The following is a 112472-nucleotide window of genomic DNA, read 5'->3' as shown; positions in this document are numbered from 1 at the left end:
TGTCGGCATGCTGTTTTTATGTCGGCACGTTGTTGACAAGTGGAATGCCGCAAAGACGACAGATTAGCCGTCCAACGATCAGGAGGAGACTGGACACGCTGATGAGGAAAATCTCGAAACCGGCGTCAATCATGGCCTTGGCCGTCGCGCTCTCGGCAGGCGTTGCCTCTGCCCAGGAAACCGGTGGCTACTGGCAGAAGGTTCAAAGTGCCGGCAAGCTGCGCTGCGGCGCCGCCGTCGCCCCGCCCTATGTGATGCGCGATCCGGCAACGGGCGAGTATTCCGGCTTCTACGCCGATCTCTGCCGCGAATTCGCCGCCGTGCTGGAGGTGCAGCCGGAATTCGTCGACACCACCTGGGACAATATCGTGGCCGGGCTTCAGGCCGGGAAGTGGGACATGTCGCTGGCGCTGAACCGCACCCCGGTGCGCGCCATGGCGGTGCAGTTCTCGATCCCGGCGATGGAATACCAGATCTCGCTCGTCTACAACAAGGACAACCCCAAGATCCCGGCGAACCCGGTTTCGGTCGCGGATGTCGACGTGGCCGGCGTCACCATGGCGGTCATGGCCGGGACCGCCCAGGACAAGGCGATCTCGGCCGCGGTCAAGAACGCGACCATCCTGCGCCTGCCCTCGGCCGACGAGACCCGCCTGGCCGTGCAGTCGCGCCGCGCCGATATCATCGTCGACGCCTCGGACACCAACCTGCTGTTCACGCAGGCGAACCCGGACTGGGCGGTCGCCCTGAACCCCGAACCGGCGCTGGCCAAGCAGGGCGTGTCCTTCGGCCTGCCGCTGAGCCTGCGCGCCTCGGACGTGGCCGTCGTGGACATCTTCCTTGAGGAAAAGGTCGCCACCGGCGCCGTCGATGCGCTGATCACCAAGGCGGCCGACGAGGTTCTGGCCGCAAGCGGGAACTGAGACCAACCCCACAAGACATGCAAACAACGAACCGCCGCGGGAGGCGGCGGTTCGCGGAACAGCCATATTCGGGAGAGAGGCTTATGGCGGATATGCAGGACGGGTCTGCGCTGGTCGAGATCCACGACCTTCACAAGAGCTATGGTCCGAACATCCAGGTTCTCAAGGGCCTCAACATCGAGATGATGCCGGGCGAGCGCGTCGTGGTCATCGGCCCCTCGGGCGGCGGCAAGTCGACGCTCTTGCGCGTGGTCATGGGGCTGGAACAGATCCAGGGCGGCGAGATCCGCTTCGGCGGCAAGCCCTATATCTCGACCAAGGGCGGCAAGACCGTCATCGACACCGAGGTGCGCAAGCAAATCGGCATGGTCTTCCAGCATTACACCCTGTTCCCGCATCTGAGCATCATGGAAAACCTGATCCTCGCCCCGCGCAAGGTGAACGGCGAAAGCCGCGCCTCGGCCCGCGAGCGCGGACAGAAGATCCTGGAGCGTTTCGGCCTGGGCGCCAAGGCCGACGCCTATCCCAGCCAGCTGTCGGGCGGCCAGAAGCAGCGCGTCGCCATCGCCCGCGCGCTGATGCTGGACCCGCGGCTGATGCTCTTCGACGAGGTGACCTCGGCGCTCGACCCGGAACTGGTGGCGGAAGTCGAGGCGGTGATCCTGCAGCTGGCCGAACAGGGCATGCCGATGATGATGGTGACCCATGACATGTGGTTTGCCCGCAACGTCGCCAGCCGGGTGATCTTCTGCGCCGGCGGCGTGGTGGTCGAGGACGGCCCGCCCGAGCAGGTGCTGGGCGATCCCAAGGAGGAACGCACCCGCGAATTCATCAACCGCGTCTTCCATATCAAGGCCTGAGGCGCGTCATGGATTACACACTCGACTTGGGAGCGGTCACCCGGAACATGGGCCCGCTCATGGACGGGCTTTGGGTGACGCTGCAGCTGACGCTGGCCGCCAATGTCATCGGCGTCATCGCCGGTTTCGCGCTGGCCCTGCTGACCACCAGCAAGCTTGCCCTCCTGCGCTGGCCGTCGATGCTGTTCGTGGAATTCTTCCGCTGCACCCCGGCCATCGTCCAGATCGTCTGGTTCTTCTATTGCGTGCCGATGATCTTCAACGTGTTCTGGGGCCCGGTCTTCATGGGCATCATCGCCCTGGGCCTGAACCTGACCGCCTTCAATGCCGAAGCCTATCGCGCCTCGATCCAGGCGGTGCCGCGCGAGCATCTGGATGCCGGCATCGCCCTGGGTCTGTCGCCGACGCAGCGGATCCTGAACATCGTGCTGCCGCAGGCCCTGCGCAATTCGGTGCCGGTGCTCTTGACCAACGGCATCGGCATCTTCCAGCAAAGCGCGCTGGTCGCCATCGTCGGCGTCGCCGACCTGATGTATCAGGGCAAGACGCTGGCCACGGCCACCTATCGCCCGATCGAGACCTTCACGGTCGTCGCCCTGATCTATCTCGCCATCTCCTACCCGGTCGGCCAGTTCGTGAACTGGCTGGAGCGCCGGCAGAGCCATTCGTAAGGGGGACCGATCATGGGTATGACACTGGATTTCTCGATCCTGCTGCGCTTTACCGATGCGCTGGCCATCGGGCTGTGGACCACGATCAAGCTGACCTTGCTGTGCATCGTCCTGGGCACCTCGCTGGGCTTCGTCATCGGCTTGCTGCGCAGCAGCGGCAATGCCTTCGTCCGCGGCCTGCTGGGCCTTTATGTCGAACTGTTCCGGGGCACGCCGGTGCTGATCCAGCTGTTCTGGATCTTCTTCTGCCTGCCGCTGATCCTGGGGGTCGAGTTCTCGAACTTCGTCTCGGCCACCATCGCATTGACGCTCTACATGGGTGCGATCACCTCCGAGACCTTCCGCGCCTCGCTGCGTTCGGTGGGCCGCGAGCAGATGGATGCCTGCGTGGCGCTTGGCCTGCCGCGTGCGGCGCAGATCGTGAACGTGATCCTGCCCCAGGCGGTGCTGCGCGCCGTGCCGACGCTGCTGTCCAACGCCGTGTCGCTGTTCAAGGAAAGCGCGCTGGTCTCGGCGGTGGGCATGGCCGACCTGATGTTCATCGGCCAGAACATCTCGAACAACACGGCCCGCCCGGTCGAGGTGCTGACCGTGGTTGCCGGCATCTACTTCGTCATCGCCTTCCCCCTGACGCGGGCCGTCACCGTCGTCGAGCAGAAGCTGCTGCGCAAATTCTCTGCATAATCATCTGAAAAGAAAGGAAACACCATGAAACTGCAAGGTGTCATGCCCGCCCTTGTCACGCCCTTCGACGCGGCCGGCAAGATCGACTTCGCCGCTTTCGAGAAGCTGCTGACCAACCTGCGCGAAGCCGGCGTCTCGGGCTGGGTGCCCTGCGGCTCCTCGGGCGAATACAACTTCATGTCCGACGAGGAACGCGACAGCGTGCTGAAATTCGTCAAGGACTTCGCCAAGCCGGGCGAGATCCTGATCGCCGGCACCAACGCGCCCTCGACCGCCGGCGTCATCGCCAACACGCTGCGCGCCAAGGAAATGGGCTATGATGCCGTGCTGCTGGCGACGCCCTTCTACACCAAGCCGACGCAGGCCGAGCTGATCAAGCATTTCCAGACGGTGCTGGAAGCCACCGACATGCCCATCGTGCTTTACAGCTACCCGGACAAGGACGGCATCGAGCTGGGCTGGGAGGTGCTGGACGCGCTGGCCGACGATCCGCGCATCATCGGCATCAAGGAAAGCTCGGGCTCGCTGCAGCGCGCCATCGGCATCGCCACCCGCTACAAGGACCGCATCCAGCTGGTCTCGGGCTCGGACGACATCGCGCTGGACTTCATGTTCTGGGGCGCCGACGCCTGGATCTGCGGGCCGGCGAACTGCATGGCCAAGGCGGTCTGCGACCTCGACCGCACCTATCGCTCTGGCGACCTCGACAAGGCGCGCGCGCAGATGGCGACGCTTTATACCGCGATGAACATTCTGGAATCGGGCAAGTTCGTGCAGAAGCTGAAATACGGCTGCGAGATCCAGGGCATGCCGGTCGGCGAATGCCGGGCGCCCCTTGGCCCGCTGACGGATGAGGAAAAGGCCGATTTCCGCGCCGCCATGGAGCCGATCCTGAACTGGTAAGCCAACCCGGCCGGGCGGCGGACCCCGCCCGGCCCACGATCAACGGGAGGAGGACAAGCATGGCCACGGTCATCGTCGGCGCGGGCATCATCGGGACAAGCCTTGCCTATGAGCTGCAAAAGCGCGGCCGGCAGGTCATCCTGCTGGACAAGGGCGAGGTCGGGCGCGGCGCCTCCTATGGCAACATGGCCTCGATCGCGGTGACGGAATTCATGCCCGCCTCGCGCCCCTCGGTCTGGAAACAGATCCCCGGCTGGATGCTGGACCCCGAAGGCCCGGTGCGCGTCAGCCCCGCTTACATGCCGAAACTGATCCCCTGGTTCATGCGGTTCATCGCCGCCTCGCGCCCCTCGAAGCTGCGCCAGCTGGAGGCGCAGGGCGCGGCGCTGTGCGCGCGCGTCTATGACGACCTGCTGCCGCTGCTGCGCGAAACGGGCCTTGAGGGCGAGCTGACCGAGGAAGGCTGCCTGTCGCTTTACAGCGACGAGGCCGAATTCCGCGCCGACCGCGAGCATATCGAGATCCTCGAACGCTTCGGCTTTCCGCACCGGCGGCTGACCGGCGCCGAGGCCCGCGAATTGGAGCCGGAACTGTCGGACAGCATCGGCATCGCCGTGCTGTTCCCGCAGAACCGCAGCCTGCGCGACCCGCATCGGCTGGTCGTCGCCCTTGCCGACCGCTTCGCCGCGCTTGGCGGCCGCATCGAGCGCGGCGAGGTCGCCGGCTTCGACCGCAGCGACCGCATCACCGCCGTGCGGCTGACGGACGGCCGCACCATCCCTGCCGACGAAGTGGTGATCTGCGCCGGCGCCCATAGCGCCCGGCTCTCGAAACTGCTGGGCGAGCCGATGCCGCTGGAGACCGAGCGCGGCTATCACACCCAGATCATGGCGCCCGGCATCTCGATGCGGCATTCGATCATCTGGCCCGCCCGCGCCTTCATGGTCACGCCCACCGCGGGCGGCATCCGCGTCGGCGGCACGGTCGAGATGGCGGGGCTGGACGCGCCGCCCGACTATCGGCGCAGCAAGATCACCGTGAAGCGCGCGCGCGAGGCGCTGCCGAACCTGCGTTGCGAGGATTTCACCGAATGGATGGGCCACCGGCCGGCCTTCCCCGATACCGTGCCGGTCATGTCGGCCTCGGGCAAGGTGCCGGGCGTGTTCTATGCCACCGGCCACGGCCATCTGGGCGTGACCTATGCCGCGACCAATGCCAGGCTGATGGGCGACCTGATCACCGGGGCGCCCCCGCCCATCGACATGCGCCCCTATCGCATCGACCGTTTCTGAAAGGGAGTCCCCATGACCCAGAAGGTTTGTCTGATCACCGGCGGCGGCCGCGGCATGGGTGCCGCCGTCGCGCGCGAGATGCAGACCCGCGGCTACCGCCTGGCGCTGATGTCGCCCTCGGAAAGCTGCGAGACGCTGGCGGCGGAGCTGGGCGGCGTGGCCCGGCGCGGGGTCGCGCAAAGCGCCGAGGACCTGAAGGGCATCGTCGATCTGGCGATGTCCAGCTATGGCCGCATCGACGCGGTGCTGAACCATACCGGCCACCCGCCGAAAGGCGATCTGCTTGAGATCACGGATGAAAACTGGGACCTTGCCAACGATATGATCGTGAAATCGGTCGTCCGCATGGCGCGGCTGGTGACGCCGATCATGCAGGCGCAGGGCGGCGGCTCGATCGTCAACATCACCACCTATGCGGCCTTCGAACCCTCGCTGTGGTTTCCGGCCTCCTGCGTCTATCGCGCCGGGGTGTCGTCCTTTACCAAGCTCTACGCCGACCGCTACGGGCCGGAAAACATCCGCATGAACTGCCTGCTTCCGGGCTTCACCGACAGCCTGGACGTTGAGAAATTCGGCGACCTGACGGCGCTGAAACGCATCGGCAAGGTCGAGGAACAGGCCAAGGCCGCCGCTTTCCTGCTGACCGACGATTCAAGCTACATCACCGGCCAGAGCCTTCGGGTCGATGGCGGTCTGACCCGGCATATGTGAGGAACAAGATGCAGACCAAACTCTATATCAATGGCGAATGGGTGGCCCCGGTCGAGGGCGGGACGCTGCCGGTCATCGACCCGGCGACCGAGGAAGTACTCCACCACATCCCCGCCGCCACCGCCCCCGATGCCGAAATCGCCGTCGCCGCCGCGCGCGAGGCTTTCGACAACGGTCCCTGGCCGCGCATGACCGGTGCCGAGCGCGCCAAATACCTGCGCGCCATCGCCCAGGGCATCCGCGACCGGCTGCCGGAACTGGCGCATATCGAGACCCGCGACAACGGCAAGCCGCTGCCCGAATCCGAATGGGATCTGAGCGACGCGGCCGGTTGTTTCGACTTCTACGCCGATCTGGCCGAGGAGCTGGACGGCGAGGTCGAGGAGGTGAAGCTGGCCGACGACCGCTTCGCTTCGAAGGCGGTGCGCGAGCCTCTGGGCGTCGCGGTCGCCATCGTGCCCTGGAACTATCCGCTGCTGATGGCCTCGTGGAAGGTCGCCCCGGCGCTGGCGGCAGGCTGCACCATGATCCTGAAGCCGGCCGAGACCACCTCATTGACCGCGCTGGAACTGGGCGCCATCGCCGAGGCCGCGGGCCTGCCCAAGGGGGTGCTGAACATCCTGTCCGGCAAGGGCTCGGTCGTCGGCCAGGCGCTGGTCGAGCATCCGCAGGTCGACAAGGTGGCCTTCACCGGCTCGGGTCCGGTCGGGTCGCGGATCATGGCCACGGGCGCCAAGGACGTGAAGCGCATCAGCCTGGAACTGGGCGGCAAGTCGCCCTTCGTGGTCTTCGCCGACAGCGATATCGAGAAGGCGGTCGAATGGATCATGTTCGGCATCTTCTGGAACCAGGGTCAGGTCTGCTCGGCCACCTCGCGCGTGCTGGTCGAGGCGCCGCTTTACCCGCGCCTGCTGGAGCGGCTGGTCGAGGAAGCCGGAAAGATCCGCATCGGCAACGGGCTGGACGAGGGCACCCTGCTTGGCCCGCTGGTCAACAAAAGCCAGTATGAAGACGTGCTGCGCCATATCGACCGCGCCGTCGAACAGGGCGCGACCGTCGCCTGCGGCGGCCGCTACGACGGCTTCGACAAGGGTTTCTGGGTGGCGCCGACCGTGCTGACCGACATGGCGCTGGACAGCGACGCCTGGGTCGAGGAGATCTTCGGCCCCGTGGTCTGCATCCGCCCCTTCGACACCGAGGACGAGGCGGTCCGGCTGGCCAACGATTCGCGCTTCGGCCTGGCCGCGGCGGTGATGTCCGCCGACGAGGCGCGCTGCGAGCGCGTCGCCCGCGCCTTCCGCGCCGGCATCGTCTGGATCAACTGCAGCCAGCCCACCTTCACCGAGGCGCCCTGGGGCGGCTACAAGCAATCCGGCATCGGCCGCGAACTGGGCCGCTGGGGTCTGGATAACTATCTGGAAACCAAGCAGATCACCAGCTTCGTCAGCGAAGAGCCCTGGGGATGGTATCTGAAATGACCTTCGAGAAATCCCTCGACATCCTGCTGGTGCATTGCCAGGGCGAAAGCGGCAACGTGCTGGTCGGCGGCGCGCCCGAGATTCCGGGCGCCACCATCCTCGACAAGATGAACCACCTCAACCAGGTCGACCCCTCGCTGCGGCTGTTCCTGACACGCGAGCCGCGGGCGCAGGTGGTTCATACCACCAACCTGCTGCTGGAACCGACCCGGCCCGATGCCGATGCGGGCTTCATCGTGCTGCAACCGGATCGCGCCCATCCCATGTCGGGCTCGAACTGCATCTGCGTGGTGACGGCGCTTCTGGAAACCGGGCGGGTCAAGATGGTCGAGCCGGAAACCGTGGTGCGGCTGGACACGGCCGCCGGGCTGATCGTGGCGCGCGCGCAATGCGAAAACGGCCGCTGCCTCTCGGTCAGCCTCGACAACGTGCCGGCCTTCGTCCAGCAGCTCGACGTTCCGGTCTCGACCCCGGAATGGGGCACGATCCAGGCCGACATCGCCTTTGGCGGCGTCTTCTACGCCCAGATCGACGTGGACCAGGTCGGCCTGCGCATCGTGCCCGAGGCGGCCCGCGCCCTGGCCGAGGCCGGGACCGAGATCAAGGCGCTGCTGGCCGAGCAGGTCGCGGTCCAGCACCCCGAGATCGCCAGCCTGAACGAGATCGCCTATGTGATGTTCCGCGACTACCAGCCGGACGGCTCGGTCGTGACCTGCACCACGCTGAAGCCGGGCCGGGTCGACCGCTCGCCCTGCGGCACCGGATCGTCGGCCAACCTGGCGGTGCTGCATGCGCGCGGGCTGGCGAAGACCGGCGACAAGCGGCTGTCGCACAGCATCATCGGCGGCACCTTCACCGCCGAGATCCTGGGCGAAACCACCGTCGGCAGCCGCCCCGCCGTCCTGCCGCGCATCACCGGACAGGGCTATATCTTCGGCCGCCAGCAATTGCGGCTGGATCCGCAGGATCCGTTTGCGCAGGGCTTTGCCATGTCGGACACCTGGGGTCCGCAGGTGGGCGAGCTGTGACGCTGTCCGGGCAATCCATCCTCGTCACCGGCGCGACCGGCGCCATCGGCCGGGCGATCTGCCATGCGCTGGTGGCCGAGGGCGCGCGGGTCGTCATCCATTACGGCCGCAACCGCGACGCGGCCGAGGCGCTGCTGGCCGCGCTGGACGGCCGGGGCTGGTGCCTTTCGGCCGACCTGTCCGACCCCGCGGCCCCGCAGGCGCTGTGGGATCGGGCCGTGGCGGCGGCGGGGCGGCTGACCGGGCTGGTCAACAATGCCGGCATCCGTTCCGAGGTCGCGGTGGACGCGCCGATGGACGAATGGCAGCGGGTCTGGGCGCAGGAGATGCGGGTGAATTTCCTGTCGGCCGTGGATCTGTCGAAGCTGGCGATCCTGCATTTCCGGCAAAATGGCGGCGGGCGCATCGTCAACATGGCCAGCCGCGCCGGCCAGCGCGGCTATGCCTCGAACGCCATGGCCTATGGCGCCTCCAAGGCCGCGCTGATCAACCTGACAAAATCCATCGCGCAAAGCCATGGCCATGAAGGCGTGACCTCGGTCGCCCTGGCGCCCGGCTGGGTGCGCACCGAGATGGCCGAGGCCTATATCGCCCAGCATGGCGAGGCGGCGGCGCTGGCCGGAATCCCCATTGCCCGCATGGCCGCGCCCGAGGAGATCGGCGAAATCGCCGCCTTCGCCTTCCGTCCTTCGCAAGCGTCGCTGAACGGTGCGGTGCTGGATGTGAACGGCGGCAGCTACCTGAGGTAACACCATGCGTTTCCAGAACAAGACCGTCATCGTCACCGGCGCCGCGGGCGGCATCGGCGCGGCGATCAGCGCCCGCTTCGCCGCCGAGGGCGCGCAGGTCGTCGTCACCGACGTGAACGCCGAAGGCGCCGAAGCGACTGTGGCCGAGATCGTGGCGCAGGGTGGCAAGGCTCGCGCGCTGGCCAGCGACATCGCGCAGCCCGAAGGCTGCCGGGCGATCGTCGAGAACGTCATCGCCACCGAAGGCGCCATCGACGTGCTGTGCAACAATGCCGGCATCAACCGGCGCGGCAACCTGCTGGCGCTGACGCCCGAGGACTGGCGGCTGTCCTTCGCCATCAATGTCGATGCGATGTTCCACCTGTGCCAGGCGGCGCTGCCCCACATGATCGCGGCGGGCGGCGGCGCCATCGTCAACACCGCCTCGCAATGGGGGCTTTATCCGGCGCCGAACCATATCGCCTATAACGTGACCAAGGCGGCAGTGGCGAGCTTTACCCAGAACCTCGCCCGCGACTATGCGCCCCAGAAGATCCGCGTGAATGCCGTCTGTCCGGGCGAGATCCACACGCCGATGCTGGAGGCGGGGGTCAGGCGCGCGGGCCGCACCATCGCCGACCTGGACAGGCTGGTGCCCTTCGGCCGCATCGGCAAGCCCGAGGAGGTGGCGGCGCTGGTCGCCTTCCTCGCCTCGGACGAGGCCGCCTTCATGTGCGGCTCTCTGGTCGAGATCACCGGCGCGCAGGCCGTCGCCTGAGGCAGGACACGAGCCCGGACCCGAGGTCGGCGTGCTTCCCTGCCTCGGTCAAGGAGACGTTGTTGAGGAAGCCGGGGCAAGGCGCGTCTTTGCCGCTGGCGGTGGGGGAAGGCCGATGCGCTCCTCCATGGTTCGGATCGGGGATCGCGATCCACCGGCGCGCAGTTCCAGCACCTGCTGCCGACAGCGGCATCACCCGCTCGGTGGGCGGGGCGGGCTATGTCCGCATGATGGAACGCATCAGGGACGAAGCCCGGTCCGACCTTCTCGGCGGCATTGCGTTCGCCACGCCGGCATGCGCAAGCGGGGAAGCTCGCCAATCCGGACAAAACGGCCCAACTTCTGCTTTCCGGCTATGCCGTATCGGAAGCTTCCTCTGGTGAACCGCCTCCGGTGGGCGTCCAACGCAGCGGAGATTTTCTTTCCAGCGCGCCGCTGAGATGCTTTCGCATCAGATAGGACGCCTCCAGCACCTCATGCTGGTCCAGCGCGTCGAGGATCTTCAGATGATCCGAGCACTGGATACGGAGCCTGTCGCGGTCCACATTGGCGCGATATTCCAGCAGGCGCCGCATCCGGTTGATGCGCACCAGCGACATGTGCAGGAAAGGATTTCCGGACATGCGCAGCAATTCCTCGTGGAATAGCGAGCCGTTCTCCAGCAGCCGCTCGGCGGGAAGATTGGCAATGTCGGTTTCCAGCATCCGCTCCTGGATGCGGCGCTGTTCGGACAGGATCTGGCGGTCGAGCCGGAAGCTGGGCTCCAGCATCCCCGCAGGCTCGATGATCATCCGGAAACGATAGATCTGCTCGAAGGACTCCGGGGTCTTGGCAACCGGCAGCAGGCGCCAACCATAGCCCTGCTTGCGCTCGGCCCAGCCCTCGCGCGAGGCGCGCATCAGGATATCGGTCACCTGCGTGCGGGTCAGGCCATAGCGGTCGCGCAGCATCTGCTCGGTGACATCGGCCTCGATCCGGTCGTCGATCCAGTCGTCGGCCAGCCTGTAATAGGCCCGGTTCGCCTCTCGGGGAAGCGGATCGCTGGATTTCAGCACCTCCTGCGGCGCTGCACAGGTGAAAAAGCCGCGATTGGGAATCTGCTCGATGATCTTCTGCTCGCAAAGCAGCGCCAGGGCTTCGCGCACCGGAGAGCGTGAGACCCCGAACTGATCGGCCAGCCCCTGGGTAACGAGCTTCGTCCCCACCGGCAGCTCCTTGCCCAGGATGTCGTCCCGGATGCGGCCGGCCAGGCTGATCACCAGCGGCGTCGGGGCTGGGGAACGGCTGCTTTCCGGTTCGTCTCGCATCGCTTTCCGCCTGCTGCTGTTCATGGCCCTATCCTACAGATGATTTTCTTGACGCACAAATCCAAAATTATGATTGCCTTTATTTCGCAACAAAGCCAATCTGACCGCAGGCCGCCTCGATTCGCAGCGCGGCAGAAGGGAGAAGATGAATGCGTTTCCTCGTCCTGCCGTGCGACGGCATCGGGCCCGAAATTACCAAGGCCACAATGGAAGTTCTCGAGGCGGCCAATGCGCGCTTCGGACTGGGTATCGCCAGCGACTACGAGGATGTTGGGTTCCCCAGCCTGGCGAAATACGGCACGACGCTGCGCGATGAAGTGATCGAAAAAGCCAAAACCTATGACGGGATCATCCTTGGCCCGCAATCGCATATGGACTATCCGCCGCGCGACCAGGGCGGGGTGAACGTCTCGGGCGGGTTCCGCGTCAGGCTGGACCTTTACGCCAATGTCCGCCCGGCGCGGACCCGGCCCTTCCTGCCGGGCAAGAAGATGGACCTGGTCATCATGCGCGAGGCGACCGAGGGCTTCTATCCCGACCGCAACATGTTCAAGGGCCTTGGTGAGTTCATGCCGACCGAGGACGTGGCGCTGTCGGTGCGCAAGCTGACCTCGAAGGCCTGCGAGCGGATCGCCCGCGAAGCGTTCAAGCTGGCCATGCGGCGGGGCAAGAAGGTGACGGCGGTCCACAAGGCCAACAACTTCATCATCACCGACGGCTTCTTCCTCGACTGGGTGCGCAAGGTCCACAAGGACTTCCCCGAAGTCGAGCTGAACGATGTCATCATCGACGCCATGGCCGCGCATCTGGTGCGCGACCCCTCGCGCTACGACGTCATCGTCTCGACCAATTTCTATTCTGACATCATCTCGGATCTGGCCTCGGAACTGTCGGGCAGCCTGGGGCTGGCCGGCTCGATCAACGCCAATGCGGAAACCGGGCTGGTCTGCGCGCAGGCGCAGCACGGATCGGCGCCCGATATCGAGAACCAGAACATCGCCAACCCCTGCTCGCTGATCCTGTCGGTGGCGATGATGCTGAGCTGGCTGGGCGAGCGCAACGGCAACGAGGCGCTGTGCGCCGCCGGGGCCGAGATCGACCGCGCGGTGGATGCCGTGCTGGAAAGGCCGGAAAACCGCACCCGCGATCTGGGCGGCTCGGTCAACACCGACGCCTTCGGCGCGCTGGTCGCGGCCGAGATCGCAAGGCCGGCGGCTTCGTCGGCGGCCTGAGGCAGCACCGGCTTCGCGGGGCCCGGAGGAGGGCTCCGCGAATGATATCGGGCCAGAAGGGGCCCGGAAAGATCGGCAGGCGAGCCGCGCATCGGCGGCAGCGGCATCACCATATCTCGTAATTCAGGGAGGAATGACGATGAAACTCACAAGACGCGCATTCGCGATAACCGGCTGCGCTCTGGCCCTGGCGGCCGGGGCGGGATGGGCCCAGGATGTTCCCGCAGGCTATCCCAACGACTATGCGCAACTTGTCGAGGCGGCCAAATCGCAGGGAAAGGTGGTGGTCTACACCTCTACCGACATTGCCCAGGCCCAGGCCATGCTGGACGCCTTCACGCAGAAATACGGCATCCAGGTCGAATATAACGACCTGGGCACCAATGGCGCCTATAACCGCGCGATTTCCGAGGCCGCCGCGAACCAGATGGGCGCGGATATCGTCTGGAGTTCCGCCATGGACCTGCAGATGGTGCTGGCCGCCGACGGCTATGCGGAAACCTACGCGTCCCCCGAAACCGGCAACCTGCCGGAATGGGCGGTCTATCAGGACCAGATCTATGCCACCACGGTCGAGCCGATCGGGATCATCTACAATACCGGCGCGATCTCCGAGGAGGAATTCCCCCGGACCCGGGCCGATCTGATCGCCTATCTGAACGAAAACCGGGACAAGCTGCGGGGCAAGGTCGCCACCTTCGACCCGGAAAAAAGCGGCACCGGCTTCCTGCATCACACCAACGACGTCGAGCAGACAGACAATTTCTGGGATCTGGCAAAGGCCTTGGGCGCCGTCGGCGTGCGCACCTATTCCAGCTCCGGTTCGATGCGCGAGACCGTGGTGTCGGGCGAGAATGTCATGTCGATCAACATCATCGGCTCCTACGCGCTGGAATGGGTCGAGGACAGCCCGAACCTGGGCGTCGCCTTCGGCGAGGATTACACCGCCGCCTTCTCGCGTCTTGCGCTGCTGACCAAGGGCGCCCCGCATCCCGACGCCGGCAAGCTGCTGATCGACTTCATGCTTTCGCATGAGGGGCAGTCGGCCCTGGCGGCGGGCGGGCTGCCCTCGGTGCGCAGCGACGTGACGACCGGATTGAACATCGATTCGCTCAACGAGCGCGTGGGCGGCAGCCTGAAGCCCATCGCGGTCAGCGAGGACCTGCTGACCTACATGGCGCCGCAAAAGCGCGTGGAGTTCTTCCGCGAGTGGAACGCCGCCATCGGCAAATGATCCTCCCGGGTGCCGTCGCCGTTTGCGCGGCACCCCCTTGCAGGACGAGTAACCAGACATGACCGCCAATTCCATCCTTGCCGCGCGGGCAAGTGCCGGGACCGGGATCCCCGCCCCGCCGCCGAAGATCCGCCATCGCAGCGATGCGGGCCTGTATCGCATCATCGTCATCGGCCTGCTCGCCATCGCCGTCATGGCGCCGGTCGGCCTCATCATCTATCAAAGCTTTCTCGACGGGCCCTTCTTCAGCCCCCGCGCCACGCTGAGCTTCAGCGCCTACAGCTATGTGCTGACCGACCCGATGTTCTGGAAGGCCCTGTGGACGACGACCGTCTTCGCAGTCGGCATGGTCGCGATCGCGGTCCCGCTTGGCGGGCTTTTGGCCTTCCTGCTGACCCGGACCGACATCCGCTTCAAGCGGACGCTGGAAATCCTGGTGCTGGTGCCGATGTTCATCTCGTCCATCGTGCTGGCTTTCGGCTATACCGTCTCGGTCGGGCCGTCGGGCTTCGTGTCGATGTGGATGCGCAGCGTCTTCGGCTTCGTGCCCTGGAACCTCTATTCGCTGCCGGGCATCATCCTGATCGCCGGTCTCAGCCATGTGCCGCATGTCTACCTGTATGTCTCGGCCGCGATGCGCAACCTGCCCTCGGACCTGGAAGAGGCGGCGCGCACCTCGGGCGCCAGCATCTGGCAGGTCTCGCGCGACGTGACCCTGCCGATGGTGCTGCCGGCGCTGATCTTCGCCGCCGCGCTGAACCTGCTCTTGGGTTTCGAAACCTTCGGCATCCCGCTGGTGCTGGGCGATCCGAACGGGATCCTGGTCCTGACCACCTATATCTACAAGCTGACGACGCTGTTCGGCGTGCCGACCTATCAGCTGATGGCGGTGGTCGCGGTGGTGCTGATCCTGATCACCCTGCCGCTGGTCTTCTTCCAGCGCCGCCTGCTGCGCAACAGCCGCCGCTATGCCGCGCTTGGCGGCAAGGGCGCCCGGACCACGCGGTTGAAGCTGGGAACGAAGGGTCAGACCATCGCGCTGTCCATCATCGGGCTGTGGCTGTTCGTGTCGGTGGTCCTGCCCATCGGCGGCATCACCGTGCGCGCCTTCGTCAGCGCCTGGGGACAGGGCATCAGCCTGTGGGATCACCTGACGCTGGCCAATTTCGACCGGATGCTCAGCGTGCCCAGCCTCAGCCGGGGGATCGTGAACACGCTGCTGCTCAGCGTGGTGGGCGGCGCGGCGGCGGTGTTCCTCTATCTGCTGATCGGCCTTGCCGGGCATCGCAACACCGGCCACAGCAACACGGTGCTGGACTATATCGTGCTGCTGCCGCGCGCGCTGCCGGGGCTGGTGGTCGGCCTGGCCTTCTTCTGGGTGTTCCTGTTCGTGCCCTTCCTGACGCCGCTGCGCCCGACGCTGATCGCGCTGTTCGTGGCCTATATGATCGTCGGGCTGTCCTATGGCCTGCGTCTGTTGCAGGGCACGCTGATCCAAGTCGCGCCCGAGCTTGAGGAATCCGCCCGCACCACCGGCGCCACCATCGGCCGCACCTGGCGCGACGTGGTGATCCCCATCGTGCGTCCCGGCCTGGCCGGCGCCTGGGCGCTGATCATGATCATCTTCCTGCGCGAATACGCCACCGGCGTCTATCTGATGGGCGCGGGAACCGAGGTGATCGGCTCGCTCATGGTCACGCTGCTGCAGACCGGGGCGATGGACACGATCGCCGCGCTGGCCTTCATCTCGATCATCATGACCGCCGCCGGTCTGACCCTTGCCCTTCGTCTGGGAGCGAAAATCCATGACTGAACTCATCGTTGAAAATGTCCAGAAATGGCTGGGCGGCCTGCAGATCCTGAAAGGCGCCTCGCTGAAAGGGGAACGCGGCTCGATCGTGGCGCTGCTGGGCGCCTCGGGCTCGGGCAAGACCACGCTCTTGCGCTGTATCGCGGGGCTCGAACAGCCCGAGATCGGCTATATCAAGATCGGCGACAAGATCGCGCTGAACAGCGAGAAAGCCATCCAGCTGCCGCCCGAACAGCGCAATATCGGGCTGGTGTTCCAGTCCTATGCGCTGTGGCCGCACCGCACGGTCAAGGAAAACGTGGGCTATGGGCTGAAGCTGCGCGGCGTGAACGCGGCCGAGATGGGCAGGCGCATCCAGCATATCCTGGACCGCCTTGGCCTCGGCCATCTGGCCGACCGCTATCCCAGCCAGTTGTCGGGCGGGCAGCAGCAGCGGGTGGCCATCTGCCGGGCGCTGGTCTACGAGCCGCGCGTGCTGCTGCTGGACGAGCCGCTGTCGAACCTCGACGCCAAGCTGCGCGAGGAAGCGCGCTACTGGATCCGCAAGCTGATCCTGGACCTGGAGATCTGCGCCATCCTGGTGACGCATGACCAGACCGAGGCGCTGGCCGCGGCCGACCATATCCTGCTGTTGGAAAACGGGCGGATCGTGCAGGACGGCTCTCCGCATGACATCTATACCAACCCGACCAGCTTCTACGCGGCGGATTTCCTTGGCGCGAACAATATCGCGCGCGGCAAGGTGCTGTCGGTGAACGGGCCCCAGGTCCTGCTGGGCGGCGACGGCTGGCAGCTGAACGGGGCGGTGCGCGATCCGGCCGGCCTTGCGCCCGGCGCGGATGCGCAGGCGGTGATCCGGGTCGAACAGATCCGCGTCGCGCAAGAGCCCGGCGCGGGCCGGATCGAGATGCAGCTGGACGACAGCCTCTATCTCGGCGACCGCTGGGAATACCGGCTGCGGCGCGGCGATTTCGCGCTGAAGGCCCACGGGGCGCACAGCCTGCCCGCCGGCCGGGTCTATGCCGACATCTCGCCCGAACATGTCTGGGTGTTCCCGGCACAGGCCGCATGACGTCGCAAGGGCGCGCCTGACCGCGCGTCCGCCATTTTCCCAAGGACCATCCGATGCCGCCCCGTATTGCCCTGATCCACGCCACCCCCATCGCGGTGGACCCGATCCATGCCGCCTTCGCACGCGACTGGCCCGAGGCCGAGCCCATCGACATCATGGATTACAGCCTCTCGGCCGACCGGGCGGCCGGCGGCGGGATCACCCCGCAACTGGCCGAGCGGATCGCGGCGCTGGCCCGCTACGGCGTCAGCACGGGCGCGCGGGCGGTGCTGTTCACCTGTTCCGCCTTCGGCAGCGCCATCGAGGCTGCGGCGGCGGAATGCCCGGTGCCGGTGCTGAAGCCCAACGAGGCGATGTTCCAGTCCGCGATCCGCGCCGGCGGCCGGGTGGCGATGATCTATACCTTCCCGCCCGCCGCCGCCTCGATGGAGGAGGAATTCCGCGACGAGGCCGCCCGGCTGAACCCGGATGCCCGCCTGACCTCGATCCTCGCGCCCGGCGCCATCGAGGCGGTCAGGGCCGGGGATATCGCAACGCATAACCGGCTGGTGGCCGAGGCCGCCAAGGGGCTGACCGGCTTCGACGCGATCACGCTGGCGCATTTTTCGACGACCCATGCGCTGGAGGCGGTGCGGGCGGTGACGGAGATTCCGGTCTTCGCCAGCCCGCCGGCGGCAATCGCAAGGCTGAGAAGCCTTCTGGGCTGAAGAAGTGATCGCGCCGGAGGAGCGCGGCAAAAGCTGTTCGTGGACAATGCGGCGGCGCTCTACGGCATTGGCGCCTGACCGAGCGCAGAGAGGAAAACCATGCTGATCGGGGTGATCGCGGACGATTTTACCGGGGCGAGCGATATCGCCAACACGCTGGCCAAGGGGCATGAGGACAGTCCCGGCCTGCGCGTCGTGCAATATCTGGGCGTTCCCGACCAGCCCGCCGATACCGGCGTCGAGGCCGGGGTGGTGTCGCTGAAAAGCCGCTCGACCCCGGTGGCCGAGGCGGTGCGGGAGTCGCTTGCCGCGTTGGACTGGCTGCTGGCGCAGGGCTGTCGGCAGATCGTGTTCAAATACTGCTCGACCTTCGATTCCACACCTGAGGGCAATATCGGCCCGGTGGCGCAGGCGCTGGCCGAGCGGCTGGGCGCAAGCGGCGTCGTGGTCTGCCCGGCCTTTCCGACGATGGGTCGCACGATCTATCAGGGGCACCTTTTCGTCAATGACCGCCTGCTGAGCGAAAGCGGGATGCAAGATCATCCCCTGACCCCGATGACCGACCCGGATATCCGCCGCTGGCTGTCCCATCAGGTGCCGGGGCCGGTCGGGCTGGTGCCCGCGCCGGTGGTGCGACAGGGCGCCGACGCCATCCGGCAGGCGCTGGCCGACAGCGATGCCACGCTGGTCGTGGTCGACGCCATCGACGACGCCGATCTGATGCAGATCGGCCGCGCCGTCGCCGGGGCGCGCCTGGTGACCGGCGGCTCCGGCATCGCGCTTGGCCTTGCGCGCAATTTCCCGGGCGCAGGCCGCCTCGGTGCAGCGGCGGCCCGGGCCAATGACGCGCCGGGCGCGATCCTTGCCGGAAGCTGCTCGGGCATGACGCGCCGCCAGATCGAGGCGCATGGGCGCGACCATCCGGTGCTGGAAATCGACGTCGAGGCAGTGATGCAGGACCGGCTGGGCGTGGATGACATCGCCGCTTTCCTGCTGCATCACCCGGACCGCGCCCCTCTGGCCTTTTCTTCGGGCCACCCCGGGCAGGTCGCCGCGATGCAGGCGCGATATGGCCGCGAAGCGGTCGCCGGACGGCTTGACGCCCTGTTCGGCGATGTCGCCCGCCGCCTGGTCGCCTCGGGCGTTGGCCGGCTGGTGGTTGCGGGGGGCGAGACCTCGGGCGCGGTGGTCTCGGCTTTGGACCTCGGCGCGCTGGAGATCGGAGCCGAGATCGCGCCCGGCGTGCCGGTCCTGACCTCGGCGGAGGGGCTGGCCCTCGCGCTGAAATCCGGCAATTTTGGGGATGAGGATTTCTTCATCCGCGCTCTGGACATGATGAGAGGCAAGGCATGACCGAACAGGAATTGCGCGAAGAACTGGTCCGCCTGGCGCGCTCGCTTTACGAGCGCGGCTTTTCGGTCGGCTCGGCCGGCAATATCAGCGTGGCGCTGCCGGATGGCTGGCTGATGACGCCGACCAATTCCTGCCTGGGTTTCCTTGAGGCCGACCGCATCTCGCGGCTGGACCGGGACTGGAATCATGTCGGCGGCGACAGGCCCTCGAAAGAGGTCTTCCTGCATCGTGCCTTCTACGAAACCCGCCCCGGCACCGGCGCGGTGGTGCATCTGCATTCGACCCATGCGACCGCGCTGTCCTGCCTTGAGGATCTGGACCCCGAAGATACGATCCCGCCGCTGACCCCCTATGTGGTGATGCGCGTCGGGCGGGTGCCGCTGATCCCCTATGTCATCCCCGGCGATCCGGCCTCGGGCGAGCTGATCCGGGGGCTGGAGGGCCGGCATCCGGCCGTGCTGCTGGCCAATCACGGCCCGGTCGTCTCGGGCCGGGATCTGCGCTCGGCGGTCTATGCCGCCGAGGAGCTGGAGGAAACCGCGAAACTGGCCGTCCTGCTGGCTGGCCGCAAGGTCCGCCTGCTGAAGGGCGCGGATATCGAGGCGCTGGAAGCGCGCTATGCCGCCGCCATGCGATAGGAGAAGCGAGATGTTCGAAATTCTGGCCCCGACCGGGGAAATCCGCATTGCGATCGCCGTGGGTCCGACGAAATCCGCGGTCTGGACCCGGATCCCCGAGGGCGGGACCGAACCCGAAGGCGTCACCGTCGATCTGGCCCGCCGCATCGGCGAGATCACCGGCCTGCCGGTGCGGCTGGTGCCTCTGTCCAGCTCGGGCGAGATCATCGCCACCGCCGACCAAGGCATCTGGGATCTGTCCTTCACCCCTGTCGACGCAGCCCGCCGCGAGATCGTGGATTTCGGCCCGGCCTATCATGTCGGGGAAAGCAGCTATCTGGTGCGAGAGACCAGCCCCTTCCTCCGGGCCGAGGATTTGCATCGCCCCGGCGTCAGGATCATGGGCGTGGCCGAAACCGCGACCATCCGCTCTGCGCAGAAGGCGGCAGCGGGCGCGCAGGTGACAGGCGCGGCCGCCCTGCCCCAGGCGGTTGCGGCGTTCGAGGCCGGGGAATGCGACGCTTTGGCGCTTGGCCGGCTTGCGCTCGACGATCTGGTGCGGCGTCTGCCGGGCACCCGTATCACCGAAGGCAATTTCCATGTCGCAGAAACCGCGATTGCCGTTCCCAAGGGGCGTTCCGAGGCTCTGGCCGCCGCCAGCGAATTGATCGCACGGATGAAGGCGGACGGCACGGTGGCCGACAGTTTCCGGCGGCATGGCATGGCGGATGCGGTCATCCCGGAATGAGCCGTCCGGGTCAACGCTGCAGAAAGGTCCGGAGACAATGAGCATGTCACACAGGGAAACACCGGGATCATGTCGTGTCGAAATCCGCAGGAAGATCACGTCCCCCGGCGGCCTGCCGCGCTTTGCGACATGAGCCGGCTGCCGGCTTATATTGCCCATCTGCATGGCGGCTTGCCGTTGGCCGGGCGGCCGGGTGCGGCAGGGCGCGTCGGCTTTGACGCCGTCGAACGTCCGGACCGCTGCGACATTCCGGCGCCCGAACCGCATGAGCAGTCCGACGTGTTGCGGCAGGACCAGAAAATCATCGACCTGCCCGCCGCCGCAGGAGCCGACCTGATCCGCCTGCCGCATATCCATCGCCTGCTGCTGGAAAACGTGCTCCGCAATGCGCCCGACCCGCAGGCCGCCCGTGCCGCGATCCTCGCCTGGCTGGAAAAGGGCCGCTCGGAAGCCGAGATCCCCTTCCTGCCGGGCCGCGTGCTGATGCACGACACCACCTGCGGCCCGGCGCTGGTCGATATCGCCGCCATGCGCTCGGCCCTGGCCGAGGCCGGGCACGACCCGCAGCTTCTGAACCCGGTGCTGCCGGTCGATGTCTCGACCGATCATTCGCTGGCGGTGGACGCCTATGCCGCCCCCGGCGCCATGGCCCGCAATATCCGGAACGAATACCGCCGCAATGCCGAGCGTTACCGCTTCATGAAATGGGCAACGAACAGCCTGGCGAATTTCCGCGCCCACCCGCCGGGGACCGGCATCATGCACACGCTGAACCTGGAACGGCTGGCGATGGTGGTGACGGAACGCGACGGCTGGATCATGCCCGACACGCTGATCGGCACCGACAGCCATACGCCGATGATCAACGGCATCGGCGTGCTGGCCTGGGGCGTCGGCGGGATCGAGGCGGAAAGCGTGATGTTCGGCATGCCGGTGATGCTGCGCGTGCCCGAGGTGGTGGGCGTGCGGCTGACCGGGCGGCTGCGCGAGGGCGTGACTGCCACCGATCTGGCGCTGACCGTCACGGAACGGCTGCGCCGCATCGATCTGGCCGACCGTTTCGTCGAGTTCTTCGGGCCCGGCGTCTCGGCGCTCTCGGCCGGGGATCGCGCGGTCGTCGCCAACATGACGCCGGAATTCGGCGGCAATTCCGGCTTCTTCCCGGTCGATCAGGCGACTATCACCTATCTGCGCCAGACCGGCCGCACGCCCGACCATTGCGCGCTGGTCGAGGAATATTGCCGCCGTCAGGGCCTGTGGTTCGATCCAAGCCAGAGCCCGGTCTTCACCGAGGTGATCGACCTGGACCTGGGCGCGGTCGAGGTCAGCGTCGCCGGCCCCCGCCGGCCGCAGGACCGCATCCCGGCCTCGGCCACCGCCCAGGCCACGGCGGCGATGCGCGGCCATGCGCCCCTTCCCGCCCCGCCGGGCCAGGCGCCGGACGGCGCCGTCGCCATCGCCGCCATCACCAGTTGCACCAATACCAGCGACCCGCGCCTGCTGGTCGCCGCGGGGCTGGTCGCGCGCAAGGCCCGGGCCCTGGGGCTGCGCCCGCCCGCCCATGTCAAGACCTCGCTGGCGCCGGGATCGCCCACCGCGCAACGCTATCTGCAGCGCGCCGGCCTGCTGGAGGATCTGGAGGCCGTCGGTTTCGGCATCGTCGGCTATGGCTGCACCACCTGCATCGGCAATTCCGGTCCGCTGCCGGACACGGCCGTCGAGGCACAGGCCGCGGGACGGCTGCAGGTCGCGGTCCTGTCGGGCAATCGCAACTTTCCCGGCCGGGTGCATCCGCAGCTGGAGGCAGGCTTCCTTGCCTCGCCGCCGCTGGTCGTGGCCTTCGCCCTGGCCGGAGACGTCGAACGCGACATCCTGCACGACGAGATCGCGCCGGGCGTGGGGCTGGCCGATCTCTGGCCCTCGGGGGCCGAGATCGACGCGGCGCTGGCCCGGGCGCAGGATGCCGACGACTATGCCACCGCCTATGACCAGGCCGAGGCGAGCGGGCTCTGGCGCGACCTCGACGCCCCGGACGCGCCGCTGTTTCCCTGGGATCCGGCCTCGACCTATATCCGCCGCCCGCCCTTCGCGGATTTCCCCGGCACGCGGCCGCGGCAGATCATTGCGGCGCCGATCCTGGTGCTGGGCGACGACATCACCACCGATCACATCTCGCCCGCCGGCGCCATCCCGGCCGACAGCGAGGCCGGCCGCTACCTGATCGAGCGCGGCGAGAGGCCCGACGACCTCAACGTCTTCTCCTCGCGGCGCGGCAATTGGCAGGCGATGCTGCGCGGGCTCTTCACCAACAAATCGGTGCGCAACCTGCTGGCCGAGGACATCCCGCCCGGCAGCACCATCCTGCCCGACGGGCGGATCCTGCCGCTCTGGCGCGCGGCCGAGCATTACCGCGAGAGCTCCACCCCGGTCGTCATCGTCGCGGGCGAGCGTTACGGCATGGGCTCGTCGCGCGACTGGGCGGCCAAGGGGGCGGCGCTTCTGGGCACGCGGGCGGTGCTGGCGACAAGCTTCGAGCGCATCCACCGCGCGAACCTGATCGGCATGGGCATCCTGCCGCTGCGCCTGCCCGCCGGAACATCGCCGCAATCGCTGGCGCTGACGGTCGCCGACCGGATCGAGATCGCGCTCGATCCGGCGCGGCTGCAACCGCGCGCGCCTGTCGCGGTGGCGATCCATCGCACCGCGGGCACGGTCGAGGAATTCGACGCCACCGCCGCCATCGAAACCAGCCTTGAGATCGAGACGCTGGCGCAAGGCGGCCTCCTGCCCCTGATCCTCGACCGCGCGGCTCGGGCCAAGGCGGCGAACTGACCCGACGAGGGGAACCGGCGGCGCGGAAAGCCACGCCGCCGGCGATGCGTCAAGCCAGTGCCGCCATCAGGATCAGCGCCAGCGCCACGGTAATGCCGCCGCCGATGCGGGTGGCGATCTGCGCGAAGGGCATCAGCATCATCCGGTTCGAAGCCGACAGGATGGCGATATCCCCTGCCCCGCCCATGCCGCTATGCGTGCTGGTCACGATGGCGGATTCGATCGGATAAAGATTGACCAGCCGCGCGGTCAGAAAGCCCGAGGCCGTCATCGTCAGCACGGTCGCGACGATGGTGATCAGATTGGCGGGCGCGAAGCCCTCGATCAGCTTTTCCCAGGGCGTCAGCACGATGCCGAAGGCGAAAAGCATGGGATAGGCGATTGCGGTCAGGCAGAATTTGTAGACCGTATAGGAGCCGGCCTGCAGGCGGGGCGTGATGCCGTGGAACAACTTCAGCGCCACCGCCAGCGCCAGCATCACCACCGGCGCCGGAAAGCCCCAAAGCTGCTGGGACAGGGCGCCCGCCAGATAAAGCGTGACCGCGATCATGCCGGCCGCAGCGATGTTCTGGACGTTTCCGTCGGGTTTCACCGGCTCGGCGCCGGCCAGAAGATCATCGTCGCCATGCGGTTGCAGCTGTCCATTGCCGGTAAGTGCCGGCTTGCGACGACCCAGCCAGCTGAGTGCGCCGGCGCAGATGATGGCGGTCAGGTTGCCGACCAGGATGGCCGGCATCACCCGGGCCAGCACCTCGCCTTGGTCCATGCCGGTGATGCCATGATAGCCGACCGAGAGCGGGATGGCCCCCTCGCCCACGCCGCCGGCCATGATCGGCGCGACGATGAAGAAGAACGTGTCCCAAGTGCCCAACCCCAGCAAGGTGCCGACCAGGGTGCCCACCGTCGCCGCGCAGATCGAGCCGACCGCCAGCGGCACGAAGATCTTCATGAAGCCCTTGATCAGCGTCGAGCGGTCCATGCTGAGGATCGAGCCGACGATCACCGCCGCGATGAACACGTAAAGCACGCCGGTGGACTTGAAGAAGGTCTCGACCACCGAGGTCATCTGCTCGGGAATCCAGCCCTTATAGGCCAGATAGGACGGCACGAATGTGACGACGACCGCCGCGCCGCCGATATTGCGCACGACGGGCAGGCGCTTGCCGATCTCGCCCAGGGTGAAGGCGAAGGCGGCCATGATGCCGATGACGGTGGCAATGTCGCCCTTGACCTTGCCCAGATGAACAAAGCTCGCCAGCACGACGACCAGCAGCACATAGGCGGGCAGCGGGATGATGCCGAGGTCGTGGTCCATCAGGCGGGCCCATGCGTTTCTGCGGCGTTCCGGCTCGGCGGATGGAATGGCGTGGGTTGGGGTAGAAGCGGTCATGACATCCTCCCGGAATGCGATCAGGCGAAAGACGGAAAATCGAAGAGCGTGGCCGGATTGGCGGTCAGGATCGCGGCCATCCGCGCATCGTCGGCCACCCATGCCCGCAACCGGCCAAGATCGGCGTTGCTGTCGATCTGGCGGAACGGCTCGATCTGGTCGGGGCTGCGGGCGGCCCGGTCGGCGCCGCCGCCGGTATGCGGCCAGTCCGACGCCCAGACCATGCGCTGCGGCGCCGCCTCGATCATCGCCTCGGCCGCCGGGCGCAGTTCCGAATGGTCGGGGCTGCGGCAACCGCAGCGATAGGGGGCCGACAGCTTGACCCAGACCCTCCCGCTTTCCAGCGCCCGCAGGATGGCGGTGAAATCGCGCCCGGATACCTCAGTTCCCGCCTTGAAGCCGGCATAATGGTCAAGGATCAGCGGCACCTCGCGGACCGCCTGCACCGCGGCGGCCGCAGTCGCGGTATCCACGTAAAGCTGCACGGCCATGCCGGTGCCGGCGAGTCGCCGCGCCGTGGCCTGAATCGTGGCCAGCTTGTCGACCGCCTTGCCGCCACCGGCCTCGAAATTCACCCGCACGGCCCGGATGCCGGCGGCGTGCAGGGCCTCAAGTTCGGCATCGCTGACGGTTTGCGGATCGATCACCGCCACCCCGCGCGAGACCTGCGGGCCAAGCGCCTGCAGGGCCGAAAGCAGGCAGCGGTTGTCGGTGCCGTAAACGCTGGGCTGCACTAGGACGCACCGACCCAGGCCAAGGCGCGCCATATGCTGTTGCAATGCCTCGCAACCGGCGGGACCGGGCGTATAGGCCCGGTCCGGGACATAGGGGAAATGGTCCGGGTCGAAGACGTGGACATGGCTGTCGCAGGCTCCGGCGGGAAGTGCGGTCATGAGGGTTTCCTTTCGTCCGGCACGCGGATCAGCCAGCGGGCGACCAGCGGCGCGCCCAGGATGACCAGCAGGATGCGGGTGAGGTGGTGGATGACGACAAAGCCCAGGTCGGCGCCGGCAATGATCGCCAGCATCGACATCTCGGCCTGGCCGCCGGGGGCAAAGGCCAGGAATCCCTCGACCGGCGGGGCGATGCCGGTCAGCGTCACGGTCTCGGTCACGATCGCGGCCAGGGCGGCGAGGATCAGCACGAAGGCCGCGCTGCCCATGACGGTGTCGCGAAACTCGCGCAGGGTGACGCCGGCATAGCCGATGCCGATGCCCAGCCCGATGAAGAATTGCGCGGCCCAAAGCGCCTCGCGCGGCGGGCGCATGTGCAGGAATCCGGCCAGCGACAGGATCGCGGCGACGATCAGCGGCCCGAGGATGGCCGCGCCGAAAAGCCCGGCGCGCTCGGCCGCCTTCCAGCCCAGGATGGCCGCGGCCAGCATCGTCGCCAGCTCGGAAAGAGGCAGGTCGGTCGCGGGCGGGCCGACCGGATTGCCCAGGCCGACACCGTAAAGATGGACCAGCAGGAACGGCACCAGCACCAGGATCACCATCAGCCGGGTGACATGGACCAGGGACAGCTGCCGGACATTGGCGCCGGCCTCCTGGCCGAAGATGGTCATGTCGGCCGCACCGCCCGGCATCGCCGCATAGAAGGCCGTTATCGGATCGAAACCGCAGATCCGGCGAAAGAAGGGCACCCCGACAAGGCCGATGGCGACGATATAGACCGGCACCAGCGCCACCGAGGCCAGCATCGAGGGCAATCGCTGGATGACCTCGGGCGTCACCGATGCGCCGATCGCGACCCCGAGCACCGTGCGGGCCGCGACCGAGATCCGTCCCGGCCCGGTCAGGGGCGCACGCAGCAGCGCGGCGACCAGGCAGGCCGTCATCGGTCCGAACAGGAAAGGCAGCGGCAGCCCCAGCAGCCAGAACGCCGCCACTCCGCCCAGACCCAGCAGAAGGGTCAGCACTTTCCGGCCAGCCAGGGGCAGCATGGCGGGCATCTCTCAGCCCAGTTCGACTTCTGTGGAATGGGTGACGACCGGCGGCTTCGCGAAGAAGGGCGAGGCCAGTTCGCGCCATTTCTGGAACCCTTCCGAGGCGCGGAAAGTGACCATGTGATCCTCGACGCTGCGCCATTTCACCAGCAGGCGATAGGTGTCGGGCGCCTCGACGACGCGGCGCAGTGCAAGACCCAGACAGCCCTCGGCGGCAAGGAAATGCGGGCGGGCGGCTGCAACGGCTTGCTCGAATGCGGCGGGCTCGGTCACGGAAATCTCCGCCACCTCAAGGACATGGGACATGGCCTGGACTCCTGTTTGCGGGATGAGGCCGGGCCATGCCGGCCCGGCAGGGACTCACGCCTTGGCGTGGCCGTGTTCGGCATCGATGCTGCGCGTCTCGCCGGTGGCGATCATGGTGCGGGTCGCGTCCACCGTGGCATAGGTCCAGAAGATCTTCATCGGCCGGTCGGTTTCGTTCAGGAAGCGATGCGGCACGTTCGCGGGCACCCAGGTGGTGTCGAAGGTGCCCAGGTGGTGGCGGGTGCCGTCGATCTCGACCACCGCCTCGCCCTCGATCACCATCACGCTTTCCTCGCAATTGTGCATGTGCAGCCCGATGGCGGCGCCGGGGTCGAAATGGGTGATGCCGTTGATCATGCTGGTCGAGCCGCAGCGGCGCGTGACCAGCGGCGTCGTCCGCGCGCCGCCGCCGCGGTCATTGGTCTTCAGTTCGGACGGACGAAGGATGGCGGGTTCAGCCATGGTTTCACCTCACTTTGCGGGACCGATCCAGACGGTCTTGATGTTGACGAATTCGCGGATGCCGTAGACGCCAAGCTCGCGGCCGTAGCCCGAACGCTTGATGCCGCCGAACGGATAGCGCGGGTCCGAGGCGGTCATGCCGTTGACGAAGACCGCCCCGGCGTCGATGCGCCGCGCCAGCTCGCGGGCGCGGGCGGCGTCGCCAGACCACAACGCACAGCCAAGGCCGTATTCGCTGTCATTGGCCATGGCGATGGCGTGGTCGGCATCCCTGGCGCGCACGATGGCGGCGACCGGGCCGAAGGTTTCCTCGACGAAGGCGACCATGCCGGGTTTCACATGATCCAGAACGGTCGGCGGATAATAGAAGCCGTCACCTTCGACCGGCGCACCGCCCAGCTTCAGCACAGCGCCTTCGGCGACCGAACGCTGCACCTGGTCGTGCAAGGTGGCCAGCAGGTTGCCGCGCGCCATGGGACCGATTTTCGTATCCCGCTCCATCGGATCGCCGATTTTCAGGTCAGCCGCCTTCTGCACGAACAGCTCGACGAAGCGGTCGGCGACGCTTTCCTCGACGATGAACCGCTTGGCGTTGACGCAGCTTTGCCCGACATTGATGTAGCGCGCCTTCACGGCCGTTTCGGCGGCGGCCTCCAGATCGGCATCGGCCAGCACGATGAACGGGTCCGAGCCGCCCAGTTCCAGCACCTGCTTCTTCAGCGCGCGGCCTGCCTGTGCGGCAACGATGGCCCCGACCTCGGTCGAGCCGGTCAGGGTCACGGCGGCGATGCGGTCGTCGGCGATGATGCCGGCGACCTGCGAATTGTCGATGAGCAGCGTCGCGGTCAGGCCCTTGGGCGCGCCGGCCTTCTCCATCACCTCCTGCACCGCCAGCGCGCATTCCGGCACGTTGTTGGCATGCTTCAGGATGGCGCCGTTGCCGGCGGCCAGCGCCGGGGCGGCAAAGCGGAAATACTGCCAGAACGGATAGTTCCAGGGCATGATCGCCAGCACCACGCCCAGCGGGTCGAATTCGACCACGCTTTCGGTGGCATTCGAGGGCACAGGCTCGTCCGCCAGGTATTGCGGCGCGTGCTCGGCGTAGAAATCGCAGTTATAGGCGCATTTCTCGATCTCGGCCTCGGATTCCGCGATGGGCTTGCCCATTTCGCGGGTGATCATCTCGGCATAGCGCGTCTTGTCTGCCCGCAGCACCTGCGCCATGCGGGTCAGCAGGGTGACGCGCTCGGCCACGGGGACAAGGCGCCATTCGCGTTGCGCCCGCGCGGCTGCGTCCAGCGCGGCCTCGACGGCGGCGGCGTCCTGCAAATCGTAGCTCTGGATCGGCTGGCCGGTCGTTGGGTTGACAGAGGTGATCGTGCTCATTGGGTGACTCCTGTTGAAAGGCTGGAAGCGCCGGGGAGGAGGCGCTTCCAGCGGGACAGAAAGCGCGCGCTTTCCGCCATGGGGATGCTGGGGATGTATTCAAAGCCGATGGCGCCGCCGTAGCCGGCGCCGGCCAGCGCCGAAAGCAGAGCCGAAAAGTCGATGCGCCCCGTGCCGGGCTCGTGCCGCCCGGGATGATCGGCGATATGGACATGGCCGATGCGGTCGACATTGGCCGCAACCCACGCCGCCGGATCCTCGCCCAGGACGGCGGCGTGATAGCTGTCGAAGAGCAGGTCGAAGCGGCGGGCAAAGGCATCCTGCAATTCCGCCGCCGCCCGCAGCGTGCCCATGTAATAGCCGGGGATGGTGATCGCCTCGACCAGCAGGCGCACGCCGGTGCCTTCGCAGTGCTCCAGCGCCCAGCCGAGATTGGTGCGATAGACCTCGCCCGCATCCAGCCAGCCCCCTGTGACAACGCCTGCCATCGGGTGGAGATAGGGGCAGCCGATGGCCTGCGCGTAATCCAGCGCCCGGTCGAAACCGGCACGGAACTCGGCCTCTCGCCCCTTCAGGCAGGCAAGACCCTTTTCGCCCTCGCGCCCCATCCCCGAGGTGATCTGCGAGAAGCCCAGGCCCAGATCGTCGAGCCGCCTGCGCATTTCGGCCGCCGGAATCTCGTAAGGCCCCGGATGCTCGACGGCGGTGAAGCCGTCGCGGGCGGCCGCCGCCAGCCGATCGGCCAGCGGCACATCGGCGTAGAGATAGCCGATATGGGCCGAAAGCCGGGTCATGCCGCCAGCGCCGAAGGGAAGACGACGCCCAGCCGCGCGCCTTCGGCGGTCAGATCGGCGATCACGTTGTCGGTGACGGGGATGCCGTCGCGGCGGCGCTGATCCTCGCGCCGCTGCTCGGGCTCGCCGGGCAGCATGATCTCATCGACGCCAGCGGCGCGGGGCAGCGCCTTGATGCGTTCATAGAACGTATCCATCCGCGCCTGGAAATCGGTCAGGGCCATGAACAGGTCGGGCCGGATGGCAAGGAACAGGTGGCCGACGTTCTGCGGTTCCGAGTGGTCGAAATAGAGCGACTTCACGTTACCCCCGAAATTGGCCCCCGTGAACACGCCCGACAAAAGGTCCATCAGCGTACCCAGGACCGAGCCCTTGACGCCGCCGAAGGGCAGGCAGACGCCCTCGAACGCCTTGGCCGCATCGGTGGTCGGGTTGCCGTCCACGTCCAGCGCCAGCCCGGGCGGGATCGGGTCGCCCTTCATCGCCGCCAGCCGGATCTTGCCGCGCGCGATGACGGTCATCGCCATGTCCATGACATAGGGCGGATGCTTGCCGCCCGGGATGCCCGCCGCGATGGGGCTAGCGCCCAGGAAGGTGGTCCGCCCGCCCCACATCGGGATCGCCGGCGAGGAATTGGTGAAGATCAGCGAGATATAGCCGCGTTCGATCGCCCGCAGCGCATAGCAGGCCCCCATGCCGAAATGGGTCGAGCGATGCACGCCGGCGAGGCCGATTCCCATCTCGCCCGCCAGATCGCAGGCCGTGTTCATCGCCACGTCCGAGGCGATGAAGCCCATGCCGTTGTCGCCATCGACATGGGCGACCGCCCCGGCGACCTTGCTGACGTGAATCGCGGGGCGCGGGTTGACGAGTCCGCGCCGCAGCCGCTCCAGATACATCGGGATGCGGCTGACGCCGTGGCTGTCCACCCCGCGCAGGTTGGCCTTGACCAGATCGCCCGCGACCAGGGCGGCATCGGCCTCGCGCAGCCCGGCGGCGAGGAACATGGCCCGGGCATAATCGGTCAGCGCCTCGGCGGTGAAAAGCTGCGTCATGGCTTGCTCCTTTGGCGCAGGATCATGGGAAGGACGACAAGAGCCGCAGCGATCATCAGCAGGGACAGCGACAGGGGCTGCGTGAAGAAGACCGTGGCGTCGCCCTGGCTGATGGTCAGCGCGCGGCGGAACTGCTGCTCGGCCAGCGGGCCAAGGATCAGGCCGACGATGCAGGGCGCGATGGGGATGTCATAGCAACGCATCCCGAAGCCGATGATGCCGATGATCCAGAGCAGCACCACATCGGTGATGTTGTTGTTCAGCGTATAGGCGCCCATGGTGGCAAACAGCAGGATGCCGGCATAGAGCCAGGGCCGCGGCACGGCCAGAACCTTCACCCAGACCCCGGCCAGCGGCAGGTTCAGCACCAGAAGCATCAGGTTGCCGATATAAAGGCTCGCGATCAGGCCCCAGACCAGTTCTGGCTGCTTGTCGAACAGCGTCGGGCCGGGCTGGATGCCGTATTGCTGGAAAGCCGCCAGCATGATCGCCGCCGTGGCCGAGGTCGGCAGGCCAAGCGCCAGTAGCGGCGCCAGGACACCTGCGGCCGAGGCGTTGTTGGCGGCCTCGGGACCGGCGACGGCCTCGATGGCGCCCTTGCCGAATTCCTCGGGTTTTTTCGACAGCCGCTTTTCGGTCAGGTAGGACAGGAAGGTCGGGATTTCCGAGCCGCCGGCCGGCAGCGCGCCGATGGGGAAGCCCAGCGCGGTGCCCCGCAGCCAGGGCTTCCAGGACCGCCGCCAGTCCTCGCGGTCCATCCATTTCGAGCCCTTGAGGGCGTAGATTTCCTCGTTCTCGTAGCGGTGGCGGGCCAGCGTGTAGAGCGTCTCGCCCACGGCGAACAGGCCCACCGCGACCACGACCACGTCGATGCCGTCCAGCAGCTCGGGGATGCCCAGCGTGAAGCGCGCCTGCCCGGTCTGCAGGTCGATGCCCACAAGGCCCAGCGCCAGGCCGAACAGCAGGCTGGCGAGCCCGCGCGAGAGCGAGTCGCCCAGCACCGCCGTCACCGTGGTCAGCGCCAGCACCATCAGCGCAAAATAGTCCGCCGGGCCGAACAGCAGCGCCAGCTTGACCATCAGCGGCGCGACGAAGGTCAGCGCGGCTGTGGCGATGGTGCCCGCGACGAAGGACCCGATGGCCGCCGTCGCCAGGGCCTGCGCGCCGCGTCCCTGCCGGGCCATGGCGTGCCCGTCCAGCGCGGTGACGATGGAGGCGCTTTCGCCCGGCGTGTTCAGCAGGATCGAGGTGGTCGATCCGCCATACATCGCCCCGTAATAGATGCCGGCGAACATGATGAAGGCCGAGGCGGGCTCCATCCCGTAGGTCACCGGCAGCAGCAGCGCCACGGTCAGCGCCGGGCCGATGCCGGGCAGCACGCCGATGGCGGTGCCCAGCACCACGCCCAGAAGGCACCAGCCCAGGTTGCCTATGGTGGTCGCAACCGAAAAGCCGTGCATCAATGCGGAAAACGTGTCCATCCCTGCCCCTCAGATCTCGTAGCCGAAATGGGTCAGCACCTGCTCGACCACGGTGCCGACCGGCAGCGCCAGATCCAGCACGCGGTCGAAGAGCCCCCAAGTCACGATGGTCAACGCCAGTCCCAGCGCCAGCGAGCGGCCGATGCGGCGCTCGCCGAAGGCATGGGCGACGGTCGCATACATCAGCGACCCGGCGATGACCCAGCCCAGCCATTCCAGCGTCAGGATCATCACCAGAAAGGCGATGGCGCCCTGGAAGGCCGCGCGCAGGTCCAGTTCGCGGAAAGGTTCGAGCTGGCCCCGGCGGCGCCATGCCTCGTGGCAAAGCTTGGCGCCGACCGCCGCCAGCCCGGCGCCGATGATGGCCGGAAACAGCCCCGGCCCGACGGCAGCCTTGGTGGCGATGCCGGGCTTCGACCAGACATCCAGCAGCATGTAGGCGCCCAGGCCAAGGCAGAAGACCCCCGGCACCAGCTCGGCATTGTGAGGACGCAGCAAGCGTTTCATGACGAAGCCCTCCGCGCCCCGATCACAGGACGCCCGCGTCCTTCAGGGCCTGGCCGATGCGGTCGGTCTCGGATTGCAGGAAGGCATCGAATTCCTCGGCCGGCTGATAGCTGTCGATCCAGCCGCGGGCTTTCAGCGCCTCGGCCCATTCCGGGGATTTCACCATGTCGTCGATGGCGGCTTTCAGCGCCTCGCGGTCGGCATCCTTCGCCTTGGGATTGGCGACGATCCCGCGCCAGTTCTGCACCGCCAGATCGACCCCGGCCTCCTTGAAGGTCGGCACGTCCACGCCGTCGATGCGTTCCTCGCCCGAGACCGCCAGAGCGCGCAGATCGCCATTCTCGACCTGGGCGCGGAACTCCTCATACCCCGAAATCCCGACCGTGGCATGGCCGCCGAGGACCGAGGCCAGAACCTCGCCGCCGCCGGCATGGACGACGTAATTGATCGCGGTCGGATCGACGCCCACGGTCTTGGCAAACAGCCCCGCCGTGATGTGATCGACCCCGCCGATGGACCCGCCCGCCCAGGACACCGCGCCCGGATCGGATTTCAGCTTCGCGATCAGGTCGTCCAGCGTCTTGATATCGGACTTGGCCGGCACGACGATGGCATCGACGTCGCCCATCAGCCGGGCGATGGGCGTCACGTCCTCCAGCGTCACCGCCGACTTGGTCGAAAGCACGCCGCCGACCAGCGCAAAGCCCACGATCAGGGCCGAGGGCTTCCTGGGCCGCGAGGTCACGAATTGCGCCAGCCCCACGGTGCCGCCGCCGCCGGCGACATTCGTCACCTCGACCGCCGGCACGGTGCCGCGGGCCTGCAAGACGCCCTGCACGGCGCGGGCCAGCTGGTCATAGCCCGAGCCGGGGCTGGACGGGGCCAGCAGCTCCAGCGAGGGCAGCAGTGCGTCGGCCTGCGCCGGGGCAAGGCTTGCGACGCTCAGCGCGCCGGCCATCAGCACGGCAAAGGCGCGACGGGTGATCCTGGTCATGGCTCTTCCTCCCTTTCGGTCCCTCCCGGACCGTTCGTTGAAAAATCAGGCCAGCGCGGCGACGACCGCGTCGGTGAAGGCCGCAGTGCCCAGCGGCCCGCCCAGATCGGCGGTGCGGCTCTCGGGCCGGTCCAGTGTGACTTCGACGGCGGCCTCGATGGCGCGGGCGGCCTGGTTCAGCACCGGCTTGCCGTGCTTGCTGCCCAGGTGATCCAGAAGCATCGCTGCCGACAGGATCAGCGAAGTCGGATTCGCCTTGCCCTGGCCCTGAATGTCGGGCGCCGAGCCGTGCTGCGCCTGCGCCACGCAGACATCGGCGCCCTGGTTGATCGAGCCGCCCAGGCCCAGGCTGCCGCACAGTTCGGACGCCTCGTCCGACAGGATGTCGCCGAACATGTTGGTGGTGACGATCACGTCGAAGGCATCGGGCTTGCGGATCAGCAGCGCGGCCGTCGCGTCGACGATCAGCTCCTCAAGTGCGACGTCCGGATAGTCCGCGGCGACCTTGCGCACCTCGCGCAGGAACAGGCCGTCCGACAGCTTCACCACATTGGCCTTGTGCACCGCCGTCACCTTCTTGCGGCGGCCGCGCGCCAGTTCGAAGGCGGCTTTCGCGACATTGCGCGAAGCACGCGCGGTGATCTTGCGGACCGACAGCGCCATGTCCGGGTCGGGCATGAACTCGCCGGTTCCGGCGAACATGTTGCGGTCGGAATAGAACCCCTCGGTGTTCTCGCGCACGATGATCAGGTCCATCGGCTTACGCAGCACCGTCAGGTCGGGCCGCGACTTGCAGGGCCGGACATTGGCGAAAAGCTCGAACTTGACCCGCAACTCGCCCGAGGGGTTGATGCCGCCCTTGTCGCGTGTCGGATAGTCGTAATGCGAAACCGGGCCCAGGATGACGCCGTCCATCTGCGGGATGCGCTCCATCACCGCATCGGACAGCGTGGTGCCCTGCTCGGCCAGCGATTTCAGGCCGATATCGGCCTGTTCGATCTGCAGCCCCAGGCCGAAACGGCGGTCGGCCGCATCCAGCACGCGCAGGGTGGCTTGAGTGATTTCAGGGCCGATCCCGTCTCCGGGCAGAACCAGAAGGCGCACGTCGTTCATCCTTGTTGTTTGCTGGAGAGTTGTCGGGACGCGAGCCGGTATCCCGTCCGCGTTTCCGGCGCGACCTCCTCCAGTGGTCTTTTGATGTATGTAAATGCCAGATACGTAATGATTCGGAATTTTGCAATACAAAAATACCAATTGTCTTGGCAGATGCCCTGCCGCATGCCATTTTCATGGAAACCCCCTCGGAAAGGCTCGCATGACCAACCTCGCCAACACCCTCGTCAGCCAGATCGCCGCGCATATCAGTGCGGACGGGTTGCAACCCGGCGACCGGCTGACCGAGCGCAAGCTGGCCGAGCAGTTCCGCGTCTCGCGCTCGCCGGTGCGGGCGGCGCTGAAGCAGCTGGAAGAGGCCGGGGTGCTGGTCTCAGGCGACCGCAGCGGCTATCGGCTGGTCGATGCCGCAGCCGCCGAGCAGTTCAACGCCCCTGTCGCGGAAGTCGATGAAGATGAAAGGATCTATCTGCAGATCGCCGACGACCGCGTCACCGGAAAACTGCCGGAGCGGATCACGGAAAGCGAGTTTCAGCGCCGATACGACCTGACCAAGGGCCGGCTGGCCAAGCTGTTGCGGCGCATGGCGCAGGAGGGGTGGATCGAGCGCCTTCCGGGTCATGGCTGGGAATTTCTGCCGGTGCTGACCTCGCTGGAATCCTATCGCGACAGCTATCGCTTCCGCCAGCTGATCGAGCCGGCGGCGCTGCTGGAACCGCGCTTCCAGCTGAACCGCCCGGTGCTGGAAAGCCGGCTGGCCGAACAACGCTGGCTGGTCGAGGGCGGGATCTGGACCGTGCCGGATGCGAAACTGTTCGAGCTGAACAGCGGCATGCACGAATCGGTCATCGAATGCAGCCAGAACATCTTCTTCATCGACGCGCTGAAGCGGGTGGACCGGCTGCGGCGCCTGATCGACTATCGCCAGATGCTGGATCGCGACGTGGCGCGCGAACGCTGCCTTGAGCATATCGAGCTGCTGCACCTGGTGTTGATGGGCCGCAACGAAGAAGCCTCGGAATTCATGCGCCAGCATCTGGCGGCGCTGGGGCCCCTGAAAAGCCGGGCAAGAGCGACTGGGTGAGGGCCATGGGAAAAAGGCCCCCTTGCGGATCCGAGGCAGGGCGCGGCGCACAGCGGACAGGAAAACATTGCTCGCAGTCCGGAGAAGGCGCCAGCGGTCCGCGACCTGCACACCGCACCCGGACGCGCCTGTGAAACGGCGCGCCCATGTTGCAGGCGCGCCGATATGGTGTGCGGTGCCGACCGGCATTCCTGTAACACCACCCTCTGCATCCACGCGCCTACAACTTTGTGGTGGAGGACATGGGGTAAAGCAGGATACGGGACGCTCACCAGATCAAGCGGAACTCGTGTTGTTCCGGTACCGATAGAGCCGCGCTACCTCGAACAGCACCGGCACCAGGATCGCGAGGAATGCGATCGCAAGGAGCGTTGCGGCAATGGGACGCGTGACGAACACGGTCATGTCGCCCTGGCTGATGGTCATCGCGCGGCGGAACTGCTGTTCGGCAAAGGGGCCGAGGATCATGCCGATGATCACCGGACTGGTGGGGAAATCATAGCGCCGCATGAAGAAGCCCATCACGCCGATGCCGTAAAGCAGAGCCAGGTCGAAGACCGAACGGCTGATCCCGTAGGTGCCGATGGTGGCGAAGACCAGGATGCCGGCATAAAGATAGGGCGCCGGGATCTTCAGGATCTGCACCCACAGCCCGACCAGCGGCAGGTTGAGGACCAGCAGCATGATGTTGCCGATATAGAGGCTGGCGATCAGGCCCCAGACAAGATCCGGCTGGGTCGAGAGAAGCTGCGGACCGGGATTGATGCCGTAGCTCTGGAACGCCGACAGCATGATCGCGGCGGTCGCCGAGGTCGGCAGCCCAAGCGTCAGCAGCGGCACGAACACGCCTGCGGCGGAGGCGTTGTTTGCCGCCTCGGGACCGGCCACGCCTTCGATGGCCCCCTTGCCGAACTCCTCAGGATGTTTCGAGAGCCGTTTTTCCATGAAGTAGGACAGGAAGGTCGGGATCTCGGCGCCGCCCGCGGGCATGGCGCCGATGGGAAAGCCGATCAGCGCGCCGCGGAGCCAGGCCTTCCAGGACCGGGCCCAGTCACGCGCATTCATCCACAGCGAGCCCTTGATCGGCACGATCTCGTCCTGGCCCCGACGATAGCGCGAGGCGAGATGCAGCGTCTCGCCCACGGCGAACAGGCCGACGCAGACGATCACCACGTCGATCCCGTCCAGCAGCGCCATCTGCCCGAAGGTGAACCGCGCCTGGCCGGTCTGCAGGTCCACGCCGATCAGCCCGATGAAGAGGCCGATCGCCAGCGCGGACAACCCCCGCAGGATCGATGTGCCCAGCACCGCCGAGACGGTGACGAAGGCCAGCACCATCAAGGCGAAGTAATCGGCGGGCGAGAAGAGCAGCGCCAGCTTGACGATGATCGGCGCCAGGACCGTGATGCCGACGACTCCGATGGTGCCTGCCACGAAGGAGCCGATGGCGGCGGTGGCCAGCGCGGGGCCGCCGCGGCCGGACCGGGCCATCTTGTGCCCCTCGAGGGCCGTGACGATGGTCGCGCTTTCGCCGGGCGTGTTGATGAGGATCGAGGTCGTCGAGCCGCCGAACATCGCGCCGAAATAGATGCCGGCGAACAGGATGAAGGCTGCGGCCGGTTCGACCTGGAAGGTGATCGGCAGCAGCAGGGCAATGGTCAGTGCGGGCCCAAGGCCGGGCAAGACGCCGATCGCGGTGCCCAGCGTGACACCGACGACCGACCAGAGCAGGTTCATCGGCGTCAACGCGACCGAGAAGCCGTGCAGGAGTGAGGTGAAGCCTTCCATCAGAGGAGATCCTCGATAAGTCCGCCGCCCATGCGAAGCCCGAGAAGCTGCGCGAAGCCGTAATAAGCGACGAGTGCCAGGACGAAGCCAATCAGCGCCGCCAGCCAGATGCGCCGGGCGCCGAACCCCTTGGCGACCATCAGATACATCAGGCTGGAGGACAGGATGAAGCCGAGGGGCGCGATCAGGAGCAGGTTCAGGACCAGGCCCCCGCCGACCCAGGCCATGGGGATCAGGTCGGGGCGCGGCTCGGCGCGTCGATGCCCTCGACCCGCTCGGGCGCCGAGATGCCGATGACGCGCAGGTTGCCCGCCCCCACCTGTTCCGAGAACTCGCCCCAGCCGGACACGCCGCAGGTGACCTGGTTGCCCAGAAGCGCCGCCATGGCCTCGCCGCCGCCGGCAAAGGCGACATAGCTCAGCGCCAGCGGATCGACGCCCGCGGCCTGGGCGACAAGTCCCGCCAGCATGTGGTCGCTGCCACCCGCGCTGCCGCCCGCCCAGGAGACCGAGCCGGGATCGGCCTTCAGCTTGGCCACCAGGTCCTCCATGGTCTGGATGTCGGACGCGGCGGGCACGACGATGGTCAGGTATTCGCCCGTCAGCCGCGCGATGGGCGTCACCATCGTCAGGTCCACCGGCGCGTTGTTGGTGATGATCGCGCCGATCATCACCATGCCGCCGGTCATCAGCGCATTGCCTTCGCCGGAATACTGGTTGATGAACTGCGGCAGGCCGATGGTGCCGCCGGCGCCGCCGACATTGGTGATCCGGGCCGAGCCGATCAGCCCTTCGCCGCGCAGGATCTGGTCCATCACGCGCGCGGTCTGGTCCCAGCCGCCGCCCGGCGCCGCCGGCACGAAGATCTCGAGCGAGCCGATTTCTTGCGCCAGCGTCAAGGTCGGCATGGCCGCCATCAGGCCGATGGCGCCGGTCGTCATCATGAAGTTTCTGCGGTTCATGGTCTCTTCTCCTCCCTGAAGGTGCGGTCCCGCGCGACTAGTCCCCGTCGCCCGGAAGCTTGCGGTTCTCGGGACCCTCATAGGTCCAGAGCCATTGCCGGGGGATCGGCCCCTTGTTGCGCTGCGACCCCAGGCTTTGTTCATAGGCATGCGCCAGGATCCCGACCGAGCGGGACAAGATGAACAGCCCCCGGCAGAGCGGCGGCGCAAAGCCGAGCTCGGCATAGATCGCGGCCGTGGCCCCGTCGATGTTCATGGGCACGGGGCGCGACTTCGTCCGGCGCAGATGCGCGTCGATGGCGCGGGCGATGGCGGCAAAGCGCCCCTCGACCGTTCCCGCCGCCACGGCATCGTCGATCAGCGACAAAAGCCGGGGCGCGCGCGGATCGACCGGGTGGAAGCGGTGGCCGAAGCCGGGCAAGTATTTCATGCCGGCCGCCGCCTGTCGCGCCAGCACTTCCGGCACCGCCTCGGGGCCGCCTGCCGCGTCGATCTCGTGATAAAGCTCCACCGCCTGCTCGCCCGCGCCGCCATGGACATCGTCGAGCACGTTGATCGCCGAGGCCATCGCGCCGTTGATCCCGACGCCCCCCGTCACCGCGATGCGCGAGATCGCGATCGAGGGCGCCTGCGGGCCATGGTCGACGCCCGCCACCATCGCCGCCTCAAGCAGCCGGGCCTGCGCCTCGGTCGGCAGTTCGCCGCGGGTCATCAGCCAGACCATCTGCGGATAGGTGACGCGCCCGATCAGATCCTCGACGGCATAGCCGCGCATCCGGATTTCGCCGGGGCGCATCTTGATGATGGATGTCGCCCACCAGTCCTCGGCCAGTTTCCGGTCGTCGCCCATCAGATCACCCCTTCTGATTTCAGCCGCGCGATGTCCTTGGGGGACATCCCCAGCGCGGCATAGATGTCGTCATTATCGGCCCCGAGCCGCGGCGGAGGGCTGTCCACCACCGGCGCTGCGCCGTTCAGCTTGACCCCGGTCCGCACCACGGTGATGTCGCGCCCGACCCCTTCCGGTGCGGGATAGGTGGCCAGCAATCCCCGGTCCGCGATCTGCGGGGCGGACAGGACTTGCGGCACGGTCAGGATCGCACCGGCCGGAACGCCGATGCGGTTCAGGTCCGCGGCCCATTCCTCGGCGCCGCGGGTCGCCAGCGTCTTTTCCAGCTCGCCGCGCAGGCGGATGCGATTGGCCTTGCGCAGCTCTCGCGTCGCGAAATCCGGATCGTCCAGCAGGTCGTCGCGGCCCAGGTAGCTGGCCAGGCTCTGCCACTGCTCGTCCTTGTTGGCGGCGATGTTGATCGGGCCGTCCGCCGTCTCGAAGGCGCCCGAGGGGGCAGAGGTGACGTTCTCGTTGCCGTTCGCCTGCGGCTCGACACCGGCGACAAGATAGTTCGACACCACCCATCCCATCGTCGCCACCACCGCTTCGAGCATCGAGACGTCGATGAAGCCGCCGCGCTCCGGCGCGTTCAGCGCCGCCGCGATGGCCATGGCCGCCGTCAGCCCGCCGACCGTATCCGCCAGCGGATAACCGACGCGCAGGGGCGCGCTGTCCTTGTCGCCGGTGATCGACATGACCCCCGACGCGCCCTGGATGATCTGGTCATAGGCCGGGCGGTCCCGCCACGGCCCGTCCTGGCCGAAGCCCGAGATGGCGCAATAGATCAGCCGGGGATTCTCGGCCTTCAGCACCTCGTAGCCGACGCCCAGCCGGTCCATCACGCCGGGGCGGAAATTCTCGACCAGCACATCGGCCGTCCGGACCAGGCGCCTCAGCAGCGCCTTGCCTTCGGGGTGCTTGAGATTGACGGTGACCGATTTCTTGCCGGCGTTCTGCGCCAGAAAGGACACGCCCATCCCGGCCTTGTTCAGCGCGGCATCGGCGCCGAGGTTGCGGGCCAGATCTCCGCGACCGGCAGCTTCGACCTTGATGACCTCGGCCCCGAAATGGACAAGCTGGTGGCAGCAGAAGGGACCGGCCAGGACGTTCGTCAGATCCAGCACACGGATGCCGTTCAGCGGTTTCATGGTGGTTTTTCCCAAGGTGATGTCCGTTTGCGCGTTCATGCGATTGCTCCGGCAAGAGGGATGATGCCGAAGGCCAGGGCGCCGGCCAGCATCGCCAGAACCAGTCCTGCAACCCACAGGATCGAGGCACGCTGGTTGTCGCCGTATTCGACACCGACAAGGTTCACGAGCAGGTAGGTGGAGGCGACCAGCGGGCTGAGCAGATGGATCGGCTGCCCGATCAGCGAGGCGCGTGCCATCTCGACCCCGCTGATGCCATAGACCTCGGCGGTCGAGGCGAGGATCGGCAGCATTCCGAAGTAAAAGGCGTCGTTCGTCACCGCATAGGTCGCGGCGGCGCTGAACAGCGCCGTGGCCGGCGCCATGTAGGGGCCGAGGCTGTCGGGCATGATCGCCAGCAGGCTTTGCGACATGGCATCGTCCATCCCGGTTCCCGACAGCACGCCGGTAAAGATGGCGGCGGCGAAGATCAGGCCGACGACGGAGACGATGTTGTAGGAATGCGCCTGGATCCGCTCGCGCTGCTCCGCGAGGGTCGGGTAGTTGATTGCCAGGGCGAGCGCGGTCGCGAGGATGAACAGGATCGGCAGCGGCAGGATGCCGGTGATCAGCCCGGCAAGCAGGCCACCCGTCAGCGCCAGATTGACAGGCATCAGCTTCGGACGGCGATAGGCGGGCGCTTCTTCCATGTCATGTTCCAGCGCGGCTTCCCGATCGGGGGAAAGGACACCGACGCGCCGCCTCTCCCGCAAGCCGAACAGGGTGGCGACGATCAGCAGGTAGCCGAAGCCCACCGCCATCGCCGGGATCAGCGGCACGAAGACATCCGCCACGTCCACATGCATTGCCGAGGCCGCGCGTGCCGTGGGGCCGCCCCATGGCAGGATGTTCATGATCCCGATCGACATCAGCAGCAGCGTCGCCATGTATTGCGGGCGCAAACCGATCGCCCGATAGATCGGCAGCAGCGCGGTGACGCAGATGACGTAGGTGGTCGCCCCGTCGCCGTCCAAGGCGACCGAGGTGCCGATCACAGCCGTGCCGACGAGGATCTTCAGAGGATCGCCCCTGGCCACTCGCAGCACCCGGGAAATCAGCGGATCGAACAGGCCCGCATCCGTCATGATGCTGAAGAACAGGATGCCGAACATCAGCATGGCGCCGGTGGGCGCAAGCTTGACCAAACCCTCGCGCATCATCTCGCCCAGACCGGCGGGATCGATGACCAGGCCGAACAGCACCGGGATCAGCGCCAGCGCGACAAGTGCGGAAAGTCTTCTCGTCATGATCAGCCCCAGAAACAGCGCGATCATGGCGAAGCCGGCAAATGACAGCATTCCAGTCTCCTCCATGGTGGGAACATGACAGAGAAGACAGGATCAGAAAATTCAGTTATATTCAGGAAAAGAAAACTTCTGGGACGCTGTCATGGATGTGCGGGATCTGGCCTATCTGCACGCGATCATTCGCGAAGGCAGCGTAGCCTCGGCGGCGGACGCCGTCGGGCGCACCCCGCCCGCGCTGACCAAGGCGGTGCGACGGCTGGAGGATCAATTGGGCGCTGCCCTCTTCACGCGCGTCGGCCGGGGCGTCGAGCCGACAGAGGCCGCGATCTTTCTTGCCGAACGGACCATGGGGGTCGTGGAGCAGCTGAAAATCATCCGCAGGCAGGTCAGGGATGTAAGCGAAGGGCGGCACGGACACGTCCGGCTGGGCGTGGCGGCGACAATGGCCGCCATTTACCTGCCTTCGTTCCTTCGCCGCCTGACCTCCGCGCATCCGGATCTTCGCGTTTCTATCGTCAACGGCATGAACGATGTCCTGCACCGGGCCCTCCGCGTCGGTGAGATCGACATGGTGCTGGGGGTGATCGACCGGAGCGATCCTGCCGCCGCCGAATGCCATGTCCTGGCGGAGGACCGCGTTCGGATCGTCGCCGCGACACATCATCCGCTGCAGGGACGAAAGGTCGGCCTGGAGGAGGTGCTGCCGCAGAAATGGGTGCTGCCCTCGCAACGGGTCGCGATGCGCCAGTGGTTCGACGCGGCTTTCCTTGCTCGGGGCTATGCGCCGCCGGAGCCGCATGTCGAGACGTCCTCCATCGCCATCCTGGAGGAACTGATCGCAGGGACGGACTATCTGAGCTTCATCTCGGGGCTGAAGATGGAGCTGCCTGCGCTCAGGGATCGGATCGCGCCCCTGGCCATCGAGGATTTCACCATGACGCGCGAAATCGGCGCGACATGGATGCGTTCCGCCACTGTCTCGCCCGCGCTCGAACTGGCCTTGTCGGTATTGAAATGTCCGCGTTAGCCGCGGGTTTCGGGCCTGAAGGGACCAATGCGATGCGGCTTCGTGCATTAACATCGCCGCGGATTATTTTCGCCCCGCAGATCAAGGCTTTCGCCAAAGGCCGAAGTTTCATCCGAGGCGATCCCGGGTAAGCCAAGTCTTCTAAAAGGACAGAAGCCGCGTGGCCGATGCCCTCGCCTGTGGTTCCGGACCGCTCGGCCCTGTGGCGTCAGCCCCTGTACTATTTCGGTCCGATCCGAGCGGCAGGTGATGCAGCAACCGTATTGCCCATCCCTCACATGCGCAGGATAGGCGCACGAACCTTCACCAAGGCCGCAGGATGTTAGAACAGGAAGGCTTTAGGCGGTTTTTTTGACCCCATACTCGCCGCTGACCTGGGCCAGTTGCTCGTGCAATTCGGCGATCAGCCCGGCACGAGGCCCTTTCGGGCGTTGCAGCAGCCCGATCTGGCGAAAGACCGGCGGATCGCCGAAGGGCAGCATGACCAGGTCCACCCCGCGCTCGATCGCGGCGATCCGCGGAACGATCGACACCCCGAGCCCGTTTTCGACACAGGCGGTCACCGCTGAAATCGTGTCCATCTCGGCGATGTCGTTCAGCGGCAGGTTCATCCGGCCCAGCTCGGTTTCGATCAGCCGCGCCAGGGGCACGTTGCTGCGGAACCGCACGTAGGGAAGCGCCGACAACGCCTGCCGGACATCAACGACCGGGGTTCCCGGTGGCGCGATCAGGAACAGCGGCTCGCGGATAAAGGGCGACCAGTCGAGATCGCGCGAGGACAGGCTGTTCTCGGCGATGATCGCGGCGTCCAGCCTGCCGGCATAGACATCCTGGACCAGGTTTTCCGAGTTCCCGACCAGAAGCCGGATCTTGAGGCCGGGATGATTCGCCACGACGCGCGATACCGCTTGCGGCAGCAGCCCTATCGCGCTGGTGCGAACCGAGCCGATGACGAATTTTCCCACGATCCGGCGGCCTGAAATCGCATCGATGGCGTTTTCCGCCGCCCTGACCAACTCTGCCGCCGCCTCGACCATCTGCTGTCCCGCCGCGGTCAGCGTCGGCGGGCGGTTCTCGCGGTTGAAAAGCGAAGCTCCGACTTCGTTTTCAAGGGCCTGGATCTGCTGGCTGACTGCCGAGGGCGTCAGCGCAACGCGGTTCGCGGCACGGGCGAAGCTGCCGGTTTCCACAATGGCGAGAAGTGTCTTTAGCTGGCGTGTATCCATTTCATGCAGTTTTTCTGAATATACAAAACAGTATTATCCGCTTTCATTCAGATATTCAAATGATAAATTCCAAGCCGAGGAGCTGCCACGGGGTGTGGCACACGGAGGATCATGTCACAGAATATCCTGATCACGGGGCCAAGCTTGGCACCCGCCGCCGCAGATGTGCTGACGCGAGCGGGTTATGTTCCGGTCTACGTTCCGCCCTATACCAACGGCGAGGGTCTGATCGAGGTCGTGCGCATGGCCGATCCGGTCGGCATCCTGGCGCGCATGGGTCGGATCGATGAAACCGTGTTCGCGGCGGCGCCCCGGCTTCGCGTGATTTCGAAGCACGGTGCGGGCGTGGACAATATCGACGTCGAGGCCGCCACGGCACGGGGCATCCCGGTGCTGAACGCGGCGGGAGCCAATGCGGTCTCGGTGGCGGAGCAGGCCATGGCGCTGCTCTTCGCCGTGGCAAAGAGGATCATCCCGCTCGATCGCGGCATCCGAGAGGGCCGCTGGGAGAAGCCGGGCTTCCAGGGCCGCGAACTGGCGGGCTCGGTCATGGGGCTGGTGGCCTTCGGCGCCATCTCTCGCCAGACCGCGCGCTTTGCCAAGGGGCTCGGCATCAGCGTTCGCGCCCACGATCCGTTCTCGCCGACGGAGGCCTTTGCGGCCGAGGGGGTCGAGCGGGTCGATGACCTGGACGAGCTGTTCGCCAGTTGCGACATCATCAGCCTGCATTGCCCGCTGACGCCCATGACAAGGAACATGGTCAACGCACAGCGCCTGTCGCGGATGAAACCGGGCGCCATCATCATCAACACCGCGCGGGGCGGGCTGATCGACGAGCCCGCGCTGGCCGAAGCACTGGCAAGCGGCCGGATCTCCGGCGCCGGGCTTGATACCTTCGCACAAGAGCCACCCCCCGCCGAACATCCGTTCTGGACAGAGCCGCGCCTTGTCCTCAGCCCGCATATCGGTGGCGTCACCGAAGCCGCGAACATCCGCGTCGGGGTCGAGGCCGCGCAGGGCATCGTGGACATGCTGGAGGGCCGTCCCGTGCCCGAAGCGCGCATCATCAACCGCGCAGAACTGAAGATCAGCGTCTAAGGAGACATTTTCATGGCAACCGGATTTCGTGTCCTGAAACGCGAACGCGCCGTTTCCGCCGACGTGGTGCGGCGTTTTCTGAAACTGCCCGTCGCCAATGTCAGCGACAGCATGCACCGCATGACCGCCGCCGGGCCGCGTCTGACCAAGATGCACCGCGACGGCCAGCTTGCCGGCCCGGCCATCACCGTCAAGGCCCGCCCGGGAGACAACCTGATGCTGCACAAGGCCATCGACATGGCCCGGCCCGGCGACGTCATCGTCGTCGATGCGGGCGGCGACCTGACCAATTCGCTGATGGGCGAGCTGATGCTGGCCTATGCGGTCAAGCGCGGCGTGGCGGGCTTCGTGCTGAACGGCGCGATCCGCGATGCGGACGCGTTCCTTTCCACCAACCTGCCGGTCTTTGCCGCAGGCGTGACCCATCGCGGTCCCTACAAGGACGGCCCGGGCGAGATCAACGTGCCCATCGCCATCGACGGCATGGTGATCGAGCCGGGCGACCTGGTCCTGGGCGACAGCGACGGCGTGCTGGCGGTCCCCTTCGACATCGTGGAAGAGGTCTATGCCAGGACCAGCGCCAAGCAGGACGCCGAAACCAAGCAGATGGCGGCGATCGAGGCCGGGACGAACGACCGTTCCTGGGTTGATGCCGCACTGAAGAAACTGGGCTGCGAGATCCCTGAAGGGATCTAAGTCCAACAGCCAGGACCAAAGGGAGGAAACCTATGTCCGCTAAAACGAGTCTGCCGCTTGCTGCGGCGCTGTTCGCATCGGCCGCGACCATGGCCCATGCCGATTGGCCGACTGATCGACCGATCGAGATGATCGTCGCCTTCGCTCCCGGCGGCGGCACCGACATCATGCTGCGCACCCTTGCTCCCTATCTTGAGGCGGAACTGGGTACGCAGTTTCCGGTGCTGAACCGTCCCGGGGCGGCAGGCGAGATCACCTATACCGCGCTGGCGCAGGCGCGGCCGGATGGCTACACCGTCTCGTCGCTGAATACGCCCGGCTTCCTGACCATGCAGATCGACCGCAAGCCGCGCTTCGACCCCGAGGAGATCTGCCCGATCGCGCGCATCGTCGAGGACCCCGGCACCTTCATCGTTCCCGCGGGCTCGGACTTCCAGACGCTGGAGGATCTCGTCGCCCATGCCAAGGAAAATCCGGGTGCCGTGTCCATCGGCACCACCGGCGTCGGCACCGACGAGCATTTGGCGATGCTGCAACTGGAGCGTTCGGCGGGCGTGGACCTGACGGCGGTTCCCTTTGCCGGCGCCAACGAGGCCAAGACCGCGCTTCTGGGCGGCCACATCACCGCCATCGGACTGAATGTCGGCGAATACGCCACCGCCGACAAGGGCGCGATGCGCGCGCTGGCCCAGTTCGCCGAGGAACGCTCGGTCCTGGCCGAGGATCTGCCGACCGCCAAGGAACAGGGCTTCGACGTCATCATGTCCTCCGAGCGTGGCCTTGCCGCGCGCTGCGAAGTGCCCGAGGAAATCCGCGCCCGCCTGGCCGAGGCCGTCGACGCGGCCCTGGCCAACCCCGAATTCCAGGCCCAGGCCAAGCAGCAATCCCTGCCCCTGGCGTTCCAGTCGGGCGCCGAGTGGAGGGAAGCCATGCCTGCACGGCTGGACCGCTACCGCGATATCTTCGCGCTGATCAAAGAGGGACAGTGATGGCCGGGCCGGGCGCGACGAAAAGGGGGGACATGCCCGATCTTCTGACGGCGGCGCTATTCATCGGATTCGGCGTGCTCGGCCTGTGGCTTTCGCGGCCGCTGGATCAGGGAACGCTGGCGCAGATGGGGCCGGGCTTTCTGCCCCGCGTTGTCTGCGGGGGACTGATCGTCCTGGGCGCCGTCATCGGTTTTTCGGCCCTGCATCGCCAGGGCGAGCCCTTGGAGGCGATGAAGCTGCGGCCGCTGGCGGTGATCGTGCTGTCGATCGTCGGCTTTGCCTATCTTGCCGAACATGCCGGTTTCGTCGTCGCGTCGCTGTGGCTGATCATCGCCGGATCGCTGGCCGATCCCGGCGGGCGGTGGCGCACGACATTGCTGCTGGCAGGCGGCCTGACCCTGTTTGGCGCATTGGTCTTCATCTACGGCCTTGGCGTCCAGATGACGATCTGGCCGTTCTGAGCCGAGGAAAACATCATGGAAATCTTTGATCTTCTGTTGCTGGGGTTTTCCGAGGCGATGAGCCCCGCAAACCTCGGGTTCTGCCTGATCGGTGCGCTTCTTGGCACGCTGATCGGGGTGCTGCCAGGGATCGGCCCGACCGCGACCATCGCGGTCCTGTTGCCGATCACCTTCTTCCTGCCGCCCCTTGCCGGGATCATCATGCTGGCGGGCATCTATTACGGCGCGCAATACGGCGGCTCGACCACGGCCATCCTGGTGAACCTGCCGGGAGAGGCCTCGGCCGTGGTCACGACGCTGGACGGCTACCAGATGGCGCGACAGGGCCGGGCGGGATCGGCGCTGGCCGTCGCGGCGCTGGGATCGTTCTTTGCCGGCACGGTCGCGACCTTCGGCATCGCCATCGCCGGTCCCATACTGGCAGGCTTTGCGCTGAATTTCGGGCCGGCCGAATATGTCTCGCTGATGATCTTCGGCCTGCTGGCCGCGACGATCCTGGCCAGCGGCCCGGTGCTGAAGGCCATCGGCATGATCCTGATCGGCCTGCTGTTCGGCATGGTCGGCACCGATCAGGCCACCGGGGCCGAGCGCCTGACCTTCGGATCGCTGGAGCTGTTCGACGGAATCGAGTTCACCGTCATCGCCATCGGCCTGTTCGGCTTTTCCGAGATCATCGCGAACCTGGAACGCAGCGGCTCGGCCGGCGTGACGGTTGCCCGCCTGACCCGGCTGTGGCCGACGCGCGAGGATTTCCGCCGCGCCTGGCCCGCAGTGCTGCGCGGCACCGGCGTCGGCACCTTCCTCGGCATCCTGCCGGGGGGTGGCGCCACGCTGGCGTCCTTCAGCGCCTATTCGCTGGAAAAGAAGGTCTCGAGAACGCCGGAAAAGTTCGGCACCGGCGTGGTCGAGGGCGTCGCCTCGCCCGAGGCCGCCAACAACGCCGCCGCGCAATCGTCCTTCATCCCGCTGCTGACGCTGGGCATCCCGTCCAACAACATGATGGCGATGATGCTGTCGGCCTTCATGATCCACGGCATCACGCCCGGACCCAGCGTGCTGACCAACCAGCCCGAGATCTTCTGGGGCCTGGTCGCCAGCATGTGGATCGGCAACGCGCTGCTGGTCATCATCAACATGCCGCTGATCGGACTGTGGGTAAAGCTGCTGACCGTGCCCTACCGCCTGCTTTATCCGGCAATCCTGCTGTTCTGCTGCGTCGGCGTCTATTCGATGAACAACCGCATCTTCGACGTGCTGCTGGCGGCCGGTTTCGGGTTGCTGGGCTATGCCTTCCGCAAGGCGAAATGCGAGCCGGGTCCGCTGCTGCTGGGCTTCGTCCTTGGTCCGCTGCTGGAATCGAACCTGCGCCGCACCATGCTGATCACCCAGGGCGACGCCAGCATCTTCGTCGAGCGTCCGATCAGCCTGGTGATGCTGATCGCGACCGCGATCCTGCTGGCGCTGATGATCCTGCCCGGCTTCCGCAAGAAGCGCGAAGAGGCCTTCCAGGAGGAAGAGGCGTGAAATCGCAACGGCCGCAGACGCCTCCGGCCGTTTCCATTCCAATCGCTCGGAAGGAGCTTGCATGACCATGAATGCAATAAGCCGTCGGGCGATGCTTCAGGCCGCCGGCGCGGCCGCGGCCCTTCTTGCACTGGGTAACAAAGTAAGACCGCATGTCTTCTTCACCGGCCCGGCGCTGACGGATCCGTCTGTATTCTGACCGCCCGGTGGTGGGTGCCTTCTTCGAGGGCTTCATTCATGCCGTCCGGCAGCCGAATGGGCGGAAGCCTGCGGATCATCGTCTTGTTCTGGACGGGATTTTCTGGAGCGAGGCGTGAGCCGCCACCGGTCCGAGGCCATGCCGAACACAAACCGGCGCGCCTTGGCGCGACCTGCCCCAGGAGTTCGGCAAGTGGTCGTCGGTCTACCGTCAGTTCCACCGCTGGACCTTGGCGGAGCTGTGGGAGGATATCCTGGATGCGGCTCGAACCACGCGGGGACTGCGCCGGACAAGCTGCAGATGGTCGACAGCACAGTAATCCGGGCGCATCATCATGCCGCGGGTAACCGTCCGGCCTGACCGCCCTGCCGCGTGCTGAGGGTGCGGGATAGTGTCCACCATCGATAGTGGACACTATGGTGATGGCGTGGCGCGTCGGACGAAGCGGCTCTGGACGGATGAGGAGAAGCGGTCGATCTGTTTCCAGACGGCTGCGCCGGGCGTTTCGGTAGCGCAGGTGGCGCGACGCTACGCGGTCAATGCGAACCTGATCTTCAAGTGGTTGCGCGATCCCCGCTTTGCGCCCGACCCGGCGTCGGTTCCGGCCTCGTCGGAGGAGGCGCGGTTTTTGCCGGTAGAGATAGTCGCGGAAGAGCAAGCACCTGCGGCAGCGCCTGTCGCCGAGAACCGCATCGAGATCGAGCTGGCCGGCGGTCACCGGATGCGGATCAGCGGGAGCTATGATCCCGAGGCGCTGGCGCGGCTGATCCGGGGTCTCACGGCGTGATCCCGGTTCCGGCCACTACGAGGGTCTGGCTGGCGGCCGGGGTGACGGACATGCGCAAGGGCTTTGCAGCGCTCGCGGCGCAGGCCGAGGCCGTGCTGAAGCAGGACCCGTTCGCCGGGCATCTGTTCGTGTTCCGGGGCCGTCGTGGCGATCTGGTGAAGGTCATCTGGTGGGACGGGCAAGGGGCTTGCATGTTCATGAAGCGGCTGGAGAAGGGGCGGTTCGTCTGGCCCTCGGCGAAGGAAGGCAAGGTGGCGCTGACGCCGGCGCAGCTGTCGATGCTCCTGGAAGGGATCGACTGGCGCGCGCCGGAGCGGACCTGGAGGCCCTTGGCGGCAGGCTAATCCAAGGGGCATGCAATCGCAGGATTCCCACAAGGAATCCCGTGAGATAGACTTCTCCCATGCTCGATCACACCCTGACCTTGCCGGACGACCCCGAGGAGCTTCGCAGCTTCACCGCGCGGCTTCTGGCCGAGGTGAAGGCGCAGGCGATCCTGATCGAGAAGCTGCGCCACCAGTTGGCCGGGCACCGGGCGCAGCGGTTCGGAGCCTCGTCGGAGACGGCCGAGCAGCTGCAACTGGCGCTCGAGACCAGCGAGATCGCCGCTGCCGCGATGACGGCGCGGATGAAGCTGCCGGACATCGAGGAGAAGGACCGCCCCAAGCGCCGGCCGATCCCGGATCACATCCCGCGGATGGAAGTGGAACTGACCCCGGGCGCCGAGGCCTGCGCCGATTGCGGCGGGCGGCTGCGCCGGATCGGCGAGGATGTGACCGAAGAGCTGGAGTATGTGCCGGGACGCTTCATCGTGAACCGGATCGTGCGGCCCCGGCTGACCTGCGCCTGCTGCGAACGGTTCGTCCAGGCCCCGCTGCCGACGCGCCCCATCGAGCGCGGCCGTCCCGGGCCTGGCCTGCTGGCCCATGTCCTGGCCAGTAAATATGCCGACCATCTTCCCCTCTATCGCCAGAGCCAGATCTTCGAGCGCGAAGGTATCGACCTCGACCGCTCTACTCTGGCGGACTGGGTCGGCAAGACCACCGCCCTGCTGGAACCGCTGTCCGAGGCCATCGGGCGCCATGTCCTGTCGGCCGAAGCGATCTTCGTGGATGACACGCCCGTTCAGATGCTGGCGCCGGGCACCGGCAAGACCCAGACCGCGCGGCTCTGGACCTATGCCCGTGACGAGCGCCCCTGGGGCGGGGATGCTCCACCAGCGGCATGGTATCGGTTCTCCGGCGACCGGAAGGGCCAGCACCCCAAGGATCACCTCGCCCGGTTCCGCGGCTGGATGCATGCCGATGGCTATGCCGGGTTCGAGGACCTCTATCGCTCCGGAGCCATCCGCGAAGTTGCCTGCATGGCTCATGTCCGGCGCAAGTTCGTCGACATCCACCGGTCGCAGGCGTCCCCCATCGCCGAAGAGGCCATCGCCCGGATCGCCCAGCTCTACGCCGTCGAGAAGGAGGCCCGAGGCTCGCCGCCTGACCCTCGCGCGCAACTCCGCCGCGCCCATGCCGCCCCGGTCTTCGACGATCTCGAGGTCTGGCTGGCCATGCAGCTCACCACGATCTCGGGTAAATCCCCACTCGCGGCCGCCATCCGCTATGCGCTAACTCGCATGGAGCGCCTGCCCCCTACCTTGATCACGGCATCCTCGAGCTCGACAACAACGCCGCCGAACGCGCAATGCGCGCCATAGCCCTCGGGCGGAAGAACTACCTCTTCTTCGGATCAGAAGCGGGCGGCAAGACAGCTGCCATCGCCTACACGCTGATCGAAACCGCCAAGCTCAACGCAATCGATCCCCACGCCTGGCTCGCCGACACCATCGCCCGCATCCCAGACTACAGGATCACCAAGGTCGACGACCTGCTGCCCTGGCGATGGAACGGGTAGCGGTCAGGCCGGACGGTTACGGTGGATGAGACGAAATAGCTGACCATCTGGTCCTTGGGTCCGCCCAGAAACTCGGATGCGACATAGAAGCCAAGCGTAAGCACACCGACGATCAGGACGCCGGCGCCGACTCCAGAAAGGGTCGCAGGCAGATCGTCAACACCTACCTTGACACAACGATACTGCCGGGACGTCCAATCCATCACCAACAATCAAAATGGACGTACCAAAGGGAGGGGGAGAGGGAAAGATTCTTTATCGCTCCGCAGGGACTGGCGAGATACTCGGCTGCGGGCGGGAAACATGATGCATACTACTCGCCTGCATCCGGCTTGGGAACGGCCCCTTCGGCCAACAGGACCTCATGCGCCGCCTTGAAGGCATCAAGGCCGGCCGGGATGCCGCAATAAGCCGTGGCATGCAGCAATGTAGCGCGGATCTCGTCCACGGTGACGCCGTTGTTCAGTGCACCCCGCACATGCAGCTTGATCTCGGGGGTGCGGCCTAGCGCGGTCAGCATGGCAAGGTTCAGCAGGCTGCGCGTCTTGCGGTCCAGGGTCGGATCGCCCCAGGCCCAGCCCCAGGCCCAAGCCGTGGTCGCCCGCTGAAACGACATCATGAAGTCGTCCGCCCGCTGCATCGAACTGTCGACATAGTCCGCGCCCAACACCTCGCGCCGGATCGGCAGGCCCTTGTCGAACAGTTCCTGATCTTCGGCCATCGCGCTATCCCTTCTCACTTGGTCATTCACCGGCTTCCAAGCCAACCCGCATCAGGACGACGGGTCCGAAGCGCCTTCCACAATCACGACATGCGCTTCGCATGCGCCATCGCGGCAAGCACGTGCTTCCTGATATTCCCGAGAATAAAAGCAGTCGCGGGCACGGGCCAGATCGGGAAACCGGATCACGACATGGCGCTGGAGGACGGGACCTTCCAAGGTCTCGGATGCGCCGCCGCGAGCCAGGAACTCTGCACCGAACTTCGCGAAGGCCTTGGGAGCCAGCGCCTGATACCCGGCATAGGCCGCCGGGTCGTGAACAGTCACGTGGGCGATCCAATATGCACTCATTGCCCCGTCCTTCGAGCGCCCTCATTGGCCACATGCAGCAGTTTGCTCGCGATTTCCGCGGCTTCGGTCAGATGCTCGCGCACGGCTTCGCTTGCCCGGTCCGGATCTTGCGCGAAAATCGCCTCGGCAATGCGCTGCATCCGGGCCTGCCCCGATACATGCCGGTCGGTCGAGGCCAGTGTCAGCGCCCGAAGTCGCGAAATGCGCCCGTTGAGGCGCTGGACGATCTCCCAGGCGATGTGATGCCCGGCGGTGACGAAGATAACCTCGTAAAACCGCGTCGTCGCATCATAGAGCACCTGAGGATCGTCGGATAGAAAGGCTTCCTTGAGGCGCTGAAGCGCGGCCTGCAGATCGGCACGGGCAGACGCGTCGAGAAGCCTGGCGCAATCCGCCGCCGCCGCCGCCTCCAGCCGCAGGCGGATGTCATAGATCTGCCGGGCCTTGTCCCAGTCGAGGGTCGCGACGATCGGCCCTTGCCGGGGCCGGATCTCGACCAGGCCCTCGGCCTCCAGATAGCGGATCGCCTCGCGGATGACGGATCGCGAGACGCCCAGCTGATCGACCAGCGTCCGTTCGACGAGCCGGTAACCGGACGGAAAGCGCCCCGACATGATCGCGGCGCGCAAGCGCTCCACCGCAAGCTCGCGAAGCGTCTGGGGCACATGCTCGATGCGCAGGCTGGCGGGTTGTTCATTTGTCATGGTGCGAGACTAGCGCAGCTGGAATGCCAATACAATCTCATATTGACATATGACATGTTGGTATACCATCTTCCGATCATCGAATCGCTCTGGGGGCTGCCATGACAGCGGAAATCCGCAAGACCTTGCTGAATATCGAGACCACGCTGATCGAAGGCGGTCGCGCCGCGCCGCAGCCTTTGAAGCTGATCACTGCCGCCGCCGTGCTGAAGAACCCTTGGGCGGGGCGCGGTTATGTCGACGACCTCAAGCCGGAAATCCACGCCGTCGCCCCCATCCTCGGCGAGTTGCTGACCGATATGGTGATCGAGGCCGCCGGCGGCGGCGGCAAGGTCGAAGCCTATGGCAAGGCCGCCGTGGTCGGCCTCGATGGCGAGGTCGAGCATGCCAGCGCGCTGATCCACACGCTGCGCTTCGGCAACCATTACCGCAGCGCGGTGGGGGCGAAATCCTATCTGGCCTTCACCAACACCCGCGGCCCGGCGAACGCCCCGATCATGATCCCGCTGATGGACAAGAACGACGAGGGCCGCCGCTCGCATTATCTGACGATCCAGTTCGCGATCCCGGATGCCCCGGCCGCCGACGAGATCGTCGTCGCGCTTGGTGCCTCGATCGGCGGGCGCCCGCATCACCGCATCGGAGACCGCTATCAGGATCTGAAGGATCTGGGCCATGATGTCTCGAACCCTGCCGCTGTCTGACGGCGCCACCGTCCGGCTGATCGAGGCCGGGCGCGGTGAGCCCTTGCTGCTGATCCATGGCGTCGGCATGCGGGCCGAGGCCTGGGAGCCGCAGATAGATGCTCTGTCCGCCCATCACCATGTCATCGCGGTGGACATGCCGGGACATGGTGCCTCGTCCCCGCTGCCGGCAGACGCGCACCTGCCAGATTTCGTCGCTTGGGCGGCGCGTCTGGTCGAGGCGCTGGGACTTGGGCCGGTCAATTTGGCCGGCCATTCCATGGGGGCGCTGGTCGCGGCTGGCCTGGCGGTCGAGCGTCCCGACCTGGTCCGGCGCCTGGCACTGCTCAACGCGGTCCATCGCCGCTCGCCCGAGGCTCGCGCCGCCGTCCTGGCCCGCGCCGACGAGATCGCCCGCGGCGAAGGTGACAACGAAGCACCGCTGATCCGCTGGTTCGGCCCCAATCAGGTCGCCATCCGCAACAAGGTGGCGCACTGGCTGGACGGTATCGACCCGCAGGGTTACGCCACTGCTTACCGCGCCTTTGCCGAGGGCGATACGATCTATGCCGACCGACTGGCTGAAATCGCCTGCCCGACGCTGGTGCTGACCGGTGACGGCGACCGCAACTCCAGCGCGCAGATGAGCCACGAGATGGCCGATGCGATCCCCTTGGGCCGTGCGCTGATCGTCGCCGGGCATCGCCATATGGTGAACATGACGGCACCCTACATCGTGAACGATGCCCTGACAAACTGGCTCAGATGGGACGAAACCAATATGACGCCATTCGATCCCCGCGCGCTGCGCGACGCCTTCGGCTGCTTCATGACGGGTGTGACGGTCGTGACCACCACGTCGGAAGGCATGCCGCTGGGTTTCACCGCCAACTCCTTTTCTTCGGTTTCGCTGGATCCCCCGCTCCTGCTGGTTTCGATCGCCAGGACATCGCGCAACTTCGGGCATTTCGTGAATGCGGGCCATTTCGCGATCAACGTGCTGGCGGAAAGCCAGAAGGATGTCTCGGGCACTTTCGCCCGCCCGGTCGAGGATCGCTTTGCTACGGTGGAGTGGTCGCCCGGCCCGGCAGGGTCGCCGGTGCTCTCGGGCGTCTCGGCCTGGTTCGACTGCCGGCTTTCGCAACTGGTCGAAGCGGGCGATCACGCCATCCTGATCGGCGAGATCAAAGGCTTCGCCGCCTCGCAAGAGCCCGGCCTGGGATATTACCGCGGCGCCTATATCACGCCTGCGCAGACCGCAGCGCAACTGCCGACCGGCCCTGACGTGATGATAGCCGCCATCGTCGAGGCCTGGGGTGAAGTCCTGCTGGTCGAGGACGGACAGGGCGGGCTGGCGCTGCCCGAAGCTCGGGTCGGGCGCGAGGGCGTGCAAGCCGCCTTGACACAGCTTTTGCGCGATAGCGCCCCCGACGCCGCGCCGGGCGAGATCTATGCCGTCTACGACGGCGCGGCGCCCGGCCGCCAGCACATCGCCTTCCGCTGCCCGGCGACCTCGACCGATGCGCGGAAGGGACGCTTTGTCCCGCTGGAATCGGATCATCTGAAATCCGTCAGCGATCCAGCCACCCGGTCGATGCTGGATCGGCTGGCGGCGGAATCACGGCTTGGCAATTACGGCGTCTATTTCGGATCGCATATCGAAGGTCAGGTCACGCATAAACAGGGAGCAGGGGCATGAAATTCTCACTCTTCATCCATATGGAGCGCGTCTCGCCGGACGAGGACCAGAAGAAGCTCTATCAGGAGATGCTGGAGCTTTGCCGTATCGCCGACGAAGGCGGAATGCATGCCATCTGGACGGGCGAACATCACGGGATGAACTTCACCATCTCTCCGAACCCGTTCCTGAACCTGGTCGACATCGCCCGGCAGACCAAGAACGTCCGTCTTGGAACCGGGACGGTGATCGCGCCCTTCTGGCATCCGATCCGGCTGGCGGGCGAGGCAGCGATGACCGATCTCATCACCGGAGGGCGGCTGGACCTGGGCATCGCCCGCGGCGCCTACAGCTTCGAATATGAGCGGATGCTGCCGGGGCTTGATGCCTGGGGCGCGGGTCAGCGGATGCGCGAGTTGATCCCCGCGATCCAGAAGCTCTGGCAGGGCGATTACGAACATCAGGGCGAATTCTGGCAATTTCCCAGGACCACCTCCTCGCCCCTGCCGGTGCAGCAGCCGCATCCGCCGATCTGGGTCGCGGCACGCGATCCGAACAGCCATGAGTTTGCCGTCGAGCACGGCTGCAACGTCCAGGTCACGCCCCTGCATCAGGGCGACGAGGAGGTCGTCAGCCTGATGGAGCGTTTCAACGCCGCCTGCGAAAAGCATTCCGGCCGGCCCCGCCCGAAGATCATGGTCCTGCGCCATACCTATGTCGCCGACAGCGAGGAGGATGCGCAGCGCGGCGCCGAAGAGCTGAACATGTTCTACAACTATTTCGGTGCCTGGTTCAAAAACGAGAAGCCGATTTCGATGGGCCTGATCGAGACGATCACCCCCGCCGAGGCCGCGAAGCACCCCTTCTATTCGCCCGAGGCAATGCGCAAGAACCAGATCGTCGGCGAAGCGCCGGAGGTCATCGAGCGTATCAAATCCTACGAGGCGCTTGGCTATGACGAGTTCAGCTTCTGGATCGACAGCGGGATGAGCTTCGAGCGCAAGCGCGCTTCGCTGGAACGCTTCCTTGGCGACGTCATGCCGGCCTTCGCGTGATGGAACGGTTCCAGCATTATATCGACGGCGCCTTCGAGAACGGCGCGAGCAGCTTCGACAGCCTCGACCCCGCCACCGGTGCGCCCTGGGCCAGAATGCCCGATGCCAGCGCGGCGGATGTGGACCGCGCCGTGCGCGCGGCCCATCGCGCCTTTCACGCGCCGGACTGGGCGGGGCTGACCGCCAGCGCGCGCGGCAAGCTGTTGCTGCGGCTGGCCGATCTGGTGGCCGAGGCGGCTCCGCACCTTGCCGAGCTGGAAACCCGGGACACCGGGAAGATCATCCGCGAGACCAGCGCGCAGATCGCGTATGTGGCCGAGTATTATCGTTATTATGCCGGTCTGGCGGACAAGATCGAGGGCGCCCACCTGTCCATCGACAAGCCCGACATGGAGGTCTGGCTCCGGCGTGAACCCGTCGGCGTCGTCGCCGCCATCGTGCCCTGGAACAGTCAGCTGTTCCTGTCGGCGGTCAAGCTGGGGCCGGCGCTGGCCGCCGGCTGCACGGCGGTGCTGAAGGCCAGCGAGGACGGGCCCGCGCCGCTGCTGGAATTCGCGCGGCTGGTCCAGCAGGCAGGCTTTCCGCCGGGAGTCGTCAATATCCTGACCGGCGGACCCGAGGCCGGCAAGGCGCTGACCACGCATCCGCTGGTCGCCCATATCGCCTTCACCGGCGGGCCGGAAACCGCGCGCCATATCGTGCGCGCTTCGGCCGAGAACCTGTCGCGCACCTCGCTGGAGCTGGGCGGCAAATCGCCCTTTATCGTCTTCGACGACGCCGATCTGGACAGTGCCGCCAATGCCCAGGTCGCCGGCATCTTCGCCGCGACCGGCCAAAGCTGCGTCGCCGGCTCGCGCCTTCTGGTGCAGAACGGCATCAAGGACGAGATGCTGGCGCGGCTCAAGGCCAAGGCCGAGGCGGTGCGCATCGGCGCCCCGGGCGACATATCCACCGAGGTCGGGCCGCTTTGCACCCTGCGCCAGCGCGCCCGGATCGAGGAGATCGTCGCCGCATCGGTCGCCATCGGGGCCAGGCTGATCACCGGCGGGCAGTCGCCAGAGGGCGAGGGCTTCTATTACCCGCCAACGATCCTTGATTGCAGCGCCGTGCCCGATGCGCCCTGCGTAACCCAAGAGCTGTTCGGCCCGGTGCTTTCCGTCGTCGGCTTCGACACCGAGGAAGACGCGCTGCGCATCGCCAACGGCACGCCCTATGGCCTGGCCTCGGGCGTATTTACCCGCGACCTGACGCGAGCGCACCGGATGATCCGCGGCATCCGCGCCGGCGTGGTCTGGGTCAACACCTATCGCGCAGTCTCGCCCATCGCGCCCTTTGGGGGGCATGGGCTGTCGGGGCATGGACGCGAGGGCGGGCTGGCGGCGGCGCTGGACTATACGACCGTCAAGACGGTGTGGCTGCGAACCTCGGACGATCCGATCCCCGACCCTTTCGTGATGCGCTGAACGAACCCGGACAAGCCGGGCAACAATCGCAACCAACCAACAGTGGAGACTGACAATGCAAATGAAATCGCTTCTCGCAGTCGCATTCGTCGCCATGGCGGCCAGTGCAGCCAACGCCCAGCAGATGGTCTTCACCTCCTGGGGCGGCACGACGCAGGATGCGCAGACGGAGTTCTGGGCCGCGCCCTTTACCGAAAAATCCGGCACCGCCGTCCTTCAGGACGGGCCGACCGACTACGGCAAGATCAAGGCCATGGTCGAGGCCGGCGCCGTCGCCTGGGACGTCGTCGACACCGAATTCGACTGGGCGCTTCAGGCCGGAAAGGCCGGGCTGCTCGAACCGCTCGACTTCAACGTCATCGACAAGGCCAAGCTGGACCCGCGCTTCGTGTCGGATTACGCGGTGGGATCGTTCTATTATTCCTTCGTGATCGGCTGGAACCCGGCGAACTTCTCCGGCGACAGCCAGCCGCAGACCATGGCCGACTTGTTCGATACCGAGAAATTCCCCGGCAAGCGCACCTTCTACAAATGGTCCGCCCCGGGCGTGATCGAGGCGGCGCTGCTGGCCGACGGCGTGCCGGCCGACCAGCTGTATCCGCTGGACCTCGACCGCGCCTTCAAGAAGCTGGACACGATCAAGTCCAGCATCATCTGGTGGGAAGGCGGCGCGCAAAGCCAGCAGTTGCTGGCCTCGGGTGAGGCGCCGATCGGGCTGTTCTGGAACGGCCGCCTGGCCGCGCTGCAAGCGGATGGAATGCCGGTCGGCATCAGCTGGCAGGACAACATCACCGCCGCCGATGCCCTGGTCGTGCCCAAGGGCGCCAGGAACAAGGAGGCCGCGATGGCCTTCATCGCCGAGGCGACCAGCGCCAAGGCGCAGGCGGATTTCGCAACCAAGACCGGCTACGCCCCGATCAATCTCGACTCGCCGGCGCTGATGGAGGCCGATCTGCGCGCCACCCTGCCCGACGCGCAGACCGCCAACCAGATCAATGCCGACATGGCCTATTGGGCCGAGCATCGCGATGAGATCGGCAACCGCTGGTATGCCTGGCAGGCGGAATGACCCGTCGCCCCGCCGCAGTCCGCTTTCGCGGGCTGCGCCATCCCGTCTCTTTCTGCTGAGGTGACCGATGCTGTCCTTCCTGACACCCGCCCGGCGAGGATCGGGTCTTGGCATGGCCATGCCCGCCCTGCTGCTGCTTCTGGCGTTCTTCGTGATCCCGGTCGCGGCGCTTCTGAGCCGTTCGGTGACCGAACCGGTGCCGGGCCTGCAGAATTACGAGACCCTGCTCGGCTCGGCCACCTATCTGAGGATATTCTTCAACACCTTCCTGGTTTCGGGCCTCGTCACCCTGATCACCGCGCTCATTGCCTTTCCGGTGGCCTGGGCACTGGCGATCATGCCGTCCCGCGTCGCGGCCGTGGTCTTCGCCATCATCCTGCTGTCGATGTGGACGAACCTGCTGGCGCGCACCTACGCCTGGATGGTGCTTCTGCAACAGACCGGGCTGGTCAACCGGATGCTGATGGCCACCGGCATCATCGACCAACCGCTGCAGCTGACCAACAACCTGATCGGCGTCACCATCGGCATGGTCTATATCATGCTGCCCTTCATGATCCTGCCGCTCTACGGCGTGATCAAGAAGATCGACCCCGCGATCCTGCAGGCCGCCGCGCTTTGCGGTGCGACCAAGGGGCAGGCGTTACGGCGGGTGTTGCTGCCGCTGGCCACGCCCGGCATCGCCTCGGGGGCGCTGATGGTCTTCGTCATGTCGCTGGGCTATTTCGTCACCCCCTCGCTCTTGGGCGGCACCGCCAACATGATGCTGGCCGAGTTGATCGTGCAGCAGGTGCAGAGCCTCCTGAACTGGGGCATGGGGGGCGCCGCCGCCTTCATCCTGCTGGTCGTCACCCTGGCGCTTTATGCCCTGCAACTGCGCCTGTTCGAAGGAAAGGCCCGCTGATGCTGATGAATTTCGACAAGCTGGGCGCCTGGCGCTGGATCCTGTCCGGTATCTGCGCGCTGATGGCGCTGTTCCTGCTGCTGCCGATCCTGTTCATCGTCGCGCTGTCCTTCGGCAATTCGCGCTGGCTGATCTTTCCGCCACCGGGATGGACGCTGAAATGGTATGGCGAGCTTTTCGCCGATCCGCGCTGGCTGCAGGCCGCCTTCACCTCGGCCAAGATCGCCGCCATCGTCATGGTGCTCTCCGTCGCCATCGGCCTGCTGGCCTCGCTGGCGCTGGTGCGCGGCCGGTTCCGCGGGCGCGCGGTGCTGCGCGGATTCTTCCTGACCCCGATGGTCCTGCCGGTGGTCATCATCGCCGTCGCGCTTTACGCCGCCTTCCTGCGGCTGGGTCTGAACGGCACGCTGGTGGGCTTCGTCATCGCGCATCTGATCGTCGCCCTGCCCTTCTCGATCATCACCATCTCGGGCGCGCTAGAAACCTTCGACCCCTCCATCGAGGACGCCGCGATCCTCTGCGGCGCCAGCCCCTGGGAGGCACGCTTCCGCGTCACCCTGCCCGCGATCAGCCACGGGTTGTTCTCGGCCGCGATCTTCTCGTTCCTGATCTCCTGGGACGAGGTGGTGCTGGCGATCTTCATGGCCTCGCCTACGCTGCAGACCCTGCCGGTCAAGGTCTGGACCACGCTGCGCCAGGACCTGACGCCGGTGATCGCCGCCGCCTCGACCCTCCTCGTCCTGCTGACCGTGGTCCTGATGATCGCGGCCGCCCTGATCCGCAAAGGCAAATCCCGATGACCAGCCCCTATCTGCACATCAACGGAATTCGCAAGACCTTTGGAGACGTCGTTGCCACCGACCATGTCGAGCTGGAAATCGGCGAAGGCGAGTTCATGACCTTCCTCGGCCCCTCGGGCTCGGGCAAGTCGACGACGCTCTACATCCTGGCCGGTTTCCAGGATCCGACGGCTGGCGACATCAGGCTGCGCGGCAAGTCCATTCTGCAAACGCCGTCCCACAAGCGCAACATCGGCATGGTCTTCCAGCGCTACACGCTGTTCCCGCATCTTTCGGTGGGCGAAAACGTGGCCTTTCCCCTGCGCGTGCGCCGCGCACCGCAAGCCGAGATCGCCGCCAAGGTCAAGCGCGCCCTGTCGCTGGTGCGCCTCGACGGGTTCGAGGACCGGATGCCCGCCAACATGTCCGGCGGCCAGCAGCAGCGTGTCGCCCTGGCCCGTGCCCTGGTCTACGATCCTCCGGTCCTGCTGATGGACGAGCCCTTGTCCGCGCTGGACAAGAAGCTGCGCGAGGAAATCCAGTATGAGATCCGCCGCATCCACCAGCAGACCGGCGTGACCATCCTCTACGTCACCCACGACCAGGAAGAGGCGCTGCGCCTGTCCGACCGCATCGCCGTCTTCAACCGCGGCAGGATCGAGCAGGTCGGCACCGGACCCGAGCTTTATGCCAGTCCCGCCACGCATTTCGTGGCCGATTTCATCGGCGACAGCGCCTTCCTGACCGGAGAACTGGCCGAGGTGAAGGAAGGCCGCGCGACGCTGCGTTTCACCGACGGCACCCATCTGGCCGACGTGCCGATGCACGGCGCGGGCGCGCGGGGCGGCAAGGCCGAACTGATGCTGCGCCCGGAACGGATCGACCTGTCTGATACGGTGGGCCCGCCGGGCGCTTCGCTTCCCGTGACCATCGAGGACGTGACTTTCCTGGGCAACAACAGCGCCGTGACTGCCCGCACCAGCTGGGGTGATCCGCTTTATATCCGGCTGAACTTCGGCCATCCGATGATGGGCAGCGTCAGCCGCGGGGACAAGCTGCATGTGCGCTGGCAGCCGCAGGATGCGCATGTGTTTACCAAGGAATGAACGCATCACACCGCCGGATCTCACCTCGCACCGGCCAACAGCGGAAACCGCAATGATTGACCTGAACGATCCTTCGCTGCTGACCGGCAGCGCCTTCATCAACGGCTCATACGTCTCGGCCGACAAGGTTTTCAGCGTGACGAACCCGGCCACCGGCGAGGAACTGGCACAGGTAGCCGATCTGGGCATTGCCGAGCTTCGCCAGGCCATCGACGCCGCCCAGGCCGCGCAAAAGCCCTGGGCGGCGCGCACCGGCAAGGACCGGGCCGCCATCCTGCGGCGCTGGCACGACCTGATCCTGGCCAACCAGGAGGACCTGGCCCGCATCCTGACCGCCGAGATGGGCAAGCCCCTGGCCGAGGCGCGGGGCGAGATCGCCTATGGCGCATCCTATGTCGAATGGTTCGCCGAGGAGGCCAAGCGCGTCTACGGCGACACCATTACCGGCCACATGCCCGACAAGCGCCTGATTGTGCTGAAGCAGCCGGTGGGCGTCGTCGGCGCGATCACGCCCTGGAACTTCCCGAATGCCATGCTGGCGCGCAAGATCGCCCCGGCCCTGGCGGCGGGCTGCACCATGGTCGCCCGGCCCTCGGAATTCACGCCGCTTTCGGCGCTGGCGCTGGGCGTGCTGGCCGAACGCGCCGGCATTCCGGTGGGGGTCCTGAACATCGTGCCCGGCCTCGATGCCGCCGGCATGGGGGCCGAGCTTTGCGCCAATCCCAAGGTCGCGAAGATCACCTTCACCGGCTCGACCCGCGTCGGCAAGATCCTGATGCGGCAGGGGGCGGACACGATCAAGAAGCTGTCGCTGGAACTGGGCGGCAACGCGCCGTTCATCGTCTTCGACGACGCCGACCTGGATGAGGCGGTCGAGGGCGCCATGGCCGCCAAGTTCCGCAATGCCGGCCAGACCTGCGTCTGCGCCAACCGCATCTATGTGCAGGCGGGCGTGCATGACTCCTTCGTCGAGAAGCTCGCGGCCCGCGTCGCGGCGCTGGCGGTCGGCGACGGCCAGGCCGACGGTGTCGCGATCGGCCCGCTGATCAACGACGCGGCCCTGGCCAAGGTCGAGGACCACATCGCCGACGCCCGGGCGCATGGCGCGGCCATCGCCACCGGCGGCGCGCGCCATGCGCTTGGCGGCAGCTTCTTCCAGCCGACCGTGCTGTGCGGCATGACGCCCTCGATGAAGATCGCGCGCGAGGAGACCTTCGGCCCCGTCGCCCCGGTCTGGCGCTTCGAGACCGAGGCCGAGGCGGTGGCGCTGGCCAATGCCAGCGAATTCGGGCTGGCGGGCTATTTCTACGCCCGCGACCTGTCCCGCGTCTGGCGCGTGGCCGAGGCGCTGGAGGTCGGCATGGTGGGCGTGAACACCGGCCTGATCTCAACCGAGGTGGCGCCCTTCGGCGGCGTCAAGCAATCCGGCCTCGGCCGCGAGGGCAGCCATTACGGCATCGGGGACTATCTCGAGATCAAATACATCTGCCTGTCGGTTTGAAAGGCTAAAGGGCTTCGGCAGAGCGTCATTTTCTCTACTGAGAATAAAAAATCGATAGATCGAACTGAGGACTGAGCCAGGCTCTTCCGAACGTGACACCCTCAATCGGAACCGAGGCCACTTCCGAAATATCTGCGCTGGAGTCTAGCGGGTTAACCGCTCTTCCCCGGTCAGCTGATCCTCTCGCAGGAGCGGGTCCGACCACGAGAAGGGAGTCGGCTCCTGACTCATGTAGTCACTCCTCTGATTCAACCTACTCAGAGCTTCCCGGTCAGTTCCGGGACGACGGAGAACAGGTCGCCGACCAAGCCGTAATCGGCGATCTGGAAGATCGGCGCCTCCTCGTCCTTGTTGATCGCCACGATCACCTTCGAATCCTTCATCCCCGCCAGGTGCTGGATCGCCCCCGAGATGCCCACCGCCACGTAGAGCTCGGGGGCAACCACCTTGCCGGTCTGCCCGACCTGCCAGTCGTTCGGGGCGTAGCCCGAATCCACCGCCGCGCGGCTGGCGCCCACCGCGGCGCCGAGCTTGTCGGCCAGCTCTTCGATGATCGCGAAGCTCTCCTTCGAGCCGAGGCCGCGGCCGCCCGAGACCACGCGCCTGGCCGAGGTCAGCTCGGGGCGGTCGCTCTCGGCCACCTCGTCGGCGACCCAGGCCGACAGCCCGGGATCGGCGGCAGCGGCGGTCTCGGCCACGCTGGCCGCGCCGCCCTCGCCCGCCGCGTCGAAGCTGGCGGTGCGGATGGTGAAGACCTTCTTCGCGTCCCGCGACTTCACCACCTGGATGGCGTTTCCGGCATAGATCGGCCGCTCGAAGGTCTCGGCGTCGAGGATGGCCGAGACGTCCGACAGCACCATCACGTCCAGAAGCGCCGCAACCCGCGGCATGACGTTCTTGGCGTCCGTGGTCGCCGGCGCGGCGATGTGGTCGTAATCCCCGGCCAGGCCGACGATCAGCGCCGCCGTCGGTTCGGCCAGGCGGTGGCCGTAGAGCGGGGCCTCGGCCACCAGCACTTTCGACACGCCGGCGATCTTCGCGGCCTCCTCGGCCGCCGCTTTCGCCGAGGCCCCGGCGCAGAGCACCGTCACATCGCCAAGCGCCTTGACCGCCTGCACCGCCTTCGCCGTCGCGTCGCGGTTCAGCTCGCCATTCGTGACTTCGCCAAGCAGCAGAACAGCCATCAGATCACCCCCGCTTCTTTCAGCTTGCCCACCAGCTCGTCCACCGAGCCGACCTTGATGCCGGCCTTGCGGCCCTCGGGCTCGCGCACCGAGACCACCTCGAGCCGCGGCGCGACGTCGACGCCGTAATCACCGGCGGTCTTCTCGTCGAGCGGCTTCTTCTTCGCCTTCATGATATTCGGCAGCGAGGCATAGCGCGGTTCGTTCAGCCGCAGGTCGGCGGTGACCACCGCCGGCAGGCTGACCGCGATGGTCTGGAGGCCGCCATCGACCTCGCGGGTGACCTTGGCCTTGCCGCCCTCGATCTCGACCTTGCTGGCGAAGGTCGCCTGCGCCCAGCCCAGGATCGCCGCCAGCATCTGGCCAGTGGCGTTCATGTCGTTGTCGATGGCCTGCTTGCCGGCGATGATGAGCTCGGTGCCCTCGGCCTTGGCCACCGCGGCGAGGATCTTCGCCACCGCCAGCGGCTCGATGTCCTGATGCACGTCGTCCGCGGCGACGACCAGGATCGCCCGGTCCGCGCCCATGGCCAGCGCCGTGCGCAGCGTCTCGGCCGCCTGCTTGACGCCGATCGAGACCGCGATCACCTCCTCGGCCTGACCCTTCTCCTTCAGACGGATCGCCTCCTCGACCGCGATCTCGTCGAACGGGTTCATCGACATCTTCACATTCGCCAAATCGACACCGGAGCCGTCGCTCTTCACGCGCGCCTTCACGTTGTAGTCGATCACGCGCTTCACTGGCACGAGGAGCTTCATCGGCCTCTCCCCTTTTCACCGACCCTGTTGTCGGCGGCCAAAGCTCTTTTTATCTGCAGAACCTGAGGACTGCATACACACCGGTCAGGATAATCCCGATGGCGATCATTTCGGCGCCTCCTGTCCTCTTGTTCAGAAACGCAAAGGACAGGAGCAGCGTGAAGGCAGGAACCAGGCTTTGAAACAGCGCCCCCTTTGTCGCTCCAAGCGCGGGAAGATAGATCGCCGCCGACAGCAAGGCGACCGAGGTCACGGCCTCAAGCGCGGACAGTCCACTGAGCCTGAAGGCGACACCATAAGCCGCCCACAGCAATCCGCCCGCGACAAAGGGGCCGGGACTGCTCGCCCCGGCAACAAGAACAAGAATGATCAGCCCGACCACGGCAATCACCATTCCCAGTTGCTGCACCGGCCCCAGCCGTTCATGCAGGATGAACCTGCCACCTGCCAGGCTGAGCGCTACCCCTGACACGGCGGTCATGGCACCGCCGAAATTCGCCGGAGCCCACAGAAAGCCACTGCCGACCACGATGACAAAGGCTGGTCCCGCACCAATTGCTCTGATAGCGAGCGGTAACTTGTGCCGAGGGAGCAAGCCGCAAGATCAGCATCAAAAGCGGGGTCGCTACCAGAAAGCGTAATGCGGCCAGATCATAGGTGTTCATACCTCCTGCGGTCACACCATGCCAGGCATGAACATACCATGCGCTCCAGATCGTCGCGGCAGCTAGCCCGGCCAGCGCGCCACGGATCCTTGCTCCGGTATCTGAAACAACCGAGACCACGACCTTTATACCAGTGCAGTTTTGAGAATCTTCCCCGACGGCGCAATGGGTAGCGCATCCATGAAGGTGATGATGCGCGATACTTTGTATTCGGCGATCCGCCCGGAGCAGTACGTGAGAACATCTTCCCCCGACAGCGATGAATCCTCCTTTACGATCACCGCCTTTCACGACCTGACCGTAAACGGGAACCGGGCTGCCGACGACCGCCGCCGCGGCAATACCGGGATGGGTCAGTAAGGCATCCTCGACCTCGATCGGGGCGATCTTGGCTCCGCCACAAATGATCTGGTCGCGGGTCCGGCCAACAATGAAATAATAGCCGTCGGCATCGCGGGACACCAGATCGCCGGTGCGGAACCATCCGTCGATGACCGCATCGGCCGTGCGCTGGGGGTCCATGTAGTAGGCGCCGGCAAAGCTGGGACCGCGCACCAAAAGCTCGCCCATCTGGCCCTCGGCGCATCATCGCCCGTCTCGGTGACCAGCCGCATCTCGGTCGGGGCGATCAGCCGCCCGACCGAGCCAGTGGAAGGTTCGCGCTGCTCACGCAGGTCGAAGGAAAAGATGGGACGCACCTCAGTCATGGCATAGTAAGGTCGGACGACAAAGCCCAGCCGCTCACGGCAATCGGTGACGACCTGCTCGTGCAGCGCGGCGCCCGAGCAGGCTGCAAGGCGCAGGAATGACGTATCGTATTGGCGCGCATTCTTCAACGCGACATCGGCCATCATGGCATATATCGTTGACACCCTAAGAAACACGATGGACCTCAACTGCTCGATGGCCTCTAGCGCCAGACGCGGATGAACCCTTGCGGCCAACAGGACCGTCGCCCCACTGGGCAGCGCGACATATGTCGCAGCGTGGAAGCATAGCTGAAGGATAAGGGCAGCATGACCAGCATCCGGTCCTGCGGGTTGATGCCCATCATCCCGCTATAGGCCAGGCCCGAGGCCAGTTCGTTGGCATGGCTTGCCGCCACCCCCTTTAGCGTCGAGGTTGTGCCGGAGGTATAGCACAACAGCGCCAGATCGTCGTCCCCCCGCCAGCGGCCCAGTATAGATGGGACACTGCCAAGCCCTAGTCGGCGTCTTCATTTAGGCGATCCATGCCATAGTGCAGGCGAGATCGACGAAGGCTTTGAAGGACGAGACGGTCTTCTCGCAGCGGAGCGCGATGCGGCGGAACCGTTTGATGCGGTTGAAGAAGCACTCGACCAGATGGCGTTCCTTGTAGAGCGCCCGATCCAGCGGCCGGCTTCCGGCGCGGCTGCGGTTGCGCTTGATCTGGGCGGTGGCGTGCAGGTCATCGGCGATGAACCTGCGCAGCGCCTCGGTGTCGTATCCGGCGTCGGCGATAACATGGCCGACGCCCGCCAGGTCTCGGATCAGCCCCTCGGCCTGCGGGCTGTCGGCCCAATGGCCCGGCGTGATCGCGAACCGGACCGGCAGGCCGAGCGCGTCCACAGCCGCATGGATCTTGGTCGTCAGACCGCCGCGGGAGCGGCCGATGGCGTGAGCTTCAGGCCCCCTTTTTGCGAGGTCGCATCGGCATGGACCTTGGAGATGGTCGCGTCGATCAACACATACTCGAAATCGGGATCGGCGCTCAACTCCTTGAAAAGGCGTCCCCACACCCCGGCGCGGGACCAGCGGCGGAACCGGGTGTAGACGCTCTTCCAATGCCCCAGTTCAGGCGGAAGGTCGCGCCAGGGCGAGGCGCCCCGTGCCAGCCACAGCACCGCGTCGATGAACAGCCGGTTGTCCGCGCTACTGCGGCCTCGATCACCGGCCTTGCCCGGCAGCAGAGGCCCGATCCGCTCCCATTGCGCGTCAGTCAGCGTTCGTCTGCTCAAGATCGCCTCCGTTTTCGATCTTGAATCAGAACTTACGCAATATGGGAATCCTTAAATGAAGACGCCGCCTAGAGGTCAGCTCATCCAGATTCATCCACCACAGGCGGGCTGGCAAGGGAGCCAATCGCCTCTGCTACGATATCGGCGAGTTCGGTCGCACAGACCACCATCCTTCCACCATCCTTGCGCCGCTGTGCTCAAGAATATAGCGGATTTCATGAGGCGCAAACTCCGCGTTCACCGGAACGATGGCCGCACCATTCATGGTCAGGCCCAGATAGGTCGAAAAAATCTCTGGCCGATTGGGCGACAGCACGGCCACACAGTCGCCCTTTGCGACCCCGGCGTCGCGCAGCACCGAGGCAAGCGGGCGCGCCTCATCAACCAATTCGCCATAGGTGACGGTTTGGGTGCCAAAGACAAAGGCAGCGTGGTCCGCCAGCCCGAAGATGAAGTCAGCGTGGCGGGGCTGCCTGGGAAATCCCGCAGACCCGGGCACGCCCCACCGCCTTGCCGGCCGCTTGGGTCAGGTCCAGCGGCTCGGCCTTGTGGCGAAACTGCGCCTTGGCCGCCTGCCACCAGGCCCACGCGCAGCGAAAAAAGGCCAGCGCCGAGTTCAGCAATAGCGCTCCACGAAAGCCATCTGATGATCGCCATAGCGGTCGCCATGGGCAAACCCCGCAGGCAGGATACGGTCGATTTCCGCAATATCCGCAGCGGCAAGATCCGGAACCTGCCAGTCGCGAAGGTGATCCGCCGTCCGGGTGGCGGGAATCGGAACGACGTGATCCCCCTGCGCCAGAACCCATGCCAGCGCCGCGCCCGGGACCGTCCAGCCCCGCTGGGCGCAGAAGTCGCGGAAGGGCGCAATGGCGGCGATATTTGCCGAGAAGTTCGGCTCGATGAAACGCGGGTTGGTTTCGCGAAAATCGATGCCGGCCCGGAAATCCCGTTTCAGCGGTTCGCGCCCGAACATCCCCCGGCCCAGCGGGGAAAAGGCGACGAAGGCGACGCCAAGCTCGCGGCAAGCCTGGATCAGGCCCAGCTGGGGCAGCCGCGTCCAGAGGGAGAATTCGCTTTGAACCGCGGTCACGGGATATTCGGCATGGGCGCGGCGCAAGGTCGATGGCGCGATCTCGGACAGGCCATAGCCGCCGATCTTTCCCTCTTGCACCAGCTTCGACATCGTCCCGGCCACGTCCTCGACAGGGATGTCGGGCTGGCGGCGGTGGATATAGTAAAGATCCACGTGCTCGCGTTTCAGCCGGCGCAGCGATTCCTCGAGGCATCGACGGATATAGGGCTCGTCATTGCGCACCGCGCGCGGCGGCCCGTTGACGATACCGCATTTCGTGGCCAGATGCAGGTCGCGACGCTCCCAGCGGCCGATGATCTGTTCCGATACGCCCATGCCGTAGATATTGGCCGTGTCGAAATGGCTGATTCCGGCATCCATCGCCGCATCGAGGCAGGCCAGCGAAGTCGCCTCGTCCGTTGCGCCGAACATGCCGCCAAAGCTCATCGTGCCGAAGCCGATGGCGCCGACATTGCGGTCGCCCAGCCGTCTCTGTTCCATTCCTGCCTCCTGTGCCGCGCCGCGGCAGGGAAGCGCGACCGGCCTCGCCCGTCAAGCGAAAGCGCCCTCATTACCGGCGGCCCCCGGCACCGACGCGGCATCCAGGCACGGCGCTGATGCCCGTTCGCCGAACCGACGTTTCATGCTCAATGCGGCGATTCCGGCAATCTAAGCCCCTTTGGACCCGCTTCGCCACATGATGAACAGCCCGGACAGGACGATCATGGCCGAACCGAGAAGCATCGGGGTGGCGAGACGCTCTCCGAACAGAAGGACACCCAGCGCGACCCCAAAGATCAGCCGCACATACCGGAAGGGCGTGACGGGCAAGAGGAAGACGTTCATCGGGCGCTGGAATATCCAGCGCCCGCATCGTTCTGTTCACCGCCCTGACCTATATCCTGTGGTTTCGCGGCGTGGCGAGGCTGGAGCCGGCAGCAGTGTCCTCGCTGGGTTTCTCAGCCCGCTGACGGCGATCCTGCTTGGCTGGGCGATCCTTGCCAGGGGCTGTCCGCATCGCAGATGATCGGCGCGACGGTCGTGGTCGCCAGCATCTGGCTGAGCCAGCAGGCCACGCCAGCAAGACCGGTTCATGCCCGACAAGGGGCGGGCCGCAGCGCGCGGCCAAGCGTGACGGCAATCGCCATGCCGGCCAGCGCGGCAATGCCGACGATCACCCCCGCCGCGGTCCAGCCATGGCTCTGGATGGCGCTGCCGACCGCGACCGGCCCGGCGATCTGGCCCAGGTTGTTGCCCTGCACCATCAGGCCAAGCACGACGGGAACAAGTCCGGCCGTTGGCGCCGCCAGCGGTGCCGAGGACAGAAGCACCGCCGGAATCAGCCCGCCGACGGCCGAGAACAGGACGCACAGCCCAAAGGTCGGCATGTCCGGCAAGACCGGCAGGAATATCCCCAGCCCGGCCACGCCCATCGCAAGGCTCGCCCCGGCCAGCAGCGCCCCGCGCCCGACGCCGCGCGACAGCAGCAGGCCCGCGGCCAGGTTGCCGAGGATATTGGCCGCCGTCGCCAGCGCGCTCAGCAGGCCCGCCATCTGATGCGTGACCTGCATCCGCTCCATCAGCAGCACCGGCAGGAAGCCGAACAGCGCAAAGAACATCAGGCTGTAGAGCGCGAAGGCGGCGGCAAGGCCCAGCGGCCCGCCCGCCCTGACGGTGGCGGTCGCGTCCGCGGCAAGGCCCTGCCACGACCAGCGCCTGCGTTGGCCGTCCGGCGGCAGCACGCACGGGACCGCGATCCCGACCGCCAGCGCCAGCCCGGCACCTGCCCACCAGATGCCGCGCCAGCCGTCGAAAAGCGGGCCGGCAAGCATCGCGATGGCCATGCCGGCGGGCATGAAGCAACTCCACAGCGCAAAGACAAGGTCGCGGCGCGACCGCTGGGCCACATGCTCCAGGATGGACGGCGCGGCGACGGTGATCAGCAGAAAGCCCGCTCCCTCGACGATGCGCGAGACCAGAAGCGAGGCGAAGCCGCCGGCGGACGCGCCAAGCGCCGATCCGGCCGCCGTCGCCAGCAGGCCGAGGGCAAGGATGCGCCGCCCGCCGATGACGGCGACCAGCGCGCCGGCCGGAATGCCGCCGACCAGCCCGAGAAGCGCGAAAACCCCGGTCAGCCAGCCGATGGCGGACAGGCCCAGCCCCAGATCGGCCTGCAGCATCGGCGCGGCGATGGCCGCCTTGCCGACCTGCAGGGCGGCGGCGATCCCCGCCGCCACGATCAGCGCGACGGCACCCCAGCGCGTCGCCATCACGCCGCCTCGCGCTTGCGTCCCGCGACCAGCGCCGCGGCGATTTCCGCCACATGCCGCCCCTGGAAGCGCGCCCCGTCCAGCTCGTTCGCGCTTGGCTGACGGTCGCCGCCATCGCCGTCATCGGCCAGCGTCGAGGCGCCATAGGGCGAGCCGCCGGTGATCTCGTCCATGCGCATCTGGCCCTTGAAACTGTAGGGCAGGCCGACCACGATCATGCCCAGATGCAGCAGCACCGTATGGGTGGACTGGATCGTCGTCTCCTGCCCGCCATGCTGGCTGCCGGTCGAGGTGAAGACGCTGCCGACCTTGCCGACCAGCCGGTCCTCGGCCCACAGCCCGCCGGCCTGGTCCAGAAAATTCTTCATCTGCGAGGCCATGTTGCCGAAGCGGGTCGGCGTGCCGATGATGATCGCGTCGTAATCGGCCAGCTCGCCCACCGTCGCGACGGGCGCGCGCTGATCCTGCTTGTAGCCCGCCCTTTCCGCGACGGCCTCGGGCACCAGTTCCGGCACGCGCCGGACCGCGACCCTCGCCCCCGCCTCGCGCGCGCCCTGGGCGACCGCAGCGGCCATGGTTTCGACATGCCCATAGGACGAATAATAAAGCACCAGCACATCGGTCATCGGTTTCCCTCCTGTTCCTGTCGCGTCCAGGATAGGGGTGACGGATGACCGGCAGGAGTGATATAATTCCGATGGTTTCGATCATCTGAAGCGATCATGCTGGACGCCCTGACCCTCGACCAGATCCGCACCTTCGTCGCGGTCGCCGACAAAGGCAGCTTTCGCGCCGGCGCGGGCAGCCTGTCGCGGGCGCAATCCGGCGTCAGCGCAAGCGTGGCCAATCTGGAGGCCCAGCTGGGCGTGCAGCTGTTCGACCGCTCAGGCCACCGCCCGGTCCTGACGGCCGAGGGCAGGATGCTGCTTGCCGATGCGCGCGACATCCTGCTGCGGGTCGACGCGATGCGCGCCAGGGCGCGGGGCTTCGGCGAGGGCGTCGAGCTGGAACTGTCCATCACCGCCGACACGCTGTTTCCGATCCCGCTGGTCGGCGCGGCGCTGGCCGAGATGCGCAGGACCTATCCTTCGGTAGCGGTCAGGCTTGCCATCCAGCCGCTTGGCGGACCGTTGCAGGCGCTGACCGAAAGGCGCTGCACGCTTTCCATCATGGTCGGCGAGGATTTCCGCGACCCCCGCATCAGCTTCAGGGCCCTGTCGCCCGTCTCGCAGGTGGCGGTGGTGGCGGCCGGCCATCCTCTGGCCGCCGGGCGCGGGATCGGCATCCCGGATCTGGCCGACCATGTCCAGATCGTGCTGTCCGATCCCTCGCCCTTGTCGGAGGGGCGGGATTTCGGCGTGCTGTCGCCCCAATCCTGCCGGGTCAACACCCAGGGCGCCAAGCATGCGCTGATCCTGTCGGGCGTCGGCTGGGGCAGGCTGCCGTCCTGGCTGGTCGCGGATGACCTGAGATCCGGCAGGCTGGTCCGGCTGGATACGGCCGCGCTTGGCCGCAACGCCCAGGTCACCTCCCAAAGCTATCTCGCCCATCGCCTCGACGAGCCCTTCGGCCCCGCCGCAAGCACATTCGCCGCGGGGCTGATGCGGCTTTGCGAAAGCGATGCAGCAGGCTGAACAAGGACCTGCCGCCGGTTCCATCACGCCCCTGCTGCGGCACCCCGGAAGGAGGCGCGGCAAGGCGGCGGGCTTCAGCCGCAACAGGCGACGATCACGATCCGGGCGACGAGGATGGCGGCCGGCCGGGACGGCGGCTTTGCAGCCCGGGGCCGGCGCTGCCACGCCGGCCCCGGCGATCTTCCGGCTTCTACCAGTCGAAATCGTCGCTGCGAAGCTGGTTGAGGCGCGTGTCCTCGATCACCAGCCGGTCGGCGCCCGCTGTGATGACGACATTGTTGCCGACCTGGCTGGCGGCGGCGCGGATATCGGCCCAGCTGTCGAAGCGGCCATAGAAGGACAGGTCGATCACGTCGTCGTCATGGTCGAAATCGGTGATCCGGTCGCGCCCGCCGTTCCAGATGAAGACATCCGCGCCTTCCCCGCCGGTCATCGTGTCGTTGCCCCGGCCGCCGTTCAGGGTGTCGTTGCCCTCGCCCGCGATGATGCGGTCGTGGCCTGCCTCGCCGAACAGGCGGTCGTCGCCCTCGCCGCCGCGGATCAGGTCGTTGCCGCCCCCGGCGCGGATGGTGTCGTTGCCCTCGCCGCCGGCGATGGTGTCGCGACCCCCGCCGCTGACCGAGCGGTCATTGCCCGAGCCGAGCGAGATCGTGTTGTTGCCGCCCCCGGCTTGCACGACATCATTGCCCTCGCCCGCCGTGATCCAGTCGTTGCCGCCCAGCGCCGTGATCACATCATTGCCCGAGCCGCCGAGGATGCGGTTGTGGCCCGCGCCGGCGTCGATGCGGTCATTGCCCTCTCCGCCGTCCAGCGTGTCGTTGCCCGCGCGGCCCAAGAGCAGGTCATCGCCCGAGAAGCCCCAGATCTGGTCGGCGAACTGGGTGCCGACCAGGCGGTTGTCGTCGTCATTGCCACGAATTCTGGCCATGGTTTCTCTCCGTCACTTGGTTTGGACCGGCATGATCGAACCGTGATCCGCGCCCGGCTGCCGGTTCCTCCGGGCGCGGAATGGGTCGTGCCTCAGGCACGGGCGGCAAGCCGCTGGCCGACCAGCAGCATCCGCATGGTGTTCTCGGCGGCGTTGCGCAGCAGTTTCGCGCCCTCGCCGATGGCCTTTTCCAGCGAGCAGGGCCGCCGCATGATCGAGGCATAGGCGCCGATCCCGTGCTCATAGGTCTGGCGTGCCCCCTTGCCGATGGTGCCCGCCAGCGCGACGGTCGGAATGCCGATCGCGTCGGCGCGGCGGGCGACCTCGCAGGGGACCTTGCCGAAGGGACTTTGCGCGTCCAGCGCACCCTCGGCGGTGATGACCAGATCGGCGCGGCCCAGCAGCCGGTCGAAATCCAGGTAATCCAGCATGACCTGGAAACGCGGATGCAGCGCCGCGCCGGCAAAGGCGACCAGCCCGGCGCCAAGCCCGCCCGAGGCCCCGGCGCCCTGCATCGGCGCCACGTCTCGGCCCGTGGCCGCCATGATCGCCTTGGCATAGCGGGTCATGCCGCGGTCGAGCTGCTCGACCTGCTCGGGGGTCGCGCCCTTTTGCGGGCCGAAGACGCGAGCCACGCCGCGCGGTCCCAGCAGCATGTTGTGCCAGTTCACCGCCGCGTCGATCCGGACTCCGGCCAGCCTCGGATCCAGCCCCGAGACGTCGATCTGCGCCAGATGCTCCAGCGCACCGCCGCCCTCGGGCAATTCGCGCCCCTCGCCGTCCAGCAGCCGGGCGCCAAGCGCGCGCGCCATGCCCGCACCGCCATCGTTGACGCCGCTGTCGCCGCAGCCGATCAGGATGCGGTCCACGCCGTGGTCCAGCGCCTTCAGGATCAGCTCGCCCACGCCGCGGCTGGTGGTCAGGGTCGGGTCGCGCCGGTCGCGCGGCACCAGCGACAGCCCGGCAGCGGCGGCCATCTCGATCACGGCGGTGCGCGGCCCGTCGCCGCCCATCAGCCCCCAGAAACTGTCCACGGATTGGCCCACCGGGCCGGTCACGCCGGCCTGCATCAGCCGGCCGCCGGTCGCGGCGACCAGCGCCTCGGTCGTGCCCTCGCCGCCATCCACCATAGGCGCGGTCAGGATGGTCGCATGGGGGGCGGCGCGGCGGACGCCCCGCGCGATGGCCTCGGCCACATCCTGGACCGAAAGCGATTCCTTGAAGCCCGAAGGCGCGATCAGGACGGTGAGAGACATTTTCATATCCTTTCCGGTTGTCTGATGGGATTACGCCCGCGCGCCCTGCCTTATTCCCGGCAGGGGCGAAAAATTCCGCCCAGGCGCTGAAAAAAGGCGGCCCCGGGGCCGCCCTTTCATCGCATTTGCAGTGCATTACCGGATGACGAACCGGATGCCCGCAGGACGCAGGACGCGGTTCAACGCCCGCAAACCGGGCTCGGGGCGCGACTGGCGGACCTTGGGCGAGGATTTTTGCGAGGTGGCTTGGACCAGCCGCTGGGGTCGGGGCAAGGGCCGCGCTGCCTCGACCACCGGGGCGGCAGGGGGCGGCAAGGCCACGGCAGGCGCGACCAGCATGGCGGCAGAGATGGTCGGAAGGGCTGGAACGGGCGACGCTTGCGCATCGTCCCGCATCTGCGCCAATTGCGCGGGCCAGACCAGCAGGGCAAAGCCGATCAGCAGCGCCGTCACGACCGGCGCCAGCGGCAGTGCCAGCCGGATCAGGTCCCGCTGGCAGAAGCCCGCTTCCTCGGCCTGGCCGAAGATCGCCACCGGCTTGGCCGAGGCCATCATGCTTTGGCAAAAGCCCGTGCCCATCACCGCAACCGTGATCATCAGCGCCGGGTCGTGCCCCATCGCCGCCAGCGGCAGGGCCACCGCCGGGATCAGCACCGCAGCCCGGGCCGAGCGCGAGGTGATCGCCAGATGCGCCAGCACCGCCACCGCCGACAGCAGCACCACCACGGCGGGCAGGCTGGCCGACAGGCCGGGCGGCAAGGCGGCAAGCGCCTGCCCCGCCAGCCAGCGGTCGGCGCCGGTCGCGACCATCGCCTCGGCCATCAGGACCGTCGCGGTCATGTAGAGCAAAAGCTCGGTATCGACAGCGCGGAAGATCTCCTTGGGCTTGCGGCTGGTAAAGGGTGGGGTCAGCAGCACCAGCGCCCCGATCAGCGCGACCAGCGCCATGCCGGTCCCGTGCAGCCCGGCCGTCAGCCACAGGCCCACGACCAGCGCCAGCACCAGCGCGATGCGGCGCTGGCGGGCGCGGGTGGCCGGGTCGGGCACCGGCGCCACGATGCGGGGCAACGGCGCCAGCAGCGCCTCGCGCGGGACGAACAGGCACAGGATCAGGCCCGCGCCGGCAAGGCTGGCCAACAGCGAAAACGGCAGGCCGAGCATCGCCCATTCCACATAGCCAAGATGGATGCCGGTCGCGCCCCGGATCGCCTGCGCCGCCAGAAGATGCGCCCCCGCCCCGATCAGCGAGGCCCCGGCCGACAGCAGGATCACCGTCGGGAACAGCAGGGCAAGCGGGCGGCGCAGGCGCGGATCGGGCAAGGCCGCCGCGATGGCGGCAAATACCGGCAGCAGCAGCGCCGCCCGCCCCGAGGTCGAGGGCAGCACGAAGGCCGTGCCGGCGATGGCCAGCGTCAGCCACAGGAAGAAGGGCACGACCCGCATCCCCCGCGCCAGCAGCGGCGCGACCAGCCGTTGCGTCAGCCCCGCCTCTTTCGCCACGGCGGCGATGACGAAGGCCGACAGCAGCAGCCAGATCAACTCGCTGCCCAGGGCCGCGAAAAGCTGCGCCTCGGACAGCACGCCGCCAAGGACCAGCGCCAGCACGGCGGCCAGCGCCACCAGCGATTCCGGCAGACGCGTGCCGACCCAGCCAAGGATCGCGAGGCCCGAGACGGCCAGGGCAACCCGGCCCTCGGACGAAAGCGTCTGGGGCAGGCCGGCCAGCAGCGGGATGGCAGCGGCCAGGACGGCGACGGCAAGGTGGCGCCGGCTTGGCTGCGGCAGGGCGGCAAGCGGGGACAGGCTGCGGGCGGTCATGGCGTTCTCCTGTGCATTTCCATGACAGGATTACGACAGCCCCGGCGGGTTATTCCCGCAGCATCGCCGCTTCTTCCTCGGGCGTCAGCGGATCGGCGGCGCCGATGGCGGCGAGCGCCGCGTCCATGGACCCCTCGCCCGAGGCCGGGCGATAGTCCGCGCCGCCTTGCTGCGCGGTCGCGGCAAAGCGTTCCTGCCAGCCATCGCCTTCGCGGCAGGCCAGCACGATACGCAGCGCCTCGTCCCGCGCGGTCTCGTATTCGCGGCAAAGCCTGCCGTCCGAGGCGCGGAAGGACGCGATCATGGCCAGTTCGCCGCCATCCTCCAGCGGCTGGACCTGGCCCGAGGGCAGGCTTTCCAGCGCCGCCAGTTCCGCCGCGCCGATCCCCGGCGCGGGGGCATCCGTCCATTGCCACCAGCCAAGCCCCAGCGCGACGACGGCGGCCGAGGCCGCCGCGGCCAGCCAGGGCCTGCGGTTGAGATTGGCGGGACGCGGCGCCTCCGGCACCGGATGGGGCGCGGGGGCGGTGGCGGCGCGGATCATCGCGGCCAGCGGGTCCTCGCCGGCGGCATCCTTGCGCAGGCCCCCCAGCAGGCGCCGCGTCTCCTCAAAGCGATGCAGGCGGGCCTGCAGGTCGGGATCGCCCGCGACGGCACGCCGGATCTCATCCGCGCGGGCGGGGTCCAGCTCGCCATCGGCCAGTGCCATCAGGGTTTCGTCGTCGATCTGCATCGCCCCATCCTTGTCGCGGTCCTGCCCCGAATACGCACCCGGCGTCATCTTATTCCCAATCTTTCCGAAAGGGCCAGCCGCGCGCGCGACAGACGGCTCATCACCGTGCCCATGGGGATGTCCAGGATCCGCGCCGTCTCGGCATAGCTCATCTCCTCGACGCAGACGAGGTGCAGGATCTCGCGCTGGTCGGGGGGCAGGTCGGCCATCGCCGCCTCGACGCTTTGCAGCATCAGCCGCGCTTCCAGCCCCGGTCCGGGGTCGGTCGGCAGGACCTCGGGGATCTCGTGGATGTCGATCTTGGTGCCTTCCCGGCGTTGGCGGCGGGTCTGGTCGATGAAGGCGTTGCGCATGATGCGGAACAGCCAGGGCTCCAGCCGCTGCGCCCGGTCGAAGCTGGCCGCGTTGGCGATGGCGCGCTCGACCGTTTGCTGCACCAGGTCGTCGGCTTGGTCGCCGCGCCGGGTCAGCGACAGGGCATAGCGCCGCAGGTTGGGCAGCAATGCGATCATGGCCTCGGCGAAGCCTGCGTCCATTCACCCTCTCCACGGCGTCGGAAAATTGACCAGAGCAGGGAATAATGGAATCTGCAATGCGTAGAAAGTCCCGAAGCCGTCTCATAGCAAGGTGATGCCGATGCGCGTGCCGATAGTGTTGCTGACCCTGATCCTGGCCGTCCTGCTGGCCGACATGCGCCCGCAGGCGACCGGCTGGGGGATATCCGCCGCATGGGCGGATGACGACGATGACGACGATGACGATGATGACGACGACGACGACGCGCCGGTCCGACGACGCGCGCCACGGGTCCAGCCCGCGCCCCTGCCCACCCGCGCCCCGAACGAGGTCATTGCGCGCGGACTGTCCGAAGCCGACCTGACCGTGCTGGAGGATACGGGCTTTCGCGTGCTGCGAGAGGTCACGCTGGCCGCCGACCGGCCGCTGCACCGGCTGCGCAAGCCCGACGCGATGACGATGGACGCGGCGCGCGAGACGGTGCGCCGGATGGGCTCGGCCGAGGCGGCGGATTTCAACCATTTCTACCGCCCCGGCAACGCCGCCGCGTCCTCGTGCCGCGGTGCGGATTGTCCGGCGCGGCAGATGATCGCCTGGCCCCAGGATACGGCCGGATGCGGCGGGCCGGTGCGCATCGGCATGGTCGATACCGGGCTGAACGCGGATCATGCCGTTTTGAAGGACGCGCGCATCCGGGTCCACCGGCTGGATCCGGGCGACGGGCTTGCCGCCTCGGACGCGCTGCACGGCACCGCCATCGCGGCACTTCTGGTCGGGCGGGCGGACAGCCGCACGCCCGGCCTGGTGCCAGGGGCCGAACTCGTCGCCGTCGATGCCTTCCACAAGCGAGGCGGGGACGAACGCGCCGACGCCTTCGCCCTGATCGAGGCGCTGGATTATCTGGCGGCGCAGGACGTGGACATCGTGAACCTGTCGCTGGCCGGCCCCCGGAACACCGCCCTGGGCCAGCAGATCCGCCGCATGGACCGGCAGGGCATCGTGCTTGTCGCGGCGGCGGGCAATGGCGGCCCGGCGGCCAAGCCGGCTTTCCCGGCGGCCTTCGCGCCCGTGATCGCCGTGACTGCCGTGGACCGCCGCGAACAGGTCTATCGCCGCGCAAACCGGGGCGAGCATATCGACCTGGCGGCCCCGGGAGTGAATGTCTGGACCGCGGCCTCGATCAGCGGCGCGCGGACGAAGACCGGCACCTCCTATGCGACGCCTTTCGTGACCGCCGCAGCAGCGTTGATCCTGCAAGCCCGGCCCGGCCTGACCCCGGCCGAGGTGCGGGCGCAATTGCAGGAAACCGCGCGCGACCTGGGCAAGGCCGGCCCGGACGAGATCTTCGGCCACGGCCTTGTCCAACCCGTGGCCGAATGCCGGAACTGAACGCGACGGCCGCCGGGAAATCTTCCGGCAGTCGATTCCGGCAATCGACGGACCTCATCGCCATGCCGCTCTTGCCGGGCAGGGTGGCGGCCTTGCGGACCATGGCGCTCTTCGATCAGGCCCCTTCACCATGGCCCGGCAGGCGCCCGGCGGCGCCAGCGTGAAGGGCCCCGATCGAAGAGCGGCGAAAGCTTGCCTGACCCGGCAGTGCCGCATCGGAACGGGGACGCCCGGCGCGTCCGTTCCCACGACCCCGGCTGGCGGACATCCATCCCCCCATGGTCCGGGAGGGGCCGCACGGTCAGCCTGCTGACGGACCGGAGGCGGCGTCGCCCGCCGGCCTGTTCGCGTCGTCGATCAGGCGGCGGTGGCGGCGCGCCTCGGCCAGCACGTCCTCGAACCGGTCCAGCCCCTTGGCCTCCAGCGCCGCGATCAGCCGCAGATAGGCCTCGGCCGTGGCGCGGGCGTCGCCCATGGCGGTGTGGCGCGCCTCGGGCGGGATGACGATGCCCAGCCGCTCGGTCAGCGCATCCAGCGAATGCGGCGCCGACTGGCCCCAGAGCATCGCCGAAAGCAGCACCGTATCCAGCACCTGATTGTCGAAATGCGCCCCGGTCTCGGGCACCGCGCGGCGCAGGAAGCCCATGTCGAAGGGCGCATTATGGGCGACCAGCACCGTATCCTCGGCGAAATGGTGAAAGGCGGTCAGGGCTGCGACCATGTCGGGGGCGTCGGCCACCATCGCATCGGTGATGCCATGCACGGCGGTCGAGGCGGGCGGGATCGGCCGGCCGGGATTGACCAGCGTGTCGAAACGCTCGCCGGTCAGGCGGCCGCGGGCGATGCGCAGCCCGGCGATCTGCACGATGCGGTCGGTAGCGGGGTCAAGGCCGGTCGTCTCGGTGTCGAAGACGACGCAGGTCAGGTCGGCCAGCCGCGACGAGGCCGCACCGCGCCGCGACAGGGCGAAATCATAGGTCAGCCCGGTGCTGTCCGGCCGGCCCGGGGCGATGGGCAGCGGCAGGACCAGCCGCGCCTGACCGTCCCGCGCCTCGGCCCAGATGCCGGTGCCATGGGCGGCCAGGATCTCGTGCCCGGTCAGCTCGGGCTGGGCCGGGTCGGGCGGCTCGGCCAGCCAGGCCTCCAGCCGGTCCATGGGCAACGGCGCCCCGGTCCAGAGCAGCAAAAGCCGCGCCTCGGACGCCTCGGCCCCGGCCTCGGTCTCGGCGGCAAGGCGGGGGGCCGCGCCCTGCTCGCGCAGGCGGCGGTCCAGATGGCGCAGCAGCCCGTTCACCCCGGCCGCGTCGGTCCTCAGCACCAGCCGGGGCTGGTCGGGCGCCAGGTCCAGCCCGGCGGCCAGCTCGTTCAGCCCCGCCCCTCCGCGCGGGGCGTCGCCGCTCATCGCCTCGGTCAGTTCGCGCAGGACATTGGCAAGGCCCTGCCCCTCGCTCTGGATCGCCTGGGCCAGCGCGGGCGGGATCGGCCCCTCCAACGCACCCAGCATCGGCACCAGGGTCGCAGCGTGGCGGCGCAGAGTCTCCAGCAGGTCGCGCGGCGCGGGGTGCTGCGGCGGGCGGTCGTTCAGGATCAGCAGCGTGCCGCCATCGACCCGCCGCATGCGCCCCCAAAGCCGCTGCCCGGCCGAGGTCAGGCAGGTCAGGTCCGTCGCCGCCGCCCCCGCCGCCAGACGCGCCGCGCCGGCCTCCAACGCGCCGCCGGGCAGGTGGCGCTCGATGGGGCGGTCCAGCGCGATGCCGGGCAGAAGATGCGCGGCAGAGGCGTTGTAGAACATCACCCGCCCGGCCGGATCGGTCATCACCGCGCCGGCGCCGATATCGGCAAGAATGGATTCCAGCGTCTCCTTCTCGCGTTGCAGGTCGGCGGCATGTTCGGCGACGGCATCGGCCAGCGCCTCGGCCGAACGCGCCCGCGCCTCGGCGGCGTCGCGCGCGGCGGGGCCCAGATCGGCAAGATAGCGGGCCTCCTCGATCTCGGGCGCCTGACCGGTGCGCAAGCCGCCGGCCAGCAGTTCGATCGGGCGGGCCAGGTTGCGGTCGAACAGGAACCAGATCCAGACGATCATCCCCAGCGCACCGAAGCCCGCGATCAGCGCCGCAAGCGCCAGCGCGTCCAGCATCGCCTGGACCGCGACGCCCCGGCCCGCAAGGCTTGCCCCCGCGACCCACAGCCCCGCCGCCAGGACCGCGAGGACGGCGCCCGCAAGCCCGGCAAAGATCAGCAGAATCCGGGCCCTCAGCGACAGCCGCCTCAGCATCGCCCGCCCAAGAGCCGCGCCAGTTCCGCGCGCAGCTCGGACAGCTCGAAGGGCTTGGCGATGAAGCCGTCCGCCCCCAGCGCCAGCCCCTTGCGCCGTTCCACCACCGAGCCGCGCGCGGTCATCAAAAGCACCCGCACGTCGTTCAGCGCCGGATCGGCGCGCACGTCCTGCACGATCTGGTAGCCCGAGACGTCGGGCAGCATCACGTCCAGCAGCACCAGATCGGGATGGCTGGCGCGGATCTCCTCGACCGCGCCGGCGCCGGTGGCCATGCGGCGGTGCTGATGGCCGTCGCGCGACAGCAGGAAATCCAGGGCGGTGGCGATATTGTCCTCATCCTCGACCACAAGGATCCTTGCCATCAGCCTCCTCCCCCGCAGACGGCGGAATAGGCCGGATCCGAGGGGCCGGACGCAGACCATGCGCCGCGCGCCGGCCGGACCAGACCCTTCGCGCAATCGAATTCCTGCGGCACGACCAGCGTCGGGCCGCGCCGCTCGACCAGCGTGATCCCGGCCCGGCGGATGCCCTCGGCGGTCTCCGAGATGCCGGCCGGATCAAGGGCGGCAAAGCGGATCACCACCGGCGCCAGATAGGTCCAGGGCGCCCAGGGCTGGCTGTCGCGGCCCACCAGCAGGATCTGCGCATCCGCGGGCAGCCGGGCGACCGCACGGTCATACCAGGCGTAGTCGTTCCAGACCGCATAGGCCACCATCGCAAGGCCGATGCCCGCCGGCAGCAGCCAGCGCGCCGGCGTCCACCCCAGCTTGCGCAGCAGATGCATCCCGGCATAAAGCAGCGCCGCCGCGCCCACGCCGACCGCGATCACGCCCAGCAGTTCGACCCCGATCCCGGTCATATGCCCCTCATCCCAACATTCCCTTGCCGTGGCCTAGCGCCGATTGCATCCCCCGCACCACCACGAAGGCGTCGCGCAGGTGGCTGCGCTGAAAGTCGGGCAGCGCGGCGGGGGACAGGTGGTTGCCCGGCCGTTCGCCGGCGCGGATCTGCGCGGCCTGGTTTTCCAGCCGCGTGGTCTGGATCAGGTCATAGGCCGCGATCAGGTCGCGCGCGCCGCTGCCCGAGATGATGCCCGCCCCCTGCGCCTCGACCAGCCGGGCGCGGGTATTGACCGGCGTCAGCTGCCCCTGCAACGCATAGATGCGGGCCAGGTCGGATACCGGCACGACGCCGCTAAGCTTCATGTCGATCTGGTTGCGATGCTCGCCGGTGCGTGCGGTCGCGAAGCCCCCGATCAGCCCCAGCGGCGGGCGGTGCTTCAGCGCGTTTGAGATCATATGCGCCACGAAGATCGAGTTCTTCGCCGCCATCCGCAGCGTCTCGGTCTGCAGCCCGTCCAGCAGCGCCGCCTCGCCACCGATGGCGCGCAGGTCGAACATGACCGAGGCGAGCATCTGCGCCTCGGGGCTGGGATGGGCGATCCAGTCGCGGAAATAGCCGCGCCAGACCCGGCGCGGCTGACGCCAGCGCGGCGTGACGGCCATCATCTCGCCGGGGCAATAGACATAGCCGCAGGCGTTCAGCCCGTCGCAGACAAAGCGTGCCAGTTCGGCGAACCAGGGATCGTCCGGGTCGCAATCGTCGCCGAGGATCAGGCAATTGTCCTGATCCGACACGCCGGTCTGTTCCTGCCGTCCCTGGCTGCCGCAGGCCGCCCACAGCCAGGGGCCGGGCGGCGGCCCCAGCCGCGCCTCGGCCATGACCAGCAGGCGCCGGGTCACCGCATCGGCGATATCGGTGATCATGCGGGTGACGGTTTCGTGCCGGTGATGGCCGTTGACCAGTTGCACCAGCAGTTCGGGGATGCGTGCGGTCGCCGCCGCCATGCCGCCGACATCCTCGGATTGCGCGATGTCGCGGATCAGCGCCGAGGCCGAGATCGCCTGCACCCGCGTCAGGTCGGTCTGGCTGACCATGCCGACGAAACGGCCCTTCTCGACCACCGGCAGATGGCCGATGCGGCGCTCCAGCATGATGTTCAGCACGTCATAGCCCAGCTCCGAGGGCGAAAGCGTGATCGGATCGGGCGTCATCACCTGCGCGACCGGCACGTTCACGTCGCGCCCCTCGGCGACGATGCGGTTCGAGATGTCGCGGATGGTGACCAGCCCGACCAGCCGCTCCCCGTCCAGCACGCCGATGCTGCTGACGCGGGCGTCGCGCATGGCGCGCGCCGCCTCGATGGCGGGGGTTTCGGGCGTGCAGGCCAGCGGCGCCTGCCGCCCGATCAGGTCCCCGACCTTGAGCAGCCCCAGATCGCTCTCGCGGCCGCCGGGCAGGCCGCTGCGGTCGAAGAAGCGCGCCACCGCGCGATGGCTGCCGATCAGCCGCATCAGCTCGGCGCGGGGCAGCATCAGCACGGTCGCATCCTCGACGGCCGTCGCGGTGGTCACCGCCACCCCGTCGCGCAGCAGCCCCCTTTCGCCGAAGGAATTGCGCGCCACCAGTTCCGAAACGGAATCCCCGGCGGCATCCGAGACCCGGACCAGGCCGCTCTCGATCAGGTAAAGCCCCGCCAGCCGGTCGCCATGGCGATAGATCACGCTGCCGGCCGGATAGGTCCTGCGCCTGAACGACGCCGCCGCCCGCGCCAGCTCGTCCTGCGGCAGGCTGTCATAAGGATGAACCGAAGCGATGAATGCGGCGATGTCGTTCATGTCCTGCCCTGCCGATCGGCGGAAAGGCCGCGCCCCGCAGGGGGCGCGGCCGTTCGTCAGTGGGCCTGCGCCCCGCCGGCGCCGCGCGGGATGCGGATCGACTCGACCAGGTCGCGCACCTCGGCGGGCGGCTCCTTGGTGGCGCTGGACACCAGATAGGCCACCGCGAAGTTGATCACCGCGCCGACCGTGCCGAACGAGGCCGGCGAAATGCCGAACAGCCAGGCATCCGCGGTATCCGGCAGCATGTTGGTCCCCGAGATGAAGAACCAGCCCTTGTAGGTGAAGATGTAGACCAGCGTCGCGATGACGCCGGCCAGCATCCCCGCGATCGCGCCTTCCTTGTTCATGCGCGCCGAGAAGATGCCCATCATCAGCACCGGGAAGATCGAGCTTGCCGCCAGACCGAAGGCCAGCGCCACCGTCTGCGCGGCAAAGCCCGGCGGATTCAGCCCCAGGATCGTCGCCACCAGGATCGAGACCGCCATCGAGACGCGGGCCGCGAACAGCTCGCCCTTCTCGCTGATGCCGGGATTGATCGCGCCCTTGATCAGGTCGTGGCTTACCGCGCCCGAGATCGCCAGAAGCAGGCCCGCCGCGGTGGACAGCGCCGCCGCCAGGCCGCCGGCGGCGACGATGGCGATGACCCAGCCCGGCAGGTTGGCGATTTCCGGGTTGGCCAGAACCATGATGTCGTTGTTCACCGTGGTCAGCTCGTTGCCCTGCAGGCCCTGCTCGGCGATCACCGCGGCCAGCTGGTCGTTCGCCGCCCCGGCCTCGTTGTAGTACTGGATCAGGCCGTCGCCGTTCTTGTCCTCCCAGTTCAGCAGGCCCGTCACCTGCCAGTTGCGCATCCAGTGAAGGTCCTCGCGGTTCTGGATGTCTTCCAGCGACACGGCGGGCTGGCTGAAGGTCTGGCCCGTCTCGGCGCCCGGCCACATGGTCGCGGTCAGGTTGAAGCGCGCCATCGCACCCACCGCCGGCGCGACGGTATAGAGCAGCGCGATGAAGACCAGCGCCCAGCCCGCCGATTTGCGCGCATCGGCCACCTTCGGCACGGTGAAGAAGCGGATGATGACATGCGGCAGGCCCGCGGTGCCGATCATCAGCGCCATGGTGAACAGCACCATGTCCAGCGTCGACTGGTGATGCCCGGTATAGGAGCGGAAGCCCAGATCGGTGACCACCTGGTCCAGCGTCGCCAGGAACTTGGTGTCCGATGCGTTCAGCGTGCCGAACAGCCCGGTCTGCGGCAGCACATGGCCGGTCAGCTGCAGCGCGATGAACACCGCCGGGATGGTATAGGCGATGATCAGCACGATGTATTGCGCCACCTGCGTATAGGTGATGCCCTTCATCCCGCCCAGCACGGCATAGACGAAGACCAGCGCCGCGCCGATCCACAGCCCGGTCGAGCTGGACACCTCAAGGTAGCGCGAGAAGGTCACGCCGACGCCGGTCATCTGGCCGATCACATAGGTGATCGAGATGATCAGCAGGCAGATCACGCCGATGATCCGCGCCGTGCCGGAATAGAAGCGGTCGCCGATGAATTCCGGCACCGTGAACTTGCCGAACTTGCGCAGATAGGGCGCCAGCAGCATCGCCAGCAGCACATAGCCGCCGGTCCAGCCCATCAGATAGGTCGAGTTGTCATAGCCGGTGAAGGCGATGAGGCCCGCCATCGAGATGAACGAGGCCGCCGACATCCAGTCGGCCGCCGTGGCCATGCCGTTCATGACCGGGCTGACGCCGCGGTTGGCGGCATAGAATTCGGCCGTGGAGCCGGCGCGGGCCCAGATCGCGATGCCGATGTAAAGCGCGAAGGACGCGCCGATGACAAGAAGGTTGAGGGTGAACTGGCTCATCGGATGCTCCTCACTCGTCCACGCCGTGTTCGGCATCAAGCCTGTTCATGCGCCAGGCGTAGAAGAAGATCAGCGCGATGAAGACCAGGATCGAGCCTTGCTGCGCGAACCAGAACCCCAGGTCGGTTCCCCCCACCGAGATGCCGGCCACCAACGGCCGCAGGATGATCCCGAAACCATAGGAGACCAGGGCCCAGATGATCATGCACAGCCAGATCAGCCTCAGGTTGGCCTGCCAATAGGCGTTTGACGATTGTCTGTCACTCATGTCCTTAAATCCTCCCTTTTTCAGACATGTCGTTCCGTCTTTTCCGGCGTGGTTGCGCCCCTCCGTTCCCCCGGCGGAAAAGGGCCGGGGGCATCTTCCGTGCCCGGTTCAGTGCCGGTTCATTCTGTTTTCGATGAGTTCGTCGACGACGGCGGGGTCTGCGAGGGTGGAGATGTCGCCGAGGGCGGCGAAATCGTCCTCGGCGATCTTGCGCAGGATGCGGCGCATGATCTTGCCCGAACGCGTCTTCGGAAGACCCGGCGCCCATTGGATCAGGTCCGGCTTGGCGATCGGCCCGATCTCGGTGCGCACCCATTTCTCCAGGTCGGCGCGCAGCTCGTCGCTGGGCTCCACCCCGTTCATCAGCGTCACATAGGCATAGATGCCCTGGCCCTTCAGCGGATGCGGATAGCCCACAACCGCCGCCTCGGCCACCTTCTCATGCGCCACCAGCGCCGATTCCACCTCGGCCGTCCCCATCCGGTGGCCCGAGACGTTGATCACGTCATCCACCCGCCCGGTGATCCAGTAATAGCCGTCCTCGTCCCGCCGGCAGCCGTCGCCGGTGAAGTAATAGCCCGGATATTGCTGGAAATAGGTCTCCATGAAACGCTGGTGGTCGCCCCAGACCGTGCGCATCTGACCCGGCCAGCTGTCGGCGATGCACAGCACCCCCTCGGCCGGGTCGCCCTCCTGCACCGCCCCGCTCGCGGCATCCAGAACCACCGGCCGGACCCCGAAGAAGGGCAGCGTCGCCGAACCCGGCTTGGTCTCGATGGCGCCCGGCAGCGAGGTGATCATGTGGCCCCCCGTCTCGGTCTGCCACCAGGTGTCCACGATCGGGCAGCGCCCCTTGCCGACATGCCGGTCGTACCAGACCCAGGCCTCGGGGTTGATCGGCTCGCCCACCGTGCCCAGCACCCGCAGGCTGGACAGGTCGTATTTCTCGACCCATTCCGGCCCCTGCCCCATCAGCGCCCGGATCGCGGTCGGCGCGGTGTAGAACTGGTTGACCTTGTGCTTCTCGCAGACCGCCCAGAAGCGGCCGGCATCGGGCCAGGTCGGCACCCCCTCGAACATCAGCGTCGTGGCGCCGTTGGCCAGCGGGCCGTAGACGATGTAGCTGTGCCCGGTCACCCAGCCCACGTCCGCCGTGCACCAGAACACGTCGCCGTCGCGATAGTCGAAGACGTATCGATGCGTGATCGCCGCGAACAGCAGGTAGCCGCCGGTGGAATGCACCACCCCCTTGGGCTTGCCGGTCGAGCCCGAGGTGTAAAGGATGAACAGCGGATCCTCGGCCCCCATCGGCCGCGGCGGGCAGTCGGGGCTGACCTCCTCCATCAGCTTCAGCACGTCCACGTCGCGCCCCTCGATCCAGGTGGTCTGGTCGCCGGTATGCTTGACCACCAGGCAGCGCACCCGGTCCGAGCAATGCAGAAGCGCCGCGTCGGTGTTCGACTTCAGCGCCGTCTTGCGGCCGCCGCGCGGCGCGGTGTCGGCGGTGATCACCAGCTTGGCGCCGCTGTCGTTGATGCGGTTGGCCAGCGCGTCGGGCGAGAAGCCGGCGAAGACGATGGAATGGATGGCGCCGATGCGCGCGCAGGCCAGCATGGCATAGGCCGCCTCGGGGATCATCGGCAGGTAGATCACCACCCGGTCGCCGCGCATCACCCCCTGCGACAAGAGCACGTTGGCGAAGCGGTTCACCTTGTCGGACAGCTCGGCATAGGTGATGTGGCGCGCCGGCCGGGCCGGGTCGTCCGGCTCGAAGATGATCGCGGTCTGGTTCGCCCGCTCGGGCAGGTGGCGGTCGACGCAGTTCACCGAGGCGTTCAGCACCCCGTCCTCGAACCATTTGATCGAGACCCGGCCCATGGTGAAATCCGTGTCCTTCACCCGGGAATAGGGCTCGATCCAGTCGAGCCGCAGACCCTCGCGCCCCCAGAACCCCTCGGGATCCGAGAGCGATTCGGCATAGAGCCGCGCATAATCCCCAGGCCCCGCATGCGCAGCAGCAAAGCCAGACGGAACAGGATGTTTCTCAAGCGATTCAATGGACATGGCTCCCCCTCACAGCGATCGCATCATTCCCCCTCCCCTGCGGCTGCGGCATCGTTTGCCCGGGCCGGCGCAAGAGAGCTCCGACGCCATGTTAAGCGGAACATCTCCATTCTGTTAAGTGTTTATATATAAAGGGAATTTTGTAAATAAATTGACAGGATGGATATGCGATATGTAAATATTTTACAGACCAGCCTGAACCGTCATTCGGGGGCCAAGCGAATACGCGGGACCGTTCCTGGGAACCGGTCAGAGACGGTCGCCGGCTTATCGGTCAGCTTCCAGAATGAGGAAGTTCCGGCCCGCGCGCTGCGGATGCCGGGCGGTCGCGAGGCCGGCTTGTCCCGCACCAATGACACGCGCATCCAACGGCTTTTAGGGGGCAATGGTCATATTTGACCGCCCCAAAAAGCAGCGCGACGAGCGCCAGCTTAGCGATGGCGAACGCGGTCCGCATGACCAGGTTCTGGACTGTCCGGCGATGAAGAGCAGAAGCGCGCCCACGGTCGGCCCGAGGGCCCGCTTCGTGAAGCGCAAAGCAGGGCATTGCCCGGCTTTCCCTGCCACACGCGCGCCTGTACCCATGAACTCCGTCCTCTCGGTCATGTGGCGAGAAACCTCCAGCCTCTCCGCTGTGATGAAGTCCATGATCGCAGCCGCTGTCGCATGCGCCGGATCGCAGAGAACCAGAATGTCGTCGGAATATCGGAGATAGAGCCGTTGGCTTTCAACTTCGAGCCGCGGCCGAAATCATACGCGACCCTCCCACAATATGGGTTGCAAATGCATGACCTGGGGGGAAGTGCTGGGTCGCGAGCTATCCCAAGCTTGGGGGTATCGGCACGAAGTGAGTCACGTATCGGTGGCATCTGAACACTTCCGGAAACTTTCCGTTGAATCGGTCCCTCTTCCAGGACCGGCTTGCAGCCTTCGGTTGCCACCGGCTGCTCCCGAATGCCCGAAGCGCATGAGAGTCCGGGCATCACCCTCGCACATTCCTCAATGAATGCGGGCGGGCGTTTGCCACGTGGGGCCCGGCGCAACCGGCTGCGTCCGGTCATGTAACGCAGGATCGCGATATCTTCCCTGCGCGAAGCCCGGCCGCCGGACCGCCCCGGCGTGCCGCCAGGGGCAGGCCGTCAGCCCGTCACTGCCGCGCGAGCCATTCGGTGATGCAGCGCCGCAGGTTCGTCTCGCCCAGGGTCCGGGCGTCGTCGATCACCCGCTTCAGCTCGCTCAGGTCCACCCGCCGGATCAGGTGCTTGACCGGCCCGATCGAGGCCGGACGCATCGACAGCCGCCGGAAGCCGAGCGCCGCAAGCGTCACCGCCTCGATCGGCCGGCCGGCATCCTCGCCGCAGAAAGACACCGGCACCCGCGCCTCGTCGCAGCGCTGCACGATCTGGTCCAAGAGCGTGATGAACGAGGTGTTCAGCGTGTCGTAGCGCCGGCGCACCCGCTCGTTCTCGCGGTCGGCGGCAAAGAAGAACTGCTTCAGGTCATTGCCGCCCACCGAGATGAAATCGCACATCTCGAAGAACTTCTTCGGCGCGAAGGCCAGCGACGGGGTTTCCAGCATGGCGCCGACGCGGATGTCCGAGGGCATGGCATGGCCCAGCCGCTGCTCGCGCGCCAGCTGCTCCATCAGCAGCTTGTGCGCCTCCTCGAACTCCTGCATCTCGGTGATGAAGGGGAACATGACATGCAGCGGGCGGCCCACAGCGGCGCGGATCAGCGCCTGCAGCTGCATCCGCAGCACGCCGCGCTTGTCAAGGCCGACGCGGATCGCCCGCCAGCCCATGGCCGGGTTCGGCTCGTCCTGCGGCTTCATGTAGGGCAGCACCTTGTCCGAGCCGATATCCAGCGTGCGGAACATCACCGGCTTGCCATGGGCATTGTCCAGCACATGGGCGTAAAGCGCCGCCAGCTCGCCCCGGCGCGGCACGCGGGTGCGGGTCAGAAACTGCAGCTCGGTGCGGAACAGCCCCACCCCCTCGGCGCCCGAGCTTTCCAGGCTGGGCAGGTCGGCCATCAGCCCGGCATTCATGTAAAGCTGGATCGTGGCGCCGCATTTCGCGGTGGCGGGCAGGTCGCGCAACCCGGCGTAACGCTTCTGCGCCTCGGCCTGCATGGCCATCTTGTCGCGGAAGGCCTTGGCGACGCTTTCCTCGGGGCGCAGATGCACCATGCCCATGTCGCCGTCGACCAGGATCAGGTCGCCGTTCAGCGCCTCGGAGGTGACGCGCTCGGCATGGATCACCAGCGGGATCGCCAGCGCCCGGGCGACGATGGCGGCATGGCTGCCGACCGAGCCCTCTTCCAGGACCACCCCCTTCAGCCTGCGGCCATAGTCCAGCAGTTCGGCCGGGCCGATGTTGCGGGCAACCAGGATCGGGTCCTCGGGCATCTCGGCGCCGGTATCGCGGCCCTGCCCGGTCAGGATGCGCAGCAGCCGGTTCGACAGATCGTCGAGGTCGTGCAGCCGGTCGCGCAGATAGGGATCGGCGGCGCTTTCCAGCCGGGCGCGGGCCTGGCTCTGCTCTTTCTCGACCGCCGCCTCGGCGGACAGGCCCAGCTCGATCGCCTCTTCCATGCGGCGCAGCCAGCTGCGGGAATGGGCGAACATGCGATAGGTCTCCATGACCTCGGCCGAATCGCCCGAACCCATGTCGGTGGCGGCCAGCATGGAATCGACCGTGGTGCGCAGCATGGCCACGGCCTCGGTCAGCCGGGCCTTTTCCTTCAGCGGATCGTCGGCGACCGGATTGGTGACCACCACGCGGGGCTCGTGCAGCCAGACGCGGCCCTCGGCGCAGCCCTCCTGGCCGGTGCCGCCGCGGAACATGACCGGAAAGCGGTGCTGCAAGGGCAGACTGTCGGCCTGCGAGCCGAGAAAGGCGCCCAGCTCGGCCATCTCGGCCAGCACCATGGCGACCACTTCGAGGCCGTAGACCTCGTCCTCGCTGAACTGCCGGGCGTCGCGGGACTGCACCACCAGCACGCCCAGCTTTTCGCCGACGCGCTGGATCGGCACGCCGAGAAAGCTGGAAAAGATCTCCTCGCCGGTCTCGGGCATGTAGCGGAAGCCCGGCTCGGCCGGGGCGTTGGCGGTGTTGACGTGCCGCCCGGTGCGGGCGACGCGGCCGACCAGCCCCTCTCCCAGCCGCAGCCGGGTCTGGTGCACCGATTCGGGCTTCAGCCCCTCGGTCGCGCAAAGCTCCAGCGTGTCGGGGTCGCGGAAAAGATAGATCGAGCAGACCTCGGTCCCCATCGAATCGGCGATGTGATGGGTGATCTGATCCAGGCGGTCCTGGCCGCCACCGGGGGCGGCCAAGGTTTCGCGCAGCCGCCGCAGCAGCTTGCGCGAGTCACTGTCCTTGCGTTCGGGCATGATCCTCCCGCTTCAGGCTGAGGGCCGGGGATCAGGCCCGTTCAAGCTCGAAGGCATCATGCAGCGCCTGAACCGCCAGTTCCATATATTTGCGGTCGATCAGCACCGAAATCTTGATCTCGCTGGTGGAGATCACCTTGATGTTGATGTTTTCGTCGGCCAGCGCCTTGAACATGCGCGCGGCGACGCCGGCATGGCTGCGCATGCCGATGCCCACCACCGAGACCTTGGCGACCTCGGTATCCACGACCAGTTCGTCATAGGCGATGGTGCCGGCGGCCTTGGCCTCCTCCATCGCCTTCTTGGCGCGGGCGACCTGGTTCACCGGACAGGAGAAGGTCATGTCGGTCACCGCGCCGGGATGGTCCTCGTAATCGCGTTCCGAGATGTTCTGGACGATCATGTCCACGTTGACGCCGGCATCGGCGAGCGGCGCGAAGATCGCCGCCGAGATGCCGGGCCGGTCCTCGACTGTGACCAGGGTGATCTTGGCCTCTTCACGGGAATAGGCGACGCCGCTGACGACTTTCGATTCCATGATTTCATCCTCATCGCAGACCAGGGTGCCGCTGGTCTCATCCGTATCCTCGAACGAGCTGAGCACCCGCAGCCGGACCTTGTAACGCATCGCCAGCTCGACCGAGCGGGTCTGGAGCACCTTGGCGCCCAGGCTGGCCAGTTCCAGCATTTCCTCGAAGGCGATCTTGTCAAGCTTGCGTGCCTTGGAAGTGATGCGGGGGTCGGTGGTATAGACCCCGTCCACATCGGTATAGATGTCGCAGCGCTCGGCCTCGAAGGCGGCGGCGAAGGCCACGGCGGTGGTGTCCGAACCGCCGCGGCCCAGCGTGGTGATGCGGTTGTCTGAGCCGAGCCCCTGGAAGCCCGCGACCACGGCCACCCGCATGCCCTCGGCGAATTTCTGGTCGATATTGTCGCGCGGGATCGACACGAAGCGCGCCGAGCTGTGCTGCGAGGTGGTGTTGATCGGCACCTGCCAGCCCTGCCAGCTGCGGGCGGGCACGCCCAGCTCCTGCAGGGTCAGCGCCATCAGCCCGGCGGTGACGTTCTCGCCCGAGGCGACGACGGCGTCGTATTCGCGCGCGTCGAACAGCGGCGAGGTCGCCTCGACCCAGCCCACCAGTTCGTTGGTCTTGCCCGACATGGCGCTGACGATGACGATGACGTCATAGCCGCGCTCGACTTCGCGCTGAACCTTCAGCGCGGCATTCTTGATGCGGTCCAGGTCGGCCACCGAGGTGCCGCCGAATTTCATCACCAGAAGCGGCATTCCTTGCCCCCCAGCAGTTTCCGGGGCGCGTTCTATGGGCGGGCCGGGGAAAGAACAAGGGGCGGCAGGTGTTTCCGGGGCTTTCGCATGCATTATTTTGCCGGCCCATGCGCCGGGGCGGACGGGATCTTGATACGGCCGCCGCCGGACCGCAAAAGGCGGGCATGAAAGCGACGCATGACGAATCCACCTTTACCCTGACCGGCAAGATCTGGTCCGCCACCTATCCGCTGGACGAATTGCCGAAATGGCTGGCCTTCTATCGCAGCCGCAGGGCGCGTTTCCCCAAGGCCGGAGACAGCTACGACGCCACCATCGCCGCGCTGGAGGAGCTGGAACGGACCCTGTCCGGCCGGCGCTAGGCGCCGCGGCGGTCGCGCCAGCGGCTATGAATGCTCTCGCAATGCGCCGTTTCGGCAAAGACGCGGTCCATCAGCGCCATGAAGGCGCTGCGCCAGAAGGATGGCGGCTGCCGATAGACGCGCGAGCAAAGCGGCTCGGATTGCTGTCCCCCAAGTGTCCGGTTGATGCAGACGGACGCGCTCCACCAAGCGTTCATGAGAACCTCACTTACTCATCAAAACACCTTCGATCAGACGAACGTGACGCCCGGAAAACAGCTGGGCGCCCATCCAGTCATGAAGCGGCGGTGATGCAGGAAAGTCACGCTGGCTTTTTCGGCAGGCCGGGCCGGCACAGCGCCCCCGGATCGCCGAGCGGCGCCGCGAAAGCCGCGCCGGAGACCGGCCCGGCAAGCGGCCCGTCCCCGAATCTGCATGAGAGTGGTCGGGGCGAGAGGATTCGAACCTCCGGCCTACGGTACCCAAAACCGTCGCGCTACCAGGCTGCGCTACGCCCCGGACCTGGGGCTATCTAGCGGCTGGCCGCGCGGGGGGAAAGGGAAAACTGACCGCGCCCTGCGGCGGGTCTCAGTCGCAGGGCGCCAAGGCCGCGTCCTGCGGCAGGCGGGGATGGGACAGCACCATGCCGGGATGGATCCCCAGCCGCGCCGCATCGCCCCCCGGCACCTCCAGCACCATCAGCCGCTCGGGCGCGGGATCGTCCGGCGCGGCGCCGGGAATGGCCGTCTCGTCCAGCGGCCGCGCCATCGGGTGGACATGGCGCACCTCGCCGCGCGCGTCGATGAAGATCATGTCGAGCGCGATCAGCGTGTTGCGCATCCAGAAGCTGACCGGCTGCGGCGATTCGTAGATGAACAGCATGCCCTGCCCCGGTGGCAGGTCGCGGCGGAACATCAGCCCGCGCGCGCGTTTCTCGCCGCTGTCGGCGATCTCGACCGGCACCTCGACCGGCTTGCCCCGACCTAGGAACAGTGCCCGGTCGGGGTGGCAGGTGGCCGCAAGGGCCGAAGAATGATTTGTGATAAGAAGAGCTAGAACAACCGTTACGGCCCGCAACTTCATACCGCGCCCGCGACCAGCCGCAATTTAGCGAGCGCGGCCGCTCCCCCCGGTTGCAACTGCCGCGCCTCGATCGCGGCTCTCTCCCAGGAAAGGATTTGCGCGGCCATCATCCCCCGCCGCCCGTCGACCACCCGCAGCGCGATGGCCTCGCCCACGGCCAGGTCGGAAAAGCCCGAATGGCGCAGCACCTCGATATGCAGGAAGACATCGGCCTTCTCTGCGAAGATGTTGGCAAAGCCGAAGCCCTTGGCCTTGTCGAACCATTTCACCCGCGCCGGCAGCAGCGGCAGCTGCGCCACCTCCTCGGGGGTGGCCGAACACAGGTCGGCGATGGCGGGCATCGGCTCGCTGGCCGGCGGCGTGATCTCCAGCACCTCGACCGCCTGCATGCCGCGCGGCGTCTTCTGCACCATCGCCACGACATGAGAGCCCTCGGCAACCGAACTCTGCCCGAAATTCCTCAGCACATTGGCATGCAGAAGAATGTCGGCGCCCCCCTCGGGATCGGTCAGGAAACCGAAGCCCTTGCTGCCATCGAACCATTTCACGACGCCCGCAATCTTGCGCTGTTGCTCGTCGTTTTCTTCCATGTCGTCCTGTCACCCGTTAGAAAACCAGAAACAACCCGAACTCCGGTTCCGCGTCCTTCGATCCCCAACTGAACGAAGGTAGAGCCGGATTGGTCAGGTTTTCCATACCATGGATAAATCGCGGACCCGCATCAAGGGCTAAGACGGCACACTTGCCAGAAACTTTGCGTAAACTGCCGCCCATCTGGCGGCAATCCGCTGTTTTCGCCTTGATAATCGCTTCTCGTCCAGCGAAAGCGGTCGTGCAGCCGGAAGGCGCCATCGGCCCAGAACTCGATCTGCACCGGGCGGATTCGGTAGCCCCCCCAATGGGGCGGTCGCGGCGGATTCAACCCCAGATTGATTCCCAGCCGCGCCACCTCGGCCATCAGCGCGGCGCGGCTGGCCAGCGGCCGGCTTTGCCGCGACGCCCAGGCGCCGATGCGCGACTGCAGCGGCCGCGAGGCATAATAGGCATCGGCCAGCTCGGGCTCGACGCGGCTGACATGGCCGCGCACGCGGATCTGCCGGCGCAGCGATTTCCAGTGCATGACGAATGCGGCGACGCCTGTGGCCTCGATCTCGACGCCCTTGGCGCTTTCGAAATTGGTGTAGAAGACGAAGGCGCCCTCGGTGCCGGCGCCCTCGATCTCTTTCAGCAGCACCATGCGCACGTCGGGCAGGCCCGCCGCGTCCACGGTGGCCAGCGCCATGGCGCTGGCGTCGTTCGGCTCGGTCCGTTCCGCCTCGGCGAGCCAGCTGCGCGCGATGGCAAAAGGGTCGTCGCCCGCGAAAATTCCGCTGCGGTCGCTCATGGCTGCCTGCTCACCGACACTTGATGCCTCCCTGCAGTTGTCCTAATCCTGCTGAAAACCGAAGAAGCGCGAGGGGCAGCATCATGTCAAGTGAAGGCGGTACGGGGCTGATGAAGGGTCGCCGCGGCCTCATCATGGGCCTGGCGAATGACAAGTCCATCGCCTGGGGCATCGCGAAGGCGCTGGCCGACCAGGGCGCCGAACTTGCCTTTTCCTATCAGGGCGAGGCGCTCAAGCGCCGGGTCGAGCCGCTGGCGGCACAGGTCGGCTCCGACTTCCTCGCGGAATGCGACGTCTCGGACGAGGCTTCGATCGACGCGCTGTTCGAGACGCTGCGCGGGCGCTGGGACAGCATGGACTTCATCGTCCACGCCATCGGCTTTTCCGACAAGGAGCAGCTGCGCGGCCGCTATGCCGATACCACGCGCGACAACTTCCTGATGACCATGGATATTTCGGTCTATTCCTTCACGGCCGTAGCGCGCCGCGCCGCCGCGATGATGCGGCCGGGCGGCTCGATGCTGACCCTGACCTATTACGGGGCCGAGCGGGTCATGCCGCATTACAATGTCATGGGCGTGGCCAAGGCGGCGCTCGAGGCCTCGGTGCGCTACCTGGCCGAGGATTTCGGCAAGGACGGCATCCGCGTCAACGCCATCTCGGCCGGGCCGATCAAGACGCTGGCCGCCAGCGGCATCGGCGACTTCCGCTATATCCTGAAATGGAACGAGCTGAACTCGCCCCTGCGCCGCAACGTCAGCCAGGAGGAGGTCGGCAAGTCGGCGCTCTACCTGCTGTCCGACCTGGGCTCGGGCGTGACCGGCGAGACGCATCACGTCGATTCGGGCTATCACATCGTCGGCATGAAGGCCGTCGACGCCCCCGACATCGCCACCACGAAGAAGGACTGATCCCCGGCGATGAGCGTCGAGCAAGTCATCGCGCTTGTCTCGGCGCTGTCGCTGGCGATCCTGACGCCCGGCCCGGCGATCATCGCCACGGTGCAGACCGCCTTTGCCCATGGCCGCGCCCGCGCCCTGCCCTATGCGCTGGGGCTGGCCACCGGGGCCTCGCTCTGGTGCCTCTTCGCGCTGGCCGGGCTGGCGGTGCTGTTCCGGCTGCATCCGGCGCTGTTCACGGCGCTGAAGATCTTCGGCGGCTTCTATCTGCTGTGGTTCGCCTGGGCGCTGTGGCGCGCCTCGACCCGGCCGCTGCCGCAGGCGGCGGGCGGCGCCTCCAGGGGCTACTGGGGCGGCATCGCGCTCAATCTCTCGAATCCCAAGCCGGCGCTGTTCTATGCCGCGCTGATCCTGTCGGTCTTTCCCGCGCCGATGGGCCCGGCGCGCCAGGGGTTGATCTACGGCCTCTGCCTTGCGACCGAGCTTTTCTGGTATGCGCTGGTGGCGGTTCTGATGTCGACAGCCATCATGCGCGCGCGCTATTTTGCCGCCAAGTTCTGGATCGACCGGGCCGCCAGCATTGCCATGGCGCTGCTGGGGCTGCTGTTGATCGTCAACCGTTAAGGAGCCAGCATGAACGATCGCCTGCCCCATGAACGCGGATTCCACATCAGCTGGGACCAGATCCACCGCGATTCCCGCGCCCTTGCCTGGCGGCTGGAGGACCGAGAATGGCGGGCGATCCTGGCCATCACCCGGGGCGGGCTGGCGCCGGCGATGATCGTCGCGCGCGAACTGGACATTCGCGTCATCGACACGATCTCGGTGAAATCCTATCACGGCAAGGGCGGGCAGGAGCGCGGCGAGGTCAAGGTGCTGAAGGCCCCCGACCCGGCGGTGATGCTGGACGGCGACGGCATCCTGGTGATTGACGACCTGGTCGATTCCGGCCGCACGCTGGAACATGTGCGGACGATGTATCCCAAGGCGCATTTCGCCACCGTCTATGCCAAGCCCAAGGGCCGGCCGATGGTGCAGACCTATGTGACCGAGGTGAGCCAAGATACCTGGATCTTCTTTCCCTGGGACATGGCGCTGCAATACGTCCAGCCCTATCGCGGCGAGGACTAAGCGGCACGCAACGGCTGCGCGGGTCGCGTCCCGCACAGCCGCCCGGGGCCCCAGCACCCGCTTGGCCACCGATTGCCGGGTTTTCCGGCGGGACCGGCGTGCGGCATCGCTCATGGACAGGGCGGGCGGCCGCCCTATGGCCGCCGCATCCGGTCCCGCAGCAGTTCCATGAGCGCGCCGTCGCGCGGCAGCTCATCCGCCCGCCCCTCTTCGGTCAGCCAGTAGAACCGGCCGGGCGGCAGGCTGGCGGGAAGCTCGTAATCCATCCCCTCCCATTCGTCCTCGCGGAAGGAATAGAAGGCCCAATGGCCGCCGCGCGCCTCGACGGCGTCAAGGACGTCGGTCAGATAGGCGCCGCAATCGGGCCAGCGCCGCATGCAGCCGAATTCGGCGGCGACGATGCGGGTGGACGGCAGGCCCTGCGCTGCGGCCCAGTCGAAGGCCGTGCCGATATGGGCGGCGACGGCGGCGCGGTCCCAGGCCCGCTCGCCCCCGGCATAGGCCGCCACCGCGCCGGGATAGCGCAGCGGCGCGTCGCGCTGCAGGTTCGGGGCGCTGGTCGCGGCATAGGGTTCATACATGTGGAAGGCGTAAAGCACCCTGCCGTCCGCCAGCGGCGCCGGCCATGCCGCCAGCGAGCGCGGATTGGCGAACCAGCCGCCATCGACCATGATGGGCGTCACCGGATCGGCAGCACGGATCGCCGCGATGGTACGGGCGTAGAAGCCGGGCAGATCGCGCAGGCCGCCCGACTGTTCGGCCTGCCAGGAGCGCAGCGCCTGCTCCGTGCCGTTCTCGGCCGGGCCGCCGTGCTTTTCCGGCGCCGGCTCATTCAGGATGTTGTAGCCGGCGACCGCCGGATGGTCCTGCAATGCCGCCGCCAGATCGGCCCAGAACCGGACGGCTTGGTCCTGATAGCCGGCCTCGGACCAGATGCGGTCGTCGTATGCGCCGCCGTTCTGCTGCGACCAGCGACCACCCGGCAGGCTCAGCGGCACGACCACCACCTTCAGCCCCGCCGCATGGGCATCGTCCAGCACCCGGCGCAGGGTGGCGAGATCCTCGGGAACAAGGCCGGCATAGCGGTCGGCATCGCCGATCAGGAAGTCGCGGCCCTTGCCTTTCCACTTGCTGAAGGACAGCCGCACCCAGGTCGCCCCGGTTCCGGCCAGGGCGCGGAAATAGGCCTGGTCCTGCGGCGCGGCGTTGAAGCCGTTCGCCCCGGGCTGCGGACTGTCCCAGAAGCCGATCAGGTCGGCGGCTGCGGCAGGCTGCGCCAGGGCAAGGCAGAGAGCGGCCGTCGCGGACCGGCGGAAGGTCGCGCCGGCGGCAAGGGTGCCTTCACCGACTGCCCGAAACAGGCCGCGCGGGCGCAGGATCGGCCGGGTCGACGGCGCCACCGGCGCCGCCCCTAGCCGTTCCCGCGCACGAAGCGCGCCGCCTCTTCCGCCGCACGGCGCAGGGCGCGGCTCTTGTTCACCGTCTCCATGAATTCGGCCTCGGGGTCGCTGTCATAGACCACCCCGCCGCCGGCCTGGATGTAAAGCTGGCCGTCCTTGATCACCCCGGTGCGCAGCGCGATGCACATGTCCATCTCGCCATTGGCGGCGAAATAGCCGACGCCGCCGGCATAGACGCCGCGCTTCTCGGGCTCGAGCTCGTCGATGATCTCCATCGCCCGGACCTTGGGCGCGCCCGAGACGGTGCCGGCGGGCATCCCCGCCAGCAACGCCGAAAGCGCATCCTCGCCCTCGCGCAGCTCGCCCACGACGTTCGAGACGATGTGCATGACGTGGCTATAGCGCTCGACGATGAATTGCTCGGTCGGCGTGACGGTGCCCATCTTCGCCACCCGACCGACATCGTTGCGGCCCAGGTCCAGAAGCATCAGATGCTCGGCCAGTTCCTTCTGGTCGGCCAGCAGGTCGGCCTCCAGCGCGTCGTCCTCGGCCGGGGTCGCGCCGCGCGGGCGGGTGCCGGCGATGGGGCGGACGGTGACCTGGCCCTCGCGCAGCCGCACCAGGATCTCGGGCGAGGCGCCGACGATCTGGAAACCGCCGAAGTTCAGGAAGAACATGAAGGGCGAGGGATTGGTGCGCCGCAAGCTGCGATAGAGCGCGAAGGGCGGCAGCGGGAAATCCATCGCCCAGCGTTGCGAGGGCACCACCTGGAAGATGTCGCCGGCGCGGATGTAGTCCTTGGCCTTTTCCACCGCCGCGAGATAGGATTCCTTGCTGAAATTGCTGCGCAATTCGCCGATCTTCAGGTCGTGGCCAAGCGCGCGCGGCTCGCTGGGCTGGCGGTCGAGCGAGCGCAGCGCCTCCATCAGCCGCTCGGCCGCCTGGGCATAGGCGGCGCGGGCAGGCGTGGCCGCGTCATGCCAGGCGGGGGCGCAAAGAGCCACCTCGCCCTTGACGCCGTCCAGCACCGCGACGACCGAGGGGCGCATCATCATCGCATCGGGCAGGCCAAGGGGGTCGGGGTTCACGTCGGGCAGCCGCTCGACCAGCCGGATCATGTCATAACCCAGATAGCCGAAAAGCCCCGCCGCGCCGGCCGGCACGCCCTCGGGCATGTCAATGCGGCTTTCCGCGATCAGGGCGCGCAGGCTGTCCAGCGCCGGGCGGTCGTCTTCCGCGAACTCGTCCGAATAGCGGGCGTTGCGGTTGATGCGCGCCTTGCCGTCGCGGCATTCCCAGATCAGGTCCGGCTTCATGCCGACGAAGGAATAGCGGCCGCGCACCTCGCCGCCGGTGACGCTTTCCAGCATGAAGGAATTCGGCGCCGCCTCGGCCAACTTCAGCATCAGGCTGACCGGCGTATCGAGGTCTGCCGCCAGCCGGATGGTCAGCAACTGGTTGCGGCCCTGGGCCCAGCCGCGTTCGAATGCGGCGAAATCGGGGGCGATCTCCATCACTGGACCTGCGCGTTCACCGCATCCACGGCGGTCTGGTTCAGGGTGACGCCGCCTTGGGCCTGAAGCGCGCGGGCGAAATAGTCGAAGACGTCCTGGCGCAGCGAATCCGCCAGCCGGGCCGAGATGCCGGCACGGATCTGCGCGCCCTCCTCGCCATCGGTCGCGGCGGGATGGATCTTGTCCAGCGTCACCAGAAAGACCCGGTTCTCGGCATCGACCACCTCGGTCGCGCCTTCCTCGGCGATTTCGAAGGCCTGGGCCACCACGTCCTGCGGCACGCCGTTGATGAAGCCGCCGCGGGACAGGTTCGGCGCCGGCGTGCCGGGTGCGGGGGCGGGCTTGTCCGCGGCCGCGGCCTCGGCGTCGCCGCTGGCGGGCGCCGCGGCGCCAAGGGCCTGGGCGACCGGCGCGGTCGCCGCCGCCGGGGCCGGCCCGATGCCGGGCTCGGCGGCCGCCTCGGCCTCGACGCGGCGCTCCTCGGCCAGCGCCAGCAGCTGGCGATGCGTCTCGTTGCGGGTCCAGTCCTCGGCCACCCGGTCCCGCACCTCCTCGAAGGGGATCAGCGCCGGCGGCACGAGCTCGTCCAGCCGCAGGGCGAAGACGCCGCCATCCTCGGTTTCGAACAGCTCGGGAAAGTCCTTCTCGGTCAGTTGCGCCGCGCGCTGGCGGAATTCGGGATAGGCGTCGATGCCGTCGGGATCGGCCTCGGCGCCCGCGCTCCAGTCGATCTGGCCCAGCCGCATCGGCGTGTCGCGGGCCATGTCCTCCAGCGTCGCGCCGCCGGCCAGCAGGTCGGCGAACTCGCCCGAGCGTTCCTCGATCTGGCGGCGGGCGCGATCGACCGCCGCCTCCAGCCGCAGGTCGTCGCGGGCCTGCTCGAAGGGGATGTCCAGCGGCTCCAGGATCGCGTTCATCGAGAACAGCGCCGGCCCAAGTTCCGAGCTGGCCGGGCCGGCGACGCCGGGCTGGTCCAGCGCAAAGACCGCCTCGCCGGCGGCGCCCAGTTCTGCCTGGCTGACCTCGCCCAGATCGATATCGGCCAGCGTCAGGCCGCGCTCGGCGGCCAGCTGCTCGAAGGTGACCTCGCCGCGGTCGATGCGGGCCTTCGCCTCTTCGGCGGCGGCGACGGTGGGAAAGACCAGCCGCTCGACCATGCGGCGCTCGGGTTGCTGGAACTCGTCGATGCGGTCCTGGTAGAGATCGCGCAGCGCCTGCTCATCGACCTCGACCTCGTCCTCCAGCATCTCGGGGGTCAGCCAGACATAGGTGATCTTGCGGATCTCGGGCGCGGTGAAGCGGTCGGCATTGGCCTTGTGCCAGGCTTGCAGCGTCGCCTCGTCGGGGGCGGCGACCGGGGCGGGCAGGTCCTTGGCGGTCAGCTCGCGCCAGTGGATGTCGCGGGTCTCCAGCAGCCAGCCCTGGGTCAGCGCCACCACCGGCTGCGGCGCCTCGACCCCGGCCAGCGCCGCGCGCTGCAGGATCAGCCGGGCCAAGTCCATGCGCAGATCGTGTTCGAACTCGGCCTCGCGCATCCCCTCGCGGCGCAGCGCGTCGGCATAGATATTGCGGTCGAACTGGCCGTTCATGCCCCGAAAGGCGGACATGCCGGTGATCTGCTCGGCCACCGCCTTGTCGCCGACCGAGACGCCCACCCGGTTCGCCTCGGCCTCAAGCGCGGCGGCGGTGTAAAGCCGCGCCAGCGCCGCCTGATCGACGCCGATGGCCTTGGCCTCGGCGGCGCTGATCTGCCGTCCGGTGCGGGCCGAGAAGTCCTGCATCTCGGCGCGCAGGGTGCGGGCATAGTCCTGCGACGAAATCCCGACATCGCCGACCGAGCCGATATCCGCCGAGCCGCCCGAGAAATTGGTGACGCCGAAGCCGCCCAGCCCCAGAACCAGCATGCCCATCAGCAACCAGACGATGGTCGATTTGCCCTTGCCCCGCATCTTGTCGCCGTGCCCCGCCACTTGTTCTTGTCAGTCAGCGCAAGTCTTTAGGATGCCAAGGGCCCGGCGGCAAGTGCCGCGACGCCGCGACGCCTCCTCCCGCCCTTCACAATCCGGTCGGCGCCATCAGGGCCGGAAGGCCTCCAGCCGCCGCATCAGCGCCGCGATGCCGTCCCGGTCGGCATTGGCGAAGGCGATGCGCAGGTGGCGCGCGGCCTCGGGATCGTCCGCGGGCATGAACATGGTGCCGGGCAGCAGCAGCACCCCGGCCTCGCGCAGCAGGCGTTGCGCCAGCTCCGGCGCGGGCATGTCGAAGGGATGCTCGACCCAGGCGAAATAGGCGCCGCAGCCCTTGACGCGCCAGCCCGGCAGCGCCGCCATGCCCTGGGCCATGGCGTTGCGACGGGCCAGGATCTCGGCCCGCTCGCCGGCCAGCCAGTCCCTCAGGTTCGCCATGCCCCAGGCGGCGCCGATCTGGCCCAGCTGGCCGGCGCAGATGGCGACGGTGTCGAGGAACTTCTCGATCTGGGCCATGCGGGCCGGGCTGGCGATCAGCGCGCCGACGCGATGCCCGGTCAGCCGATAGGCTTTCGAGAAGCTGTAGAGATGGATCAGCGTGTCGCCCCAGTCGGGATCGGCGAACAGGTCGTGCGGCGCGTCCTCGCGCGCGTCGAAATCGCGATAGGTCTCGTCCAGGACCAGCGCCAGCCCGCGCGACCGCGCCAGTTCGAAGAAGGCGTGCAACAATTCGGCCGGATATTCCGTGCCCGAGGGATTGTTGGGGCTGACCAGCACGATGGCGCGCGAGCGGTCCGAGATCAGCCGGGCGGCCGCCTCGGCGTCGGGCAGCATGCCCGGACCGCAGCGCAGCGGCACGGCGCGGATGCCCTGCATGTCCAGCCACATCTTGTGGTTGAAATACCAGGGCGTGGGCAGGATCACCTCGTCCCCCGCCCGGGCCAGCGTCTGGATGGCGGCGCAGAACGCCTGGTTGCAGCCCTGGGTGATCGCGACCTCTTCGGGGCGGATAGGGCCGGCATAGGCGCGGCTCCAGTCGCGGGCCACCGCCTCGCGCAGTTCGGGACGGCCCAGCACCGGGCCGTAGAGATGCGCGTCGGGCCGCTCCAGCGCCGCCTCGGCCATGGCGCGGCGCAGGGCTTCCGGCGGCGGTTCGACCGGCGCGGCCTGGCTGAGGTTGATCAGCGGCCGCTCGGGCGGGAAAGCCAGCCCTTGCAGCCAGCGGCGGGCCTCCATCACCGGCGGGCGGAAGGTGGCGGCAAGGGCGGGATTGAGCGGCAGCATGGGCAGGGTCTCAGTCGGTGAGGCGCAATCCGCCGAAATCCGGCGGCGTGGACAGGTCGAAGCCCGAGCCCGCGGCAGACGGCGGGGCGGCGGCTTCCTCCTCCGGGCTCGGCTCGGCCGGGGCAGCCGCGGCCGGCGGTTCCGGCGTGCCTGCGGCCGTCGGGGCAGCGGCGGGCAGCGCCCGCTCGGGCACCCGGTCGAGGCTGGGCACCACCACCTTGCCGGGCGGCGGCACCGGGATCGGCGCCTCGGCCGCCGGGTCGGGCAGATCGGCGGGGCCGGCCTCGGGCGGCGTCATCTCGGGGGCGCTGGGGGCCTGGGCCGGGGTTTCGGGCCGGCTGTCGGCGGCATCGGCACGGGTCGGCGCCGCCTCGCCGGCGGGCTGCGGGACGGCGGGGGCGGCGGGCCGCGCCGGCGGCTCGCCGGCCAGCGGCGCGGGGCGCTGCGGCTGCATGTCGGTGCTGCGGGCAAATTCGGATTCGGCCGGCACCGAGAGCGAGGTGGCGGCGCCCGGCCCGGTCGCTGCCTCGCCGGGCGCTCCCGGTCGAGCGGGTTCCGACCCCTCGGTTGCGGCTGCCTCGGCAGGCGGCGCGACAGAGGCCGGATCGGCGGGCGGTTCCGACGGCTCCGGCGCCGGGATTGCCGGCGCCTCGACGGCCTCGGCGGTCGGCTCCCTCCGCCCGCTTTCGCCGGCGGCGGGCAGCGGGGCCGGACGCGGCGGCTGCGGCAGGGCCAGCGACAGCGCGGCCAACGCGGCGCCGCAGACCAGCACGCCATGAACCAGACCCGTCGCGAACCCTCTTGCCATGCCTCGACCGTCCCGCCCTTGGCTTTCACGCCGGTTTTTCTTGCCCGCGGGCTTGACCCACCGCAAGGCTTTAGCCCATCTATAGCCGCAGATTTTCCGGGGTTCACCCCCCAATGCAAGGCCCCGCCATGATCCTGCTCATCGACAATTACGACAGCTTCACCTGGAACCTCGTGCATTACATGGGCGAGGCCGGGGCGGATGTGGTCGTGCGCCGCAACGACGTGCTTTCCGTCGAGGAGGCGCTGGAGATGGGCGCGCAGGGCATCGTCATCTCGCCCGGGCCCTGCGATCCGGCCCATGCCGGCATCATCGTGCCGCTGATCAAGGCGGCGGCGGAAAGGGGCGTGCCGCTGTTCGGCGTCTGCCTGGGCCATCAGGCCATCGGCGAGGCCTTCGGCGGCAAGGTGGTGCGCGCCTCGCGCATCGTGCATGGCAAGACCGACGCGATCAGCCATGACGGCACCGGGGTCTTCGCCGGCCTGCCCTCGCCCCTGACCGCGACGCGCTATCACTCGCTGACGGTCGAGCCGGAAAGCCTGCCCGACTGCCTGCGCGTCACCGCCACCGCCGCCGACGGCACCATCATGGGGCTGGTGCACAAGACCCTGCCGGTCGAGGGCGTGCAGTTCCACCCCGAAAGCATCGCCTCGGAATACGGCCACGACATGATCCGCAACTTCCTGCGCCGCTGCCAGAACCTGGGCGCGGCCGCATGAGCGCCGCCGTCACCGACATCCGGCCGCTGATCGGCCTGGCCGCCAGCCGGCCGCTGACCGGCACCGAGGCCGAGGCGGCCTTCGGCGCCTTGTTCGAGGGCGCGGCCACCCCCGCCCAGATCGGCGGGCTGCTGATGGCGATGCGCGTGCGCGGCGAGACGGTCGAGGAGATGGCCGCCGCCACCCGCGCCATGCGCGCACGGATGAACCGCATCAAGGCCCCCGCGGGCGCCATGGACATCGTCGGCACCGGCGGCGACGGCAAGGGCACGCTGAACATCTCGACCGCCACGGCCTTCGTGGTCGCGGGCGCCGGCGTGCCGGTCGCCAAGCATGGCAACCGCAACCTGTCCTCGAAATCGGGCTCGGCCGATGCGCTGACCCATCTGGGGCTGAACGTCATGTCCACCCCCGAGATCGCCGAGCGGGCGCTGGCCGCCACCGGCATCTGCTTCATGATGGCGCCGGTGCATCATCCCGCCATGCGCCATGTCGGCCCGGCGCGGGCGGAACTGGGCACGCGGACGATCTTCAACCTGCTGGGGCCGATGACCAATCCCGGCGGGGTGCGGCGGCAGCTGACCGGCACCTTCGACCGGGTCTGGAACCGGCCGATGGCCGAGACGCTGCGCGAGCTGGGCAGCGAGGCCGCTTGGCTGGTGCATGGCAGCGACGGCACCGACGAGATCTCGATCGCCGAGCCGACCTGGGTGGCGCAGCTGAAGGACGGCGAGATCACCGAGTTCCAGATATCGCCCGAGGATGCCGGCCTGCCGGTGCATCCGTTCGAGGCGATCCTGGGCGGCGATCCGGCGCAGAACGCCGCGGCGCTGCGGGCGCTGCTGGACGGCGCGCCGGGCGCCTATCGCGACGCGGTCGTGCTGAACGCCGCCGCCGCGCTGCTGATCGCGGGTAAGGCCGGCGACCTGCGCGAGGGCGCCGAGATCGCCCGCGACGCCATCGACAGCGGCAAGGCCAAGGCCAAGCTGGCCGCGCTGGCGGCCGAGGTCGGCGCGCCGGAAGCTTATGACTGAACCCGCCGCCGTCCCTCGCGCCTGGGCCGATCTGCCATTCTTTCAGCAGGACTGGCCGACCATCGCCGCCCGGCTGCCGGAGCGCGACTGGCTGCCCGGCCCCGCCCACGTCTTCACCGCGCTGGAGCTGACCCCGCCCGAGCAGGTGCGGGTGGTGATCCTGGGCCAGGACCCCTATCCGACGCCCGGCCATGCCAACGGGCTGGCCTTTTCGGTCACGCCGGAAACCGCGCTGCCGCGCTCGCTGAAGAACATCTATGCCGAGCTGCGCGAGGATATCGGCGCCGCGCCCCCGAACGGCGACCTGAGCCATTGGGCGCGGCAGGGGGTGCTGCTGCTCAACACCTCGCTTTCAGTGCTGCCCGGACAGGCCGGGGCGCATGCGAAATGGGGCTGGGAGAAGCTGGCGCGTCAGGCCGTCGCCCGCGCGCAGCGGCAGCGCCCGCTGGCCTTCATCCTCTGGGGTGCCCATGCGCAGAAGGCGCTGGCCGGACTGCCGCGCCCGCAGGACCTGGTGATCGAAAGCGCGCATCCCTCGCCGCTTTCGGCGCGGCGCGGTTTCTTCGGCTCGCGCCCGTTTAGCCGGGTGAACGACTGGCTGCGGGCGCGGGACGAGCCGGTGATCGACTGGGCCCTTTCCGAAACCGCCGCCGCGGGGTAAACCGACGTCATGGACATTCTCGACCGCATCAAGGCCTACAAGCTGGAAGAAATCGCCGCCGCCAAGGCCGCCCGGCCGCTGTCGGGCGTCGAGGCTGCCGCCCGCGCCGCCTCGGCCCCGCGCGGCTTTGCCCGCGCGCTGGCCGCGAAGGCCGCGACCGGCCATGCACTGATCGCCGAGATCAAGAAGGCCAGCCCCTCCAAGGGCCTGATCCGCCCGGATTTCGACCCGCCGGCGCTGGCCCGCGCCTATGAAGCCGGGGGGGCGGCTTGCCTTTCGGTGCTGACCGACGCCCCCAGCTTTCAGGGCGCGCCCGAGTTCCTGACCGCCGCGCGCGATGCCTGCGGCCTGCCGGCGCTGCGCAAGGATTTCCTCTATGACACCTATCAGGTGGCCGAGGCCCGCGCCTGGGGTGCCGATTGCATCCTGATCATCATGGCCTCGGTCGACGACACGCTGGCCGCCGAACTCGAGGACGCGGCCATCCATTGGGGCATGGACGCGCTGGTCGAGGTCCACGACCGCGAGGAACTGGACCGCGCGCTGCGTCTGAAATCGCCGCTGATCGGCGTGAACAACCGCAACCTCAAGACTTTCGAGGTCAGCCTGGACGTGACGCTGGAACTGGCGCCGCATGTGCCCCCCGGGCGCGACCTGGTCTGCGAAAGCGGGCTGTTCACCCCCGCCGACCTGAACCGCATGGCCGAGGCCGGGGTCAGGCGCTTCCTGATCGGCGAAAGCCTGATGCGGCAGGCCGACGTGACCGGCGCCACCCGGCAGATCCTGGGCCTCGCGGCATGAGCCTGACGCATTTCGACGCCCAGGGCCAGGCGCATATGGTCGATGTCTCCGAAAAGCCCGAGACGGCGCGCGAGGCGGTGGCCGAGGGCGTGGTGGTCATGGCGCCCGAGACGCTGGCGCTGGCGCAGGGCGGCGCGGCCAAGGGCGACGTGATGGGCGTGGCCCGGCTGGCCGGCATCATGGGCGCCAAGCGCACCGCCGACCTGATCCCGCTCTGCCATCCGCTGCCGATCACCAAGGTCTCGGTCGATCTGGCGGCCGATCCGGCTCTGCCCGGCATCCGCGTCACCGCCACCGTCCGCACGGCCGGCAAGACCGGCGTCGAGATGGAGGCGTTGACCGCCGTTTCCACCGCCTGCCTGACCGTCTATGATATGCTCAAGGCCGCGCAGAAGGACATGCGCATCGAAGGCATCCGCCTGCTCTCCAAGACCGGCGGCAAATCGGGCGACTTCCGCGCGCCCTGAGGGGGAAGAATGATCAGCGTCGAAGAAGCCCGCGCCCGCGTCCTGGCCCTTGCCCGGCCGCCCGAGCCCGAACAGGTGGCGCTGGAACAGGCGCTCGGCCGCGCCATGATCGCGCCGGGTGTCGCCCGGCTGACGCAACCGCCCTTCGACGCCTCGGCCATGGATGGCTATGCGCTGCGCTCGGCCGAACTGCCCGGGCCGCTGGCGGTGATCGGCACGGCGGCGGCGGGCGTGCCCTATGCGGGCGAGACGCCCCCCGGCAGCGCCATCCGCATCTTCACCGGGGCGCCGGTCCCCGCCGGTTACGACCGCGTGGTCATGCAGGAGATCGTCACCCGCGACGGCGACCGCATCACCGTCACCGAGGTCGGGACAAACCTGAACATCCGCCGCCAGGGCAATGATTTCTCGGAAGGTTCCGCCTTTCACCCCTCGCGCCCGCTGCGCCCCGCCGATCTGGCGCTGCTCGCGGCGATGAACGTGCCGCGGCTGACGGTCGCGCGCCGGCCGCGCGTCGCCGTGCTGGCCGGCGGCGACGAACTGGTGCGTCCCGGCTCGGACCCGGCGCCGGGCCAGATCATCAGCTCGAACGACATCGCCATCGCCGCGCTGGCGCGCGAGGCCGGGGCCGAGCCCATGGTCCTGCCGCTGGCCCGCGACACCGAGGAAAGCCTGCGCGACCGTTTCGCCGAGGCCGAAGGCTGCGATCTGATCGTGACCATCGGCGGCGCCTCGGTCGGCGATCACGACCTGATCGCCAAGGTCTCGGCCGATCTCGGGATGGAGCGCAGCTTCTACAAGCTGGCCATGCGCCCCGGAAAGCCGCTGATGGCCGGGCGCATGGGCGATGCGGCCATGCTGGGCCTGCCGGGAAATCCGGTCTCTGCCGTGGTTTGCGCGAAACTCTTCATGCAGCCGCTGATCCGCGCCATGCAGGGCCTACCGCCCGGGCCCGACCCCCTGCAGGCCGTGCTGACCCGCGACCTGCCGCCCGAGGGCGACCGCCAGCATTACCTGCGCGCCCGGCTCTCGCCCGGCGACGGCCTGCCCGGCATCGAACCCTTCCCCGACCAGGATTCCGCCCGGCTGTGGCTGCTGGCCGAGGCCGATGCCCTGCTGATCCGCCCCGCCGGCGACCCGGCCCGCAAGGCGGGCGAGCGCATGGACTACCTGCCGCTCTAGCCGGTTAACCCGAAGTTTACCCGAATCGCCATAAAGATTGACGCAAGGGATTGGCCGCGCTAGAACATTCAATGAACATGATGGCGGCCGCAGCAGATCAGGGGCAGAACATGCTGACGAAGAAACAGATCCAGCTTCTTGAATTCATTCAGGCGCGGATGGCTCGCGACGGGGTGCCGCCCTCGTTCGACGAAATGAAACTCGCGCTGGACCTGCGCTCGAAATCGGGAATTCATCGCCTCGTGACCGCCCTTGAGGAACGCGGATTCATCCGCCGCCTGCCGCATCGCGCCCGCGCGCTGGAAATCGTCCGCCTGCCCGACAGCCTCAGCAAGGGACCCGGCTTCCAGCCGCGGGTGATCGACGGGGACGCGCCCGACCGCCCGGCGCCGCTGCCGCGCGGCGCGATGGAGATTGCCGTTTCCGCCGTGGAACTGCCTGTGATGGGCCGCATCGCCGCCGGCGTCCCGATCGAGGCGATCTCCGAGGTCTCGCATCACATCGCCGTACCGGGCTCGATGCTCTCCGGCCAGGATCGGCATTACGCGCTGGAGGTGCGCGGCGATTCGATGATCGAGGCGGGGATCAACGACGGCGACGTGGTGGTGATCCGCGAACAGGACACGGCCGAGAACGGCGACATCGTCGTCGCCCTGGTCGAAGGATCCGAGGCGACGCTGAAACGCTATCGCCGCAAGGGCGGCATGATCGCGCTCGAAGCGGCGAACCCCGCCTACGAGACCCGGGTGCTGCCCGAGGACAAGGTGCGCATCCAGGGCCGCCTCGTCGGGCTGATCCGCAGCTACTAGGCCCGCGCCGGCGGTTCACTTGCCCGGCACAGGCGGCCCTGCGGCGTTGCGGGTTCCGGCCCGCTGCGCTAACCATGGCGCAAACGCGACAGGTCAAGGACAATCCATGCGCGCTCTGACGTTCCGCATCTTCGCCCTGCTCATGGTCCTGGCGCTGCCGGCGCAGGCCTTCGACACCAATGCCCGGGCGGCCTGGGTCTACGACGTGGCGACCGGCACCGTGCTGATGGAGAAGAATGCCGACGAGCCGCTGCCGCCGGCCTCGATGTCCAAGCTGATGACGCTGAACATGCTGTTCGAGGCGCTGCATGAAGGCCGGGTGGCGATGGACACGACCTTCCCCGTCTCGACCAAGGCCTGGCAGATGGGCGGCTCGAAGATGTTCGTCGAGCCCGCCGACCGCCCCACGGTCGAAGACCTGATCCACGGCATCATCATCAACTCGGGCAACGACGCCTGCGTCGTCGTGGCCGAGGGGCTGGCCGGCACCGAAGAGGCCTTTGCGCGGCTGATGAACGAACGCGCACGCCAGCTTGGCATGATGGATTCGCATTTCACCAATTCCTCGGGCTGGCCGGATCCGCAGCACCGGATGTCGATGCACGACCTCGGCCTGCTCGCCACCCGGCTGATCACCGAGTTTCCCGAGCTTTACAAGAACTTCGCGCTCACGGAATACAACTACAAGGGCCGGGTGCCCTCGAATGCGAACAACCGCAATCCGCTGCTGCGCCTGGGCACGGGGGACTGGAAGGCCGATGGACTCAAGACCGGCCACACGCAGGAGGCGGGCTACGGGCTCGTCGGCTCGGCCGTGCAGGGCGACCGGCGCATCGTCTTCGTGATCACCGGCCTGCCCAGCGAAAAGGCCCGGGCCGAGGAATCCGAGCGGATCGTGAACTGGGCCTATCGCCAGTTCACCATGCGCACCATCATTCCCAAGGACGAGATCGTGACCCAGGCCCCGGTCTGGCTGGGCGAAAAGAGCCGCGTCGGCCTGACCACCAGGGACGGCGTCCGGGTGCTGATCCCCGCCGGCTCGCGCTCCGGCGTCAAGGCCGAGGCGGTTTTCCGGGGCCCGATCGAGGCGCCGATCACCAAGGGCGACCAGCTCGGCGAACTGATCGTGGACATTCCCGGCGCGGGCCAGTCCCGCCTGCCGCTGCTTGCCGCCACCGATGTGGCCCGCAGCGGCGTCTTCGGCCGCATGCAAAGCGCGGCCTTCCGCCTGGGCGAGCGCGCGATCCAGTCGGTGCGCAACTGAGGCCGATCCCAGCGCATGTTCATCAGTTTCGAGGGCATCGACGGATCGGGCAAATCCACCCAGGCGCGGCGGTTGGCGCAGGTGCTGAACGCGCGCGGCACCGAGACGCTGCTGACCCGCGAACCCGGCGGCAGCGAGGGCGCCGAGGAAATCCGCCGCCTGCTGGTCGAGGGCCGGGGCGAACGCTGGTCCCCCGAAACGG

Annotated in this window: 110 protein-coding genes, 1 tRNA gene and 3 pseudogenes (1 of these 114 cut by a window edge); 56 read left to right on the top strand and 58 right to left on the bottom strand. The window is 67.5% G+C overall.

The window, feature by feature from the left end; all coding sequences use genetic code 11:
- Positions 1-131 precede the first annotated feature (131 nt).
- The 11 genes from LOS78_RS11825 to LOS78_RS11775 all read left to right on the top strand — a co-directional run bounded on the left by LOS78_RS11825 (position 132) and on the right by LOS78_RS11775 (position 10056).
- Positions 132-923 carry an ABC transporter substrate-binding protein gene (locus LOS78_RS11825; protein WP_230378346.1) on the top strand — a complete coding sequence of 264 codons (792 nt, stop codon included), beginning with the start codon at positions 132-134 and terminating at the stop codon, positions 921-923.
- A gap of 83 nt (positions 924-1006) precedes the next feature.
- Positions 1007-1783: an amino acid ABC transporter ATP-binding protein gene (locus LOS78_RS11820; protein WP_305802573.1), complete on the top strand. Its 777-nt coding sequence runs from the start codon at positions 1007-1009 to the stop codon at positions 1781-1783.
- Positions 1784-1791: 8 nt separating this feature from the next.
- Positions 1792-2454: an amino acid ABC transporter permease gene (locus LOS78_RS11815; protein WP_019351227.1), complete on the top strand. Its 663-nt coding sequence runs from the start codon at positions 1792-1794 to the stop codon at positions 2452-2454.
- Between the two features lie 12 nt (positions 2455-2466).
- A complete protein-coding gene (locus LOS78_RS11810) occupies positions 2467-3138 on the top strand; it encodes an amino acid ABC transporter permease (RefSeq protein ID WP_198021808.1) in 672 nt (223 codons plus the stop codon).
- A 24-nt stretch (positions 3139-3162) separates the two neighbouring features.
- A complete protein-coding gene (gene dapA / locus LOS78_RS11805) occupies positions 3163-4041 on the top strand; it encodes a 4-hydroxy-tetrahydrodipicolinate synthase (protein ID WP_028716667.1) in 879 nt (292 codons plus the stop codon).
- Between the two features lie 59 nt (positions 4042-4100).
- Entirely contained in the window at positions 4101-5333 is a 1233-nt protein-coding gene (locus tag LOS78_RS11800; RefSeq protein ID WP_230378345.1) for an FAD-binding oxidoreductase, read from the top strand.
- Positions 5334-5345: 12 nt separating this feature from the next.
- Complete coding sequence (locus LOS78_RS11795; RefSeq protein WP_230378344.1) at positions 5346-6044, top strand: SDR family oxidoreductase; 699 nt, start codon at positions 5346-5348, stop codon at positions 6042-6044.
- Between the two features lie 8 nt (positions 6045-6052).
- Positions 6053-7522 carry an aldehyde dehydrogenase family protein gene (locus LOS78_RS11790; RefSeq protein ID WP_230378343.1) on the top strand — a complete coding sequence of 490 codons (1470 nt, stop codon included), beginning with the start codon at positions 6053-6055 and terminating at the stop codon, positions 7520-7522.
- Positions 7519-8550, top strand: coding sequence for a proline racemase family protein (locus LOS78_RS11785; protein WP_230378342.1), 1032 nt, complete (start codon positions 7519-7521; stop codon positions 8548-8550). Before LOS78_RS11790 ends, LOS78_RS11785 begins: the two co-directional genes overlap by 4 nt.
- Positions 8547-9299 (top strand): SDR family NAD(P)-dependent oxidoreductase, encoded by a 753-nt coding sequence (locus tag LOS78_RS11780; protein ID WP_230378341.1) that lies wholly within the window; start codon positions 8547-8549, stop codon positions 9297-9299. Before LOS78_RS11785 ends, LOS78_RS11780 begins: the two co-directional genes overlap by 4 nt.
- Positions 9300-9303: 4 nt before the next feature.
- Positions 9304-10056, top strand: coding sequence for an SDR family NAD(P)-dependent oxidoreductase (locus LOS78_RS11775; protein ID WP_230378340.1), 753 nt, complete (start codon positions 9304-9306; stop codon positions 10054-10056).
- 353 nt (positions 10057-10409) lie between these two features.
- Here LOS78_RS11775 and LOS78_RS11770 read toward each other — a convergent pair whose 3' ends face one another.
- The gene (locus LOS78_RS11770) at positions 10410-11363 is read right to left on the bottom strand and encodes a GntR family transcriptional regulator (protein ID WP_230378339.1); all 954 of its coding nucleotides are present in this window, start codon (positions 11361-11363) and stop codon (positions 10410-10412) included.
- 149 nt (positions 11364-11512) lie between these two features.
- Between LOS78_RS11770 and LOS78_RS11765 the strand changes: the two genes are divergently transcribed.
- From LOS78_RS11765 to LOS78_RS11725, 9 genes are all read left to right on the top strand, one after another.
- Positions 11513-12595, top strand: a complete 1083-nt coding sequence (locus LOS78_RS11765; protein ID WP_028716674.1) for an isocitrate/isopropylmalate dehydrogenase family protein — start codon at positions 11513-11515, stop codon at positions 12593-12595.
- 139 nt (positions 12596-12734) lie between these two features.
- Complete coding sequence (locus LOS78_RS11760) at positions 12735-13829, top strand: ABC transporter substrate-binding protein (protein ID WP_230378338.1); 1095 nt, start codon at positions 12735-12737, stop codon at positions 13827-13829.
- A 58-nt stretch (positions 13830-13887) separates the two neighbouring features.
- The gene (locus LOS78_RS11755) at positions 13888-15642 is read left to right on the top strand and encodes an iron ABC transporter permease (RefSeq protein ID WP_028716676.1); all 1755 of its coding nucleotides are present in this window, start codon (positions 13888-13890) and stop codon (positions 15640-15642) included.
- Positions 15635-16711 carry an ABC transporter ATP-binding protein gene (locus tag LOS78_RS11750; RefSeq protein WP_230378337.1) on the top strand — a complete coding sequence of 359 codons (1077 nt, stop codon included), beginning with the start codon at positions 15635-15637 and terminating at the stop codon, positions 16709-16711. The genes LOS78_RS11755 and LOS78_RS11750 overlap by 8 nt, the downstream gene beginning before the upstream one ends.
- A 53-nt stretch (positions 16712-16764) precedes the next feature.
- Complete coding sequence (locus tag LOS78_RS11745) at positions 16765-17418, top strand: aspartate/glutamate racemase family protein (RefSeq protein ID WP_230378336.1); 654 nt, start codon at positions 16765-16767, stop codon at positions 17416-17418.
- 99 nt (positions 17419-17517) lie between these two features.
- Positions 17518-18771, top strand: a complete 1254-nt coding sequence (gene otnK, locus LOS78_RS11740; protein ID WP_230378335.1) for a 3-oxo-tetronate kinase — start codon at positions 17518-17520, stop codon at positions 18769-18771.
- Complete coding sequence (gene otnC / locus LOS78_RS11735) at positions 18768-19409, top strand: 3-oxo-tetronate 4-phosphate decarboxylase (protein WP_230378334.1); 642 nt, start codon at positions 18768-18770, stop codon at positions 19407-19409. The genes otnK and otnC overlap by 4 nt, the downstream gene beginning before the upstream one ends.
- Before the next feature lie 10 nt (positions 19410-19419).
- Positions 19420-20136, top strand: coding sequence for a transporter substrate-binding domain-containing protein (locus LOS78_RS11730; RefSeq protein ID WP_230378333.1), 717 nt, complete (start codon positions 19420-19422; stop codon positions 20134-20136).
- A 129-nt stretch (positions 20137-20265) separates the two neighbouring features.
- On the top strand, positions 20266-22968 hold the full coding sequence (locus LOS78_RS11725; RefSeq protein WP_230378332.1) for an aconitate hydratase AcnA: 2703 nt from the start codon (positions 20266-20268) through the stop codon (positions 22966-22968).
- A gap of 49 nt (positions 22969-23017) precedes the next feature.
- Here LOS78_RS11725 and LOS78_RS11720 read toward each other — a convergent pair whose 3' ends face one another.
- From LOS78_RS11720 to LOS78_RS11665, 12 genes are all read right to left on the bottom strand, one after another.
- Complete coding sequence (locus LOS78_RS11720; RefSeq protein ID WP_230378331.1) at positions 23018-24283, bottom strand: 2-hydroxycarboxylate transporter family protein; 1266 nt, start codon at positions 24281-24283, stop codon at positions 23018-23020.
- A 95-nt stretch (positions 24284-24378) separates the two neighbouring features.
- Entirely contained in the window at positions 24379-25251 is an 873-nt protein-coding gene (locus tag LOS78_RS11715; protein ID WP_230378330.1) for an amidohydrolase, read from the bottom strand.
- Positions 25248-26309, bottom strand: coding sequence for an AbrB family transcriptional regulator (locus tag LOS78_RS11710; RefSeq protein WP_371824722.1), 1062 nt, complete (start codon positions 26307-26309; stop codon positions 25248-25250). The genes LOS78_RS11715 and LOS78_RS11710 overlap by 4 nt, the downstream gene beginning before the upstream one ends.
- Before the next feature lie 3 nt (positions 26310-26312).
- Positions 26313-26609 carry a putative quinol monooxygenase gene (locus LOS78_RS11705; protein ID WP_230378328.1) on the bottom strand — a complete coding sequence of 99 codons (297 nt, stop codon included), beginning with the start codon at positions 26607-26609 and terminating at the stop codon, positions 26313-26315.
- 54 nt (positions 26610-26663) lie between these two features.
- Positions 26664-27071, bottom strand: a complete 408-nt coding sequence (locus LOS78_RS11700; RefSeq protein WP_230378327.1) for a cupin domain-containing protein — start codon at positions 27069-27071, stop codon at positions 26664-26666.
- A gap of 9 nt (positions 27072-27080) precedes the next feature.
- Positions 27081-28457: an NAD-dependent succinate-semialdehyde dehydrogenase gene (locus LOS78_RS11695; RefSeq protein ID WP_230378326.1), complete on the bottom strand. Its 1377-nt coding sequence runs from the start codon at positions 28455-28457 to the stop codon at positions 27081-27083.
- Entirely contained in the window at positions 28454-29251 is a 798-nt protein-coding gene (locus tag LOS78_RS11690) for a TIM barrel protein (RefSeq protein ID WP_230378325.1), read from the bottom strand. The genes LOS78_RS11695 and LOS78_RS11690 overlap by 4 nt, the downstream gene beginning before the upstream one ends.
- Positions 29248-30306, bottom strand: a complete 1059-nt coding sequence (locus tag LOS78_RS11685; protein WP_230378324.1) for an Ldh family oxidoreductase — start codon at positions 30304-30306, stop codon at positions 29248-29250. Before LOS78_RS11685 ends, LOS78_RS11690 begins: the two co-directional genes overlap by 4 nt.
- The gene (locus tag LOS78_RS11680; RefSeq protein WP_028716688.1) at positions 30303-31787 is read right to left on the bottom strand and encodes a tripartite tricarboxylate transporter permease; all 1485 of its coding nucleotides are present in this window, start codon (positions 31785-31787) and stop codon (positions 30303-30305) included. The genes LOS78_RS11685 and LOS78_RS11680 overlap by 4 nt, the downstream gene beginning before the upstream one ends.
- 9 nt (positions 31788-31796) lie before the next feature.
- The gene (locus LOS78_RS11675; protein ID WP_028716689.1) at positions 31797-32294 is read right to left on the bottom strand and encodes a tripartite tricarboxylate transporter TctB family protein; all 498 of its coding nucleotides are present in this window, start codon (positions 32292-32294) and stop codon (positions 31797-31799) included.
- 22 nt (positions 32295-32316) lie between these two features.
- Positions 32317-33288: a tripartite tricarboxylate transporter substrate binding protein gene (locus LOS78_RS11670; protein WP_230378323.1), complete on the bottom strand. Its 972-nt coding sequence runs from the start codon at positions 33286-33288 to the stop codon at positions 32317-32319.
- A 45-nt stretch (positions 33289-33333) separates the two neighbouring features.
- Positions 33334-34392, bottom strand: a complete 1059-nt coding sequence (locus tag LOS78_RS11665) for an isocitrate/isopropylmalate dehydrogenase family protein (RefSeq protein WP_230378322.1) — start codon at positions 34390-34392, stop codon at positions 33334-33336.
- Between the two features lie 211 nt (positions 34393-34603).
- Between LOS78_RS11665 and LOS78_RS11660 the strand changes: the two genes are divergently transcribed.
- The gene (locus LOS78_RS11660) at positions 34604-35485 is read left to right on the top strand and encodes a GntR family transcriptional regulator (protein WP_230378321.1); all 882 of its coding nucleotides are present in this window, start codon (positions 34604-34606) and stop codon (positions 35483-35485) included.
- Between the two features lie 276 nt (positions 35486-35761).
- Here LOS78_RS11660 and LOS78_RS11655 read toward each other — a convergent pair whose 3' ends face one another.
- The 6 genes from LOS78_RS11655 to LOS78_RS11630 are packed head-to-tail and all read right to left on the bottom strand — an operon-like array spanning position 35762 to position 41611.
- Complete coding sequence (locus LOS78_RS11655) at positions 35762-37273, bottom strand: tripartite tricarboxylate transporter permease (RefSeq protein WP_028716693.1); 1512 nt, start codon at positions 37271-37273, stop codon at positions 35762-35764.
- Positions 37273-37500, bottom strand: a complete 228-nt coding sequence (locus tag LOS78_RS11650; protein ID WP_230378320.1) for a tripartite tricarboxylate transporter TctB family protein — start codon at positions 37498-37500, stop codon at positions 37273-37275. Before LOS78_RS11650 ends, LOS78_RS11655 begins: the two co-directional genes overlap by 1 nt.
- Before the next feature lie 5 nt (positions 37501-37505).
- The gene (locus LOS78_RS11645) at positions 37506-38234 is read right to left on the bottom strand and encodes a tripartite tricarboxylate transporter substrate binding protein (RefSeq protein ID WP_230378319.1); all 729 of its coding nucleotides are present in this window, start codon (positions 38232-38234) and stop codon (positions 37506-37508) included.
- Between the two features lie 37 nt (positions 38235-38271).
- Positions 38272-39084 carry a citryl-CoA lyase gene (locus LOS78_RS11640; protein WP_028716696.1) on the bottom strand — a complete coding sequence of 271 codons (813 nt, stop codon included), beginning with the start codon at positions 39082-39084 and terminating at the stop codon, positions 38272-38274.
- Complete coding sequence (locus tag LOS78_RS11635; RefSeq protein WP_230378318.1) at positions 39084-40313, bottom strand: CaiB/BaiF CoA-transferase family protein; 1230 nt, start codon at positions 40311-40313, stop codon at positions 39084-39086. The genes LOS78_RS11640 and LOS78_RS11635 overlap by 1 nt, the downstream gene beginning before the upstream one ends.
- A complete protein-coding gene (locus LOS78_RS11630; protein ID WP_028716698.1) occupies positions 40310-41611 on the bottom strand; it encodes a CitMHS family transporter in 1302 nt (433 codons plus the stop codon). Before LOS78_RS11630 ends, LOS78_RS11635 begins: the two co-directional genes overlap by 4 nt.
- 91 nt (positions 41612-41702) lie before the next feature.
- On the opposite strand from LOS78_RS11630, the gene LOS78_RS11625 reads away from it, so the two are divergent.
- The gene (locus tag LOS78_RS11625; protein ID WP_028716699.1) at positions 41703-42587 is read left to right on the top strand and encodes a LysR family transcriptional regulator; all 885 of its coding nucleotides are present in this window, start codon (positions 41703-41705) and stop codon (positions 42585-42587) included.
- A 338-nt stretch (positions 42588-42925) separates the two neighbouring features.
- On the opposite strand, the gene LOS78_RS11620 is transcribed toward LOS78_RS11625, so the two are convergent.
- Positions 42926-43813, bottom strand: a complete 888-nt coding sequence (locus LOS78_RS11620) for a LysR family transcriptional regulator (RefSeq protein WP_028716700.1) — start codon at positions 43811-43813, stop codon at positions 42926-42928.
- A gap of 111 nt (positions 43814-43924) precedes the next feature.
- On the opposite strand from LOS78_RS11620, the gene LOS78_RS11615 reads away from it, so the two are divergent.
- The 10 genes and pseudogenes from LOS78_RS11615 to LOS78_RS11570 all read left to right on the top strand — a co-directional run bounded on the left by LOS78_RS11615 (position 43925) and on the right by LOS78_RS11570 (position 51469).
- On the top strand, positions 43925-44911 hold the full coding sequence (locus tag LOS78_RS11615) for a hydroxyacid dehydrogenase (RefSeq protein ID WP_230378317.1): 987 nt from the start codon (positions 43925-43927) through the stop codon (positions 44909-44911).
- Between the two features lie 12 nt (positions 44912-44923).
- Positions 44924-45607, top strand: coding sequence for an RraA family protein (locus LOS78_RS11610; RefSeq protein WP_230378316.1), 684 nt, complete (start codon positions 44924-44926; stop codon positions 45605-45607).
- Positions 45608-45639: 32 nt separating this feature from the next.
- Positions 45640-46596 carry a tripartite tricarboxylate transporter substrate binding protein gene (locus tag LOS78_RS11605; protein WP_230378315.1) on the top strand — a complete coding sequence of 319 codons (957 nt, stop codon included), beginning with the start codon at positions 45640-45642 and terminating at the stop codon, positions 46594-46596.
- Positions 46597-46628: 32 nt separating this feature from the next.
- Positions 46629-47057 (top strand): tripartite tricarboxylate transporter TctB family protein, encoded by a 429-nt coding sequence (locus tag LOS78_RS11600; RefSeq protein ID WP_198019405.1) that lies wholly within the window; start codon positions 46629-46631, stop codon positions 47055-47057.
- 15 nt (positions 47058-47072) lie between these two features.
- Positions 47073-48581, top strand: a complete 1509-nt coding sequence (locus LOS78_RS11595; protein ID WP_230378314.1) for a tripartite tricarboxylate transporter permease — start codon at positions 47073-47075, stop codon at positions 48579-48581.
- A gap of 61 nt (positions 48582-48642) precedes the next feature.
- The gene (locus LOS78_RS11590) at positions 48643-48780 is read left to right on the top strand and encodes a twin-arginine translocation signal domain-containing protein (RefSeq protein WP_230378313.1); all 138 of its coding nucleotides are present in this window, start codon (positions 48643-48645) and stop codon (positions 48778-48780) included.
- Positions 48764-49125, top strand: a pseudogene (locus tag LOS78_RS11585) (transposase); the annotation flags it as partial. The gene LOS78_RS11590 and the pseudogene LOS78_RS11585, both read left to right, overlap by 17 nt.
- Before the next feature lie 46 nt (positions 49126-49171).
- Positions 49172-49567 (top strand): transposase, encoded by a 396-nt coding sequence (locus LOS78_RS11580; RefSeq protein ID WP_028714526.1) that lies wholly within the window; start codon positions 49172-49174, stop codon positions 49565-49567.
- The gene (gene tnpB, locus LOS78_RS11575) at positions 49564-49911 is read left to right on the top strand and encodes an IS66 family insertion sequence element accessory protein TnpB (protein ID WP_028714527.1); all 348 of its coding nucleotides are present in this window, start codon (positions 49564-49566) and stop codon (positions 49909-49911) included. Before LOS78_RS11580 ends, tnpB begins: the two co-directional genes overlap by 4 nt.
- A 59-nt stretch (positions 49912-49970) precedes the next feature.
- A pseudogene (locus LOS78_RS11570) lies at positions 49971-51469 on the top strand (IS66 family transposase).
- Positions 51470-51782: 313 nt separating this feature from the next.
- Here the strand turns inward: LOS78_RS11570 and LOS78_RS11565 are convergent.
- The 3 genes from LOS78_RS11565 to LOS78_RS11555 are packed head-to-tail and all read right to left on the bottom strand — an operon-like array spanning position 51783 to position 53179.
- Positions 51783-52190: a carboxymuconolactone decarboxylase family protein gene (locus LOS78_RS11565; protein WP_062562153.1), complete on the bottom strand. Its 408-nt coding sequence runs from the start codon at positions 52188-52190 to the stop codon at positions 51783-51785.
- 51 nt (positions 52191-52241) lie between these two features.
- Entirely contained in the window at positions 52242-52541 is a 300-nt protein-coding gene (locus LOS78_RS11560) for a DUF1330 domain-containing protein (protein WP_230378312.1), read from the bottom strand.
- Positions 52538-53179, bottom strand: coding sequence for a GntR family transcriptional regulator (locus LOS78_RS11555; protein ID WP_371824724.1), 642 nt, complete (start codon positions 53177-53179; stop codon positions 52538-52540). The genes LOS78_RS11560 and LOS78_RS11555 overlap by 4 nt, the downstream gene beginning before the upstream one ends.
- Before the next feature lie 167 nt (positions 53180-53346).
- Between LOS78_RS11555 and LOS78_RS11550 the strand changes: the two genes are divergently transcribed.
- The 9 genes from LOS78_RS11550 to LOS78_RS11510 all read left to right on the top strand — a co-directional run bounded on the left by LOS78_RS11550 (position 53347) and on the right by LOS78_RS11510 (position 63483).
- A complete protein-coding gene (locus tag LOS78_RS11550) occupies positions 53347-53949 on the top strand; it encodes an amino acid synthesis family protein (RefSeq protein ID WP_058098621.1) in 603 nt (200 codons plus the stop codon).
- Positions 53921-55627 (top strand): alpha/beta fold hydrolase, encoded by a 1707-nt coding sequence (locus LOS78_RS11545; protein ID WP_230378310.1) that lies wholly within the window; start codon positions 53921-53923, stop codon positions 55625-55627. The genes LOS78_RS11550 and LOS78_RS11545 overlap by 29 nt, the downstream gene beginning before the upstream one ends.
- Positions 55624-56661: an LLM class flavin-dependent oxidoreductase gene (locus tag LOS78_RS11540; protein ID WP_230378309.1), complete on the top strand. Its 1038-nt coding sequence runs from the start codon at positions 55624-55626 to the stop codon at positions 56659-56661. The genes LOS78_RS11545 and LOS78_RS11540 overlap by 4 nt, the downstream gene beginning before the upstream one ends.
- On the top strand, positions 56661-58124 hold the full coding sequence (locus LOS78_RS11535) for an aldehyde dehydrogenase (protein WP_230378308.1): 1464 nt from the start codon (positions 56661-56663) through the stop codon (positions 58122-58124). The genes LOS78_RS11540 and LOS78_RS11535 overlap by 1 nt, the downstream gene beginning before the upstream one ends.
- Before the next feature lie 61 nt (positions 58125-58185).
- Positions 58186-59193, top strand: coding sequence for an ABC transporter substrate-binding protein (locus LOS78_RS11530; protein WP_230378307.1), 1008 nt, complete (start codon positions 58186-58188; stop codon positions 59191-59193).
- A 112-nt stretch (positions 59194-59305) separates the two neighbouring features.
- Positions 59306-60097: an ABC transporter permease gene (locus LOS78_RS11525; protein WP_230378306.1), complete on the top strand. Its 792-nt coding sequence runs from the start codon at positions 59306-59308 to the stop codon at positions 60095-60097.
- A complete protein-coding gene (locus LOS78_RS11520) occupies positions 60097-60897 on the top strand; it encodes an ABC transporter permease (protein ID WP_230378305.1) in 801 nt (266 codons plus the stop codon). The genes LOS78_RS11525 and LOS78_RS11520 overlap by 1 nt, the downstream gene beginning before the upstream one ends.
- Positions 60894-61982 carry an ABC transporter ATP-binding protein gene (locus LOS78_RS11515; RefSeq protein ID WP_230378304.1) on the top strand — a complete coding sequence of 363 codons (1089 nt, stop codon included), beginning with the start codon at positions 60894-60896 and terminating at the stop codon, positions 61980-61982. Before LOS78_RS11520 ends, LOS78_RS11515 begins: the two co-directional genes overlap by 4 nt.
- 52 nt (positions 61983-62034) lie before the next feature.
- Positions 62035-63483: an NAD-dependent succinate-semialdehyde dehydrogenase gene (locus tag LOS78_RS11510; RefSeq protein ID WP_230378303.1), complete on the top strand. Its 1449-nt coding sequence runs from the start codon at positions 62035-62037 to the stop codon at positions 63481-63483.
- A gap of 257 nt (positions 63484-63740) precedes the next feature.
- Here LOS78_RS11510 and LOS78_RS11505 read toward each other — a convergent pair whose 3' ends face one another.
- The 10 genes and pseudogenes from LOS78_RS11505 to wrbA form a co-directional block, all read right to left on the bottom strand.
- Positions 63741-64667 carry an electron transfer flavoprotein subunit alpha/FixB family protein gene (locus LOS78_RS11505; protein WP_230378302.1) on the bottom strand — a complete coding sequence of 309 codons (927 nt, stop codon included), beginning with the start codon at positions 64665-64667 and terminating at the stop codon, positions 63741-63743.
- Positions 64667-65425, bottom strand: a complete 759-nt coding sequence (locus LOS78_RS11500) for an electron transfer flavoprotein subunit beta/FixA family protein (protein WP_230378301.1) — start codon at positions 65423-65425, stop codon at positions 64667-64669. The genes LOS78_RS11505 and LOS78_RS11500 overlap by 1 nt, the downstream gene beginning before the upstream one ends.
- A 49-nt stretch (positions 65426-65474) precedes the next feature.
- Positions 65475-65819 carry an EamA family transporter gene (locus LOS78_RS11495; RefSeq protein WP_230378300.1) on the bottom strand — a complete coding sequence of 115 codons (345 nt, stop codon included), beginning with the start codon at positions 65817-65819 and terminating at the stop codon, positions 65475-65477.
- Positions 65820-65847: 28 nt separating this feature from the next.
- Positions 65848-66660: an AMP-binding protein gene (locus LOS78_RS11490; protein WP_256451361.1), complete on the bottom strand. Its 813-nt coding sequence runs from the start codon at positions 66658-66660 to the stop codon at positions 65848-65850.
- Positions 66661-66728: 68 nt separating this feature from the next.
- A pseudogene (locus LOS78_RS22095) lies at positions 66729-67195 on the bottom strand (AMP-binding protein); the annotation flags it as partial.
- A 115-nt stretch (positions 67196-67310) separates the two neighbouring features.
- Positions 67311-68068 (bottom strand): IS5 family transposase gene (locus tag LOS78_RS11480; RefSeq protein ID WP_230378299.1). Its coding sequence is split into 2 segments (ribosomal slippage): positions 67311-67753 and positions 67753-68068, totalling 759 coding nucleotides; the frame shifts between segments, so codons are not numbered across the junction.
- Between the two features lie 133 nt (positions 68069-68201).
- The gene (locus tag LOS78_RS11475; protein ID WP_230378298.1) at positions 68202-68567 is read right to left on the bottom strand and encodes an AMP-binding protein; all 366 of its coding nucleotides are present in this window, start codon (positions 68565-68567) and stop codon (positions 68202-68204) included.
- Positions 68568-68684: 117 nt separating this feature from the next.
- On the bottom strand, positions 68685-69644 hold the full coding sequence (locus LOS78_RS11470) for an aldo/keto reductase (protein ID WP_230378297.1): 960 nt from the start codon (positions 69642-69644) through the stop codon (positions 68685-68687).
- Between the two features lie 590 nt (positions 69645-70234).
- Entirely contained in the window at positions 70235-71413 is a 1179-nt protein-coding gene (locus LOS78_RS11460) for an MFS transporter (protein WP_230378296.1), read from the bottom strand.
- Entirely contained in the window at positions 71413-72039 is a 627-nt protein-coding gene (gene wrbA, locus LOS78_RS11455) for an NAD(P)H:quinone oxidoreductase (protein WP_230378295.1), read from the bottom strand. The genes LOS78_RS11460 and wrbA overlap by 1 nt, the downstream gene beginning before the upstream one ends.
- A gap of 96 nt (positions 72040-72135) precedes the next feature.
- On the opposite strand from wrbA, the gene LOS78_RS11450 reads away from it, so the two are divergent.
- On the top strand, positions 72136-73047 hold the full coding sequence (locus LOS78_RS11450; RefSeq protein WP_230378294.1) for a LysR family transcriptional regulator: 912 nt from the start codon (positions 72136-72138) through the stop codon (positions 73045-73047).
- Positions 73048-73237: 190 nt separating this feature from the next.
- Here the strand turns inward: LOS78_RS11450 and LOS78_RS11445 are convergent, their stop codons facing one another.
- The 5 genes from LOS78_RS11445 to LOS78_RS11425 form a co-directional block, all read right to left on the bottom strand.
- Complete coding sequence (locus tag LOS78_RS11445) at positions 73238-73975, bottom strand: calcium-binding protein (protein WP_028717495.1); 738 nt, start codon at positions 73973-73975, stop codon at positions 73238-73240.
- Positions 73976-74067: 92 nt separating this feature from the next.
- Complete coding sequence (locus LOS78_RS11440; protein ID WP_230378293.1) at positions 74068-75231, bottom strand: glycerate kinase; 1164 nt, start codon at positions 75229-75231, stop codon at positions 74068-74070.
- A gap of 135 nt (positions 75232-75366) precedes the next feature.
- Positions 75367-77049 carry an SLC13 family permease gene (locus tag LOS78_RS11435; protein WP_230378292.1) on the bottom strand — a complete coding sequence of 561 codons (1683 nt, stop codon included), beginning with the start codon at positions 77047-77049 and terminating at the stop codon, positions 75367-75369.
- Positions 77050-77098: 49 nt separating this feature from the next.
- A complete protein-coding gene (locus tag LOS78_RS11430) occupies positions 77099-77782 on the bottom strand; it encodes an anti-sigma factor (protein WP_230378291.1) in 684 nt (227 codons plus the stop codon).
- Positions 77783-77826: 44 nt separating this feature from the next.
- On the bottom strand, positions 77827-78318 hold the full coding sequence (locus tag LOS78_RS11425) for an RNA polymerase sigma factor (protein ID WP_028714681.1): 492 nt from the start codon (positions 78316-78318) through the stop codon (positions 77827-77829).
- 100 nt (positions 78319-78418) lie between these two features.
- Between LOS78_RS11425 and LOS78_RS22030 the strand changes: the two genes are divergently transcribed.
- On the top strand, positions 78419-79687 hold the full coding sequence (locus LOS78_RS22030; protein WP_305802572.1) for a S8 family serine peptidase: 1269 nt from the start codon (positions 78419-78421) through the stop codon (positions 79685-79687).
- Between the two features lie 301 nt (positions 79688-79988).
- Here LOS78_RS22030 and LOS78_RS11415 read toward each other — a convergent pair whose 3' ends face one another.
- The 10 genes from LOS78_RS11415 to LOS78_RS11375 all read right to left on the bottom strand — a co-directional run bounded on the left by LOS78_RS11415 (position 79989) and on the right by LOS78_RS11375 (position 93522).
- Positions 79989-81962 carry a 3'-5' exonuclease gene (locus tag LOS78_RS11415; RefSeq protein ID WP_230378290.1) on the bottom strand — a complete coding sequence of 658 codons (1974 nt, stop codon included), beginning with the start codon at positions 81960-81962 and terminating at the stop codon, positions 79989-79991.
- Positions 81956-82327: a response regulator transcription factor gene (locus LOS78_RS11410; RefSeq protein WP_028714684.1), complete on the bottom strand. Its 372-nt coding sequence runs from the start codon at positions 82325-82327 to the stop codon at positions 81956-81958. The genes LOS78_RS11415 and LOS78_RS11410 overlap by 7 nt, the downstream gene beginning before the upstream one ends.
- Positions 82327-82824 carry a hypothetical protein gene (locus LOS78_RS11405; protein ID WP_028717493.1) on the bottom strand — a complete coding sequence of 166 codons (498 nt, stop codon included), beginning with the start codon at positions 82822-82824 and terminating at the stop codon, positions 82327-82329. Before LOS78_RS11405 ends, LOS78_RS11410 begins: the two co-directional genes overlap by 1 nt.
- Positions 82825-82831: 7 nt before the next feature.
- Positions 82832-84643 carry a DUF294 nucleotidyltransferase-like domain-containing protein gene (locus LOS78_RS11400; protein ID WP_230378289.1) on the bottom strand — a complete coding sequence of 604 codons (1812 nt, stop codon included), beginning with the start codon at positions 84641-84643 and terminating at the stop codon, positions 82832-82834.
- Positions 84644-84699: 56 nt separating this feature from the next.
- Positions 84700-86511, bottom strand: coding sequence for a sodium:solute symporter family protein (locus LOS78_RS11395; RefSeq protein ID WP_028714687.1), 1812 nt, complete (start codon positions 86509-86511; stop codon positions 84700-84702).
- Between the two features lie 10 nt (positions 86512-86521).
- On the bottom strand, positions 86522-86779 hold the full coding sequence (locus LOS78_RS11390; RefSeq protein WP_230378288.1) for a DUF4212 domain-containing protein: 258 nt from the start codon (positions 86777-86779) through the stop codon (positions 86522-86524).
- Between the two features lie 108 nt (positions 86780-86887).
- Positions 86888-88843 carry an acetate--CoA ligase gene (gene acs / locus LOS78_RS11385; RefSeq protein WP_028717134.1) on the bottom strand — a complete coding sequence of 652 codons (1956 nt, stop codon included), beginning with the start codon at positions 88841-88843 and terminating at the stop codon, positions 86888-86890.
- A 267-nt stretch (positions 88844-89110) separates the two neighbouring features.
- A complete protein-coding gene (locus tag LOS78_RS22090; RefSeq protein ID WP_198019313.1) occupies positions 89111-89212 on the bottom strand; it encodes an NAD(P)-binding protein in 102 nt (33 codons plus the stop codon).
- A 778-nt stretch (positions 89213-89990) separates the two neighbouring features.
- Positions 89991-92234 (bottom strand): phosphoenolpyruvate--protein phosphotransferase, encoded by a 2244-nt coding sequence (gene ptsP, locus LOS78_RS11380; RefSeq protein WP_028712059.1) that lies wholly within the window; start codon positions 92232-92234, stop codon positions 89991-89993.
- Positions 92235-92265: 31 nt separating this feature from the next.
- Complete coding sequence (locus tag LOS78_RS11375) at positions 92266-93522, bottom strand: aspartate kinase (protein WP_028712058.1); 1257 nt, start codon at positions 93520-93522, stop codon at positions 92266-92268.
- Positions 93523-93686: 164 nt separating this feature from the next.
- Here LOS78_RS11375 and LOS78_RS11370 point away from each other — a divergent pair, with 164 nt between their 5' ends.
- Positions 93687-93884, top strand: coding sequence for a hypothetical protein (locus LOS78_RS11370; protein WP_028712057.1), 198 nt, complete (start codon positions 93687-93689; stop codon positions 93882-93884).
- Here LOS78_RS11370 and LOS78_RS11365 read toward each other — a convergent pair.
- The 5 genes from LOS78_RS11365 to pdxH all read right to left on the bottom strand — a co-directional run bounded on the left by LOS78_RS11365 (position 93881) and on the right by pdxH (position 96330).
- Positions 93881-94081: a hypothetical protein gene (locus LOS78_RS11365; RefSeq protein WP_028712056.1), complete on the bottom strand. Its 201-nt coding sequence runs from the start codon at positions 94079-94081 to the stop codon at positions 93881-93883. The genes LOS78_RS11370 and LOS78_RS11365 overlap by 4 nt on opposite strands.
- A gap of 224 nt (positions 94082-94305) precedes the next feature.
- Positions 94306-94382, bottom strand: a tRNA-Pro gene (locus tag LOS78_RS11360).
- A gap of 69 nt (positions 94383-94451) precedes the next feature.
- A complete protein-coding gene (locus tag LOS78_RS22025) occupies positions 94452-94826 on the bottom strand; it encodes a DUF192 domain-containing protein (protein WP_232215662.1) in 375 nt (124 codons plus the stop codon).
- 116 nt (positions 94827-94942) lie between these two features.
- Positions 94943-95536 (bottom strand): cold-shock protein, encoded by a 594-nt coding sequence (locus tag LOS78_RS11350; protein WP_028712054.1) that lies wholly within the window; start codon positions 95534-95536, stop codon positions 94943-94945.
- A 131-nt stretch (positions 95537-95667) separates the two neighbouring features.
- On the bottom strand, positions 95668-96330 hold the full coding sequence (pdxH, locus tag LOS78_RS11345) for a pyridoxamine 5'-phosphate oxidase (RefSeq protein WP_028712053.1): 663 nt from the start codon (positions 96328-96330) through the stop codon (positions 95668-95670).
- A gap of 110 nt (positions 96331-96440) precedes the next feature.
- Here pdxH and fabI point away from each other — a divergent pair, with 110 nt between their 5' ends.
- The 3 genes from fabI to gpt are packed head-to-tail and all read left to right on the top strand — an operon-like array spanning position 96441 to position 98360.
- A complete protein-coding gene (gene fabI, locus LOS78_RS11340; RefSeq protein ID WP_371257417.1) occupies positions 96441-97241 on the top strand; it encodes an enoyl-ACP reductase FabI in 801 nt (266 codons plus the stop codon).
- 9 nt (positions 97242-97250) lie between these two features.
- On the top strand, positions 97251-97853 hold the full coding sequence (locus LOS78_RS11335; protein ID WP_230378287.1) for a LysE family translocator: 603 nt from the start codon (positions 97251-97253) through the stop codon (positions 97851-97853).
- Between the two features lie 9 nt (positions 97854-97862).
- On the top strand, positions 97863-98360 hold the full coding sequence (gpt, locus tag LOS78_RS11330) for a xanthine phosphoribosyltransferase (RefSeq protein ID WP_028712050.1): 498 nt from the start codon (positions 97863-97865) through the stop codon (positions 98358-98360).
- A 134-nt stretch (positions 98361-98494) separates the two neighbouring features.
- Here the strand turns inward: gpt and LOS78_RS11325 are convergent, their stop codons facing one another.
- The 5 genes from LOS78_RS11325 to LOS78_RS11305 all read right to left on the bottom strand — a co-directional run bounded on the left by LOS78_RS11325 (position 98495) and on the right by LOS78_RS11305 (position 105333).
- A complete protein-coding gene (locus tag LOS78_RS11325; RefSeq protein ID WP_230378286.1) occupies positions 98495-99760 on the bottom strand; it encodes a glycoside hydrolase family 5 protein in 1266 nt (421 codons plus the stop codon).
- 11 nt (positions 99761-99771) lie between these two features.
- Positions 99772-101274: an anthranilate synthase component I gene (gene trpE / locus LOS78_RS11320; RefSeq protein WP_230378285.1), complete on the bottom strand. Its 1503-nt coding sequence runs from the start codon at positions 101272-101274 to the stop codon at positions 99772-99774.
- Positions 101274-103223 carry a peptidylprolyl isomerase gene (locus LOS78_RS11315; protein ID WP_230378284.1) on the bottom strand — a complete coding sequence of 650 codons (1950 nt, stop codon included), beginning with the start codon at positions 103221-103223 and terminating at the stop codon, positions 101274-101276. The genes trpE and LOS78_RS11315 overlap by 1 nt, the downstream gene beginning before the upstream one ends.
- A gap of 126 nt (positions 103224-103349) precedes the next feature.
- A complete protein-coding gene (locus tag LOS78_RS11310; RefSeq protein WP_230378283.1) occupies positions 103350-104525 on the bottom strand; it encodes an aminotransferase in 1176 nt (391 codons plus the stop codon).
- Between the two features lie 10 nt (positions 104526-104535).
- Positions 104536-105333, bottom strand: a complete 798-nt coding sequence (locus LOS78_RS11305; protein WP_230378282.1) for a hypothetical protein — start codon at positions 105331-105333, stop codon at positions 104536-104538.
- 128 nt (positions 105334-105461) lie between these two features.
- Here LOS78_RS11305 and LOS78_RS11300 point away from each other — a divergent pair, with 128 nt between their 5' ends.
- The 9 genes from LOS78_RS11300 to tmk all read left to right on the top strand — a co-directional run.
- Positions 105462-106052: an aminodeoxychorismate/anthranilate synthase component II gene (locus LOS78_RS11300; protein WP_028712045.1), complete on the top strand. Its 591-nt coding sequence runs from the start codon at positions 105462-105464 to the stop codon at positions 106050-106052.
- Positions 106049-107086 (top strand): anthranilate phosphoribosyltransferase, encoded by a 1038-nt coding sequence (gene trpD / locus LOS78_RS11295; RefSeq protein WP_230378281.1) that lies wholly within the window; start codon positions 106049-106051, stop codon positions 107084-107086. The genes LOS78_RS11300 and trpD overlap by 4 nt, the downstream gene beginning before the upstream one ends.
- A complete protein-coding gene (locus tag LOS78_RS11290; protein WP_230378280.1) occupies positions 107079-107747 on the top strand; it encodes a uracil-DNA glycosylase in 669 nt (222 codons plus the stop codon). Before trpD ends, LOS78_RS11290 begins: the two co-directional genes overlap by 8 nt.
- A gap of 9 nt (positions 107748-107756) precedes the next feature.
- Positions 107757-108548 (top strand): indole-3-glycerol phosphate synthase TrpC, encoded by a 792-nt coding sequence (gene trpC / locus LOS78_RS11285; protein ID WP_230378279.1) that lies wholly within the window; start codon positions 107757-107759, stop codon positions 108546-108548.
- Positions 108545-109015, top strand: coding sequence for a cyclic pyranopterin monophosphate synthase MoaC (gene moaC, locus LOS78_RS11280; RefSeq protein WP_230378278.1), 471 nt, complete (start codon positions 108545-108547; stop codon positions 109013-109015). Before trpC ends, moaC begins: the two co-directional genes overlap by 4 nt.
- Before the next feature lie 9 nt (positions 109016-109024).
- A complete protein-coding gene (gene glp, locus LOS78_RS11275; RefSeq protein ID WP_230378277.1) occupies positions 109025-110197 on the top strand; it encodes a gephyrin-like molybdotransferase Glp in 1173 nt (390 codons plus the stop codon).
- Between the two features lie 110 nt (positions 110198-110307).
- A complete protein-coding gene (gene lexA, locus LOS78_RS11270; protein ID WP_028712039.1) occupies positions 110308-111006 on the top strand; it encodes a transcriptional repressor LexA in 699 nt (232 codons plus the stop codon).
- A gap of 106 nt (positions 111007-111112) precedes the next feature.
- Entirely contained in the window at positions 111113-112270 is a 1158-nt protein-coding gene (locus LOS78_RS11265; protein ID WP_028712038.1) for a D-alanyl-D-alanine carboxypeptidase family protein, read from the top strand.
- A gap of 15 nt (positions 112271-112285) precedes the next feature.
- Positions 112286-112472, top strand: the 5' portion of a protein-coding gene (gene tmk / locus LOS78_RS11260; RefSeq protein WP_230378276.1) for a dTMP kinase. It continues 428 nt past the right edge of the window; the window shows 187 of its 615 coding nt (coding positions 1-187); its start codon is at positions 112286-112288; the stop codon falls past the right edge of the window.

Source organism: Paracoccus sp. MA (assembly GCF_020990385.1).
In the GTDB taxonomy this organism is placed as follows: Bacteria; Pseudomonadota; Alphaproteobacteria; order Rhodobacterales; family Rhodobacteraceae; genus Paracoccus.
The sequence above is the reverse complement of the archived record's forward strand: the minus strand, read 5'-3'. Positions and strand labels throughout refer to the sequence as shown.

Bases quoted from the DNA above. Each gene is read 5' to 3' on its own strand.
- LOS78_RS11825 (WP_230378346.1), top strand. From the start codon at position 132: ATGGCCTTGGCCGTCGCGCTCTCGGCAGGCGTTGCCTCTGCCCAGGAA.
- LOS78_RS11820 (WP_305802573.1), top strand. From the start codon at position 1,007: ATGGCGGATATGCAGGACGGGTCTGCGCTGGTCGAGATCCACGACCTT.
- LOS78_RS11815 (WP_019351227.1), top strand. From the start codon at position 1,792: ATGGATTACACACTCGACTTGGGAGCGGTCACCCGGAACATGGGCCCG.
- LOS78_RS11810 (WP_198021808.1), top strand. From the start codon at position 2,467: ATGGGTATGACACTGGATTTCTCGATCCTGCTGCGCTTTACCGATGCG.
- dapA (WP_028716667.1), top strand. From the start codon at position 3,163: ATGAAACTGCAAGGTGTCATGCCCGCCCTTGTCACGCCCTTCGACGCG.
- LOS78_RS11800 (WP_230378345.1), top strand. From the start codon at position 4,101: ATGGCCACGGTCATCGTCGGCGCGGGCATCATCGGGACAAGCCTTGCC.
- LOS78_RS11795 (WP_230378344.1), top strand. From the start codon at position 5,346: ATGACCCAGAAGGTTTGTCTGATCACCGGCGGCGGCCGCGGCATGGGT.
- LOS78_RS11790 (WP_230378343.1), top strand. From the start codon at position 6,053: ATGCAGACCAAACTCTATATCAATGGCGAATGGGTGGCCCCGGTCGAG.
- LOS78_RS11785 (WP_230378342.1), top strand. From the start codon at position 7,519: ATGACCTTCGAGAAATCCCTCGACATCCTGCTGGTGCATTGCCAGGGC.
- LOS78_RS11775 (WP_230378340.1), top strand. From the start codon at position 9,304: ATGCGTTTCCAGAACAAGACCGTCATCGTCACCGGCGCCGCGGGCGGC.
- LOS78_RS11770 (WP_230378339.1), bottom strand. From the start codon at position 11,363: ATGCGAGACGAACCGGAAAGCAGCCGTTCCCCAGCCCCGACGCCGCTG.
- LOS78_RS11765 (WP_028716674.1), top strand. From the start codon at position 11,513: ATGCGTTTCCTCGTCCTGCCGTGCGACGGCATCGGGCCCGAAATTACC.
- LOS78_RS11760 (WP_230378338.1), top strand. From the start codon at position 12,735: ATGAAACTCACAAGACGCGCATTCGCGATAACCGGCTGCGCTCTGGCC.
- LOS78_RS11755 (WP_028716676.1), top strand. From the start codon at position 13,888: ATGACCGCCAATTCCATCCTTGCCGCGCGGGCAAGTGCCGGGACCGGG.
- LOS78_RS11750 (WP_230378337.1), top strand. From the start codon at position 15,635: ATGACTGAACTCATCGTTGAAAATGTCCAGAAATGGCTGGGCGGCCTG.
- LOS78_RS11745 (WP_230378336.1), top strand. From the start codon at position 16,765: ATGCCGCCCCGTATTGCCCTGATCCACGCCACCCCCATCGCGGTGGAC.
- otnK (WP_230378335.1), top strand. From the start codon at position 17,518: ATGCTGATCGGGGTGATCGCGGACGATTTTACCGGGGCGAGCGATATC.
- otnC (WP_230378334.1), top strand. From the start codon at position 18,768: ATGACCGAACAGGAATTGCGCGAAGAACTGGTCCGCCTGGCGCGCTCG.
- LOS78_RS11730 (WP_230378333.1), top strand. From the start codon at position 19,420: ATGTTCGAAATTCTGGCCCCGACCGGGGAAATCCGCATTGCGATCGCC.
- LOS78_RS11725 (WP_230378332.1), top strand. From the start codon at position 20,266: ATGAGCCGGCTGCCGGCTTATATTGCCCATCTGCATGGCGGCTTGCCG.
- LOS78_RS11720 (WP_230378331.1), bottom strand. From the start codon at position 24,283: ATGGACCACGACCTCGGCATCATCCCGCTGCCCGCCTATGTGCTGCTG.
- LOS78_RS11715 (WP_230378330.1), bottom strand. From the start codon at position 25,251: ATGACCGCACTTCCCGCCGGAGCCTGCGACAGCCATGTCCACGTCTTC.
- LOS78_RS11710 (WP_371824722.1), bottom strand. From the start codon at position 26,309: ATGCCCGCCATGCTGCCCCTGGCTGGCCGGAAAGTGCTGACCCTTCTG.
- LOS78_RS11705 (WP_230378328.1), bottom strand. From the start codon at position 26,609: ATGTCCCATGTCCTTGAGGTGGCGGAGATTTCCGTGACCGAGCCCGCC.
- LOS78_RS11700 (WP_230378327.1), bottom strand. From the start codon at position 27,071: ATGGCTGAACCCGCCATCCTTCGTCCGTCCGAACTGAAGACCAATGAC.
- LOS78_RS11695 (WP_230378326.1), bottom strand. From the start codon at position 28,457: ATGAGCACGATCACCTCTGTCAACCCAACGACCGGCCAGCCGATCCAG.
- LOS78_RS11690 (WP_230378325.1), bottom strand. From the start codon at position 29,251: ATGACCCGGCTTTCGGCCCATATCGGCTATCTCTACGCCGATGTGCCG.
- LOS78_RS11685 (WP_230378324.1), bottom strand. From the start codon at position 30,306: ATGACGCAGCTTTTCACCGCCGAGGCGCTGACCGATTATGCCCGGGCC.
- LOS78_RS11680 (WP_028716688.1), bottom strand. From the start codon at position 31,787: ATGGACACGTTTTCCGCATTGATGCACGGCTTTTCGGTTGCGACCACC.
- LOS78_RS11675 (WP_028716689.1), bottom strand. From the start codon at position 32,294: ATGAAACGCTTGCTGCGTCCTCACAATGCCGAGCTGGTGCCGGGGGTC.
- LOS78_RS11670 (WP_230378323.1), bottom strand. From the start codon at position 33,288: ATGACCAGGATCACCCGTCGCGCCTTTGCCGTGCTGATGGCCGGCGCG.
- LOS78_RS11660 (WP_230378321.1), top strand. From the start codon at position 34,604: ATGACCAACCTCGCCAACACCCTCGTCAGCCAGATCGCCGCGCATATC.
- LOS78_RS11655 (WP_028716693.1), bottom strand. From the start codon at position 37,273: ATGGAAGGCTTCACCTCACTCCTGCACGGCTTCTCGGTCGCGTTGACG.
- LOS78_RS11650 (WP_230378320.1), bottom strand. From the start codon at position 37,500: ATGGCCTGGGTCGGCGGGGGCCTGGTCCTGAACCTGCTCCTGATCGCG.
- LOS78_RS11645 (WP_230378319.1), bottom strand. From the start codon at position 38,234: ATGAACCGCAGAAACTTCATGATGACGACCGGCGCCATCGGCCTGATG.
- LOS78_RS11640 (WP_028716696.1), bottom strand. From the start codon at position 39,084: ATGGGCGACGACCGGAAACTGGCCGAGGACTGGTGGGCGACATCCATC.
- LOS78_RS11635 (WP_230378318.1), bottom strand. From the start codon at position 40,313: ATGAACGCGCAAACGGACATCACCTTGGGAAAAACCACCATGAAACCG.
- LOS78_RS11630 (WP_028716698.1), bottom strand. From the start codon at position 41,611: ATGCTGTCATTTGCCGGCTTCGCCATGATCGCGCTGTTTCTGGGGCTG.
- LOS78_RS11625 (WP_028716699.1), top strand. From the start codon at position 41,703: ATGGATGTGCGGGATCTGGCCTATCTGCACGCGATCATTCGCGAAGGC.
- LOS78_RS11620 (WP_028716700.1), bottom strand. From the start codon at position 43,813: ATGGATACACGCCAGCTAAAGACACTTCTCGCCATTGTGGAAACCGGC.
- LOS78_RS11615 (WP_230378317.1), top strand. From the start codon at position 43,925: ATGTCACAGAATATCCTGATCACGGGGCCAAGCTTGGCACCCGCCGCC.
- LOS78_RS11610 (WP_230378316.1), top strand. From the start codon at position 44,924: ATGGCAACCGGATTTCGTGTCCTGAAACGCGAACGCGCCGTTTCCGCC.
- LOS78_RS11605 (WP_230378315.1), top strand. From the start codon at position 45,640: ATGTCCGCTAAAACGAGTCTGCCGCTTGCTGCGGCGCTGTTCGCATCG.
- LOS78_RS11600 (WP_198019405.1), top strand. From the start codon at position 46,629: ATGCCCGATCTTCTGACGGCGGCGCTATTCATCGGATTCGGCGTGCTC.
- LOS78_RS11595 (WP_230378314.1), top strand. From the start codon at position 47,073: ATGGAAATCTTTGATCTTCTGTTGCTGGGGTTTTCCGAGGCGATGAGC.
- LOS78_RS11590 (WP_230378313.1), top strand. From the start codon at position 48,643: ATGACCATGAATGCAATAAGCCGTCGGGCGATGCTTCAGGCCGCCGGC.
- LOS78_RS11565 (WP_062562153.1), bottom strand. From the start codon at position 52,190: ATGGCCGAAGATCAGGAACTGTTCGACAAGGGCCTGCCGATCCGGCGC.
- LOS78_RS11560 (WP_230378312.1), bottom strand. From the start codon at position 52,541: ATGAGTGCATATTGGATCGCCCACGTGACTGTTCACGACCCGGCGGCC.
- LOS78_RS11550 (WP_058098621.1), top strand. From the start codon at position 53,347: ATGACAGCGGAAATCCGCAAGACCTTGCTGAATATCGAGACCACGCTG.
- LOS78_RS11545 (WP_230378310.1), top strand. From the start codon at position 53,921: ATGATGTCTCGAACCCTGCCGCTGTCTGACGGCGCCACCGTCCGGCTG.
- LOS78_RS11540 (WP_230378309.1), top strand. From the start codon at position 55,624: ATGAAATTCTCACTCTTCATCCATATGGAGCGCGTCTCGCCGGACGAG.
- LOS78_RS11535 (WP_230378308.1), top strand. From the start codon at position 56,661: ATGGAACGGTTCCAGCATTATATCGACGGCGCCTTCGAGAACGGCGCG.
- LOS78_RS11530 (WP_230378307.1), top strand. From the start codon at position 58,186: ATGAAATCGCTTCTCGCAGTCGCATTCGTCGCCATGGCGGCCAGTGCA.
- LOS78_RS11525 (WP_230378306.1), top strand. From the start codon at position 59,306: ATGGCCATGCCCGCCCTGCTGCTGCTTCTGGCGTTCTTCGTGATCCCG.
- LOS78_RS11520 (WP_230378305.1), top strand. From the start codon at position 60,097: ATGCTGATGAATTTCGACAAGCTGGGCGCCTGGCGCTGGATCCTGTCC.
- LOS78_RS11515 (WP_230378304.1), top strand. From the start codon at position 60,894: ATGACCAGCCCCTATCTGCACATCAACGGAATTCGCAAGACCTTTGGA.
- LOS78_RS11510 (WP_230378303.1), top strand. From the start codon at position 62,035: ATGATTGACCTGAACGATCCTTCGCTGCTGACCGGCAGCGCCTTCATC.
- LOS78_RS11505 (WP_230378302.1), bottom strand. From the start codon at position 64,667: ATGGCTGTTCTGCTGCTTGGCGAAGTCACGAATGGCGAGCTGAACCGC.
- LOS78_RS11500 (WP_230378301.1), bottom strand. From the start codon at position 65,425: ATGAAGCTCCTCGTGCCAGTGAAGCGCGTGATCGACTACAACGTGAAG.
- LOS78_RS11495 (WP_230378300.1), bottom strand. From the start codon at position 65,819: ATGGTGATTGCCGTGGTCGGGCTGATCATTCTTGTTCTTGTTGCCGGG.
- LOS78_RS11490 (WP_256451361.1), bottom strand. From the start codon at position 66,660: ATGGGCGAGCTTTTGGTGCGCGGTCCCAGCTTTGCCGGCGCCTACTAC.
- LOS78_RS11470 (WP_230378297.1), bottom strand. From the start codon at position 69,644: ATGGAACAGAGACGGCTGGGCGACCGCAATGTCGGCGCCATCGGCTTC.
- LOS78_RS11460 (WP_230378296.1), bottom strand. From the start codon at position 71,413: ATGGCGACGCGCTGGGGTGCCGTCGCGCTGATCGTGGCGGCGGGGATC.
- wrbA (WP_230378295.1), bottom strand. From the start codon at position 72,039: ATGACCGATGTGCTGGTGCTTTATTATTCGTCCTATGGGCATGTCGAA.
- LOS78_RS11450 (WP_230378294.1), top strand. From the start codon at position 72,136: ATGCTGGACGCCCTGACCCTCGACCAGATCCGCACCTTCGTCGCGGTC.
- LOS78_RS11445 (WP_028717495.1), bottom strand. From the start codon at position 73,975: ATGGCCAGAATTCGTGGCAATGACGACGACAACCGCCTGGTCGGCACC.
- LOS78_RS11440 (WP_230378293.1), bottom strand. From the start codon at position 75,231: ATGTCTCTCACCGTCCTGATCGCGCCTTCGGGCTTCAAGGAATCGCTT.
- LOS78_RS11435 (WP_230378292.1), bottom strand. From the start codon at position 77,049: ATGACCGCCCGCAGCCTGTCCCCGCTTGCCGCCCTGCCGCAGCCAAGC.
- LOS78_RS11430 (WP_230378291.1), bottom strand. From the start codon at position 77,782: ATGCAGATCGACGACGAAACCCTGATGGCACTGGCCGATGGCGAGCTG.
- LOS78_RS11425 (WP_028714681.1), bottom strand. From the start codon at position 78,318: ATGGACGCAGGCTTCGCCGAGGCCATGATCGCATTGCTGCCCAACCTG.
- LOS78_RS22030 (WP_305802572.1), top strand. From the start codon at position 78,419: ATGCGCGTGCCGATAGTGTTGCTGACCCTGATCCTGGCCGTCCTGCTG.
- LOS78_RS11415 (WP_230378290.1), bottom strand. From the start codon at position 81,962: ATGCTGAGGCGGCTGTCGCTGAGGGCCCGGATTCTGCTGATCTTTGCC.
- LOS78_RS11410 (WP_028714684.1), bottom strand. From the start codon at position 82,327: ATGGCAAGGATCCTTGTGGTCGAGGATGAGGACAATATCGCCACCGCC.
- LOS78_RS11405 (WP_028717493.1), bottom strand. From the start codon at position 82,824: ATGACCGGGATCGGGGTCGAACTGCTGGGCGTGATCGCGGTCGGCGTG.
- LOS78_RS11400 (WP_230378289.1), bottom strand. From the start codon at position 84,643: ATGAACGACATCGCCGCATTCATCGCTTCGGTTCATCCTTATGACAGC.
- LOS78_RS11395 (WP_028714687.1), bottom strand. From the start codon at position 86,511: ATGAGCCAGTTCACCCTCAACCTTCTTGTCATCGGCGCGTCCTTCGCG.
- LOS78_RS11390 (WP_230378288.1), bottom strand. From the start codon at position 86,779: ATGAGTGACAGACAATCGTCAAACGCCTATTGGCAGGCCAACCTGAGG.
- acs (WP_028717134.1), bottom strand. From the start codon at position 88,843: ATGTCCATTGAATCGCTTGAGAAACATCCTGTTCCGTCTGGCTTTGCT.
- ptsP (WP_028712059.1), bottom strand. From the start codon at position 92,234: ATGCCCGAACGCAAGGACAGTGACTCGCGCAAGCTGCTGCGGCGGCTG.
- LOS78_RS11375 (WP_028712058.1), bottom strand. From the start codon at position 93,522: ATGCCGCTTCTGGTGATGAAATTCGGCGGCACCTCGGTGGCCGACCTG.
- LOS78_RS11370 (WP_028712057.1), top strand. From the start codon at position 93,687: ATGAAAGCGACGCATGACGAATCCACCTTTACCCTGACCGGCAAGATC.
- LOS78_RS11365 (WP_028712056.1), bottom strand. From the start codon at position 94,081: ATGAACGCTTGGTGGAGCGCGTCCGTCTGCATCAACCGGACACTTGGG.
- LOS78_RS11350 (WP_028712054.1), bottom strand. From the start codon at position 95,536: ATGGAAGAAAACGACGAGCAACAGCGCAAGATTGCGGGCGTCGTGAAA.
- pdxH (WP_028712053.1), bottom strand. From the start codon at position 96,330: ATGAGCGACCGCAGCGGAATTTTCGCGGGCGACGACCCTTTTGCCATC.
- fabI (WP_371257417.1), top strand. From the start codon at position 96,441: ATGAAGGGTCGCCGCGGCCTCATCATGGGCCTGGCGAATGACAAGTCC.
- LOS78_RS11335 (WP_230378287.1), top strand. From the start codon at position 97,251: ATGAGCGTCGAGCAAGTCATCGCGCTTGTCTCGGCGCTGTCGCTGGCG.
- gpt (WP_028712050.1), top strand. From the start codon at position 97,863: ATGAACGATCGCCTGCCCCATGAACGCGGATTCCACATCAGCTGGGAC.
- trpE (WP_230378285.1), bottom strand. From the start codon at position 101,274: ATGGAGATCGCCCCCGATTTCGCCGCATTCGAACGCGGCTGGGCCCAG.
- LOS78_RS11315 (WP_230378284.1), bottom strand. From the start codon at position 103,223: ATGCGGGGCAAGGGCAAATCGACCATCGTCTGGTTGCTGATGGGCATG.
- LOS78_RS11310 (WP_230378283.1), bottom strand. From the start codon at position 104,525: ATGCTGCCGCTCAATCCCGCCCTTGCCGCCACCTTCCGCCCGCCGGTG.
- LOS78_RS11305 (WP_230378282.1), bottom strand. From the start codon at position 105,333: ATGGCAAGAGGGTTCGCGACGGGTCTGGTTCATGGCGTGCTGGTCTGC.
- LOS78_RS11300 (WP_028712045.1), top strand. From the start codon at position 105,462: ATGATCCTGCTCATCGACAATTACGACAGCTTCACCTGGAACCTCGTG.
- trpD (WP_230378281.1), top strand. From the start codon at position 106,049: ATGAGCGCCGCCGTCACCGACATCCGGCCGCTGATCGGCCTGGCCGCC.
- LOS78_RS11290 (WP_230378280.1), top strand. From the start codon at position 107,079: ATGACTGAACCCGCCGCCGTCCCTCGCGCCTGGGCCGATCTGCCATTC.
- trpC (WP_230378279.1), top strand. From the start codon at position 107,757: ATGGACATTCTCGACCGCATCAAGGCCTACAAGCTGGAAGAAATCGCC.
- moaC (WP_230378278.1), top strand. From the start codon at position 108,545: ATGAGCCTGACGCATTTCGACGCCCAGGGCCAGGCGCATATGGTCGAT.
- glp (WP_230378277.1), top strand. From the start codon at position 109,025: ATGATCAGCGTCGAAGAAGCCCGCGCCCGCGTCCTGGCCCTTGCCCGG.
- lexA (WP_028712039.1), top strand. From the start codon at position 110,308: ATGCTGACGAAGAAACAGATCCAGCTTCTTGAATTCATTCAGGCGCGG.
- LOS78_RS11265 (WP_028712038.1), top strand. From the start codon at position 111,113: ATGCGCGCTCTGACGTTCCGCATCTTCGCCCTGCTCATGGTCCTGGCG.